This is a genomic window from Candidatus Nomurabacteria bacterium (assembly GCA_020631975.1).
Taxonomy (GTDB): domain Bacteria; phylum Patescibacteriota; class Saccharimonadia; order Saccharimonadales; family CAIOMD01; genus JACKGO01.
In genome coordinates, this window is record JACKGO010000003.1 from 57,672 (window position 1) to 173,014 (window position 115,343).

A 115,343-nucleotide genomic window follows, 5' to 3' on the forward strand; every position below is an offset into this window, starting at 1 on the left:
TGTTGCTAAACCAAGGAGCGTGGCAAAGTCAAATAATGCATGATCATTAGATAAATCTAGGTTTTCGCGATCACTAAATATAATGCGTGCTCTTAGTGACTTTAAAGCCGTTATCGTATTGCGTTTTTTTGCTGCCTCTTCATATGCTTTATTGTCTGCCGCCAAGTTCATTTCTTGTTCTAGCTGCGTTATCAGTGCCACGCGCTGACCTTTTAAATAGAGGCTTAGTTTTTTGAGATTGTCTTTGTAGTCTTTTTCGCTGTAGTTTTCGGTTTCTGGACCAGGGCATAAACCCAAATGATATTGCAAACACCCACGATTTGGTAGCGTGTGGTGCGTAGAGTACGGAAATATTTTACGTAGGTACTTTAGGCTTCTTCTAAGTGGCAGGGTTTGTAAAAATGGGCCATAGTAGTCAGCCTTGTCATCTAATGGGCGCCTTGTAATGGTGACTGACGGGGCGCGTGATTTACTGTCTATGCGTACGTAAGCAACCGACTTGTCATCACGTAGTAAGATATTATACTGTGGTTGATATCGCCGAATCATTTCGGCTTCTAAAAATAATGCTTCAACTTCATCTGCAACGATAATCCAATCGGTATCAGCAATTTCTGAAACAAGTGCGTCCGTCTTAGCATCACGGACCCGACTTTTGTGAAAGTACTGTCGAATACGGTTTTTTAAGACTGCAGCTTTTCCTACATAAATAATTTCGCCATTGCTATTTTTATGAAAATACACACCTGGATCGCTGGGTATAGTTTCTAATTTCTTTTCTAGGGCTTTGTTCATTACCAAAACCTTAGGCTTTGGTAGCTACTGTTTGTTTGCAGCTAGATTTAGCACATGTCTGGGTGGTAGTATGGCAGTCTTTGCAAATTAAAATTAAATCGTTACAAGCAACATTTGCACAGTTTTCAAAATTACTGGTTTTTCCTTGGCAGTGTACACATTCGCCGATGTCTTTCGCGTCTTTACTAAAGCCCGTTACCATTCGATTATCAAACACGTACAATTTACCTTCCCATAGACCATCATCTTTATAGGTTTCGCCGTATTTAACGATTCCTCCGTCTATTTGATACACTTCCTTGAAGCCTTTGTTCTTCATATGAACACTGAGCAACTCACACCGAATACCACCGGTGCAGTACGAAACAATTGGCTTGTCTTTAATATCGTTATATTTAGGATCGTCTAGTTCTTTTAGAAAATCTCTGGTGTAGCGTACATTCGGAACGACTGTATTCTTAAATTTGCCAATTTGCGCCTCATACGCATTGCGACCATCAAAAAATATAACATCATCACCACGCTCTGCAACTAATGCATTTACTTCTTCTGGTTTAAGATGCTTGCCACCGCCTATAACACCACTATTATCTACTTTCACGGCATCTGGTGCACCAAAAGCAACGAGTTCTGGGCGCACTTTAATAGATAATCTAGGAAAATCATCAGCACTACCCTCGCTCCACTTATAAACAGTTTTTTTAAATATACTTACATTCATAGCTTTTACGTACGCTTTTAAGCCATCTATTGGGCCACCAAGCGTGCCGTTAATACCGTGTGTACTGATGATAATGCGACCTTTTAAACCATACCGTTCACAGAGTTCTCTTTGCCATAGTTTCGTCGTCTCTGGGTCAGCTACCGGCACAAACTTATAGTATAAAATTACTTTTTCCATTGCACCTATTATACCAGATATGGTACACTTACGAACAAATGACGATGGATAATTTGTTATCCCTCTCGTGAGTAACGCTCTTCGATGTCAATTGTGACCGCTCGACTAAAACAATAACAGTAATCAGGACATTAGTATGACCAAAACAGCCAATAGCTCGCTGAGTGCGCTTAAAACAATGCGCATTTACCTAACATATATGAAAAAGTATCCACTCATGTTGGCTACTATTATTATCCTTTTACCCATAACAGTTATCAGTGCAAATGTGTTATTGCCTATTATTTACGCAGAAGCTATTAATACGGTAAGTAGTTTGCTTGGTAGTGGTGAATCGTTCATGCCACTATTTGGTACGTTGCTGGTACAATCAATTATTCTTATAGGTATTTCGTGGACTGCATGGCGTATTATTGGCTTTGTTATAAGTACGTTCGAATATCGGGTAAAAAGAGATTTAGAGCAAGCGATATTTAAACACCTTACGACTCATAGCTACGATTTTCATGTTAATAGTTTTAGTGGGTCTTTGGTGGCTCAAACAAACCGCATGACCAATGCGTTTGAGCGATTGTTTGATTCATTTTATTTTGATTTGTATGTGCTTGTTATTAAGGTAACGGCAATTATGGTGGTGTTACTACCAAAGTCACCCACGGCTGCAATGATTATTATCGTGTGGATTAGCTTATACATAATTATGATGAGTATTTTACAAATAATGAAAATGCCATACTCTCGTGCAACTGCTGCAGCGGATAGCAATGTTACTGCTGCTTTAGCGGATTCGCTTGCAAATATTTTTACGATAATTACGTTTGGCAAAAAGAGATCAGAACAAAAAAAGTTTAATGCTGTTAGCCAAAAAAGGTACCGTATTGCCTTAAAAGATTGGTATATATCTGAAGTAATATTTGCCTTTCAAGGTATCATGATGTTTACCATTGAAGCAGTACTTATATGGGTCACGATAGACTTAGCATTGCAAGGAAAAATTGGTATCGGCGAAATTGTTTTAGTTCAAATATACATCATGAGTATTATTGGGAGTATGTGGAACTTTGGTAGAGTTATACGTAATATAGAACGTAGCTTGTCTGATGCCTATGAAATGACGCTAATACTAGGTAAAGATCACGCCATTAAAGACCCCCGTCATCCGAAGCCTATTGCGATGACTAAAGGGAGTATTCGATTTAATAAGGTTGTGTTTAGTTATGAAGAAAAACAACCGTTATTTACTGATTTTAATGTATCTATGAAAGCCGGCCAGAAAGTAGGGTTAGTAGGCCCTAGTGGGGGTGGCAAATCTACTATTACAAAATTGTTACTGCGTATGATGGATGTAACAAGCGGAGAAATTTCAATAGATGGCCAGAATATTACAGACGTTGCACAAGATGAATTACGTAACGTAATAGCCTATGTTCCGCAAGAGCCAATTTTGTTTCATCGCACGCTCAAAGAAAATATAGCGTATGGGCACCCACAAGCAACACAACAACAGATCATAGCGGCGGCCAAAGCAGCACATGCTGATGAGTTTATAGCCTTATTACCCAAAGGGTACGATACACTCGTAGGAGAAAGGGGTGTTAAGCTTTCTGGCGGACAACGGCAACGAGTAGCGATTGCACGTGCCATGTTAAAAAATGCTCCGATACTTCTCCTAGACGAAGCAACCAGTGCTCTAGATAGTGACAACGAGCAACTCATCCAAAAAGCCCTTTGGAGCTTAATGAATAACCGTACAGCAATCGTCATTGCACACCGGCTAAGTACAATTCAAAAAATGGATCGTATTTTAGTTATAGACAACGGGATTATTATAGAAGACGGTACTCATGAAACGCTACTTCAGCAAAACGGTCTCTATGCATCGCTGTGGGCACACCAATCAGGTGGCTTTGTTGTCGATAAATAAGTGGAGCGTTTTGGTTCGTTACTATATACTTACATAGAGTGAAACCAATACCAATAAACGTCATTAAGCGCATTGCTATTTTAGTGAGTATCGTTGCTGTTGTTATTTTTTTGATGACGCGGCACATAGACATAGCTCTCTTACTAGAAACTGGTGGTATAGTTGCAATTGGACTTACTATTTTTGCAGAAACTGGTTTGCTTATTGGTTTCTTCTTACCAGGTGATACCCTGTTATTTGCTGCGGGTTTTTTTGCATCGCAAGATAAAATAAGTCTAATAGGCAGTATAGTTGCTGTATCTATAGGTGCAATATTTGGGAACATGCTGGGGTATGAAATCGGTAGAAGAAGCGGAAAACGATTTTTCAAAAAAGAAGAAGCCGTTCTGTTGAATAAAGAAACAGTAAATGCAGCAAACGCCTTTTACATTAAGCATGGTGGTAAAACCGTTATACTCGCGCGATTTATACCAGTTGTCAGAACGCTCGCCCCTATCATGGCTGGTATTGGTAAAATGACCTACAAACGTTTCTTTATATACACGGTAGTCGGAGCACTTATTTGGGGTATTGTGGTAACACTCGTTGGCTACTGGGCGGGTCTAGTAATTGGGCAATATTTTGACATTGATAAATATTTGTTACCGTTAATCTTTCTCGCAGTGCTGGGCACGTTTGGTATTAGTGTATTCCACGTATTAAAAGATAAAAAATCACGTGATTTAGTTATACAAAAAAGTAAATCGTATATTACAAATTTTTTCAAAAACTAGCTATTTGTATTGATTATATATAATTCTTTCTAAAGCCTGAGATTTGTGTATAAAGGCCAATTCTATGGCTTTAACTTCTTCTGTTAGCACAGGCAAACGAGGTGTAAGTTTTTTGTTACTAATAGTTAGCCCAAGAAAAACTAGTGTTCCACCAATAAGAAATGAAACATTCATACTTTCGTTCAAAAATATAACAGCAAGCATAATACCTACTATTGGAGTAATGAAATTTGTATCTGCTAGCTTTTCTGCAGGTAGACGACGAGCGCTTTTAAGAAACAGGATATTCGGCAGAAAACCACCTACCGTTACAACCAACAGTAGCCACAGTATTGCTATTGGGGTAAATGTCGGCATGCTACTGCCATTCCCCACTATAAATGCTGCAACCGCAAATACGATGCCGGCTAATAAATAATCTGCAAAGGCAAGCTGTTCTGGAGGTAACTTTTTAGTACCTGTGACAATTTTACGAGCTAGTATTACCCCGATAGAAAAAAATACTTCCGAAAGCAGAATCAACACATCGCCAGCAATACTGGCTTGCCCATTATTCGTATTTGAACCAAATATAATGACAAGTAACCCTGCGCTTGCGAGTACACTACCTATCAATACAACTCTATGAACTTTTTCTTTTAATATCAGTACTGATAATAAATATACAAAAAATGGTAGAGATAAACCAATAATAGATGCATGCATCGCACTTGTTAATTTTAGCCCAGATAAGTATAAAAACATTGACGCCACAGAAGACGTAAGTGACATAATTATTATGAGAACCAGATGTCTTTTGCTTATTTTAATGAATTTACGGAAAGACAAAGCGTACACAATGCCTGCGCCTACCAAAAATCTAATCGCAAGCAATGAAACAAACCCAAAAAATAATAAACTATTTTTATATATTAAAGGTGAAAAACCCCATAAGACACCGCTCATAACGAGCAATTTATAATATTTATTGTGAAATATTTTAATTTTTATCACTATAGTGTTAGTATAGTCGATTAATTGCTACTTAAGCAATATTATAAGATTTTTTTAAGGTATTGGCCTGTATAGCTAGTTTTAACTTTTGCAATCTGTTGCGGAGTGCCCTCAGCCACTACCTTGCCGCCGGCTTCGCCGCCCTCTGGACCCATATCTATAATATAGTCGGCACTTTTTATAACATCTAAGTTGTGTTCTATAACAATCATAGAGTTGCCCGTATCTACTAACGCATGCAAAACTTTTAGTAACCTATTTACATCGTCTATATGTAGCCCAGTTGTCGGTTCGTCTAATATATACAAAGTCTTGCCGGTAGGCCTGCGAGATAGCTCTGTGGCAAGCTTAATTCGTTGGGCTTCGCCACCACTTAATGTCGTTGCCGATTGGCCAAGCTGTATATAACCTAAGCCAACTTCTACGAGTGTCTGTAACTTGCGCTTTACCGCTGGGATGTTTTCAAAAAAGTCTAACGCTTGCTCACATGTCATCGCAAGCACATCACTTATTGTTTTGTCTTTATAATGAATTTCGAGCGCTTCGCGGTTGTAGCGTTTACCATGACATTCTTCGCACGGGACATAAACGTCTGGTAAAAAATGCATTTCTATTTTAATAATACCGTCACCGGCACAGTTTTCACAGCGCCCACCTTTTACATTAAAGCTAAATCGGCCAGGACTGTATCCACGTATCTTTGATTCAGGAGTGTTAGAAAATAGCTCTCTAATAGGTGTGAATAACCCAGTGTAGGTTGCTGGGTTACTGCGCGGCGTCCGACCAATTGGTGACTGATCAATTACTATTGCTTTATCTAAGTTCTTTAATCCTGCAATTTCAGTATGTTTCCCAGCAACCAGATTTGCCCGATGGAGCCTCGCTTGGAGCTCTTTCGCTAAGATATCATTGACGAGACTAGACTTTCCAGATCCACTCACACCACTTACTACCACTAATTTACCCAGTGGTATCGTTACGGTTAAGTTTTTTAAATTATTTTCTTTGGCACCAACAATTACCAGCTCTTTGCCGTTACCAGCACGTTGTTTTTTGGGCATAGGTACAGTTCTAATACCACTGAGATACTGGCCAGTGATACTGCTGCTGTTCTTTTCTACTTCTTTCGGAGTACCATGAGCGACAACTTCTCCTCCGTGTATACCAGCACCCGGCCCTATGTCTAATAAATAATCAGCTGTACGAATCGTTTCTTCGTCATGTTCAACAACCAATACAGTGTTGCCGAGGTCACGTAATTTTTTAAGCGTACCTATGAGTCTTTCATTATCGCGTTGATGCAAACCAATTGACGGCTCATCTAGCACATAAAGCACGCCTGTTAAGCCCGACCCAATTTGCGTGGCTAGCCGAATACGCTGAGCCTCACCACCACTAAGGGTGACTGCGCTCCGTGATAGCGATAAATAATTTAAGCCTACGTCGCGCAAGAATGTAAGACGAGCGCGAATTTCTTTAAGTATTTGATGCGCGATCGTTTTTTCGGTATCTGTAAGAATGATAGTATCAAAAAATTCAATAGCATCATCGATAGATAGATTTACTACATCAATGATGGACATATTTTTAACGGTAACAGCTAATACTGCTGGCTTTAAACGAGCGCCCTTACAAGCATGGCACGGCTGTTGGAGCATAAATTTTTCAATATCTTTTTTAATAAATTCGCTCTCTGTTTCTTTGTGGCGCCGTTCTAGGTTAGGGATAACGCCTTCAAAGGTTGTTTCATACGAGCGACCACCGCTGAGTGGCACCTGATATACTTGAGAACCTGTGCCATAAAGCACTTTTTCTAAATCTTTAGCACTGAGCGTTCCAGTTGGTACGTGTATAGAAAAACCGTTTGCTTCGGCCATGGCTTCTACTTTTTTTAAGTACCAGCTGTCTATGCGAATACGGTTCCAGGGCCGTATCGCACCTTCGGCAATGGTAAGCCTCCCGTTTGGCAAAACAAGTTCAGGATCTACTTCAAGCCTATTACCTAGCCCTGTACACACGGGGCATGCACCATGTGGCGAATTAAAACTAAACGTACGAGGCTCTAGTTCTGGAATCGCTATGTCTGGATGATCAACGCAAGCATATAGTAGTGAATACTGGGTGTCTTCTTTATTATCTACGTCGTGTATTATTATCTTGCCGTCACCAATTTCAAATGCTTGTTCGATAGATTGAGTTGACCTGCTAATGACGTCTTGACTCACCACCAGCCTATCAACAACAATATCTATACTGTGTTTTTTCGCCTTATCTAGCACAGGAAATTCATCTAAAGCATAGACAACACCATCAACACGAGCACGGGCAAAACCTGCTCGTTGAAATTGCTCTGGGATGTGCTCAAACGCTCCCTTTTTGTCTACGACAATTGGTGCTAATACCAATATACGTTTATCCATTCGTGAAGAATGAATTAAATCTACCACTGCAGGAATTGTTTGGCGGTTCACTGCTTTGCCGCACTCTGGACAGTGAGGTATACCTATTCTTGCGTAAAGCAGTCTAAGGTAGTCATATATTTCAGTGACAGTGGCTACTGTCGAACGAGGATTACGGCTAGTTGATTTTTGATCTATTGATATAGCTGGGCTTAAACCTTCTATTTGATCTACGTCTGGTTTTTCCATAAGCCCTAGAAACTGTCGTGCATAACTACTAAGACTTTCTACGTAGCGACGTTGGCCTTCTGCGTAAATGGTATCAAAGGCGAGACTAGACTTACCTGATCCTGACAAACCTGTAATAACGACGAGTTTATTTCGTGGCAGGTCAATAGATATGTTTTTTAAATTGTGCTCACGGGCACCTTTAACCTTTATAAACTCTTGCATCGACCATCAATTGTAACAAAATTATATCTAATTTTCTAGATACTTATAGTACTATATGGAAAGTATGAAAAAAATTGCCATACAAGGCCAAGCTGGATCGTTTCACCATGTAGCGGCATGTTCAGTCTATGGTGAAGATATTGCTATCGTTGCGTGCGATACTTTTAAATCTGTATTTACGACGCTACACCAAGGCCAGGCAGATGCAGCGATTGTAGCAATAGAAAACTCACTATATGGGTCTATTAATGAGGTATACGATTTACTTCTTGAATACCCTTTTGCAATCGTAGGCGAAGTAGAAGAAAAAATTCATCAGTGTCTTATTACGCTGCCAGGTGTACATATTTCTGACATCACAGCCGTACACTCTCACCCGGTTGCGCTTTCACAATGTACGAATTTTCTCGATCAGAAACTGCCGCAGGCAACTCGTTACGAACGATATGACACGGCTGAAAGTGTAACGTATATAAAACGGTTACAAGACCCTAAGCATGCAGCTATTGCGAGTAGCGCCTCAGCCCGCATGCATAATTTACCAATCGCCAAATCTAATATACAAAATCATCAATCCAACTCTACTCGTTTTTTTGTTATTGATGCTAAAAAGAACAATTATAGTAGTACTAATAAAGCATCACTTGTTATAGAAACCACTCACACACCAGGGGCGTTGTATGAAGCACTCGGAGTTTTTAAATCATACAATGCTAATCTTACTAAACTACAGTCACGACCAATTCAATCTACCGTTTGGCGCTATATGTTCTATGTAGATATTGAAACAACACCACAAAATATGCCAAAAATTATTGACTCATTGCAAGCAAAGGGTTGTAAAACGATTTTGCTAGGTATGTACACAAAAAATTTAACAACTGTAAACGCATAAGTCGTAGGGTTATTAAATTAGCAACTGTACATCATATGTAATACACAACGACTATCGTAGTAGAAATCAAGTACTAATTGGTACAATACTATAGTGAAAAGACACGTTAAACGCGTAATATATGATGTTGTTGGCATTTTGTTGATACTTATTAGTCCTTTTTTGGGCTGGATTCCAGGACCAGGTGGTATACCTGTGTTTCTTGCTGGATTAGGCTTGCTAGCGGTGCATAATGATTGGGCGAAACGTATTCTAGATTGGGCTAAGATAAATGCCGATCATCTGCTCGCTTCACTGTTTCCACGCAAAAAATCAATTGAACGCGTGCATGATGCAATAGGTATATTGCTTATAATTTTAAGTGGTGTTGCTTTTTATTACCTCACCCCTCCACTGCAATACATTTTAGCAATAGCTTTGCTATCAAGTGCTACCTTTTGGCTTCTGTACAACAGACGTAGGTACCATTGGTTTATAAAAAAACACTAGCTTATTACTACTATTGATTTTTTGTAAAATTTATGATACTTTACAAATATGATCTGGTGGCTTTACTACAATTCTGCACAAATTATTATACTGCTTGCAGGGTTTCACATGCTGCCCCACTACACCGTCGCCTATAAACCCTTTTTTGAGTTAATTGTACTAGGTATTATTCCTGGTACATCTGTGCAATTAGGATTTTATTCATCGCTTATAGTTACACTTTCTTTGTTGCTGGCAATTTTAGTTTTGACTCATAGGGCGCATATAGCTATGCTACCAAAACATACTTAATGCTCTATAGCCGGTATAATGCTTTCTCCCCATAGCCATAGATCTTCAAGAAGCCCAATGTTTCTTTGGTTTCCTGCTGATTCTACAGCAAGTTTTTGAATAAGAGAAAAATAATCATCTGCAGACATACTGTTTGTACCAGTTGTGAGCTTCGTGTGTACGTATTGGTTCCACTCTAGTTGTTCGTCTGCAGATAATACTTCTTTACTGAGGCGTGCCTTGTAGAGTAACAGTAATTTTACGAGCCTTTCATCGTCAAATGTTGGGTGTACGTCAGCCAGCTCTTTCACCTTAGCTTTGCTTACCTGTTGCATCTTTCTTTTATCGGCATCGTTAAAAAAGCCATTATACAATTGGCTATCTACTGTCTGTATATCTACCGCAAGCTCAGTTTGTACGTTTGTCATTTTATCTTCATAGGCTTGTCTGACTCTGTTGGTAAATGTTGGGTCAGCTACTAAGGTACGCCAGTGCTGTTGTATGGCCGTCATATCAATAAAAATATTTTTCTGAGCAGATGGGGTGAGTACCGTCAATGGTGCCACGGCGGGACATTTATTATATACCAGCTCTTTTACTGGTAGTCTGACTGGTGCTGTTTCGTCTTTTGTATATTGCATTCTCTCGAGCATGTCTGGTATAGACATTTTTAGGAATTCTGTTGGATCAAACCGTAAATCATACACAAGTGCACGATTTCCCGGATAGACTGGATGATCTGCTAGTAGTACAGCAACAGACGTTTTTTCGTATGCACCGTTATAACGACCGGTCGTATAAACAAAAGGCTCTCCGCTATTAACTACTGCCTGTACTGCTTGCTTTGTTCGCATGGCATACAAGTACGAAAATAGTTTTGGTTGTGTTTGCTTTATAAGTTTTGCCACGGCAATGGTAGCATACACATCAGATAGTGCATCATGTGCGTTTTCGTGCTGCAAATGATTAACACTTGTAAGCAGCTCCAGCGAGTTAGAAGGCCGGCCATCGCTTGCAAAGGGCCACTCTATACCATCTGGTCGCAAGGCTCGTGTCATCCTAACGACATCTAGCATATCCCATACAGATCTACCGTTAGCGTATGACCACTCGTAAGCGTCATAAAAATTTCTGTAAAGTAAGAATCGAATAAATTCGTTGTCAAATCGAATAGAATTAAAACCGAGTATAGTAGTATAGGGTGTTGCAATTGATTCAATAAAATAGCGACAAAATTCTCGCTCCGAAATTCCGTCGGCAATTGTTTGCTGGGGTGCGATACCTGTCACTAGTATCGCCTGCGGTTCAGGCAAAATGTCATCTGACATTTTAATGAGGGTGTTATCTGGTGGTCCAATTGGCTCAAGATCCAATGTTGTCCGCTGGCCGGCAAATTGCATAATACGTGCACTGCGCGGATTAATGCCACTTGTTTCTAAATCATAAAAATATAATGTGTCATTCGCCATAATCTAAACCAATGGTAGCAGAAATATATACAAATACTACCATTTAACTTCTACACGAATGTGCTCATATGCACGCTTCGGTAACCTAAATATAGCTTGCAGAGTACTTACATCAGCACGCAAATGATGGGCTATATAAACTGGATGAATTTTATTATGGCTTATAAGTAGTCCAGCTATAACTAATGCAGCGCCAATCACAAAAGACGCTGATATTTGTTCACCTAATAAAAAAACGCCCACTAGTGCGCCGGTTGTTGGAGATATAAAACTCACGTCAGCGAGTCTGGGTGCTGGTAATGTTCTGATTGATCGATTATATAACGTTAATGGTATTGCTCCACACAGTATAGAAGCCCCGATAATCCATCCCCACGAAGACACGTTTAATGCACCTAACTCACTCAAATTACCACTAAATATTGCGAATACACCAAACGGTATTACTGCTAGTGAATATTCAATAAACCCAAGTTGTTCTCCTGGTATTTTTTTATATTTTGTTAGGAGCTTTCTACCAATTACAATTGCGGATGCTGTCAAGAAAGCCATAAAGAATAATAATATATCTCCGGTTACAGAAGAGACTGTATCGTTAGTAGCAGAGACTGATCCTAGTATAATTCCGAGCATACCCATTACCGCAATCACCGCTCCAACAATTACACGTTTATGCGGTTGTTCTGATAAAAATATTGCAGCCAAAAAGTATACAATAAACGGAGTAGACAGATGAATAACGGCAGCATGAATAGCAGTAGTTCTTTGAATACCAGCAGAATATAAAAAATTAATTATGACTGTATCTACAATGGTAAAAAGTGCAATAAGCCCCAGTACTCGCACAGATAACCGAACAAATTTTTTGCGTTCTGTTGCATAAATAAAAACTGCACCTAAAATAAATCGAACCGCCAATAATACCGAAATAGATACTACAGCTAAAGATTTTTTATAAAATAATGCAGAAAACCCCCATAATACCCCACTCATAAACAACATTGAGTATGCTTGATGTGAATAACTCCGTACTTTATGTTTCATATTTTTGTATGTAGGCTTCAATATCGAACTTACGTTTAAGCCCATTATATACCATTGATCGTACTGTTCCATATACCGGCCGTTCGCCCCAAGGCCGATCATGAAGTCCAGCTATACTCCACAAAATACCAACATAGCCGTTTGGGTCACCACCGTCAATTGAATAAAAATCATTTAAGTATATGAGTTTTTGCTGTGCTTCTTGCGCACTCTTTGACCACTCAAGTACTTTTTTTGCCCAATACATGCGCATATAGCCATGCATCTTACCGGTCGCAGTTAACTGTCGCTGAGCAGCATTCCATGCAAGGTCGTGCGTATTCGCAGTTTCTAGCTCTTGTAGGCTATATATGTAGTTTCGTGGGTCTGTTTCGTGTTTCTGGAGTGTACGACGTGACCATTCAGGCGCTCCTCGTAGCGTCGTGTAATCTTGGTTATAGTTGCAATAATTATCAGCTAATTCTTTACGTATTACGAGCTCTTCTTGTAGTGCATCAGCGTCATTTTGCAACGCTGCATTAGCAACTACCGCAGCCGAAACTGCATTCATTACAGATACACTCCCTATCTGACCAAAATGTAGATACGGACTTAGGTCTGATGTATGTTGCTTTGTAGGATCATTTCTACTGTGTGCGTAGCCATGTAGCTTCGTGTCAATAAAGTGCTGTAAATGCTGCTGTGCTGCTGTTTCACCTGCGGTGAAACCACTGTGAGTATTGTTTGGTGTGTGCTGGTTAATATATAGGGTAAGATTTTCAGCTACTTCTTTTAGATTCATGACAGCACCCGGCCAGCGATACGGATGTTTTTTTATCGTAGAATGATGATGTATAAAATCGTTATAGTGTGAATATATTTTAGGACGTATCGTACGAGCACTATATTCTTGTTTATTACTGACGAGCCACGGGGGCACAATATTATGAGAATCAACAATACATAGTGGCACTGTTTGAGATAAGACATTTTGCCAGCGTAGTGTGCCACGAAGTGGTGAATAATCAGTTACCATCAGTGCAGGTTTGGTGTGGTGTGCGATATTCCTTAGCACAACATCGTGCGGACCAAATAGGGCAATAAAAGGTATCGCGAGTTTAGCTAATGTTGTTTCTATCTCGCGCAAGCCTTCAATCATGAATACTACATGCTCGCGGGCGCGACCCTTAACAGGAGAAAAACAAAATACAACTGCGAGTGGCAGCTTATGACGCAGAGCATAATCTTGCGCATAAGCTAACCCGAAATTGTCGGTAATTCTTTGATCACGACTCATTACGTAGATTACTGATTGACCGTTTGCATTTGGTAAGGTATTGATTATTTTGGTACGAAGAGCTAACTCACTAATATTGGATTTTTCCACAACTAGGATCTCCAATTTGTATGTGGTCGCCATATTCTATACCTAATTTAAGTAGTTGATTCGTTATGCCCATTTTTTTCAAAATATCGCGTAAACGCATCACGCCAAAGTCGTTTTCGTAGTCTGTGCGTTTTGCAAATAATTCTATTTTCTTACCAGTGACTAAGAATAGCCCATCTTTCACCTTACTTGCGACCCATTGTGTATCGTTTTGTTCTAATGTTATTAACGGTAGTGCATCTTCATCGGCGTGAAGCTCGCTCTGTTTCTCGTCAGCTTCTATTACGAGTTTTGCTGCTTTGTGCAATAATTCTTTGATTTTTGTATGAGCATGCGCAGATACAACACATATTGTGCTACCGTCTGGTATTACTTCACTCAGTAATTCTTTCTGCATCGCAATTATTTCTTCATCTACAAGTTCTGCCTTTGTAAATACAATAATTTGCTGTTTTTGGGCAAGTTCTTGATTATAAGCTGATAGCTCTTTCTGTATCATAGTGTAATCGGTAGCGACATCATTGCTCGTCACGTCAATTAAATGCAATAGCACTTTGCAGCGCGAAACATGGCGTAAAAAGTCATCACCAAGACCTTTGCCTTTGCTTGCCCCTTCTATAAGCCCTGGTATATCTGCAATAAGCAGTGAATGGCTATCTATGTCTACAACACCGAGGTTAGGCACAGTTGTCGTAAAAGGATAATTTGCTATTTCTGGCTTGGCATTACTCACAACACTTAGGAGCGTGCTCTTACCAGCATTTGGCAAGCCAATCAAGCCAATGTCTGCGACAAGTTTCATTTCTAATATAACCGTTCGTTGCTCGCCTTGTTCACCCTTTTCTGCTACTCGTGGTGCTTGTCGTACAGAACTCGTAAAATGTGCATTACCAAAACCGCCAGAGCCACCCTTAGCAATGACTGCTGCCTGATTATCTTCTGTTAAATCAGCAATAACATCACCTGTTTCGGCATTCACAATTGTTGTGCCTATTGGTACGAGTACAACAGTGTCTTTGGCAGAACGACCACGTTTTTTCCGTTTACTTCCTGCCTGGCCATGTTCTGCTTGAATACGTTTTTGATACCTAAACGTCGCAAGGGTATTTTCATTTCTCGTTGCCTGCAATATGACATCGCCACCCTTACCGCCATCTCCGCCATCAGGGCCACCTCTGTCTACAAATTTTTCATGTCTAAAACTAACGATGCCACTACCACCGTCACCAGCCAATACGTCAATCGTCACTATATCTACAAACATACTGTTACTAGTGTACCAGATAGGCTCAAAGAACAGTGTAGGCGAAGCAAATAAATAATCTCTTGTGAGGTTGTGTTGCTAGAATTATCGGTAACTTAACGATATATATAGTTTTGGAACGTAGACGTTGGTACCCAATCGCTGTAGCCTACTCTACCAAAGCCTGCAATACCATTCATATCAGAATACTTCATCATAGTGCCATCAGCTGAAACAGCCTCTACAACAGCAACGTGTCCCCACCAACTCATGGCATCGGTTTGCGCAACAGCACCAGGGACGGGTGTTTTGCTAACAGTCCACCCACTAGATCGGGCTCTGTTATCCCACGTATTGGCATTTCCCCAGTTGCTCGGCACTGCAACCCTGTTGGCTGCATACCACGTACAATAGCCGTAATAATAGCCATTGCCACCATACCGGGCTACAAAGTTATATGCAGGAGCAGTGTTTGAACTTCTATTAGCTGCGGCTGTAGATGAGGTACGTGACGCACGAGGAGTAACTGGCGGTTGACCACCGGCGATAAAAATAGTGTCGCCTGGCTTTAGGCCAGTGAGTTCTGTATCGTTGACGGCTACAAGCTTTTCTGCGGAAGCTCGGTACTTTGCCGCCAAAGATTCAATAGTATCTCCGTCAGCAACCTGATACACAATACCATCAGATGGTGGTATCTTGAGCTCTTTGCCTGAAGGTATGTCTTCAATTGCTATGCCATTTGACCACTTAATAGAATCTGCCGAAACTCCAAATTGAGCGGCGATTTTAGTTACCGTATCGCCTTCTACAGCAACATACGTAGTAATATCGTTTTTAGATTCTGAAGCACCAGTAACTACTTGTGGTTTGGCGACAACAGATTCTTCTGTATTTGCTTGTGTGAGCTGAGCTTTATATGAATCTGCTTGGTTAATAACCATCACTTCTTCTGGCATACTCGTCGCCAATGCAACATTTGCAGCAATATCTGCAGATGACAGGGTGTCAAGTGGTGCAGATTCACCCGTGCTTGATTGCTGCCCAATAAATGACAACGTAGCACTTGAGCCTTGGCTGGCACTATTGTGCCCCACCCACACGAAACCAGTGACAAGCGCAATTACTGTTGCGTTTGCCAGCAATAATCCGTGTTTTTTAAAATTACGTTTAACAGTACGTGATCGTTTTTTACTAAATAATGATCGTTTTTTATGGATCATGGTTTTGGTATTTGCTACAGTCGTTGTTGATGGCTTGTGGGCCAAGGTAACGTTACTAATACAAATCTCCTGACCATATAATTGGTCGTTTCGCTGACACTATCGTTTATGCTTTCTTGTAATGGGGTATTTCTCGCCAAATACCCTGGCATTGCTAAGCGCCATATAATCTGATAGCCGCGACCGATTTTTGGACCCTCTTTATGTTCTTTAGTTACATTTCTATAACCAAAAATCGTACTTTTTAGCTTAGCAAACCGTTACCTTGTTGTCAAGCCTTAAAAACTTCTTTCACCCCTGTTAACTAATAGTTTGCACACAGTTCTTTACAGTAGTTTTTAACGTTTTCTTCGTGTTCTTGTAGAGTTTTTGAGTAATATATATTGCCATCGTCGCCTGCCACAAAGTATAAATAATCTGTTGAAGCAGGGTTCGCGACCGCCTCTAGTGAAGATTTTGTGACATTGCCTATTGGACCAGGTGGTAAACCACCATATTTACGCGTGTTATATGGTGAGTCAATATTGGCTGAACGAGGCTGCCCCGTAGTGTCTGCAATATATTGATACGTAGGGTCAGACCCTAAGTTCATACCTTTTTGTAATCTGTTAAAAAAGACATTTGCGATGATACGTTGGTCTTCTGGGTTGGATGATTCTTTTAGGACAATCGAGGCCATAGTAACTGCCTCGTGAATACCAAGCCCTTGTTTTTGAAATTTATCAATGAGCTCTGGGGTTAATACCTCTGCCATTTCATCTAGGGATTGTTCCACAATATCTTTAGGAGTTGTTTTACTACTTGCATTAAACGTTTCTGGATATAAGTAGCCTTCTAATGACTGATCTGTTGGCTTGGCAACGAGTGCAGGATGCCCTTTATACTGCGCGGGGTCAAGTGCGGTATCTACATCTGCTTCAGAAAAACCAGCTTTAATGAGTGTGCTACGAATTTCGTCTATTCGCTTGCCCGGTAATATCGTTACCGCATTTTCTAAAGCTTTTCCCTGAGCGATGATATTAACAATATCTGGCGTGCTTTTAGAAGCATCGAGCTGATACACCCCTGCCTTTAGTCCATCAAACAAATCATTATTCCTGGCATAGGTTATCATTGCTCTAGAACTACGAATTACCTGCTTGTCTTCTAAGAGCTTGGCAATTTCTTGCACACTAGTTCCGGGTGGTATCTCTATAATCTCTAGACGTTGCTCACTACTTACCGGTTGTAGTTGCTTTTCGTACCACATTCTATAGCTAATAGAACCAACGAAGGCAGCAATGATAGCTACCACGATAATCAACATAATGTAGAACATTTTGCCGTGGTTTGCTTTACTCCTATTGTTTGCGTACTTCATACATGCTCCGTTAAGTAGTCCTCTAATATTATACAGGCTGCAGCTGCGTCTAGGCCATGTGGCGTGCTTTCTGCGCGTTGTGCAGCAACGACACTGGTGAGTGTCTCGTCTTGCCATACAATTGTATATGCAGAAAGGTTATCTGCTACAAATTGGCGCGTGTACCGTGATTGTGCGGTTTCTTCTCCTTGCATGCTTCTCGGTAGCCCCACCACGATGACAGATACTTCATATTCTTTAACCAGTTGAGCCAAAACAGACCTAAACGCTGCATCGTTGGCAATGGTTGCTACAGGGCTTGCAATCCGAGCGATATTATTTCCCCTGGCTACACCTATGCGTTTTTCGCCTATATCAAGCGCAAAGAAGTTAGTTATCATTATTGGTTACAAAAACTATAGATATTTTGCTCTCTTTTTTGGGAGTCTTGTTCACCCAAAATGGGCTGTAATCTACCTTTACGTCTTTAACACCTGGTATTTGTTTGAGTGCATCTGCAGTTTGTCTGGCATTTTTGCCAGCAATAAGACTCTTTATAGCTGCTTCGTCTTGTTTAACGCCTGCAATAGCCGTGGTATTCACCGTCATATCTAGTGTGCTTCCACTCCGTCCGTTTACATTAATAACTGCCGTCTTTATACCTGTATCAGCTATTGTTTGACCTTGGCCTGCTTTCTCAAGTGCTTCTTGTGTGATGAGCTCGTTAAGGCTATCTGCGTTGACACCAGACATAGTGTAGCGGTAGGTTGCTTTTGCGCTCACACTGTTGGCTTCTTGGCCAACCGCCGGCTCGCACGAACTACTCACCGTATCTACTTTATAGGTATCTATACTCGCAGCTAAGCCAGCTTGTTCAAAATCTGTCATTAATTGCTTTTTTAGCTCATCTGAATTACTCGCAGCGTTCAGTTGATCTGTAAGGGCTGTGCAATCTTCTTGAGACACTATAGTAACAACTTTAGAGGTTCCCCCTCCCATGCCTTTACTGTCTTTTGCAGTAACAGTAGAAAACCCCGATACACTATAACTCCTTGCGCTCAGATTATATTCGCCACCCGCATTTTGGGCTATTACTTTAACAGATGATGATGGCTTATCGTTTTTACATGTATTGCCGTTGAAACCACTTGGAGACACTTGCACACTCTCTTGTGTGATAAACGTATAGTTTCCATTACTTATGCCCGTTCCAGCAGGGATGGTACGAACTACATCTGCCAATTTATCATCTTTACTACAATTAACCATTGTTACGCTACCAGTGGCTTTTTCACCAAGATCTTTTTTGCCTGTCGCTTCACCAGATTTTGTTTCTGCTTTATCTATCGTCTTAGTATCTAATTTAAAGACCTTTTCAGATACATTGTCTTCTTTTGTAGGGCTAGCTGTTATATCAATGCTCAGTGGTATTTCTTGTTGTTCTACACTTAGTGTAACCGTCGCTTTGGGCCAAACAAACACGGCAAAATAGAGCAGCATCAATAGTGCTATAACACCAGCTATGATTAAAAATAATTTAAGACGAAACTTCTCAAAATTAGGTACCGCAAGTTTTTTACTCTTTTTGGGTGTGTCTGGTTTCTTAGCCGCTGTATCTTCTGGTGTGGTGTTATCTATAGTAATTGTTTCATCGGTATCACCAGCCAACTCACCAATTGGTTTTGTTTTATCTATGGTTGGTTCGGCATCTAGTTCAGGTGCCTCTACAGCATCGTCGAGGTCGGTATCCGGTTCGGCTAACGCAGGAATAGCTGGCTTAGACTGTAACCCTTTGGCAACATACATACCGGTAGCTGCTGCAAGTGGCATTAATGCCTTCTCGTTGGTAATTAGAACAAGGTTTTTATTATTATCATTCGCAGCTTTGTTAAGTATCTTCATATTAACCGAGCTATGCAACATGGTAAAACGCTTTGGCAGTACGAGCGCAACAACTTTAGACCGGCTAGCCACTACTTTATCTACGACAGCTGCGATTTCATCATCACTATCAATGTAAATTATGTCTTTTTTCATATCTTGAGTAATTTATTAAATCTTCCTTTGATAGTTTCTGATTCAGCTTCATATTGCAAAACAGTATCCATACCCACACGTAAAAGCCCCATGGCCGTTATAAGGGTGTGATCGTTCACTAAATTTGTGCTGTCATGTATGCCAGATACTTGGTTCGGCGAAATAAACTGAACTTGTGGTTTTTTGGTAAACGGTAAGTCTTTATACCAGTTGCCTTGGCTTAATTCATCACGTATAAGCTGCAAACTAGAACCACCACCACATAGTAAAATACGATTAGGCAGATGATCTAGCCTAGTAAACTCTTCTAGCGCTAAAGATATACCACTAGACCATACCGAAAGCGTCTTGGTGAGGGCTTTTTCTACAGATTTTCGTTTGGCATCTGGAGTTTTACCATCACTAAGCCCGAGTTTTAAGGCTTCTGCTTGTTCAAAACCGACACTAAAATCACGCTCAATAGATTTAGTAAAGCTACGGCCGCCAATACCATACATAACTGTACCTTCTACACCACCTTCATTTACGACAGCAATGTCTGTAGTGCCACCACCAACATCTATAAGTACTGCACTTATATCAGCGTTTGGGTCATCACCAATGACAGAGCGTGCAACGGCAAACGGTTCAGCGGCAACCGTTATTAAATCTAGGTCTAATTGTTCTGCCACACGTTCGATTGCACCAATGTGCACCATAGGTGCAAATGCTGTGTACAGCTGGACATGAACGTCTTTACCCTGAAAACCAATTGGATTAGTAACGCTATACCCATCTATTTCTATAGATATAAGCGCGCTATTAACAAGTTTTAGAGCAATATCCTTGCCACCAGTGTCAATGCTAAGTTGTTTTTTGGCTTTATCGTGCGCCCGCTGTTGCACGAGGGTAAATATACGGTCAATTTCTGTTATATCAATTTCTTTATTTGGTTCTTTGCGTGTTACTCGTACATTAAGGGTAGAACCTTTCACTAGCTCTCCGGCAATACCAACAACGGCACTACGGCCACTGGTATTTGCCTGTTGCTCTGCTTGCGCTAAAGCTTTGTCGCAGTTAGCAATCACAGCTGCTATGTCTGCAATGGCACCTGCTTGCATGTCTGTTTGGCTCTGATGTTCCCTACCTACTCCAATGATCTCTAGTTCATTATTATCATCAACACGGGCAATCAATGCTTTCACAAATTCCGTACCAATATCAAGCCCAATCATCAATTTATCATCTGAAGATTTTCGTTTAGACTCCTTGGTCTTGGCTTTTAGTTTACTAAGCATATCCGTTTAATAATATCATATTTAGCATGTACATAAACAGAGGTTACGCGACAATACCACCACCTACCACACGGTCATCCTCGTAAATAACAACAGATTGGCCAGCGGTAATAGCCCGTACAGGGCTATCTACATGCAGAGTATCTAGAGTATCTTTAAATGATGCTCTTGCCAGTGGTGCACGATGTCTTGTACGTATATCGTAAGGTTTTCCTAATTGCGGTGCCTGATTAATCCAGTGTGGGCTTGTTATTCGTAAAGATGTTCTCCACAGACGCTCGTCATCTAGCTGTGATGTAACGTATACAATATTCTTATCAATATCTTTTTCTATTACATACACTGGTAAACCACCAATCACACCAAGCCCGTGGCGTTGGCCTATAGTGTAAAAGATAGCGCCATCGTGAGTACCTATTTCATTTCCATACTGGTCTATAACAGGCCCTGGCTGGGTCGTAACATATTGGCTTAAAAATTCTTTTATACCAACTTTACCAACAAAACATATACCCATACTTTCTTTTTTAGTAGCGGTTATAAGTTTATATTGAGCAGCTAACTTTCTTACGTACGTCTTTTTATAGTCACCGAGCGGGAATAACGTTTTTTTCAGTGTTGCACTGTTTACTCTATATAAAAAGTAGCTTTGATCTTTTGAATCGTCTTTGGCGGTACGTAGTTGCCCGTCTGTAGAACGGGCGTAGTGACCAGTAGCAATGTAGTCAGCACCATGCAGCATGGCAGTATCGAAAAATAGTTTAAACTTGATTTCTTGATTACACATAATGTCTGGGTTGGGTGTTGTGCCAACTTTGTATGCCTCTATCATGTAATCAACCACTTTTGATTTATATTGCTCTTCAAAATCAAACAGTTGAAAGTCTATACCAAGTTGTACAGCAACACGCTTGGCATCTAGGTAGTCCTCTTTCCAAGGACACTCAAACCCTGGTAAATCCTTACTCCAGTTCTTCATATACGCACCAACTACACGGTAGCCGGCATCTTTTAAAAGTGCAGCTGTAACAGAGCTATCTACACCACCACTTAAACCTACGTAAACTGTTTTCACTAGATGTATAGTGTAGCAGATTTATCAATCAAATGGGTGTTCACCCTTAGAAAGTTTTTGCTTAATACGGGTAACTTCGTATTTTTTACCTAGATAAAATGTTGTTATAACAAACGGTATGGCAAGTACGACAGGTTGCCATAGTACTTTTGTGATTGTCCTACCACTTTCGACCGCACCGGCGACATCTGCCTGTTTGATTTCACCATTTGCGATTGCGGTAAGTTGTAAAAAGCCAACGTTGCCGTTTTTATCAGTCGCTTTAATAAGCGCTCGGTATACACCTGCCTGCTTAAACACATGTTTAATCGTAAACTCACCTGGAATGGTTATTGAATACACATCAGCTTGGCTGCCATCACCCCAGTCTACACTCAGTGCATAGGGTGCGGTACCGCCAGTAATGACAATTGGCCAAGACAATGTTTCTGTTGGGTTTGCACCCCTCCGTGCGTATGAACTGGTTACTGTTATACGCTCTGCTAAATTTGGTCTCGAGGCACCATCGTTAAATGTAATTGCCACCACATTAGAATCTGGGCCCTGCTGGTCAAGTTCGTCTACATGCCGAGCCACAAGTTCGTTTCTGCCACTAAAAAGATCAATTGTAATGCTATAGCTACCGTTCCTACATTGGTCAGAACCGCTAAACACATTATTTTTATACAGTTTTACCAACAAATTACCTGTACAGATACCACGGACTTCTATAGGTATCGTAGATATCACCTGCCCATTACCGGGCGTAGATATAGTTGGTGCGCTACTAGGTGGTGGTGAGCTTATTTTGCCTTGTAAGCCGATGCCACCATTTTGGGGGTTTTCAACTTGCGCAAAAGCAGTAACAGCCACCATGACCAACAATATACCACTACCTATGACTGCCGTTGTTAGTTGTGCCAATCTGTTATATGTCATTGTTTTTTTACTTACATTACTTATCTATAAGTGTACTATGCCATCTGAATTAAAGCAAAAAGGGGCACTATATCGCCCCTTATTGCAGAAAACCCATTATGTGTTATTTACGTCGTGGATTAACTTTGTGTTTACGACTCTGGCGAAGCTTTCTATAAAGCAAGAACGCACCAACCAGCACTACTAAGAGCGCGGCAGCTAGTACTACAACAAGCCAAACTGGTACAACCCAAAATGTATTTTTTGCCGTAATGAGGTTACCTGCTGAACTATAGCCTAAGTTAGCGGTTATCGTATATTTACCAAAGAAATTACTATAGTTTACTTCGTCTGTAAATTTACGAGTGCTATTTGGCAGAACATTAGACTTTGGCTCGGTATTATTAAATTCATATTGCTCAACAGTGTTACCTTTATAGTCAGTAATCTGAATCCGGCCAAAAGGTTTAACATGGATGTTACCAGTGTTTTTAAGGCGCGTGACAATTTGTATGTTTTCACCACCACCAATAAAGAATCTTCCTGTTGAACCATTCTTTGCAGCCGTAAATTCTACAAGCTCAAGCGCTTCGTTCAAATCACCAGGAACTGTAACTAGATAAAGCGTACCAACACTTGCCGATAAATTAACGTTCTTATCAGTTTCTACCGTAGGTTCTAAACGCACAGCGCCGTAGTAACCACCTGGGCTGGCACCTTCTGGTACCGTTACGACAACTGGTATATTTACACTACCACCAGCTGGAATATCTACCGTACCTAAATCACCTACAAGTGATTTAAAACTATTTCCTGGTGCAGTTTGGTCGCTCTGGAAGATAACTTTTGGTTGGCCTGTTTCGTCTGTGGCTGCTTCAAAGTCATTTACAACGACATTTGCTTTAATTGCTCCTGATGTCGGGTTCATTGCTGTTACGGTTGTTTTTTCAGAACCACCTGGTTCTATTGTAAGCTCTGTGCGAACAGGTGAAATCTGAAAGCCATTACCGCTTTCTTGTGCAAACACAGCCTGTGCTAGTAATGAACCAGCCACGACAAAAACTGCTGCCAAACTTAAAATCCTTTTGTGTTTCATATTCTCCCTCATATGTACTTTTTAATTACTTACTTTTAACTATATCAAAGCATAAGTTATTTTACTAGAATGTTGCAAGTGCAATATATAAAAGTGTTGTATTGTAGACACCTGGCTTCTGATTTCTATTAACATTAATGATATAACTTGTCGTAAATTTTTTATCAGCAGTTGTGGTGTTACTACTTACGAGGGCTTGGCCATAAAAAAACTTAAACTGATTAGGAATATTATAGTCCGGAGCAATAGTGCCACTGCCAGCACCAACAGGGTCGTTGCCAACGTCTGGGTTAGAATTATCTCGTAAATTTATACCGAACTGACTCACCCCTGTTTGCGAAGGACCTCGGGTGGTCATGGCTGGTATTACATTATTACCAGATGTGGGTGGTATACCAATAACATATACAACAAAACCAGCCCCAGCATTAGTGGCTACCAAAAATTGTGAGGTACCTGTGCGTGTCTGGTTGGCAGACAATTCACCAAAATCAACAAAATTACCAACTGCGCCACTACATAAATAGCCCGGCAGTGTAACGGCGACGCATAAATAAAGATATGGTGGAACATACGTTGCTATATCTATCGGTGGGGTGATCGCAAACGTGACACCACCTTCATTAACTGCTACACCGGTAGCGTCATCACTACTATACGTTTGAATCCTACCAAAATATGTACCTTTGTTCGTCGGGTTTGTAATACCGCTTAACTCAATGCGTATATCAGCAGCATTAACAAATGTGGGCACTCTTGTTAGTAATAAACTATTTGCAGTAGCACCTGGTGCTATAGTGAACCCACTTATTCCAGTTTGATTTGTGATTATAGCAGTAGAAGCGTCAAAGCCCACTGGCGGATCACATGGTTGCCCTATTAACGGCGTATTATCACAAAACAACAGTGTAAATGAACCGAGTACATAACCAGCGCCAGTCACACTAAACCCAACAGTATAGTTCACATTAGTCTGGGCAGGCCTTGGGTCTGCTATCTGTAAACTCCTACTAGGTAGCGATGTTTGGGCATAGCCCGTCGCCTGAATAATTATTACAGCAAATAGCACCCCTATAATACTTAGGGATGCTACTGCAATAGTGTTTATTTTTGTAATTGCCATGATACTTACATATTGTATCAGTAAACAGGACCGTTATGAACTACTATAATAAGTAACTAGTAGGTACCTGTTGCAATATAGTTAAGAGCCGTGGTGTAAATACCAGCCTCTGTCGTTAAGGCAGACTTAGCGGCGAATTCAAGGACGCTTTCTTCTTCATCGTTGGCGCCGGCTGTTGTCGCTACGGTGTCACCGTAAGCTGAACCAACTGTTGTGGCGTCGTTGGCGCCTGAACCAGCTGTGTTATCTGCATCCCAGCCATGGTTACCAGCAGCACATGCATATGGTGCACTAGCTGTTACAGCGGTACTAGGAGCAACTCGCATGCCGAATTGTTCTACAGTACTCGTAGTTGAGTCTGCTGTACATGCATCGTCAACAGCAGGACCAAAGGCAGTTATCGTGTTTGCACCGCTCGTAAGTACTCCTTCGTTACCATTATTACTCCACATGCGGATGTTTACACCGCTTAAGGCATTACTAGATAGGTTAAAGTACGCACTTGCTGTAGAGACAGAGCTCGAGCTAAGTGGGGTGGTGGCATTTGGTATGTCTATAGCACTACCAGTGCCTGTTGCACAGTTTTGAGCAGGACCGTTAGTGTATAGGCAAAAACGAATGTTTTCCTGAACACGAGCAGTAACGGTAAGGTTATTGGTTGTGCTCATTGCAGCACCACCAACATCAAGATAACCGGTCGTGGCTTCACCATCTGTTGGATCATAATTCGTTACTTCAGTATTGTCACTATACGTAATCATTCTGCCATAGAAAGTACCGACTTGGTTGCCGCCAGTAACGACATCTACATCTGATGGATTGGCGACACTCGCTACAACAATCGTCACTGTCTGGCCAGATGTTGCTGCTACACCTGTAGCATCAGTAGCTGTCAGTGTACGACCTCCGTTTGCAGACGCCCATGTCCAGGTACTAATGTCCGTTGCATTTATAGTAGCCGACGTAATAGATGGCGAACCGCCCCACGTGAAGCTGCCTGGCTGTGAACAGGCCGTACCAATGAGTGGGCTGGTATTACCAGAACAGATATCTACGACGATACCTTTTACGGTTGCGGTTTGGGCAACATTAAATGTAACGGTGTATGAAACACCTGTAGCACCTGTAGCTGAATTCGCTAATTGTATAGATCTACTTTGCAGCTGGGCTGCTTGGCTCGTGGCACTAAGTACAACGGGCACAACTAAAGCAAATCCAAACAATAAAGCAGCAGCAATATGTGCTGGTCTTTTTATAAAAGCAATAGGGTTGGCCATGCTTTTTCTCCTTTTTATTGTTTTTTGGTTTTTAATTTAAGTTAATATACAAATATACATTAGCAGTTTATGAATAATAGTTCAACGCATTTATGCCTAACTTATCCACAGGTGCTATAAAAGAAATAACGCATCCCCCTTACCAAAAATGGATGCGTTATTCTTAATTTTTACAATCCTCTATGTCTACATCATATATATGTCAGTCAAAACGTTGTTGTTATGTTACGTACTAATAGGTACCTGTTGCAATATAGTTAAGAGCCGTGGTGTAAATACCAGCCTCTGTAGTGAGTGCAGATTTGGCAGCAAATTCTAATGTAGATTCACTTGCATCATTTGCACCTGCTGTTGTCGCTACGGTGTCACCGTAAGCTGAACCAACTGTCGTGGCGTCGTTGGCGCCAGAACCAGCTGTGTTATCTGCATCCCAACCATGGTTACCAGCAGCACAGTCATATGGAGCAGCAGCTGTTACGCTTGCGCCCTCGTTAATACGTAGCCCAAACTGTTCTACCGATGTATTACTTGAGTCTGCAGTACAAGCATCGTCTACAGCTGAACCAAATGGACTAATAGTGTATGCACCACTCGTGAGTACTCCATCATTACCATTATTACTCCACATACGTATATTCACACCGCTTAATGCGTTACTTGATACGTTAAAGTAGGCATTTGCAGTAGAAACGCTGTTAGCGTTAAGTGGCGTTGTGGCGTCTGGAATGTCTATAGCGTTACCCGTACCTGTTGCACATGTTTGTGCAGGACCGTTAGTGTATAGGCAAAAACGAATGTTTTCTTGAACGCGGGCCGTAACAGTTAGATCGTTCGTGGTGCTCATTGCAGAACCACCAAAGTCAACTACGCCGGTTGCCGTCGTACCATTTGTTGCCAAATAGTTCGCAACTTGTGCACTGTCGTTAAATGTTAGCATCCTGCCGTAAAATGTACCGACTTGGTTACCACCAGTTACCGTGTCTACGTCTGATGGGTTGCTAACACCGCTTACCACAATAGTTACAACATCGCTAGCAGCTGTTGCTACACCTGTAGCGTCGCTAAGCGTTAATGTGCGTCCTCCGTTAAGCAAACCTGCTGACCAGGTAGATACATCGTCTGAACCAATAAATGCAGAAACGATCGTTGGGGTGCCCCAGCTGAAGCTAGTTGGTGCTGTACACGCTACTCCAATTAATGGGCTCGAATCGCCTGCGCAGATATCTACGACGACACCTTCTAAGTTAGTACTTGCCGTAGCAAGTGTGAATTGAATTGTGTATTCCACGCTCGTGGCGCCTGTTGCAGAGTTCGATAATTGAACTGAGCGGCTCGATACCTGTGCAGCATCTGCTCTTCCGAGCATGACTATAGTTGGTAGCAAAGCAGCTACAGCTAAAATCGCTGCCGCAGCTACAGCGCCTGTGCGTGACACAATGCTTTGAGTTTTACTCATTGCAATCGGTCTCCTTGTTGTTACTTGTTATATTTATTTTGGTTGGGGTACCTTTACTATACCATAAGCGTGTATAATTCAATACACTTTACAGTAAAGTTATCCACAGTCTAAAACGTACCGGTTGCAACCAAGTTATGGTTCATAACGTATACACCACCTGGTGTGGTGGACTTTATATTCATTAGATATGTCATTGTATATTGGGTAATGCCACTACTTTTATCGCTATAGGCAATGGTATCGTTTTTTACATACTTATACTGATTTGGTGTGTCATACCCAGTTGATACTTGGCCAAAGCTAAAAGAGGCGTCAGGCAGTTGTACTGGATCTGCACCAGCAGTGTTTGGGCTGGTGTTACTCCGCAAGTTTATACCAAACTGCTCTGTGCCTGGGCTAGACGATGCGGTAGCAGGCATATTGGCCATGGTATATGACGCATTTGTGGGCGGATCTGAAATAGTACTTACTACGTAGCCACTGGCCAAATAGGCCTTAACAGTAAAGGTGGCTGTTCCTGTACTCGCAGATGCAGTAGTTAGGGTACCAAGATCTACATTGACAGCATTAACAACAAATTCTAAGAAAGGCACTTCTGTAGTGGTAAAGCCTCCGTAAAGTTGGTATAGGCTACTCGCTGAATTACCTACACCAGTGTCGCCAAGAGACGCTCTAGCATTATAATTTGCGCTGTTTGCATCATTGACGCCACCTGCGCCAAAAAAGACTTCATCTACACCATAGTTAGGCGATACGTAGGTAGGCGCAGCGTAAGCACGAGCTAAAAAGCCCGGGAGCGCTACAAGACTTAAGGCGATGGTAATGATACTAGTGCGGACTAGTGTTTGTTTTCTCATACGTATCTTTTGCTTATACTACATATTGTATACTGCTTATGAATCTTGTGCAAATTGCTAGCGCTTATATATAGTATTTGTTACAATAGTAGGCAATTAAAGGTGGTTAAATCACAAAAAAATGGAAGACAATAAACCAAACCCACAAGACACAAGTGAAACCGTAGAGCCTACGTCAACAGAAATAGAACAAGGCAGTACTTCTACAGAAGCAAGTGAATCGCTAGACGCGACTGTTAATAAAAATACCGAAACAACTGATGACACACAACGATTTATTCCTAAAAAAGGCATTGGCCAGCGTGTTCAAAAAACAGTCAGTGGCATCAATATATATATGCTTTTGTTTATTTTAGTGCTTTTTATTGTTGCGTTTATTGGATTTGCAAGCTATTCCAGTAATAAAAAGGCCGAAAATCAGTCTGTTATTAACGGTCAAGAACTTAGCCAGCAAGACCTAGAAAATCTGGCTTCTAGTGACCAACAGGTAGGAGATGCTCAGCAGACCCTGACAATTGCTTCTAATGCCGTGTTTAATGGCCGAGTGTTAGTACGTAACGACCTTGATGTAGCAGGTACTATACGGGTTGGTGGTGCACTGAGCTTGCCGGGTATTACCGTATCTGGAACAAGTGCGTTCGAAAACGTGCAAGTTGCCAATAACTTATCAATCGCTGGTAATTCTGCCGTACAAGGTACTCTCACTGTTCAACAGAACCTCAGTGTTGGCGGCAGTGCAAGTTTTGCCGGCCAAATATCCGCTCCGTCTCTTAGTGTGGAACGATTGATTTTAAACCAAGATTTACAAATTAACCGGCACATAGACGCAGGTGGTCCTACACCTGTCGCATCACGCGGAAGCGCTGTTGGTGGAGCAGGTACAGTAAGCGTAAGTGGTACTGACACAGCAGGTACCGTAAGTATCAATTTTGGACCAGGCTCGGCTGCTGGTATTATTGCAAGCATTAACTTTGCTAATAATTTTTCACAGACACCCCACGTTGTTATTACACCGGTAGGGTCAAGTTGTGCTAATTTAAACTATTACGTAAACCGTACTACTGGTGGATTTAGTATCGGGACCACAAATGCTGGGGGTCCTGGTACGAGCTGCGCCTTTGATTATATTGCCATTGATTAAAACAACAACGTAGTTTTACAAAATAAGCGATACCTAGACATCTAAGAAAACAACCACGTCGTTTGCTTTTACTTGCATGATTCCACGGGTTATTTTAATCTTCTCTGGCTCTTTGTCTTCTGTAGATGTACGAATAGTGAGCTCACACGGGTTAAGTAATGTTAAAAAGTTATGATGGTTTGCCAAGATATCAAACGGGCCTGTGCCGTTTTCTGCTGAAATACTTGCCACTACTCCTTCATAATACACCTTGAATGGTGCATAGACTTTTAAGTGAAATTTGTCTTTTGGCACAGCATCATTTGCGTCCGATGTAGTTGCATGGGGGGTGCTTTGCTTTTTTGCCATAATGGTTTTTCACTAACCTACACGAGGATTTCTTCTATACCCTTAAGAGTTTCGTCACGTGTAAAGTATTCGCCTTTTATACCAATTAATTTTTCTGTCACAAACATATGCTGCGTAAAGTACTGTATCAGTTTTTTGGCTTTGGCATATTCTGCTCTGTCTGCTGGTGATAATTCACTTTCACCAATAATCGCAATAATACCTTTGAGCTGTTCGTATTTTTGTAGTATAGACTGTACTCGAACGCTCAACATATAGTGGCGGTCGCCCACGACATCTGGCGATAACAAGCTCGAATTAGTAAGGTTTAAATCGACAGCTGGGCGGATTCCCTGTTCGGCAACTTTACGGCTAAGTACAATTGTTGAGTCAAGCTCATGTGATATCACCTGTACAGCCGGGTCAGAAAGGTCGTCGGCTGGCACGTAAATGGTTTGCAGGCTCGTGATTGAGCCATTTTCGTTAGAACTCAGACGATCTTGTAATATCTTTACATCCGAAAAGATAGTTGGCTGGTAGCCACCTTCGTTTGGAATCTGGTCCATGATAGTCGCCAGTTCATTTTTAGCCTGCACAAAACGGTACATGTTATCTGCAAAGAACAAAATGTCTTTCTTTTCTTCGTCACGGAAATATTCAGCCATTGCTGTAGCTGATATAGCAATAAGACTACGTTGGGCGGGATTTTCATTCATTTGCCCAAATAACATACAGGTATTCTTCAGTAGGTCATATTCTTGCAACGTTTCGTATAGTTCGTGTCCTTCACGAACACGCTCACCAACGCCTGCAAAAAACGAGAGACCCTTACCAGTACGGGCAATATTGTGAATAAGTTCCATTGTAAGAACAGTTTTACCAACACCTGCGCCGCCTATCACACCAATTTTACGACCTTTTACCAGTGGGGTAAAGAAATCGAGCACTTTTATGCCAGTTTCGAGGATTTCTGGTTTAGCTACCTCAAAGGTCGTGCTCTTAGCGCCTAATTTTAAGATATTCCTACGAGGGGTACCTTCTGGTACTGGGTCCATACCATCAAGTGGTTCACCCAGTGCATCAAATATACGTCCTATAGACGCCTCTCCGACAGGAATTTCTATCCCCTTGCCTGTTCTCTCTACCGCCATTGACTTTTGGATATGCTTGCTAGACCGTAGATTTATACACGTCGCTACAGTGTCACTGGCGAGCGCATCTACTAACAAGAGGCTCTTTTCTTCGTTCTGCACAACAAGCACTTCGCCGATTTCCGGCATGTCACTGGTAAATTCAACCCGAACAACAAGATCTTTTACTATTAGTACATTGCCTGTTGTCATACGTGGTGCGCCTTTCTCATGCCATTGATAATCTCTTTTAATCGTTCATCTTTAATGGCACGTTTCGATCGGTTATATTGTAACTTTAGATCACTCACTTCGTCACTCGCGCGTTTATGCGATGCTGTCATAGCTTGGAAACGACTGGCATATTGGGCGAGTTTAGATTCTAAAATAACTTGGCTTAAAGCTATCGTCATCATAGACCGTTCTAGGTGATCAACCACTGCAAAGGTGCTCGGTTCAAAAATATAGGTAAGTTCATTAATAACTTCTTCGCTCTTTTTAACATCTTTTCCTTGATCTTGCACTGCAGAACTTAGTGAAATACGTTTTACATCTTGGACGGCAAGCGATACATAAGTTTGATAATACACAATCGTAGAAGCGTATTTTTGCACTTCGCGAATAATAGGTGTTACATTTATATTTTCGTCTTTGGCGGGTAGCTTATAATATTTCTTAAAGCTCACACCGCGTTGGGCAAGCTGGATAGCGCCGTGGTGACCAATAACTACAATATCGTTTTTATCCTTGTGGTAATTTTTCAGCATCCAGGTGATAAGTTTTTGGTCAATGTCACCACTAAAACCACCCTCTGCAGTGATAACTATGTACAGTTCTTTTTCAATAATCTTAGTCTTATCTGTGTGTCGCCCAAAACTAAAAACAGAACCCACACTCATTTGACTATACATTTGCCATAACCGATCAAAATAGTTTTGGCTCTGCACCACCTGATTTTTAATCTGGGCGATACGCATACTGGCGATACCCTCAAAAACGCTGGTAAGCTCAGATAAGGTCGTCATGCCGATGACATCTTTTTGGATTTCTATTGGCCGTCTCACTTCTTCATCTCCAGTAAGCTCTTCTTTTTTAACTGCGCTTTTGTTTCATCGTAGTTGCTGTCATCTTCTTTTACTTTTGCGGCGAGTTCACCACTCAACGATTTGAGTGTTTGTAAATCAAGTAGTTCACCATCTTCTAGATCTAGCACAATTTCAAACATTAACTGTTGGGCCATAACACTAAAAGTTTCGGTTGGGGTTTGTGTCATAAGTTCGAATATAATTTTACCTGTATTTAAATCACGCTTTGCCTCGATGGCAAGTTCAGAGCCAAATCGTGAGAATTCGAGTGCTTGGCGGTATGACCCGAGTGTTTTCATAACCCGAGCAGCAATTTCGTGTTGGCGTTTATTATGGCCAACACCACCGACACGCGTTACGCTTAACCCAGTGTTTAAGGCGGGCCTAATACCGTCACGGAATATATCCATGTCTAGGATCCATTGTCCATCGGTAATAGACATGATATTGGTCGGTAAATACGCTGTGATATCACCCCCAGCAGCATGTACCATCGGAAACGACGTCAGTGTTTTTGTGTTGCGTGCTAAGCGGCCAGCTCTTTCTAGTAAACTACTGTGTGCATAAAACATATCACCGGGGTAAGAATCACGACCAGGGCTGACTCCCGCTAGTAATGAAATTTCACGGTGTGCCATAGCATGGCTAGTGAGATCGTCGTATATGATAATGGCGTCTTGGTCTAAGTCTTGCCAAAAATATTCCGCCATAGAACAACCTATATATGGCGCTAAGTAGCTAAGGACCAAAGATTCAAACAATGTAGACACAATAACAATTGTATTTTTTAAAGCGTCTTCTTCTTGGAGGCGACCAAGCAACAAATCAACATCAGCACGACGTTTGGCAATAAGCACGTACACCGTGGGTATGTTTGTTGACTTTTGATGCAAAGCTAATTGAGTGACGAGCGTACTCTTACCAGATTTACTATCGCCAAGGAGTGCCATACGCTGGCCTTTAACAATAGGGAACAAACTATCTATAGAAATAATGCCTGTTTCTAATTGGTCTGAAAGCTGTTTTCGCTGATAAATAGGAGGAGCACTGTTAAAAACCGGTCTGGTCGCATCTGCTGCTATTGGGCCTTTACCATCAAGTGGTTCACCCATAACATTTATTACCCGGCCTATAAAATCCTTGCCAACCTTACAGACCAGCTCATTGTGCTGCATCACCGCTGTCATACCAACGGTCAGCGTACTATCGCCTAAATGCAGTACTTCAACATGATCATCATATATGTACTGTACAAAGCCTTTTGACCCATCTTCAAACAGCACTAAACTGTGCTGGTTTACCGGGTGCATACCCCGTAAGCGCACAAGATATCTATCAACACCAATTACCTCTCCAATTGGATGCCCTTTATCTATTAAAAAATCAAAATGTCTAGTAGGCACGCTGCAAGGCCTCCCCTAATTTGTGCCGGTTGGCATATAAATGACGCCGTAAGCTAAAATCAAACTGATGGTTCGGTGTGCGAACTACTACCCCAGCAGCAATTGTTGGTTGCAGTCCAACTTGAATAACTATGAACGGATCTATTTCTTTACGGAACCAAACAATCAGTCGCTCAAGAATATCGGCTGATGGTTCGGTTGGAAAACTAATGTGTACACTTGGAGCGTGTTCTTTAATTGTGTCTATTTTTTGCAGGAGTCTTTCGCAGCTTTTTGGGTCGCGCATGTCAATCTGGTTAAGGACGGCCAAGGCTCGTAACTGATCTGAAATAGCAGGATATTTAACCGGATTATCATGGCGCATAATGCTTTGCGTAGATACGTCAATAAAGCTCCGTATTTCTCTATGTAATCGGATGATGTCTTTTCTGCTGGCAATGGTAGTCGGCAGTTTAAGATCCACTCTTAATATCCTCCATAATGGCCTGTTTGTTTTCTTCTAAATACCCAAAGATGTAATCAAGTTGTACAGTTAGGTCAATTTCATTACCAATTGCCTCTAGGATGTAGTGATTTACTATATCTGCCATGTTTTTTTCAAAACTACTAAGCATACGTGCTTTTTCGGCAGCAGCTTCATCTGTCATTTGTTTTTCTAGTACAAGACGTTGTTGTTCTATCACTGCTTGCGTTTTTTCTATACTTTCGAGAGCCAAATCTTTCGCGGTTGTGATTGATTCTTCGTACTTAGAGAACTCTGACTGTAGAGTACGCTTAATTTCTGTCTTCATGTATTCATTTAACTGGGTGGTGGTCAGGCGTAAATCTTGTTGTAAAAACATGGCGTTTTCACCAATAATTTTTTCGAAGTGTAAACGGCCTCTGTTACGAAGTTCTTCTCTAAACTCTTCATCAAATATTTTATCTACACCAGTTTTGGCGGTATTGGCCAACTGCGTGTCTATGTCACGGCCTGATTGTTCAGTTTTTTCACTACGTAATATAAACCATATAAATACGGCGCCACCAACAACAAGCGCTGCTATGATAAGTGCGATAGTTGTTGTTGTCATAAAATTGCCACCCCCTGATACTGTTTATTCTTACAACTTTAGTAATAAGTATACGCCAAAAATACCCGATATAAAAACAATCAAACCAATTATAACTACTTGGAACAAACCACGCATGATGGCTTTTTTACTCAGTGGATTACGACCGATGGCAGTGATACTACTGCGGACGGCGCTATAAATGAGACTACCAGATATAGCAGTCGCTACCACTAAAATAGCAAGGCTCATGTACACGCGTATAGGGCTAACTGGTTTGCCTGCCACGAGTTCACTTGCTCGCCGTAGTGCTGTAGGTAAATCGTTATTACTTTTTAGCATCGGGTTTTTGCCGATACTAACGTCTACCGTTACAATACCTACTGCTAAACGTTGTTCGTTGCCATTATTATCCTTAACAGTGACTGCCGATTTTATTTCGTCTTGGTTACCTGAATCAAATGCTTCGATAGCCTTGCCAAGAATAACGGGTTCTATATCACCTGCGCGCATACCTACACCCTTAACCGATGATGCTGCCACGTAATCTCCAACCGCAATATTACCGTTTTGGCTACTAACGAGCACTGGGAATCGCCCACCGCTCGCAACATATACTTTTTCATCGTCGCGGCCAAGCAATACAGCTGATTCATTGGCGCCAATAACTACACCGTGTAGTCTGTCGTAATCGTCAGAATTAATAGGCTCTACTTTGCGTGGATCATCTTTTTGAAGGCCTACAATCATGCCACGTTGCAAAAGCGTATCTGCCCCGTAGCCTTGCGTTACCGTAGCTTCTGCAAAGCTAGGTGCAACCGCCACAAACAGGAGTGCCGTTACGCTTATAATACCGATAATAATGTGTTGTACTACTTTGTTTCGTTTTATCATGTTTAGGTATAATATCCCTAATATACCCTTAGTATACCGCTAATGGTTAGCTTTTGGCTACTACTTCTTTAATGGCGTGAATTAATTGGGCACATTGGCTGGCCGTGGTATGCCTGCCTAAACTGATACGAATACTGCTACGAGCATCTTTATCTGATAACCCTATAGCAGACAAAACATGTGAAGGTTCCCCACTACTTGCCGCGCACGCCGAACCGGTCGCCACTTGGATACCTCGTTCATCAAGTTCCATAAGAATCCGTTCATTATCTGTACCAGCGAGCGTAAGGTGAACATTATTTACCAAACGCCATTTTTTTGACTCACCATTGAGACGAATTGTTTTGCCATCTACCAATTCGTCAATCAGCCGTGTTTGTAATGCAGCAAGACGCTGTACTTCTTCTGCCCGTGCACTTGTTAAAATACTAATCGCTGCAGCTAAACCTATGTAGTTAGCAACATTTTCTGTACCACTGCGTAGGTTGTGCTCTTGTCCGCCACCCAGAATAAGCGGAGCAAGTTGTGTACCAGTTTTTACAAATAAAGCCCCTGCTTGCTTGGGGCCATATATTTTACCAGAGTTAATTGTCATTAAATCAATACCGAGTCTAGCAACATGAATATCTACATAGTTAACAGCCTGACACGCGTCTGTATGAACAAGGAGTGGCCTTAGTATGCCTCTTTTTAGACGATCTTTTGTAATCTCTGCTGCAAGTGTTGTTACAGCCCTCAAATCTTGAATAGTACCAATTTCGTTATTTGCGAGTATTACTGATACTAACACTGTTTCATCTGTAATTATTTTGGGCAGGCTATGTATATCAATCCTCCCTGCACTGTTTACGGTAATGAAGCTCGTGGTGTGCTTTTTTGCAGGCATTAGTACCGATTCATGTTCGATCTGGCTTACCACGACATGTGGATTATCATATTGCGAGGCAACACCGGTGATAGCTAAGTTATTAGCCTCTGTGCCACCTGCAGTAAAGACTATTTCTGATGGTTTTGCACCTATCTGCCGAGCAACGGTCGCACGGGCTACTTGCAAGTCTTTTTTTACGGCTCGTGCTGCCATATAGATTGCACTTGGGTTATAAAACTGCTCACTAAAATACGGTTGCATTGCCGTGAGTACTTCTGGCAAAACAGGTGTGGCTGCTGCATAATCAAAATAATAAGTCATGATTCTATCTTACCTGTAGTTAATCTTTACTGAAAATCAGCGTAGAGTTGCGACTGAACACGTTCTTTATACAGTGTAGCTGCTTGTAATAAGTGGTGCGCTTCTGTAGGGCTTACTTTAGTATAGTGGCTATTATTTTGAGTTTTTACAACGCCATCGGGGCGTACGTCATAGCGTGTCGTTAGCACGTGGTGCGTGCCAGCACTATCTTGCCATTCTTCGTGCCACACCCACGTACGTTCATCGAGGCAAAAAAATTCTCGCCGGCCATTTTTAGGGATAGGTCCAAAAATTTTACCACCTATTACTGCTTCTTTTCTAATAAGTTCGCGGTATTTAACTGCTTGTTTTTTTTGGCTCAGCTGAGAAGTTGTAAACAATCCCATAGTTACCTACTTACGCTGCCTGCCTATGAGTAGGTGCCACGTCAGGATTTGCTGCGATCATTAGGTCTGGAAAATTATTAATAGTGTCAGGTGGGGCTGGTTGGGCGCCACGAGAAGAATCATCGTATGTAGTCGGTTGATTGATATCACTTCTGTTCGTAGGTAAGTTTATGACATTACTAGGTTGCTGCGTAGTATGTTTTGCAAAAGTACGACTTTCGTCAGTTACTACTTCTGCAGGCATGCTATAAGCTCCATGAACCTCATGAGCTTTATTAACCTCAAGAATTGCTTTTTTCATCAGATTATTTGATTCTGCAACGCTATCAGGCTTTAACCCATGGTGATCTGTGGGTGCTACAGGTGCGGGAGTTCTACGCATTCCTTCTTGCATAGCATTTGCATCCATATTACCTACAGCTGCTCTTAGCCTATCTAACGCTTCCGTAAGCCTCGCACTGCGCTGCGCTTCCATACTGGCAGGTTTATGTTGTTCTGGTGATGGTGGGGCTGGTTGAAATAATGGCATAGTGTATTTAGGACTCATGCTTAGGCAAACCAAATAATTGGCGCGCATTCTTTGTTGTAGCCGCTGCAAGCGTAGATAATTCCTCACCTCTTAGCTGTGCAAGAAATTCGGCTGTTATACTCACGTTCTTAGGCTCGTTTATTTTACCACGTAGTGGCTTAGGCGTCAAGAATGGGGCATCTGTTTCCAATAATAGTCGCTCCAGTGGTACTGCCTTGGCTGCGGCAAGTTGTTTTTGGTCTTTTGTAAATGTCATTATACCGTTTAAGCCTATGTATAAGTCTCTGTTAAGTGCTTTATCTAGCTGCGTTGTTGTGTCTGTAAAGCTATGCACAACACCTTTAAGGCGTGAAAAATTATCGTATATTGGCCAAAAATCATCAAAGGCTTCACGTACATGAAAAATCATTGGTAAGGTATTATCTTGGGCGAGTTGCATTTGGTTTTCAAGTGCTGCAAATTGGTCTTTTTTGTCTGAGTGATTATAGAAATAATCTAGACCACATTCACCAATAGCGACTATGTTTTTGTTAGGCAGTAATTGGGCGAGAGCAGTAAAAGCGTCATTACCAAGCTTGGCATCATGTGGATGCAACCCTATACTCGCCCAGACAGTTGGTTTATCGCTGGCATACATTACCGCCTGAGAGCTCGTTGTAACATCTGTGCCGACACAAATGATTGTATCAACGCCTGCTGCTGCTGCACGTTCGCGCGCTTCTTTTTCGGGCAGCTTATAGTCAGGCTCATGTATATGGCAGTGTGTGTCTATAAATTCCATGTACTTATGGCTCAAATTTAGGAAACAAGGGTTTGTCTAAAGGCCGCACAATGCCGTCTTTAAACATATTTGCAATAGCCGATGATGTAGTGGGCATAAACGGTGCTAATAGTTCGGCTATTTCTAATAAATTACTCACACAGTATGACAAAACCTCTTTTAGGTGTTGTTCGTCTTGCTCTTTGGCAATCACCCATGGTTTTTGCACGTCTATGTATTGGTTGAGGCCACGTACTTGTTCCCACACTTCATCGAGGGCTTTATCAAATCTACATGCCATAATTGCTTGTTGATATTCATGGATATCGTGTTCGGCTGGCGGAATATCACCTATGACATTATTTTGATATTTACCAATCATAGCTGCCACGCGTTGTACACCGTTACCAAGTTCATTAGCAAGTTCATTGTTATATGCTGTTGCTAAACGTTCAATCGTGAAGTCTCCATCTGCATAGCTCGGAATATAGCGTAAGAAATAATAGCGAAACGCATCTGCACCATATGTGTTTATAATATCTAGCGGTGCAACAACATTGCCTATGCTTTTACTCATTTTATGCCCACTACTTGTAATAAAGCCATGCACATACAGTGTTTTAGGGAGTGGCAAACCAAGAGCGAGTAGTATTCCTGGCCATATTGCAGCATGAAACCGTAAAATATCTTTGCCAATTACTTGTACATTCGCCGGCCAAAATTGTTCAAAATCTGCACCGTCTGGATACCCCAAGACGGTAATATAATTTAATAATGCCTCAAACCAGACATACATCACTTGATTATCATCGCCTGGCACAGACACGCCCCAAATGAGCTTATCTTTGGATCTAGATATGCTAATGTCATCTAGACCTTCTTCAAGAACATGCATGATTTCGTGCTTACGCGAAACAGGTATGACAGCAAATTCGTCGCTTGTGATAGATTGTTTTATTTGGCTGGTAAATTTACTCAGCGCAAAAAAATAATTCTCTTCTTCTATCTGCTCGTAGACGCGATTATGTGCTGGGCAAACATTATTATTTTGCTTGGCAATTTTTTCTGACACAAACTCTTCACAGCCTACACAATACAAACCAACGTATAAGTTCTTGTAGATATACTTTTGTAAGTTTTGCCATACTATTTTTACCCGTTTTTCGTGATCTTCATCAGTTGTACGAATAAACTTGTCATTTGTGATATTGAGTGTACTAAGTAGCGCCTTAAAAGCCCCGCTATTTTCTGCTACAAAATCTTCAACCGATACACCAAGCTCCTTGGCTTTTTCTGCTATTTTACTACCATGTTCATCGGTGCCAGTGGTAAACAGCACATCGTCGCCTATCTGACGATGGTATCGGGCTAAAACATCAGCTTGTATAAACTCCATAGCATGGCCAAGGTGTGGCACGGAGTTTACATAGGGAATAGAAGTGGTGACATAAAATTTACTCATATCTGTTCATTGTAACAGTTTTACAAAACTATGCGCTACTTCTGTTTACTGCGTATGTAAAAATATACCATCAAACCGGTTATAAAGAGACCGCCTAAAACAATAGCCACTACCGCCAGAGTATTGTTGTTGTTGGGTGCAACTTCTCCTGTAGCAGCATTAGACGTAAATACATACAACATACCTACCAATCCAAAAAGTCCAGAAAAAGCAGTCATAACGATACGATGATACCTTTTTGATCGTTTATCTAAATATGATACTTTGTAGTTTTCTATCGCCACTGGTTTTGGCTTTTTTGTTTTTTGTTTTTTAGTAAATAGGTGTTTCATATGTTTTGTTTTTTACTACTATCCTTTGCAGTATAGCATTAGCTGTGATCTGAAGCTAAATGCCACAAGCCACAGTGCGGGCACACATACGGCTTAAGGCGTACGCCGTGTTGATACATAGCAACTGTCGCGGCAGCTTGGGCTTGTTTTTTTGTGTCAAAGGCTAATTTATCAATGCATGGCAGCACTTCTTCTTGCATTACGCGTAATCTCTTGCCAATGCGACATATATTCCATTCGTCCAGCCAAATCCTGTCTGGCTCGGGTATACGCCTTTTATAGGCTCTTTTGTTGGAGTAACAACATTATATTTTTCTAATAGCACGCCATGGGTGGCATACCAATCAGTACATGTTTTAAGCCATTTCTTCGCGAGCCGGTTTGCGTCTTCTGTATATCCGTATCTTTCGAGACCCTTAATAACAATCCACTGCAGTGGTGCCCAGCCATTTGGGTACGCCCACTGTGTTTTCACCGATCCAAACAGCAATGATAAATTAATCATTGGACGCGATGTGGTGCTTAAACCGCCATCTTTTTCAAACTTACCAAGTTGTTTTACAAGTTCTTTCGCTTTTTTATCATCTACCATGCCAACCCACATTGGGTAAAACCCAGCAAGTGACCACGTTAAGCCTCTTTTCTCATCTTCAAAGTTATAATCAAAATAAAATTTTCGCACATGACCCCATAATAATTCATCAACAATTTGGGCACGTTTTTGGGCCTTATTGTCCCATAATGCAGCGGTTTTTAGATCGTTTTTTGTCCGATACCAATCAGCAAAATCTTTTTCATACTTATATAGTAATGAATTTAGGTCAATCGGATAGTAATCTAGACACTTTCTATCAAAGCGTGGTGTCATATCCCACCCACTTTCAGCTTCGGCCAGATCATGGAGGGCATTGATATCGTAGTATCTATTAAGCTGCCCAATTTTTCGCCAGTGTGGATGCTTCGTACTCATCCACACGGTAGTATATTCATCTTCAGCTATCGCCATCATTTCATCAAACCACTCACCAGAACAACCAAATGTTTCTTTATATAAAAGTATCATAGACGTGAGCAGTGGTGGTTGTGAACGACTTAAAAAATAGAGCCGACTAGCGTTTGGAATCATATGAAACCGTTTATACAGTGCTACTAAATTTTCTAACATTCCTTTGGCGAGTTGACTATATTTTTGGTCGTTAAGCCCCAGCAGTATGAAATAAGTATCCCAGTAGTACTGTTCTTCAAAATTAAATTGCGCATTCGCCTGGGCAGCCGGAACTATGTAGTCGTGCGGTAATCCTATTAACGTGCCTGTGTCTTGTGTGTTTTTATATAGTAAATCAGCCCAGTGTTGGTCTATGTAGGCAAGCGTCGCTTCAACGTTCGCATTATGCATATGTGGTGGCTTTTTATGCCAAATTCTATTCATAACAATCTACCTATTTAGATTTATTGTGCTGCGGTAAGTTGAATATCAAATATTAATACAGAATTCGCCGGTATACTGCCTTGTGCGTTCGGACCATAGCCAAGGCTGGGTGGTATTATAACGCGCCTCGTGCCACCTGCTTTCATGCCTGCAACGCCTTGTTCAAAACCAGGTATCAGTTGGCCAGCACCAAGCGTAAACAGTAGTGGTTCTAACTGGCCATTGTTGCCTGTGCGTGATTGATCAAATAGCTGACCGTTTGTTAAGTAACCCTTATAGGTAACAGCAAGTTTAGAATCTTTAACGGCCTCGGCGCCTTTCCCTAAAACAATATCACCAAAAAAAACTTCATTTTTATCTTTGTATTGTTCATAGTCGCTAAAATTTGTCGTGTCAGCGGTACTACCAGTATTCGTTGTCTGTTGTCTCGTGGTACCTGAACCTAAGTTAGTGCTCGTAGTTGGCGAAGAGTCAACGCTTAGCGCGTTCGGATCTTTAGGAGTATTCTGTTTCGGTGTAAGACTAATAGAATCACCTCCTGCATTCTCGTAATTAAGAGGTACGGTAGCACCCGTGCTGAGCGAGCTTTTCGTTTGCGACGAATCTTGCTGCGCCGATTGCCACGCAAAAAACCCACCACCAAGCGCCGCGATGACACCAATAGTGAGTGCTCCTATTATTACCATTTTTCTGTTTTTAAGCATTATAAGAATTGTACGCTAATAATGATAGTAAATAAAGTCAAATGAGCTATGACATAAAAGGTTATTGGTGTTTGATTTATTCGTAGCGCAGTGCTTCTATAGGGTCTAGCCGGCTCGCTTTAAAAGCAGGTATTAGTCCAGCCAGCAGCGTAATAAGCGCAATATTTCCGACAATACTGAGCGCTAATTGGGGTGTAATAGACAGCAACTGTAAGCCTTCTATACCCTTTAAAAAGGAATTTTCGGCGATAGTATTGATTGTATACTGTGCACCGTAGGCAAAAGCAAGTCCAAATATACTGCCCCAAAAACCAAGTAGAGCTGCTTCTACACTAAAGAGTGCAAATATAGTCTTTGGCTTGGCGCCAAGAGCTCTAAACAAGCCTATTTCTCTGGTACGCTCTAGCACAGCCATAAACAAGGTGTTTATAACACCAACAATGGATGCTAGTATTGCCACCGCGCTAAACGCAGCGAGCGCTAATTGAACACCAGTTACTACACCGTTAAGTGTGTTATTAACATCTGCTAGACTCGTCACAGAAAATCCAACATTTTTTAAATTTTCTTTGAGTTGCTCGTCTGTTACGGTATCTGATTTTGATATATACACATTAGCTACTTGTGGTACACCGCCAAAAGCTTGCACCGTGGCTATACGCTGTGCGTCTGTCTGGCTTACCTTAACTGATGCATCAATGAGCGTCGGTTCGTAGATACCCTTGATAATAAAATCCTCTGTAACGGTTTGGTCATTTACCGTCTGGTAGGTAAACGATAAGCTTTTTCCTATGGCAGCTTCACTTGAGCTTGCACCAGTTAACGAAACAAACTTACGCGATAACATAATACTGCCAACGTCATCTAAATTTATTTTGGTTCCTGCTACCACCGTAAGTGGTAGTTGTGGCACAATAGGCTCGCTGACAACCTGGTACTTATTGCCATCAACAGACGTTACATAGTTAAAACTAGGCATGTATGGGACTTGTGCTGTACTTACTCCTTCTGCAGATTGTATCTTTGCAATATCGCTCTCTGTTAAAAAAATTTGGCTAAAGTCACCACCTTGCGTTTTGTTGGGGTCGTAGGCTTTTGGATCACCATTACCAAAACCACTACTAAAATCGTTTGCCCCTTGGCGTGACACAACATACAAATTTACGTTATCGTACTGGCCTAATTGTGAAGTAATGTAGTTCTTTACCCCTTGGCCAAGTCCGAGGCTTAATGACAACGTAAATGTACCAATGCCTATCGCAAGTAGCGTCAAAAATGTTCGCAGCTTAGATCGTCGTAAGTTACCGTTTGCAGTGGTTGCAATATCTATAACGCGCATACTACACCACCTTCTTACGTGTCGTTGTAACTTGTTTTTTGGTATCTTTTTCTACACTACCATCTTTAAGATACACAACCCTTTGGCATTTGCGTGCTAAATCTTCATCGTGTGTCACAATAACAAGTGTTGTGCCTAGTTTTTTATTTAGTGCAAATAGTAAATCTTCTATCATAAGGCCGTTTTCTGTGTCTAGGTTGCCTGTTGGTTCATCGGCAATTAATATGGATGGTTGGCTCACAATCGCTCGTGCAATTGCAATCCGTTGTTTTTGGCCACCAGACAGATCATTCGCCTTGCTATTCATCTTATCTGCCAAACCTACTTGCCGTATGGCTGTTTTGGCTCGCCGTAATCGATCTTTTTTTGCAACGCCCTGTATTTTTAGCGATAACGCTACGTTATTAAGAACACTATCGTTTGGCTGCAAAAAGAACTGCTGAAATATAATACCCACGTTCTGCCCACGCCATGTATCAGTATCAAGCGCTTTAAAAATATCGATCCCCCCTGCGAGCACTTTGCCTGTTGTTGGTCTATCTAGGCCAATAAGTATATGAAGCAGAGTACTTTTACCAGAGCCACTTTTGCCAACAATGGCGTTTGTAGTGCCTTCTTCAAAATCAAGAGCGATATTTTTTAGTGCACTAACAGCATTTTCTTTTTTGCCATATTTCTTAGTAACACCTTTAACACTCAGCATGCCTCTATTGTACTTGGTAACACAATAACTTAATAGGTCCTTCTATTAACAAAAAAGACCTTTCAAAATCTGAAAAGTCCCTTTTGGTGGAGCTGGCGGGTAATGCTCCCGCGTCCAGCGGTTAACGACACTGCAATTCTACAAGCATAGTTTATTTAATGGTCTTAGGCCACGACTGGCTAAATAAACAAAATAGTCGTGAGCAGCAATTTGAAAGTCTTACAACCATAGCTCAAATAGCACTATGGTTGGCATCCAGATATATATGAGATCTTATTGCCGTATCTGGCGTCTGGTAAAAAGATCGCTACCAGTAAATTAGGCAGCTAGTGCAAAAGCTTTTTGAGGAAATAGCTTTGCAGCTAAGTCCGCTATTAGGCTTTCGCGGTTAGATGTTTTTGCATCTGTTTAAGGTATCTATAACGGTGATAACCGACTTGCCTTGCAGATTGTTAAGGTCCACTGTCGAGCTAAAATCAGCCCCATAATTGGCGTATTTTTACATACACTAAATACGCCTCAATACGTATTATAGCATAAAAAGTATAGTTTTTCTAGTGGTGCGCTGAGGGTAGAGGTTCTGCACCGCTTGGAACTGCATATTTGTCATCGCGACCTGGCTTAAAGAAGATCCAAAATGATATACCAGCCAGTGTAATAATAATGCTCGCTACAAATATAGGTACGTTCACACCAATAGCGGCAATATACCCGGCCATGATAGCTGGTATAGCTTGCGCTAAAGCCATGACGCTAGAATTAATACCCAGCGACTCGCCTTGTAGTTCTTTGGGTGTAATCCGGCTAATAAGACTGGCAGTAAAGGCCATGGTCAAGCCGTTACCAAGTGCCAAAACAGGTGGAATTAAGAATAACCACCGATACTCACCTGCTGGTATCATGGCGTAGCTCAGCAAACTTACTGCAGTTATAAATACACTTACTCTTAGTACTTGGTAGTCTTTGAAGCGTTTTGCAACAATACCAACAAAAACTCCTTGAGCGATGGCAATCCATAACCCAACATAAGCAAAATAATCACCTGTATTACTGACCGAAAAGTTAAATTTCTGGGCAAGTACAACACCAAAAAACGTGGTAAAAAAGGTAAACCCGGCAGTAAACAAAAAGCTTGTTGGCATAACACTGCGCAAACCTGGGCGGGAAAAGGCCGTCACTACATTATGAAACGGCCGTGAAAAGTCTATACGTGCGGTTTTACGTACTTTTAATGTTTCTGGCAAAAATAGTGTAATTAATATCACGTTAAAGACACTTAAACCGGCCGCGAACCAAAATGGTGTAGTTGCATTAAACCAGCTCATAACAGATGGGTCGGCTAATTTTCCACCAATGTATGGACCTAATATAAAGCCTAGTCCAAATGCCATGCCAATTAAGCCAAAGTTTTTAGCCCGATTTTTAGCGGTACTAATATCGGCAATAGCAGCTTGAGCAACTGATATATTACCACCCGTAAAGCCGTCTAGGATGCGCGATGCAAATAAGAGTGGAATATTTTTGGTTGCTAAGCCTATGGCAAAGAGTACATACCCAAGAGCTGTCCCAATAATAGACAACGTAAGAACAATTTTGCGGCCATATTTATCTGATAATTGCCCTAAGATAGGTGCTGCAATAAATTGTGCGAGTGGATATGCCGCACTCAACCAGCCTAGTAAAATAACTCCTTGGGTAATCGTCCAACCATTTGGCAAAATAGAATCTGGCGAACCTGGCGTCACCAACAGCGGAAAAATCGGTATTAGTATACCAACACCAACTAAATCAACAAATACCGTGGCAAACACGGCGAGCAGTGGATGGTTACCAATTTTTCTTTGTATACGTTGCATGAGACTTATAACTTTAAAATATATAGTTAGTATACGACAGTTTTTACTGATTCGCTATATATTTTTTGGTAAGACGTACCCAATCATCTATAGAAAGTTCTTGCGCACGTGCCGACGCGTTTATAGATACACTGGCCAGTAGTTCGTCTACCTGCTGCTTTTCTAAATGTAAGCCACCACTGAGGCTGCTGCGTAGTTTTTTTCGGCGTTCATTAAAGCCAGCCTTAACGACCCGAAAAAAGGTTTTTTGAAGACTGTGTGGCACTAATGGTGATGGCCTACGCTGCATAATAATTACCTGTGAATCTACTTTTGGTGGTGGCGTAAAAAGCGCAGCTGGTACAACAACACCTAGAGTTGTTGTGTTATAGACTTGCGCGCTGATACTTAGCAGCGACATAGCACCGGGTTGAGCAGCGATACGCTGTGCGACTTCTTTTTGAACAAGCAACACGGTGGTTTTTGGTGGATTAGCAGATTCGCATACAATACGCACAAGTTTAGACGTTAAATAATACGGAATATTTGCAACCACTTTGTAATCTTTTGGTAATGACCTAAAGTCAAACGTTAATATGTCATGCTCGATAACCTGTACGTTAGGCGCGTGAATATTTTTCATGAGCTGTGTGGCGAGTGCTGCATCATATTCCACTGCTGTCAGGCTCGCACCAGTGGCTAATAATGCTTGGGTGAGCGTACCAAGACCAGGACCAACCTCGAGAACTGTATCAGCAGCGCTAATATCGGCTGCCGCCACAATATTCGATAATGTTTCGTTATCTGTAAGCCAATGTTGGCCGAGCCGTTTATTTGGCCGTGAATCTACCACCATCCTTTTACTAACCACGCCTGGTAGGCACCTTGCCAGCCACCATAACGGCCAGAATATCCACTAAAGAATCGTAATTGACATACTGGGTCAACTTGCCAATCAGGGCACGCTCTGGCGAGTTTAGACGATGGACACGCTTGGCCAAGGCCACCGCACCCACTACCACTCATTGCAGCTGGTCGCCAGCCAGATTCATGACCTATGATAAAATCAACAGCACCAAAATCAGACTCTGCAATACCAGCTGCTCGCATCCATTCGAGCTTATCGCCACTAACATTGGCTTTGGTACCTTTGGTTTGTGTCTGCGTTGTAGGTTCGGTAACACGAACTTCTTGCAACACTACTCTGCCAACTTCACGGCCATCTCTTGTTTCTATTTCATAGGTTACCTTTTTAACACCAGGCTTACCTGGGCTGGTAACGGTAATTCTCCCAAGTGGTGCGCTTGGATCTGGAGTGGTTGCTGTTTCAAAAGGTATTGACTCTTCTGTTGTAACAACCTGCTTCCCAAACTTAGAAATAAATATTGCTAAATTTGGAGTAAGAGGTGTGTCTGCTGCCGGCGACAATGTAGCGCCTTCTTCTGGCGTGATATTACGTTCTGCTAACAGATCACCAATTGTCTTTACGTGGGTGCGATACGTCACCGGTCCAGAACCATACAAGTTAATCGTCACTGGTGTTGCCCGATGAATGGTTATCTTTTCGCCGATAATTTGTTCGTCCACAAACGAATCGCCTGATTCAAGTGTGTAGGTATCTTCTGGGTACACTTTTACACCAGCTTTTTCGGCGACGAGTTTTGCGCCCTGATATGGCGTAAATGCACGCACTACTTTGCCAGCATCTATAATGCTTACAGGGCGCGCTTTATATACGTTTACCTTAAAATTATCATTATCTATAGCTGTGTCTTTAGCAGGTTCTACAAGGTCGTTTTCTGTAAGGGCTATATCTGTTTTTGTGAGCAGCTCGCCTACCGTTTTTGCACGTGTGGGTACCACGGTTTCTTCACCGTTGATATATAGACTTACAATATGGCTGTCTTCTGGCCCTATTGTCTGGCCATTGGCCACAACAAAACTGCTCGATAAAAAGGTAAATCCAAAAAGAATACCAAAGATACCTAAGGCAAAAGCGTGTTTATGAAAAAATGATGTTACAGATGTATGTATATTCATGAACAAAAACCTCTACTTTGGAGCAAATGCGTTATTGGTATAAACAAATGTTTACTTCTTAACGTTCGGTTCTCAAAATAAAGGTACTGAACATCATTATAGCATATTTTAGGCTATGTCTAGCAGCTGTAAGGCGTGGCGCGTTTCTTCTGCTAATGGCTGTGTTTTCGCTTTTGCTATAGGGAACCATGCATGGTCAGCGATTTCATTATGGTTGATATGCAAGCGAGGTTTTTTATTCAGTTTTACCGTGTATAAACTATATGTGTAGAGTTTGCTTGCTTTGTAGTAGCGCTGTTGCCCCAGAGTGTGCACCTTTTTAATAGGTAAACTGCAGCCAATTTCTTCGCTTATTTCTCTAACTAGGCCATCAAGCACTGATTCTGATGCATGCACACCACCGCCTGGTAATCGCCACCTTTGGTGTAGGCCAAGCCAGTTTTTTGTTAGTAAAACTTCGTCTTTTACTACTAGTATTACATACGCACGATGTGAGCCATATAGCCAGATACGTATAAACGGATAGGTACAAATATAGGTAATTTTTCCTAACGCGCGGGAATGCTTCATGATACCTTTTCTAGAGGGGCAAAACTAATATTTAACCGCTTAATGCCCTTGCCACCAAACTGGACTGCAGCTACTTCACCATCTAGATCTACCACGATTCCCCTCCCAAACACTTGGTGATTAACTGTGTCGCCTGGGTGTAATTCTGGCACATATCGTGGCTCTGATGATTCGGGCTGATTATTGTCTAAAACTCCTGCCGATGCATAGCCTGTGTAGGCAGCTTTTTTAATATGCTGTGCGTTAATTTCGGCTATAAACCTACTGGGGACGTAATGTTGAACACCACCATACAGAACCCTACTATCTGCATAGGTAAGATATAGTTCTTTTTTTGCACGCGTCATACCAACGTAACAGAGCCGGCGCTCTTCTTCCATTTGTGATTGATCAAACAAAGCCCGTGAATGTGGAAAAATTGACTCTTCCATGCCCGTCATAAATACTACGTCATATTCTAGACCTTTCGCGGCGTGAAGTGTCATTAATGTCACAGCATCTGAATTAGGGTTAAGCGTATCTAGATCGCTCACGAGTGCAACTTCTTCTAAAAAGCTTGCAAGCCCTTCATCACTGTAGGCTTTGGCCACACTTAATAGCTCTTTTACATTTTCTATACGGGCTTCTGATTGCAACGTACCATCGTCTAAATAATTGTAATAGTCTAAACGCTTAATGACACTTTCTAAAAGGCTCGCTGCAGATAGGTGATCCATTTCTTGCCGATAGACACTTAGCAGTTCATGTAGCGCAAATAATGCTTGTTTAGCCCGAGCTGTGAGTGGTGACGTATCTACGTTATCGAGAGCATCTGTAAGTGTTAGCCCTTGTACTTGGCGCCACTGTAAAAATTTATCTAATGATGTCTTACCAAAACCTCTTGTAGGTGTGTTCACGATACGCTGAAAACTAATAATATCTTCTGGTTGATACAGTAGTCGTAAATACGCAAGAATATCTTTGATTTCAGTTCTGTCATAAAAACGAGCCCCGCCAACCATCTTATAGGGTATGTTAAAGCGAACAAATTGCTCTTCTAGAGCACGGCTCTGAGCATTTGTTCTATAGAGTAGTGCAATATTTTTGTAGGCAAAAGTACGGGTATCGGTGCGTTGTCTAATAATCTGTATAATTTGTTCGGCTTCGTGCCGTTCGTTGTATGCACTGAGTACCTGCACCGGTGCACCACCACTAATGGCTGTCCAGAGTTTTTTGTCTGAACGCTGTGCGTTTTTAGCTATAACAGCATGCGCGGCATCTAGAATATGGTTCGTACTACGATAATTTTGCTCGAGACGAATAACGGTAGCGTTTTTAAAATCTCGTTCAAAATTTAATATGTTTTTAAAATCGGCACCACGCCAACTATAAATACTTTGCCAATCATCGCCTACCACACAAATATTACGTTTTTCATTTAAAAGCAGCTTAATCAATTTGTACTGGGCGGTGTTGGTGTCTTGATACTCATCAATAAGAATGTATTTAAATCTATCTTGCCATCTTGCTCGCACTTCGGCATTATTTTCTAGTAAACTCACTACCTTACCTATAAGATCATCAAAATCTAAGGCAGCGTGATCTTTAAGAGCTTGTTGATACAACGGGTACACGCGAGCTGCTGCTCGTTGAGTAGGTGTTTGTGCTAATGAAGCGTATTCAGCTGACGTTATTAAATCATTTTTGGCAGCACTAATAATCGCCCCAATGGCCCGCGCAGTATGTTGTTTTTCGTCTATACTAAGCTGTTTAGATAATTGTTTAATGAGTGTTGTACGATCACTCTCGTCAAAAATAACAAAATTGTTAGGTACGCCACTATATTGGCCATCTTTACGTAATATCCGCACACATATCCCATGAAACGTGCCCATGTAGGGCATAAAAGCTTTGTCGTCACGACGGTACGCAAGCAACTGAGCGACACGTTCACGCATTTCTTTGGCGGCTTTATTTGTAAACGTCACGGCGAGTATTTCGTATTGAGTTGCCAGTTGTGTATCTAGTAAATGAGCAATTCGGTGTGTCAGCGTTTTGGTTTTACCACTTCCAGCACCTGCCAGAATAAGCAATGGACCATCGGTTGATTCTACGGCACGCTGTTGCTCAGCATTTAAGCCTAAAGTGAACTGTGACATTATTATATTTTAGCAACCTAAGGTGTGTATAAGTGTTGTGTAATCTATCCACCTATAGCGTATGCCGCAACAATTACTATAATAAGCACAACAAGACCACTTACAATACCCGCTACAATTTTACCTGTCGTTCCGTGACTGTGCAGAGTATCGTGTATTGGGACAATATATTCTTTTGTATCGTAAATTCGGGGTGTTTGCATCTCGTCTGTTAACTCGGTGGTACGTTTTTCTGACATATCTGGCAACGAATCAGACGCCTCGTAGGCGGTCGGGCTTATACTACTCTTTTGTTCTTGGGCGTGTTCTACGGGTTCATTTGGCGCCTCCGGCGGATTTTCATTTGTAACCGTTGGTTCGGGCGTGGTTGCGCTAGCTAGTGGTGTAATATTTGTACCTTTATTAGAAATAATAGTTTCTGTAGGTTGTTCTTCTGCCGGTAATATATTTGCCGCATCTTGTGCAGGCGTCGAACCTGCCCTATTTGCTTCGTGCTTTGTAATTGTCGGTGGCTTAACGTCTTCTATTGTTTGTGGTGTGGTTTGTTCTTCTGCCATTTTTTTACATATCTCTTAGGGTATTAATATTTCTCTTTACTCTGTAGGCACTATCTATAATATCGCTAAATGAATGATAATTAAGACTAGCGCCACCAACTAATAACCCATCTATTTCTGGGAGGCGTAGGTATCCAGATGCTGTATCTGCCGTGACGCTGCCACCATAAAGTATACGTACCCGTTCAGCTGCTTTTGTACCATATAATTCTGTAATATCGTGCTTAATGACACGCGCTACCGATGCTACGTCAGATGGCTTGGCGTTTTCTCCTGTACCAATTGCCCAGACAGGTTCATACGCAATAACAATTGATTGCACTTCTTCACTGGTAACGTTCGCTAAAGCACTTACAACCTGATCATGCAATACTTGGTTTGTTTCTTTAGATAGCCGATCTATTTTTGTTTCGCCAACGCATAAAATAGGAGTAATGCCATTTCTGTAAGCAGCAGCCACTTTGAGGGTAATTTCATCGAGTGACTCATTAAAAATATGGCGGCGCTCTGAATGCCCAACCAGACCATAACTTACTAGGTGACGTAACATGGTGAACGATACTTCACCAGTGTAAGCGCCTTCGTCTTTATGGTAAGCATTTTGAGCAGCTAATTTAAATTTGCGATGATCAATTTGCAAACTCAGTGGCTGCAGGTGAAGATGAGTAGGAGCCAGTACAACTTCTACGTCTTTATGGTTTTGGGTACGTTCGTGCAGCCGCTGCACGAGTAAACTTGCTTGCGCAACCGTAAGATGCATCTTCCAGTTCCCAGCTATGAGTGTTTTTTTATGTGTTGTCATATATATACAATGCTTATGTTTTTATAGTACCACGTTCTGCGTTTAGTCGCTGTCTTGTAAAGCTTCTACACCAGGGAGAGTATGCCCAGCCATGAGCTCTAAGCTCGCTCCACCACCTGTAGATACGTGTCCAAGTTGCTCGCGTAATCCACTTATAGATTCTACATAGCCTACCGTATCACCGCCTCCTACAATGGTAAATGGTACGTTTTTGTCACCAGCATGTTGGCCAATGAAGCCTTCTGTGATTACGCGCGTCCCGTGGCTAAACGGGTCAGCTGCGCCGTGTAAGCCACGAATCTCTGTCATGCCAGCTGTGCCATTCCATATAGCAGTGTGCGCTTGCGATAGCGCACCTTTTATTGCACTCGCTGTCATTGGGCCTATGTCTAAAATCCATTCATCAGCCGCAACGCTGTAGGCATGTTTTGAAGGTTTTTTCGGATACTGTGAAATATCTGCCCATGTATGATTATCTATATCAACAACCCTGGTTTGGTGGGTATTTTCTTTTCCTTTTGCCACAACAACGTCTTGGGGTATATAAAACGTAAAGCGCTCTTTTTTCATTCTACTATATGCTTTTTGCAGGAGTTCTTTGGCGGTATGCACAGCGTCTTTTTCTACCAAACTACTACCAACGGCTACATCTTCTGCGACTAAAAAGGTATTCGCCATGGCACCAACAACCGCTATATAATCTGCTGAATCTATAAATGTGTTTAACAAATCTATTTTGTCGGATATTTTTGCGCCACCAATCACAATGGCCAGTGGCTTTTTGGGTGTATGCATTGCATTGGTTATTGTGTCTACTTCTTTTGCCAGTAGTAATCCTGCAACGCTCGGCAGATACCGAGTAATAGCATCTGTGCTAGCATGAGCACGATGCACAACACCAAAGCCTTCTTGTACAAATACATCACAACCTTTGGCGAGCTTTTTAGCAAAGTCAGGGTCGTTTGCTTCCTCTTCTGGGTAGTAACGTAGGTTTTCTAGTAGTAAAACATCACCCGGTTGTAGCTCTTTAATTTTGTGTTTTGCGTCTGCGCTAATACAATCATCAGCAAAGAGCACTGTGGTGTGCAATAAATCATCAAGACGATGAGCAATAGGCGCAAGGCTGCAGGCAACGTCTTGTTTACTAGTCGGCCTTCCAAGATGAGAAATCAGCACCACCTTGGCGCCAGAGCTCCGTAGGTGCTCTATAGTGGGCAAAGCTTTACGAATTCGATAATCGTCTGTAATAACACCTAGATCATTGATGGGCACATTAAAATCAACCCGAACAAGCACTGTTTTGTTGGCTACATCTGTTTGAAATATAGTTTTTTTGCGAAACATTGCCCACCTTAACCTTTCTTTTTATGTGATGACTCTTACTTTAATAGTGTCTGTTGTGCCTACGACGCCAGGATGCTCGCCTGATACAATTACAACGATTTCGTTCTTTGAAAGTACTTTGTTTCTTTGTAGCCAATCTGTTAAATGTACTGCTTGGTACATTTCATCTTTGCGCACGAAACTCTTTATGCCATACACAATAGATAGTTGTTGAGCTACCAGCTGACTACTTGTCACTGCAATAATTGGTAAATCTGACCGATACGACGCAATAATGTACCCTGTCGCACCGCTTTTTGTCTCCGCTACAATAGCTATAGCACTAACATCGTACGCTAAGGCAATAATTGCTTTACTTATAGCAGTCTGGCGCGTGTGCGATTGTTGTGTACGGTTAAATGTAATGTTTTCGTGAGTATTCTCTTCTGCGTAGCGAATAATCTTTTTCATCGTTTTAACAGCATCTATAGGAAACATTCCATTGGCTGTTTCTTCGCTTAACATGACTGCATCGGTACCACTGAGAACTGCTGTCGCTACATCACTCGCCTCTGCTCGTGTTGGCTGTGGTGCGTCTGTCATACTTGCAAGCATGTGCGTTGCAATTATGGTAGGTTTTGCATGTGTAATGCCAAGCCTCACAATTTGTCTTTGCAATATAGGGACTTCTTCTACGCTTGTTTCTATAGCTAAATCGCCCCGTGCAACCATAACTGCATCTGACGCTTCAACGATAGATTCTATATTCTCTACAGCAGAACGTGTTTCTATTTTAGAGATAACGCGCGCCTTACTCCCAGCATTGGTAAGTAGACGTTTCACATGAGCAACGTCACTGGCCGTTTGCACAAAGCTCAGTGCAACATAATCTATGTCGCCCGTTGCTCCAAACAAGATATCTTCTTTGTCTTTCTTGGTAATGATATCGCCATCAAAATTGGTATCTGGTACATTGATCCCTTTGCGGGCGAGTAAATACCCAGCGTTTTCGGCACGTACATGCACAACTCCGTCTTTGACACTCGTAATGGTTGTTTTTACTTTTCCGTCAAAAAAGTACAATCGTTCGCCACGTTTCACTTTTTTACTTAAATCGTATTGAGTAGGTAACACGCCTTCTCTCTCAAAATCAGCGTTGTAACGCAGCCGAATACTTTGACCTTTTTCTACCTGAAATATGCCATCAAATTCACCTAAACGTACTTTTGGACCTTGTAAATCTTGAATAATCGCCACTGGCTTACCGAGTGCTTTAGATGCTTTTCTGACACGCTTAATTGTCGTTGCGTGTTGCGCATGGTTGCCATGACTAAAATTAAGCCGTATTCCATTAGCGCCTGCAGCGATAAGCTTATGTATCGTGTCATATTCTAGTGAACTAGGACCACACGTTGCAATTATCTTTGTACGTTTATACTGGCGAATTGGCTTTTTAGGAACAATACTCTGCATTGTATTATAGATTACTTGATTCGTTTATCTACCAAGTGATTCTTCGGTTTTCTTAATATCAATAGTTGTTTTAACGACAGTGTCTGGAGCTAAGGAAATACTATCTATGCCTGTTTCTACCAAAAAGCGTGCAAACTCAGGGTAATCAGAAGGTGCTTGACCACATAAACCAATTTTTGTGTTGGTCTCTTTTGCCACCGCCACAACGCTACGAATTAAGGCTTTTACTGCTTCGTTGTTTTCGCTATAGACGTGAGCGACTTCGTGGTTATCCCTGTCTACACCCAAAGTCAGTTGCGTAAGATCATTAGAACCAATTGAAAATCCATCGAATAGTTTCGCAAATTCACGGGCCAATAGTACGTTAGATGGTATTTCAACCATAACGTATACTTCAAAACCATTTTCACCACGTTTGAGACCACAATACTCCATAATCTCTAACACCTTGCGCGCCTCTTCAAGGTCACGGCAAAATGGAATCATCGCTTTAACGTTTGTAATACCCATTTCATCACGAACTTTTTTTAGCGCCTGACACTCTAGCTCAAAGGCAGCTCGGTATTGCTCGCTATAGTAACGACTCGCGCCACGCCATCCAATCATCGGATTGTTTTCTTGCGGCTCAAACTGTGTACCACCAATTAAGTTAGCGTATTCATTTGTCTTGAAGTCACTAAAACGAATAATAACGTCATTGGGGTAAAATGCGGCACCTATTGTAGCGATACCTTCGGCTAATTTATCTATAAAGTATTGTGCTTTATCTTCGTAACCGAGCGTTAACTGATTTATCTGAGCACGTACCGCTTTATCTTTAACTTCGTGGAAACGTAACAACGCTAAAGGGTGAATTTTTATATGTGAATCAATAATAAATTCTTCTCGCGCTAAGCCAACTCCATCATTAGGAATTTGCGAATATGCAAACGCATGGTCAGGTGAACCAATGTTCATCATAATCTTGGTTTTTGTCCGTGGTAAGTCTTTAACATCGGTTTTATCTACCTCATAGTGCAAAATTCCTTCGTACACAGCGCCTTCGTCACTACCGCCAGCACAGCTTACTGTTACATCTTGACCATCATGTATGAGTTCTGAGGCGTTGCCTGTGCCAACAACACATGGAATGCCTAGTTCCCTCGATACAATGGCTGCATGGCAGGTACGCCCACCTTTATCGGTAACAATAGCACTCGCTATCTTCATAATAGGCACCCAGTCTGGGTCGGTCATTTCTGTAAGCAGAACATCACCCTCTTTAAAATCGTCAATGTCTTTGACGCTCATAATTTTACTTACTTTACCAGTACCTATTTTGCTACCAACACTCGTACCAGTTGCCAGCACGTGACCTTCTTGAGCTAAACGATATTCTTCAATAATGTTCGTGTCGCGGCGAGACTGTACCGTTTCTGCCCTGGCCTGCACAATGTACAATTGACCGTCGTCTTCATCTAGAGCCCATTCAATGTCCATTGGGTGGCCGTAATGCTGTTCAATAAGCATTCCCCAGTGCGCCAGCGTCTTTACTTGATCATCGTTTATAGAAAAACGGTTTTGATCACTTACTTTTACAGGCAGGTTTTTGGTACGATTAGCACCAATTGGTACCATCTTCATTTTTTTTGTGCCAAGATGTCGTTTTAGGATAGCCATAGTTGGCTTAAATACAATAAACTCATCGGGGTTAACGTGCCCTTGTACAATGTTTTCTCCTAAGCCGTAAATTGAACTCACAACTACAGTATTTTTAAAGCCAGATTCAGTATCGATGGTAAAAAGTACTCCAGCACATTCACTGCGCACTGCTACCATTTGTTGAATACCAACCGAAAGCGCTACTTTCATGTGGTCAAATCCGTTAGATACACGGTATACAATCGCCCTATCGGTGAATAATGATGCAATACATTCTTTTACCGCGGTAACAACATCTTCTTCGCCTTTGATGTTTAAAAAGGTGGCTTGTTGGCCGGCAAAAGAAGCGTTCGGCAAATCTTCTGCTGTAGCAGATGAACGAATCGCTACCACCATATCACCATCATGGCCACATTTCTGGCTCAATTCGCGGTAACCTTGTTTAATTTCATCTTGAAAATCCTGAGGTAATTGGGCATTAATAATCATTTCACGGATAATAGTACCCCGATGTGCTAAATCATGAACATTACTAACGTCTAGGCCTTGTAAGGTATCTGTAATACCCTGGTTTAAGCCAGCGCTTTCAAGAAAATATCGGTAAGCATCTGCAGTCGTTGCTACCCCATTCGGCAAACTCACTCCCTGCGGTCTTAAGTGTCGATACATTTCGCCAAGAGAAGCGTTTTTGCCACCTACTTGCGGTATGTCATCAATTGATAGTTCCTCAAAAAATTTTAAATATTTGTACATCTGTTCCACCTTGTTGTTATTAGTATCCTTTTTATAATACCACTAATGCTTATAATTTTCTTGAGTGAAACACAAGTTTTATTGTGGTGATATACTATTTCTATGGATACACACATACAAACAATCAAAACATGGCTCGGTACAGGATCAATAAACATCTTTGGCTTGCCATTTGCGGGTAAAGATACTCAGGGTCGTCTTTTTGCAAACTACTTAGAGGGGGTGCTTATATCTGGTGGCGATATACTCCGTAAGAGTCAAAGTAACCTAGAGCTACAACGCATTATGGCAGCTGGCGAGATTATTCCTACCAGTTTATGGGAAGAGATTGTTGTGCCATTTTTAGCAAACCCTGAATTTGCACAAAAACCGCTTATTTTAAGTGAAGTTGGGCGGTTACAGGGCGAAGAACGCATCGTAGAAAAGGCAACCTTAGCGACAGGTCACCCGCAAAAAGCCGTTATTTTACTCCAGCTGACCGACCAAGAGGTATGGAACAGATTTGATGCTGCCCAACAAGAGGGTGATCGAGGTGAGCGTGCAGATGATCGTCGTGACGTTATACAAACCCGTTTAGATAGTTATCACCATAAAGTGATGCCCGTTATAGAGCATTACCGTTCTAATGGATTGCTCATAGAAGTAGACGGTGCACAATCTCGCCAAGATGTCACAGAGCAAATTATTACAAGTTTAGTCGCACGAGCTACGTAGTCGTAGGGCTACTATTGGCGGGTACTTTTTCTTCTACAACGTGGGTAGTTTTGTGTGTCATGTGGCCGTTTTTATCGACATCATAAACAAGAATGGTGTTAAATATCATTTCAACTTTTTCTATGTCTTCATCACTAATAGATTCAATGTATTTAATGAGCGCCCGAATACCGTTACCATGAGACACAATTAATATATTTTTGCCAGCAAGTAGCTGCGGTAGAATAGTTTTTTTATAAAATGCAACAACTCGTTTGTAGACATCCTTGAGCGTTTCGCCATTTGGTACAGGTTCATCCCAACCACGCCTAATGCGCTGAAACTTTTCTTCACCAATTAAATCACGAACTTCCCACTTATTTTTGCCAGTATAGTCACCATAATCACGCTCGTTAAGTGCAGCTTCTCTTTCATATTCTAAATCTAACTGCCCAGAAGCGTTTAATATACCTTCTATTGTTTCTAGCGTGCGTATCTGTTGCGAACAATACGCTTTGTCAAATGTCAGGTTTTGTATAGCTACCTCTTGGCCTAAGTAGCCAGCATCACGAAAGCCTTTACCACTTAAGTGTACGTCGGTAATTCCTGTCCACTGACCAGTTGCATTCCATTCTGATTCAGTATGTCGCACGATAGTTAGTTTTCCTGTTTGTTTCGCAGGCGGCTTAACAACATTCGGTGTATCGCCATACCAAAATTTGATGATATTTTCGCAGGTAACAGCATTGATTCTACCGACTGCTTCTAGTGTGTTAAACGCATTGTGGGGGGTAAGAATAACATTTTCCATATGGCTAAGTGCTAGTATTTCTACACCGTACTTAAGCATGTCAGAGCCAACTACATTGCTACGATAGAGCAACTCAACGTCGTCATCTACGTGTATTAAACGTTCACCTTCAACTACATCCAAGGCTGCGCCAGCAATTTTCTTTTTAGACAAGACCTCAAGGAGTGCTTTTGTATCTATAAGTTCACCTCTTGCGGTATTTATTAAAACCGCAGTTGGTTTCATACGGGCTAATTGATCCGAACCAATAAGATGTTTATTAGATGGAAAATAAGGTGCATGAATCGTTATAGCATCACTTTGTGACATAACTTCGTCTAGTGTAAGATACTGAAAGCCGAGTTCTTTGGCTGCATCTTTATTGGGATACGGATCATACGCAACCACATTCATACCAAACCCGTTCGCTATTTTTATTGACGATCTGCCGATGTGCCCCGTCCCAATAACCCCAAGTGTTCGTCCGTGTAAATCCCAACCGCATAGTTTATCTAACGGAGTATTGTCTTGGAACGATTTTAGCGTAGCGACAAGCTTTCTCGATAGTGCCAGCAACAATGTAAACGCATATTCAGCAACGGTTTCTTCGCCGTAGGTAGGAACGTTTTCTACTATAATATTTCTCTCTTCGGCAGCGTTCATGTTGATATTGTTATAGCCTGTAGAACGACATGCAATTAAGCGCAACTTTGGTAGTGCCTGTATTATTTCTGCCGTCACCGAACTGGTTATAAATACAGATATAACTTCTGTTTCTGGGTCTAGGTTTTCTAGTGATATTGGTTCATCAACGAATTCCCAATGATGATCCGTGCCTATAAGCCCATTGGTTAGTTGTTGTTTATCTATTTCTGTTGAGTCATAAAAATATATTCGTGCCATTACGTATACTATTATGGCATAAGCATGAGCTTTATGAGAACATATTGGTATGGAAATTATAAATATTATTGCCCGCCAAATATTAGATTCACGTGGTGTCCCTACTGTAGAAGCAGACGTTTTACTCGCAAATGGCTCAAGCGGTAGAGCAGCCGTGCCATCTGGTGCATCTACCGGCATACACGAAGCACATGAACTAAGAGATGGCGAAGCGGCTTATCATGGTCAATCTGTATATAAAGCTGTAGACAATATTCACACACATATATTGCCAGCCTTGCGCGGTATTCCGGCTGACGATCAGTTCAAAATAGATCAAATTATGATTGATCTAGACGGCACGCCAAATAAGGCACAGCTCGGCGCAAACGCCATATTGGCTGTATCTTTAGCTGTAGCTCACGCTGCAGCAAAATCTCGTGGAATATTGTTGTATAAGCACATTGCCGATATTGCGCAACCACAGCAGCTATTGTTACCTATGCCAATGTTAAACGTGCTTAACGGCGGTAAACATGCAAATGGTTCTACAGATATCCAAGAGTCAATGATAATGCCCCTAAGCGCCCACACGTTTAGCCAGGCGTTGCAAATGAGTGTAGAAATATTTCAAGAGCTCAAAATGCTTATTCACAGCAAAGGCTATGCAACTACTGTTGGTGACGAAGGTGGTTTTGCCCCACATCTTAAAAATGGTAACGCCGAAGCATTTGATTTACTATCAGAAGCTACAGATAAAGCTGGGTACACCCCAGGGCAAGACGTGGCCTTTGCGGTAGATGTGGCAGCAAGCGAGCTGTACAAAGATGGTTCATATCATTTTACGTCAGAACGTAAACATTTTAATACTCAAGATCTAATTGAATGGTTTAAGCGTGTAGTAAGTCAATACCCTATTGTATCTATAGAAGACGGTTTGGCAGAAGACGATTGGGACGGCTGGAAGCACCTTAAAGTGGCACTACCAACCACACAGCTGGTTGGTGATGATTTGTTAGTAACAAACACCGAACGCCTGCAATACGCTATACAAGAAGACGCTGCGAATGCCATTTTAATAAAACCAAACCAAATAGGTACGCTTACAGAAACAATTCGGGCAATTCAAATGGCAAAAGAAAACGGCTGGAACACAATAGTGTCGCACCGCTCGGGTGAAACAGAAGACGTATCTATTGTACATATTGCCATTGGCACTGGTGCCGGGCAAATTAAAACAGGGAGCCTTTCGCGCAGTGAACGTGTCGCCAAATATAACGAATTACTCCGCCTAGAGGCCATAGATAGTTCGTTGCTATTGCAAAATCCTTTTACCTCTTAAATCAAGTATTTATATCACTAAAAATATCACGAATAAAAAATATTATTGTGATTGTTAAAATTTTCTACCAAAAAACTTCAACGATAAAAGTATTTGCTCACCAGATTATAGAAGAAACTTCTATTGTAGATCAGGAATTAACACTTTAGCGTTGCGGAATCTATGTATAGATTCTGCGACGATAGCTGCCTGCTCTGCTTGTGTAAAGCTATCATAAGCTTCGGGTGATACTCTTTGAGCATAAGCTGCGACACTCATAGTGTCTGGGTATCTCTTTGAAGTACCACGCTCGTTATTACGTTTCATGACTCGTTGTAATGATTCATATGCTATGTTTAGTTGCTCGTGAGTAAGCTCTTGCCCTCGTTCTCTGCTTTCTTCTAATAGTTCTTGCACAATATCTTGTTCAGAATACACGCGCCTTTCTATTGTCATGTGTTTTATATGTCCTTTCTGTTGGTCCAATTTAAAAAACGCGGGCAAACAGCTATAGCCTACGCTTTATTTTTGGTTAGTTGTTAGTTTACAGTGGTGATGTGTTGTCACACCATCGTATGCATATAAGTATATGCTTATGGTTTAGCACAGTCAATATGAAATTGCTCTTTTGTATAATATGTATTTTCGCATTGCAAATAGCATTTTAATAATTACTAAAATGTTTAGTAATTTTGTAGACAACATACCCCTGTTATGGTACTATTGACTAGCTTATTTATGCGCATACTGGCTGGTTCATCCAGATTTTTATGTCACACATATAGCGCGGTCCCGTCGTCTAACGTGAGAGTAGCCAGTAGGCTGCTCGCAAGAAAACCTTCCGATGAAAACTTGTTTTCAGTAGCGAAGTTTTGAGGCCACAGGATGTGGCAGGACATCAGTTTGCAAAGATGTTGTGACGGGCTCGCTAAAAGTGAGTCGATTCAGAATCGAACCCAGCTGCAGTATAATTAAGCTTACATGGTCCCGTCGTCTAACGGTTAGGACATCAGGTTTTCATCCTGGAAACAGGGGTTCGATTCCCCTCGGGATCACCAATAAAAATACCTCAGCTAGTCTGGGTGTTTTTATTGGTTGGTTGTCAACGGCAACCGGACACCTGTAAAGGGTTCAGATAATCCCCCTAAGCAAAGCGACAAACGGGCGGATTATACCCTAGTATTCCCCTCGGGATCACCAAAAGCGACTCACAGTATGTGGGTCTTTTTTTAGGAACGTTAGATTTCTGATCGCAAACTTAGTAAAACATACTGCCCCTAAAGCCACCCAGGCCAGGCCATAAGCGTCTGTTATAATAAATACCGATGATACAGGGTGATTTACAAGCCAATACTCCGCTAAAAATGACTAATCTGACCAAACTATATGGTCAATATCGTGGCGTTAAGAATATTAATCTCACACTACAGCACGGTGAAGTTTTTGGCTTTTTAGGGCCTAATGGTGCCGGTAAAAGTACCACAATACGAACTATTTTAAACTTTATAACGCCTTCTGAAGGTTCTGCTACTATTTATGGCTTAGATAGCGTAAAAGATAGTGTAGAAATTAAAAACAATATTGGGTACTTAGCTGGTGATATTGCCCTGTACGACAACATGACGGGTCGCAATTTACTAAAATTTTTAACGCGTCTGGGCAAGCAAACAGATTGGGCATATGTAGACGAACTCGCCCATAGGCTCGATGCCAACCTGGTAAGACCTATCCATACACTCAGCAAAGGGAATGTCCAAAAAATTGGCCTTATTCAGGCATTTATGCACAAACCTAGCTTGCTGATTCTAGACGAACCAACCAGTGGCCTTGACCCACTCATGAAGCAAGTATTTTACGATATGGTGGCCGAACTAAAAGCTCAAGGCAAAACTATTTTTGTATCTTCACACGATCTTACAGAAGTTCAAAAAATATGTGATAGAGCCGCCTTTATACGCCAGGGTAAACTCATAGCGATTGAAGATATTCAAACCGCCAAAGCAATTAATCTGCGGAAATATCGCGCCCGCTTTGCTAAAAAAGTAGATGCAAAGCCCTTTGTGCATCTTGCAAACGTCTCTGATGTAGAAGTAGCAGGTGACGAGCTTACGCTTACCGTCACAGGGAGTATAGAAGCTTTTATTACAGAGCTCGCTAAGCATAAACCACAAGATCTCAATGAACAAGAAGTAGCCCTAGAAGATTTATTTATTCATTACTATAAGGATGAGTCAGACAATAATGCGTAATACTATCTACAGCAAAGCTGTGTGGGACCGTAAAATTAGCACTGGTGTATGGAGTATAAGCATGGCAGCTTTTGCACTTATGTTTGCATGGGTTTTTGAAATATACGCAGGCGAAATAACCAATTTTTCTGATAATTTTCCAGCGGAACTTTCTGCAGTAATAGGTGATCTTGCAGCTGCTACAACCCCAGCTGGATTTTTGGCAGTAGAACTATATTCGCTCTTTTTACCGTTAATTGTAGCGATAGTAGGCATAACTTTTGGCGCCGCAGCAATTGGCAAAGAAGAAGAATCAGGCACATTAGAGCTGTTACTGGCGAGCCCAATCAGCCGTCGTAAAATATTAGTGCAAAAATTTGGCGCTATAGCAACCGTACTTTTTGTTATTCCGTTCGCCACATGGCTGGGGGTTGTAGTAGGAAAAAGTATCTTCCCGTTTGACGTAAACGTATGGCACGTTGCGCTCGCATCATTTGCCAGTTTTTTCCTTGGCATGGTGTATGCATCAGCAGCATTCGCTGGGCAGTCTGTAAGTGGCAAACGCGGTATTGGGCTTGGTATCGGTGGTGGGTTACTTGCAGTTACCTATATTGCAGATGTTGTATCAAAGTTAGTAGACCGCTTAGAATTTTTGCAATATATAAGCCCTTTTTATTATTTTGATATAAGCAATGTGCTATTTGGTAATGGGCGTATCGGTAATTTTGCAGTACTCGCAGGTCTAGTAGCGGTGTTTTATACAGTTGTACATATCGCCTTTAAAAATAGAGATACAGGCGTATAGCCAATACCCACTTAAACTATAGCTAATACACTGTTAGCACATACCATACATCTTCTGTACTATTGCATTTTGCCATAGCCAGCCCAACCTTTGCGCAAAAATTTGGCCAGGTTACATTAGCATGGTTACTATTTTTAACCATGTACAACCACTGCGTACAATTTTTTTGTGTACGGAAAAGTGATTGTTTTTGATATATTGTTTGTTTAGCTAGCAGCGGTCAGCCATAATCGCTATATAGTAGCTAGTTCTATATAAGCATATTTTGCAAAATGATGCCTAGGTTATCCACACCAAAATCCCCTGCTCGGACCGGCAGGGGATTTTTAGTTTAGGGGTGTGTTTGTGTATGTAGGGGGCTATAAGCCAAGCTTGCGGCTAATCCATAGTCTGTGACCAAAGGCGCCTAAGATGCTTACTCCGCTCATGATTCCGATAACCGAACCTGCACCTGTATTAGGTAGTTCTGGTGTTGGTGTTACGGGTGTTTCGGTACATTTAGGGTCGTCAAAGTTCAGCTCTGGGTTGGTTGGGCATGGTTTACAGTTTGGATCATCTATTGGCAAACTAGGGTTGGTTGGGCAAGCAACTGGTACTTCTGCAAACGATACGGTTTGGGTACAGTTTACACCAGATACTGTTACGTCTTTGCCATCTACCTTACCTGTTACGCTTGCAACGATCTTAAAGTCGCCATAGGTTGTGTAGGTGTGCTCAGCAGTTTGTTTGTTTACTGCTTTTGATCCGTCACCAAAGTTGATGCTGTATGAATCAATTTTGGTATTTTCTGCAGTACCTTTAACAGTTACCTTTACATACTTCTTTTCTTTGTTAACAGCGTCTAAGGTAAGTGTTGTACATTTAATAGCTTGATGTTCTGGTTTGGGTTCTGGTTTGGGTTCTGGTGTTGGAGGTGTTACAAACTCTACTGATTTAGTACAGCCAGCGCTTGTTACTGTTTTGGTCTTATCGTTAACCTTACCAGATACATGTGCCACAATTGTATATTTGCCGTCAGCTGCATATGTGTGGTTCGCGGACTGCTTGTTCACAACGGTGCCATCACCAAAGTCTATTTTGTAACCATCTATCTTGGTGTTTGATGCACTGCCGCTAACACTTGCGGATACTGATTTCTTGGTTGTATCTAGCGTTACCTTAAGTGCGTCACAGCTAATTGCTTGTACCTTAGGTTTTGGTGGCTCTACAGCCTTACCAGTCACTGGGTTACCACAAGGTGTCATTACGGCAAACATAAATTTACCATTTTTATCTAACGCTACCTTAGCAGCTTGGGCGGTACCCATTTTACTGGTACTTACCTTACCCATGGTGCGAATATACGTTTTAGCGTCTTTGGCAACAACTTTGTTACCAATTTTTACATCACCATCTTTATAGACAACGCCGTCTTCAAACTTTGCGCCTTCTATATCTTTAACGCTTAAACCAAACTTACTATAAATATCTTTGATATTTTTAGCACTATTTTGGCCATCGCCGTTTTGTAGTTTTTTAACAATTTCTGCTTTTGTCATTGACCCACAATACATAACTGCATATTTATCACAGTCACGTGTAGTGTCTATGTTTACGGCTTTAGCCGGCATAGCGATAAGCGCTACAATTGCAAGTGCAAAAACAGATGCAATTCCCATTAAAAACTTTGTTGCGATACTCATTATATTGAGCCTCCTTATTACCTTACACACCAGTTGATAATCAACTGTTATGCATATTGTATCACGCTTTTGTTTATTTGTCAATACTCTTATGGTTTGTACCTATAAAAATACCCCTACCATTTTACCGATAGGGGTATTTTTTTGTAAGTATAGCGGTCAGTCTCGTGCTTACAGATGCTTATTGTAAGCGCTTAACCATCCACAAACGGTAGCCAATTGTACCAAGTGCCGATACAACAGCTGCGATACCAAGTACCGAGCCTGCACCAGTATTTGGGATACTGGTAGGAGGAGTTACTGGTGTTACCGCACACAGTGTAAGGTCTTTAGTGTATGTTTCACTATTAAATTCGTCTTCTTTAATGTTGACGATTTTTTTAGTAGTTAGATCACATACAGTAATTTCACCTGGCTGTGCACAATCTGCTAAGTCTTTTGAGTATTTTTCTGTATTAAACTCAGACTCTTTAATTGTAACAATTTGTTTGGTAGTTAAATCACAAACAGTAATCGTTACTGGTGGGGGCGTGTCACAGTTAAGTTTTGCTTGAAACTGTACATAACGAGCGTTCATAGTAGATACACCGACGCCACCAGGTACATCAGTACCAGATGTCACAATGCTATCGCTTAATGAACCAAGTCGTGCACCGTTTGCATCAAAATATTCTGCACTACCGGCGACATAACTCATAGAAGCAGTTTTATCGCTTTTTATGCTTGTTGTGTCTGATTCTGATTTTGGATTAGCGTTAGCAGCGCTAATAGTCATTTTTACGCTAAAACTTGTTGCTTGCCCAGTTGGCAAAACAGCTTGAGCGCGTACGCCCGTAAGGTCGTTAGGACCAGGGTTGTGTACATATGCACGGATCTTTACTACGTCGCTACATGTAGCGTTAGTAACATCGGCAAACGTACCATTTTTAGTAACATTCTTAGAAGTTACTATATTACCGCCCCCAATGGAGCCGTAATCTTCTACAGCTGACGCTGCGTTTACAAAACCAAATGCTGGTACCATTGCAAATGCAAGTGCCGCAGCAACTAGAAATTTTTTCATAGTTCCTCCTTAATAAAAAACTACTCAATTGATAATTTTGCAAACTAAATAGTCATTTAAGTCTTGGTTAGTGCGCGGGGCGCACACAGGCTACGGCTGGTGAAAGCCATATACTGTGTACGCACCCGCTAACACTAACTACTACATCTATCAGGTGTCAGGGTGAATGATAAACACCGAGACGAACGACAAGGGTTGGGGGTTAAACATTCCCCCCATGCTGTCAGAAGCGGTACCTGTGAGAGTGCCGTTTCCTTCAGCCTGGGCACGGAAGTACCCTTGGTAGCAGGTCCATCCCGTTTCACACGGTGTCACACCGTCGCGTTCGGTCGAGACCGACCGCCAATTGTAGACACCACCGAGCGAACTCGGGGAGACTACCGGAGACCCCAGGGTGACCGTTGCGCCATCGAAGGCCTTTGCTCGTCCGAAGACAGGCATCGTGCCACCAGGATCGACAGCGTGCTCGCCGAGAAAGTACTCGGCGAGCGGGTTCTGGTGAACCGGCGTCGGCGTCGGCGTCGGATTTTGTTGGCACATAGCGTAAGCATTGCCTTCCATCGCCACCTCGGCTGACGCTTTCGCATCCGCCGATGCCTTAGTGCGGTTCTGTTGCCAGTACCGCACCGCTTGCCCTTCGGCATCGATTCGTGTCGACGAACGGAAAGTGATCCGTTCGTCAAACTCGAATTTTGCACTGCCAAGTCCCGTAACCCAGGATTCGGCAATACAGCCACCGAGCTCGACATGGGCTAACGCTCGTGCTTCAATACCGACTACACCGTAGCCGGTCACTACCCACGTTAGTACAAGCTTCCGCTTGACATGGATTTGGGAGTACCTATACTTCGGCATCCTCCTTGTAGGTTCTGGGTTCTTGCACCTGTTCACCCATTTTGACGCCTTCGGATACCCCATGTGGAAGTATTTGCACCCAGCGTTTGGGGCAAAACTCGTCCACGGGGTTGTGATGGCGTGGTTCGGGATATTGACTCGTCCCGAACTTGAGTTGTAGGTGGTAGGGTAGGTTTTACCCCGCTTGAGCCGAAACACCTTGCAGGTTTTTACACCTGCCTGGTAGTTTTTGACAAACGGAGCTTTCCGCGCCTTACCCACCGAGAGCTTTGGAGCGGCAGGGTCGTTGACCCACCCCACCAGCAACCGACCCTTCGAGTCAGTTGTGATGGCTGTGGATGATATTACATGCACTGCGCTGTCGGCGGTTTCCTTGAAAAAAACCTCCGACTTCATGCTGACCGGGTCTTCGGCGGCGCTGGCGGAGTTCGTAATGAACCCCCCCAAGCCAATCATCACCGCCAGAGCGGCGATGAAGCTAAATATCTTCCTGATCATCGATCTGCCCTCCTTCAAGGGGTGTCTTGGCGGAACTTCCGCCACACGCCCCTTATGGGCGCGGTTTATTATTTACAGCTATCTGTGCTATACGCAATAAACCACGCCCATTAGGAGGTCATAACCTGTAGTAGTTAGTGTCATATGGGCATTCGGCCACAAGCTTAAAAATAAGCTTGGGCTGCAAAAGACCCAAATGACTATCTAGTTTGCTTTGTTTACGTTATTTGTCTTGTTATAGACAACAAAGCATATGTCTAAATTGTTAAGCATCACCAAGCAAACCGGACCCACCTCGCTCGTTGATTGGATTAGTAACATAATATGACATTATTGACTTTTTGTCAATAGCTATAAGCAATATGTTTTTGGTTATGCTTACCTTTGCTATGTTTTGCCGTACAGGCACTTTGCATCACCTTATAACGTTGGTTTATAAGTTACCAGACAGCCTACTATATGGTGTATTTTTATTCGTTAGCAGTTTCTGGAATAGGGAACGTAAAGCCAAAGGTGCTGCCTTTGCCCTCGGTAGTTTTAAATATCATTGCCCCGCCCTGTGCAATTACCACTTTTTTGGCCATATACAGCCCTAGGCCGGTGCCATCTGGGCGTGATTTTTTAGCATTCGCTGCGCGGTAAAACTTGGTAAACAAATGGTGTTGGTCTTTTTTTGGCACGCCTATACCTGTATCTGTTACAGTGTATTCGATGCTATTTTTTAGTTGCTTAAGGGCAACCGTTATACGGCCACCGCGTGGCGTGTAGTAAATAGCGTTATCTACAAAGTTCATAATCACCTGCCGAATTTTTGTTTCGTCTAGGTTTAGGGTTACAAATTCAGCTGGCTTGGTAAACACCAGCTCTAATTCACGGGCCTTGGCGGTTTCTTGCAGCTGGTTTATTTCGCTCTCGACAACATCTGGTAAATAGGTTGGGTTTGCTTCTATGACAAATTTACCTGTTTTTAAGCGGCTCACATTAAGTAAATCGGCAATTAAATATACCATACGCTGGCTACTTAAGAATGCTTGGTCTAAAAAGCGTTTTTGGGTGTCATTTACGGGGCCGGCGTCGCCTTCTAAAATCATGCTAATGTAGCCTTTTACGCTAGTAAGTGGCGTGCGTAGCTGGTGTGATGCCATACTAATAAATTCGTCTTTGGCTTCATCGAGCTTTTGCAGCTTTTCGTTGCTTTTTTGTAGCTCTTTGGTCGCTTCTTCTATTTTTTTCTGAAGTGTTATGTTGAACTGACTAATTTCATTAAATTGTAGATTATTTTGCACCGCAATGGCTACTTCATCCGCGATAATCTCAAGAAGTTGCATATCTTCTTTTGTGTAGTCATTACCACTTCTTTTTTCACCAATAATGATATATCCGACATCGACATCACTAGATATCATTTGTACACATAGCTCTATACCGAGCGCCTTAAATGCTACTTTGACGGTATCGGGCAAATCCTCGTCATCTATACGTATTACTTTTTTTGAAACACCACTGACATATTCTAAAACTTCATGCCACTCGTGCTTAGAAAACAATGTCGTGTTTGACCCAGCTATATGAAAATCAACTGTTGCTGCTGCATTTATATAGTAATTACAGAAAGTGACTTTTATATTGTTTTCGATTAATAGCGCAATCCGACCTATAAGATCATGGAGTTGATTTTTAGATACGAGTAGTGAGTTTATTTGGTTAATGAGCTCTTGGGAATTGTAGGCATCCTTAAAGAATATTTTATTTGTATATTTATCGAACTTAGAGCGTAGATTGCCTACTGTAAATACTACAAGCAGTGTTGCTATAACCGTGACATAAAAGCTTTTATCAAACTGGAGGGCTGATTGTGTTAAACTAGCGCTCAACAGAACAACAATCATGGTATATGTTACGGATATGAACAGGATCAAGAATGTATAGCTGATAAGCCTTAGAACGACAAATTTGAACTCAAATAGCTGATATTTAAACATCGCCATAAACATTGCAATTGTATTAATGAGCGTGAAGGGCGGCCCAAGCCACACATATGTTACATAGCCCAATAATGGCATTGCAACATTAGTTACAAGTGCCAGGCTGCTCGACAACACTACGCCAAAATATGTATATAACACTTGTAATCGAGCCGTACCTTTAAGCGTTCTAATTTTTTGTAATAAAGTAATATAAACAAGTAAAAAGAAAACTATTAAAAACAAACCATACAATAGAAAGCCTGGGTTTCGTGGATTTATTTTGTTAAAAGGTTCTGCTAATTCTATAGGATAAATAATAAAATTCACATTTATTAGCAAAGGAATTGTTGCAAGTAAAAGGGCTACTACACTACTATATATATGAATTTTTTTTAATCTGCTATTTTCTGGGAATTGAATAGCAAATAACCATAAAAGTACAGGGGTGAATAACGGTGCGATATAAAATAACTGTGCCCCAAAATAAGCGGTCGTCGTAGAATCTGACGTTAACATAAGTATGTCACCCACAGCCCATAATATGACTGTCGCTAATACCGACAGAAAGACATATTTATAAGGTTGCTTCTTCAGAGAAGCTAACACAGTAATTGCAAGCACAGCATTGGCAATTACTGTAATTGCCAATAAACTAAAAGCGACAAGTAGCATAAGTATTATTGTACTACGCAGTTACGTTAAGCTAAATGCTATAATCGGTTATGTAATCACGTACTTACCAAAGCTTTGTAAACGCGCAGGTTTTATATCATATTCTTGAAAAAGCTGACGCCATACAATTACTTTTTCTGGTGTGACTGGGCCTGTTAATGCAATTTCTCTAGTTTTTGTATCAATCTCTTCTTTACTATATCCTTTACCCGCCAAATCTTTACGGTATCGAGATAAAATAGACGTTTCTATCTCGCAGCCAAATAAATCGTTGTGCTCATCTGCAAAAGTACCATACCCCCACTGTATTCTACGAGTACCACTTTCATGCATACCAACTACCCAGGCTACAGTCGCCCCATAGCGTGATGCTATATCTGGGTCAATACATGCGGGTTGGCTATCATCAATAATAAGGAGGCCTTCTTTGCTGGCGGCAATTTCTTCTTGAGTAAGTTGCGAAGTAATTGCGGATATAGCAACCGAGCTACTAGAAAGCAATTCTTCCATTGATTGAGCAATATGCACATTAGCTCCGTCTTGGGCCATTTCTTCTGCGATTGTAAGTGTCAGCGGTTCTCTGCTGTCATAGAGTGTTATCTTTGCGTCTGGATAATAGCTTGGTGCCAAGCGAGCTATAGAAGCACCGATCTTCCCCAACCCTGCAATTGCTAAATGACGAGGTGCATGCTCATCTATTATTCCCTGTTCTATTGCTACGTTTATCGTTTGAAAAATTAAAACTATTGTTCCTGCATGCCCCGTGGTAGTAAAAATACCTTTATTGTCAATGCGAGCACCATAATCTGTAATGCGCGGCAAAACCGCCCCAAACCCTGCTACATCTGCACCCAAACGTCTGGCAAATTCAGTAGCATTATTAACACCTTGTATTGCTTGCCAACCGGCAGTCATAAAAGCTGTTGTGTATTCTGTCTCGTCAACATAATCTGCTTTTTCAGGAAACATATCTTCTGGTGAAACTAAAGCACAGACGACAGCACCACGATCACCATCGTCATCTTCTTCATAAAAATCTAAAATGAACGGTGGCACACCGTGAATAAATAAACTCCGATATTTATTAGGTACATAACGAAGAATTGGAATGATTAATTCTGATTCAGCACCATAATCCTGATTCTTGCGAGAAGCTCTACCTGGCACCAGAAACGCGTATGAAAGAATTGATCGCACATTACTCGCATCTGACGTGTCTGACATAACTTCTTCATATACTCCAAACGTAGACTCAATAAAAAGTCTTGTGGCTTCTATTTCTTCGTTTGTAATGTCATCTGAATGATGTACGACTAAATAATCAGCAAGTGCATACATTTTAGATTCGACTGTTGACTTATCATACGTACCATAATCAATTTCTTGGTCTAGAAACACACGCTCTATCCATTCTCCTGTCGATTCCTGGACTCTTTCTAGACGCTTGTGTTGACCATCCTCAAAACGCGCAGCCATCGCACGCATTCGCATATCATGATAAGGATGCAAATAATCGTGCATAATGTCTACCGATGCATGGTAATTAGCAGAATTATCTATATCGTATGTATTTGTCATAATTATTTGTTTCGCTTGCTTGCAGTACTAATACATGATTGAGCCATCATAGACGAGGCACATTGCAGATACTACAGTTTAATACCACCACGGATAATTGTAGCTGCCGCTAACGCGATTGGTAACGTTGCAGCATTATATGCTGCACGACCAAGCACCTCACAGCGGCTCGGTAATTCACTGCCAAGACCCTTTTCTAGTAATGGTTTAGCTGGGACATAAAGTGTAGCTTCTGCTAACTCTCGAGCTATATCATTGATAGGTGAAAATGTATTCTCTCTATTTGCCATGTTTACGTCCTTATTAATATTGCTATTTGATTATATATATAGTATAGCATTTATTTTAATGAAAGCAATGTTTCTACACGTAAAAATACAGAGTGTTGAGCAGTTTTTTGTGATGACGATTTAATCGCTACCATAGGCGTGCTCAGGCCTATTTATAGATAAATGATTGGTCATCGTGTGCGATGTGGCCGAGACGAACTTGGCCGCATATCACCTATTTTGCGACGACGCTTTGTACCAGAACCAACTGCACGGTACATAGCCCGTTGTTTTGCCTTACCGCGTTTATGTGCACGATAAAGCTGCATTGGCTTGGCCACTTCATTCACCTCCTTTGTTACTTGTGTTGATGTGCCGGAAAAGCAAGTGCTCTTCCTATGTGCTATTTAAGCGTATTTAGCAGCGTATTAACAGCCGTGCACCCAAACAAATAAAATGCTATGCTTATACGTAGCAAAAAGGACAGATGTATTATGGCAAAAAAGATTGCAATTATAGAAGATGATGCTGCCATTGCGCAGATGTATCGGATGAAGTTTGAGGCCGAAGGTTTTTTTGTAGAAACTGCAGAAAACGGTAAATACGGTCTAGAGCTCGCCGAAGAAATGCGCCCAGATATTATACTGCTAGACTTGATGATGCCCGAAATGAACGGCGATGAAATGTTAGCTCGCTTACGTGCCACTAATTGGGGCAAAAACATAAAAGTAATAATTTTGACCAACATGGGCGAACAAGAAGCACCGCAGACATTAAAAGAGCTCAATGTACTAACGTTTATTGTAAAAGCAGATATGACCCCACGCCAAGTAGCCGACCTTGTGCAAAAATACATTTAAGCCACACATACTACTAACTGATATAATGGCTAGTGATGAAGATTGCTATTGTTGGTTTTGACAGAGAAGGTCGTGCTTCGTACGATTACTTTAGTGCTCGTGGACATTCTATAGCTGTATTTGACCAAAATCCAAACGTAGTACTACCAAAAGATGTTAGTGGCGTACTGGGTGATTCATATTTACAAACAGTAAAAAACTATGATCTAGTGGTACGAACCCCTAGTTTACACCCATCACAACTATTAGCCGCTCACGTACAAAACGATAAAATATGGTCTGGTACCAATGAGTTTTTAAAAGTTTGCCCCACAAAAAATATTATTGGTGTTACTGGCACTAAAGGCAAAGGCACGACCAGTAGCCTCATTACAAAAATGCTAGAAAAAGCCGGTAAAACAGTTTGGCTCGGTGGTAATATTGGCATCCCGGCACTAGATATGCTAAAAAACGACATTAAACCAGATGATTGGGTAGTGTTGGAACTTTCTAATTTTCAGCTTATAGATTTGCAGTCTTCGCCCCACATTGCGGTATGTCTGATGGTGGTGCCTGAACATTTAGACTGGCACAAAGATTTTATTGAATATACTGACGCGAAAAGGAACTTGTTTGCGCATCAGGATAATAAAGATATTGCCATTTACTTTGCAGAAAATGAAACATCAAAAGCTATCGCCAGCGCCGGAGATGGCAAAAAGATATCATACTATTCAGACGTGGGTGCTTACATAAAAGATAACGCTGTCGTTATTAATGGTCACAGAATATGCACGGTTGATGAAATCGCTCTACTCGGCAAACATAACTGGCAAAATGTTTGCGCTGCCGTTACTGCAGTTTGGCAAGTGACCCAAGATGTATCAGCAATAGCCAAAGCAATCAAAGAATTTACCGGCTTACAGCATCGTATTGAATATGTTGGTGAGAAAAATGGTATTAAGTTTTACAACGACTCTTTTGCTACTGGGCTTCATGCGACAAAAGCTGCATTAAGCGCTATAGAAGGGCCGAAGATAGCTATAATTGGCGGTTACGACCGTATGCTAGATATCGATGAATTTGGCGTATTTTTACGTGATGAAGCCAAAGACATAAAGCAAATTCTACTTATTGGTGATAGCCAAAATAGAGTAGCAACGATGCTTTCTGGCGCGGGCCTACATAATTACACACAAAGTGATGCGAATAATATGAAGCAAATTGTTGCCGAAGCAGTTAAGTTAGCAGATGCGGGCGATGCTATTGTGCTTTCGCCAGGATTCGCTAGTTTTGGGTTGTTTAGCAATTTTGAAGAACGCGGCACTTTATTTAAAAAAGAAGTAGCAAAGCTATAATGGCATACACTACTTTTAGTTTTGATTCTTATTCTTTTGATATCATCACACAGAAATTAGAATTAAAATACAGTATCGACGAGACTCTGCGGTTTACGGAAGAATTTATCTTTAAAGTCAGTCCCGTTAGCTATAACACAGCAGCGCTCGATCGCGCCTGCCAGCTATTATTTTTTATTGCTGGCGTGTCTTACTACAAAACCTACGCACCAAAAAATATTTCAGTAAACATGGGTGAGATAGACGAAAAGCTAGCTCAATTTTTAAGCAAAACGTACCAGCGCGGATTGCGTGAATTTTTTTATCAAAACAATATACCGATTACAACGGATATTACCTTCCCTATAAATCATATTGAAGAATTACCATTACTACATACAGCTACAAAGCCTGGCATGCTAATTGCTGTGGGCGGGGGTAAAGATTCTATAGTAAGCTATGAATTAGCTAAAAAAAGTAGCTTGCCTATTAAAACCTGGAGCCTAGGGCACAAAAATCAGCTTGAGCCGTTAGTTACAATAATGGCGCCAGACCAGCATATTTGGGTTGAGCGCACTATAGACAAGAAGCTGATTAATAGGACCCTACCCGATGCTCTGAATGGGCATATACCAATTTCTGCCATTTTTGCCGCAGCAAGCAGTATTATCTGTATTTTAACAGGCACACAAGATGCTGTGATGAGTAACGAGCAATCTGCAAACGAACCTACGCTATACGTAGATAATGAGCCGGTGAATCATCAATACTCAAAATCTGCTGAGTTTGAGCAAGATTACCAATCTATTTTGGAACATCTGTTTGGAGAAACCATACGATACTACTCATTACTACGTCCGTATTTCGAGGCTAAAATTGTACAAATATTTAGTGAAAATTATTATGAAAAATATAAAGCAGTTTTTAGTTCTTGCAACCGTGCATTCACACAAAATTCAAACAGTATTTACTGGTGTGGCGATTGCCCAAAATGTGCCTTTGCCTACCTGGCGCTTTTTTGCTTTTTACCAGAAGAAAAAGTAAATACCTTGTTTAAAGGCAAAAACCTACTTATTGATCCCAACTTAACGACAACGTATAAAAAACTTCTCGGCATAACAGAAGATGGCAAGCCTTTTGAGTGTGTGGGTGAAATAAAAGAATCACGTGTGCTAATGAATATTGCAAAAGATAAAATCAGTTTATTGAATTTTGGTAATTATAGCATTCCGAAAGGGTTTGATTGGCAAAATAAAATGCCAAATAATATTCCCCGAGATATCTTAGAAAAAATAGCGCTATAGTATTATTTTTAGAATAATAAGCTTAAGAACTTACTGTGTTGTATGCACTCCGAATAACGTTGTCAAATAATGCACAAACCGTTAACGGGCCAACGCCACCTTTTTTAGGGGTAATTGTAATATCATCTCTTGTGTAAACATCTTCAGAAACATCGCCCTTCAATACACCCTTTTCGCTTGCCACACCAGCGTCTACAACAATAGCACCATGTTTTACAAGCTGCGAAGTTATAAGACTAGGTTTACCAACAGCAGTTACAATTATATCTGCGTTAGCAATTGTATCTTCTTTATCTTTGGTATCAACGTCTACGACAACTGGGTCTAAACCGCTATTTTGCCATAATTTTTGTAGCGGGGCACCAACCAGGCGACCATAACCAACAATACAAATTTGTTTACCTTTTAGCTCTATATTATAGCCACTTAGCAGCCAGTTGATAGCCATAGGTGTGGCTGCATCAAACAAAGAACCGGGTGCTAACCCATCTACATCTTTTTGGGGCGATACAGCAGACACAACCGCTTCTGTGTCCATGCCTTCTGCTAGTGGCAATTGCACAATAACACCATGTATAGAGTTGTCTTTATTTAGGCTGTTTATAGTAGATACTATGTCTGAATCTGTAACTGAATACTCTTGTACGGTTACACCAATATCCGCCCCGTACTTTTTCTTCAAATTAATATACGTGGCGATGGTGGGGTTGTTGCTTGCTGTAATGATTGCTAATACAGGATGCACATTATGTTGTTGCACAAGCTGGCGCACCTGTTTTGCTTGGCGCTCTTTAATAAATCCTGCTAGTTCACTACCTAATAACTGTTTCATAAAACAGCTACTAGTTTAACAGATTAATAAACTAATTTTTACTTTTTTAGGCTTTTGTTGATGTGTCGGTATTGTCTGGTGTACCACCTGTTGCGGTGTTTACCGTTAATAAACTCTTATCAAATTTATCTTTGCCAAACCCTAGTATAAGAATACCTATTAGGCTAAAGATAACGAGTAAGAATATACTCCACACCGTATCTTTGCCAAATGCTTTGCCTAGTTCTAGTGCTACAAGCACAAAAACGACTAACACAGCTATCCATGCAACAAAATTAATAAGTGGAATAATCATAAGTAATGGAGCCAAACCCCACCAGCCTGGTTTTCCCACTATTTCGCATAGAGTCCAGTAGTTATATATAGGTATAATAGCCTTCCAGCCTTCTACCCCTGCTTTTTCAAATATCTTCCACATTGCTACAATTTGAATGACTGCAATGGCTAGCCATAAGATTACCCACACCAAGAGAGCTCCCGCTAGTATCCCAGCGCCAGCAGCATCTGATGTTGTTAACGTATAATCATAGTTATACGTATCTACTTGTGCAAAAAACATATATCCTCCTCTTTTAATATTAGTATTATACGCCTAGCGCCATGTAAATAGACAGTTTACATTTTGTAATTGATATGCAATAATTACCCCTGTTGTTTTTTAACACTCAACATATCTACAACAGGTCTGTAGCTCAGCTGGTTACCTTGCGATAAAAACTTGTTTTCAATCGAGAAGTTCAGGGGTCGCAGAATGTACCTTGCCTCTTCCAAGCTCCGCTCGCTATAAAGATTGAATAGCACTTTTAGATATAATAGATACTATGGGCCAGTAGCTCAGCTGGTTAGAGCACCTGCCTCTTAAGCAGGGTGTCGAGGGTTCGAGCCCCTCCTGGCCCTCCAAAGTAAATTACAACATTTGTAACTCAAATTCGCCTCAAGACAGAGGCGTTTTTTAGTTGCATGAAAAGTTGCATATATACCCCCCTGGGGTATATATTGTATGTATGATTCAAGATATTAAAAAACGCGCAACACACAGGTCAAAGATTATTGAGGGACAGTTTAAGGGACTGGTTAAAGCAATTGAAAAGGAAGAATATTGCATAGATATTCTTACTCAAAGTTTAGCTATCCAGCAGTCCCTGCGCTCTCTTAATAAACTCGTCCTAGAAAACCACATGAAGACCCATGTTAAAGAAGGTATGACTGAGGGAGATGCAAAAACTCAACAGGAAATTATCGATGAGATGCTGAAGATTTATGATTTAACAAATGTAAGGGGTTAATTTCATGGATCATCACGAGCATAACCATCATATGAATCATTCAGAGCATGGAGGCCATGATAAACATGCGGGCCATAACCCCGATATGTTTAAGCAGAAATTCTGGTTATCGCTACTGTTCACTCTGCCAGTCCTATATTTTTCCCAAACCATTCAAGATTTATTGGGCTACAACGCTATTTCGTTCACAGGAAGTGAATACATTCCAGCAATTTTTGGTGTAATTATTTTCTTTTATGGAGGACTTGTTTTTCTAAGGAGCGCAAAAGCTGAAATTGCCAACCGTCAGCCAGGCATGATGACTCTTATCTCACTGGCAATCAGTGTCGCTTTTGTGTATAGCTCACTTATAACACTCAACATTGTAGATGGCATGGATTTTTGGTGGGAGCTTGCATCACTGGTCACCATCATGTTGCTTGGTCACTGGCTTGAGATGGCTTCTGTTATGAACGCACAAGGCGCATTAAACGAACTTGCTAAGCTTCTACCTGACGAAGCCGAATTAGTGACAAAATCAGGGACTAAGGTAGTGTCGGTTGCAGAGCTGAAAATCGGTGATAAAGTCCTCATACGACCCGGCTCCCAGATACCAGTTGATGGCGTAGTGACTAAAGGAGAGTCAAAAGTTAACGAGTCCATGCTGACAGGTGAATCGAAGCCAGTAGACAAATCAAAAGACAGTGAGTTGGCTGCCGGAACGGTTAATAAAAGTGGCTCACTTACTATGAAAGTCACCAAAACTGGAGATGATACAGCTTTAGCAGGAATAATGAAGCTTGTTTCTGAAGCTCAAAGTAGTAAATCTAAGACACAGATTCTTGCTGACAGAGCCGCAGCCTATCTTTTCTATATTGCACTCGTTGCTGCATTTGTAACTGCAATTGGATGGTCATTCGCTGGCGAATCAGGCGGTTACACACTTGAGCGAGTAGTGGCAGTACTAATTATTGCCTGTCCGCATGCCTTAGGTCTGGCGATTCCACTCGTAACAGCAATTTCTACGAGCAAGGCAGCGAGTGCGGGAGTAATTGTGCGAGAACGAAGCGCTTTGGAGCTCGTGCGTAATGTAGACGTCGTATTGTTTGATAAAACCGGAACTCTAACAACTGGTGAGCAAGGTGTGGTTGAAATAGTTGCTGACGATAAAAAAGAATTGCTCGCTATTGCTGCAGGTATAGAACAAGATTCGGAACACCCAATAGCCAAAGCAATAGTCACAAAAGCCAAGGATATGAACGTTAAGATAAAGTCAGCCAATACTTTCAGTGCCCTTGAAGGTCGTGGCGCCAAGGCAAAGATTGGAACGGCAACATTCTATGTTGGTGGTCCTAGAATGCTAAAGGAACAAAAAATTAAACTGAATCCTAAACTGCAAAAAGCTACCGACAAAGTACACGAAAATGGTCAGACAGTTGTCTACACAATAACTGGAAAAGAAGTTTTAGGTGCTTTTATGATCGCGGATACCATTAGAGAAGAATCTAAATCCGCAGTTAAGACTCTGCGGAAAGCTGGCAAAAAAGTTGCAATAGTCACTGGCGACTCCAAGGGTGTGGCTTCTTGGGTGGCTGATCAGCTCGGTATTGAAGACTACCATGCCGAGGTGTTGCCAGAAAATAAATCAGATGTCGTAAAGAATTTGCAAAAGGACGGCATGAAAGTTGCCTTTGTTGGAGATGGTGTAAATGATGCCCCAGCACTTACGCAAGCCGATGTCGGTATTGCAATTGGTGCGGGTACAGACGTGGCTATTGAATCGGCTGGTATAGTGCTTGCAAGCAGCGACCCACGAGGGGTGTCGCGGATCATAAATCTATCAAAGGCAACGTATAGAAAAATGCAACAGAATCTTGTGTGGGCGACTGGTTACAACGTCATGGCTATCCCACTAGCTGCTGGGGCGCTTGCTGGAATAGGTTTTGTTCTGTCACCAGCAATTGGCGCCGTATTAATGTCGCTTTCAACAATTATCGTTGCATTTAATGCACAGCTACTAAGAACTAAGGAGGTGTAAGATGGCAAAACAGGAAGAAATAAAGGATGAAAAAGTAGTGGAAGAAGTTAAAGATACTAAAAGCTCTTCCAATAAGAAAACATGGTTTATTAAAGGCGGACTGGTAGCACTGGCTGTACTGCTGCTGAGTGGTGGTTATTACGGTTACTTGTATGCATCAACCCCTGAACACCTGCGAAACCCTGAGTTTGAGCATTATCATTTGCGGACTCAAATTGTTGTAAATGGCGATCCAGTCGACTTCTCTCACCATGACTTCCAAGAAGATTATGATAAAACCTCTTGTAGTGCTGAGCTGACTGGTCAGCCAATCGATTTCCATGACGAAATGGACCAAATGGCTCACGTACACTGGAGCGGTATTACTGGTGGTGAATTCTTGAAGTTCTACGGCTGGAATCTTATTGGTGGAGAGGATGATTCACTTGGTCGACGTTATGACCAAGGAATGATGCGCATGCATCATGTTAGAACAGCTGGCGATCTGTTGCCAGATATCCCGGAAGGAACCAATTTCTACGTCTATATTGGTGATGAAAACAGTTACGAGCAAAAAGACTGGATCGATTTTCTCAATATGGACCTCGAAGATTTCTTGGGCAAGAAAAGCTACCTAAATACTGACGAGGAAACCTCGTTTAATCCTCTCAATTGGCTTACCCAAAAAGCCTATGCCCACGGCATGGAAGATGACGGTCATGATGAAACAGAGCTTGAAAATGATGAGGCAAGGTTGGAGCGTATCAACAATCTAATCGGTAATGTCGTTATATTCGTGCAAGACACGGAACCGACCGAGCAGCAGGTACAAGAACGATTCGCTAACCTAGTACCATTAAGTGATAGTGTTTGTGGAGGTTAGAGATGAATAACAAGATTTTTTGGGGAGTAGTTGTAGTTGTTGTCGTCATATTCGGATTCTTCGTCCTTTCGGGTAGCGATAGCACCGAGACAAATGAAGCATCCGACACTGTGTCGTTAACGCTATCAGACATTCATGGGCTTGAGGTAGATATTAACGATCCAGATCGACTCTATCTGCCCAACCATCAGGGCTTGTATGTGCAAGAATCTGACGGAGAAATTAAGAAGCAAAGTGAAATATCCGATGATTTGATGAGTTTTGCCGTTCATCCATCAGATGAAAACATTTTCTATGCCAGTGGACACCCACGAACTGGTGGTAATTTTGGGCTTATTAAGTCGGTTGACGGTGGTGTGTCGTGGCAGGATGTATCGGAAGGCTTAAACGGACCAGTTGATTTTCACACTATGGCTGTTGATTCAGCTAATGGTGACCATATATACGGTTACTATGCGGGAGCACTTCAACGAACTCTTGATGGTGGCGAGACTTGGCAATATCTCAATGATGCGCCCGATAAGATCATTCAGCTCAGCGCAGGAAACAAACAAGACCAAATGTATGCCGCAACAACAAGTGGGCTCTATAGAAGCAACGATCAGGGTAACACATGGGAGCTAGCAGCATTCGAAAGCGAAACAGTAATTGCCATTGAGGTTAACCCTTCATCGGATCAGATGCTTGCAAATACGAACGCGCAAGGTTTAGTGCTTTCCAACGACGGTGGCGAAACTTGGGAGAAGAGCGACTTCAGCACATCCGACACTGTGCTCTACATTGCGTCTTCTGCTTCAGAGCCAACAAAGTCATACCTCATAACAAAATCACTCAAGATTTTCCAAAGCACCGATAATGGTAGTACTTGGTCTGCACGCTAATCGCTAGACAGTCTGCGCCTCAATTTTAGTTGCAACAAGAAGTACGGTTACCTAAGGCTTTTGCAATTACGATGCGCATCGCTCAAATGCGGGCAAATGATTGTTTTGTGATGCATTCATAAGGCTCGTGAATACTGAAGTAATATCTGGATAGTTTGAAACTGCAGGTAGCAATGTGTCGCGATATAATGATGCGTTATCAATTTCTGCCTGCACACCAACTGCGCAATTGTCAGCCTTAGATGAAGCAGCCATTATATTGGCGTATGGGTCTGCCGGAATGCTAAGGGCGTATTTGTCAAAGAGAGCCTTAAGGGATGATATATGTTGCTCTTCTGCTCTTATTATCATTGAAAACGGACGAATGGGACCTAATGTATTAATTACTGCTGCGTATGTAGCGTGAGCTTTATACTCATCATCTAATGCCGAATAAAGAGCCTGGGCGACACTATCTGGTAGTTTATCTACAGGATATTCTAGGTTTTCAACTTTCAGGCAGTCATCAGAAACGCAATTTTGAGCTGTGGTGTTTTCTTCTTGTTGTGTAATACTCTGTTGCGATGCTGTCTTATTATCTTCATAGGTATTAAATATCATATATCCAAGCCCGGCCACTGTAATGATGGCAATAACTGCGATAACTATTTTTAAGTTCATACTCTCCTTTCAGTATCACTTATACTTAGGCTTATTATTCTATATCATACTGATTAATGCCTGAATGCAACCAATAATTGTTACATAAATAATTTTGATACAATGAACCAATGAAAGCTGCTGTAAATGAAACCTACGGTCCTCCTTCTGTCATTAAGATAAAAGGGGTTAAAAAGCCAACACCAAGGCCAAATGAAATTTTGGTAGAAGTGCATTATTCGTCTGTTAATAGAACAGACGTAGGATTTTTAAGGGCCAAGCCTTTTGTAACTCGCTTTTTTACAGGAATAATTAAACCAAAATATCTTACGCTAGGGTGTGAATATTCTGGAATTGTTAAAGACCTAGGTAAAGATGTAAAAAAATTCAAGTTAGGCGATAGGGTGTTTGGGTTTGACGATAGTAACTTTGGAGGTTACGCGGAGTATAAGATTGTTAATGAAAACCAAATGGTCGAAACCATTCCGAGTAACACAACACTTGAACAAGCAGCTGTAGCGCTTGAAGGCGCCCACTATGCCCTTTTTTATATATAAAGTTCCCGAATCTAAAAAAACTAGGGTGTTTGTTAATGGGGCAACCGGTGCTATTGGTTCTGCCGGTGTACAAATTCTAAAAGCATTAGGTTACTACGTAGAAGCTAGTAGCACTACTAAAGATATTGGAAAAGTTAAAAAATTGGGAGCAGACAAGGTAATTGACTGGGAAAAGCAAGATATCACGCGCGTAGCATCTAAGTGCGACGTATACTTTGATGCAGTGGGAAAAAGTTCTTTCAAGCAAGCTAAAAAAATACTCAAGCCCCATGGGATATATATGTCTAGCGAGCTTGGACCATATGGGCAAAATCCACTATTGGCGCTGTTCAATGTAGTTCAAAGACTATTTACAAAACGTAATGTATATTTTCCTATTCCAAAGACCAGGTTAAAAGAAGCTACGATAATTAAACAATATCTTGCAAATGGTACATTCATTCCTTTAATAGATAAAACATATAGCCTAGTAGATATTCAAAAAGCTTTTCAATATGTAGAGTCTGGCAAAAAAGTTGGCAATGTCGTTATAAAAGTAAAAAAATAGTATTACCATAACAGTTGAGTCAGCACTTTTCTTAAAAAATATTTTTTTGAAAATTAAATAACACTGTATTTGCTATAGTTATAACAGTGAATAAAAACATTGCCACAAAGAATCAGCCTAATAATATAGTTTTTTCTAAAACAGATGGCTTGCACGCCGCGCTCAATATGATCCCGGCATTTATATTAATTTTATCTGGCAATCTCACGGCAGGCATTGCATTTGCTCTTGGTACAATACCGGCATCACAGCTTGGCGTGGCCCCAAATCGTAAAAAAAGAATTGTGTTTAGTGTTATTAGTTGTGTTTTTGGATTAGGTATTATTGGTGGATCTCTTGTACTGCATAATATGAGCCTATGGCTAGCAGCGATTGCCTTTTTTATTGTAGCCTTTGTAGCATCTGTTATTGCAGCCAAAAAGCCAATTGGTATTGTAATGCTCGCGTTCTTTTTACCGGCTTTGGCTGTAGGTTATAGCTACAGTCCGTCTGTTGGTCTTAGCTTGGGCCTAGTTTTTATTCTTGGTTCGTTGTGGTCTGGGCTAACTTCTATGCTATGGCCAGAATCTAAAATACAAAATTCTGCAGATGGAGCAAAAGCATTTGTATCTAGCAACCCTAAAATATACGGAGTTCTGCTTGGCTTAACTGCTTCTATAGCTTTAGTGCTAGGAACCTATATTGACCCTGTTTTCATTGGCTGGACAGCAACATCTGCGCTTTTAATTATGCGACCGTTACGTGGCATGGTGGGCTTACGAGGACTAGCCAGAACACTATCTACAATACTAGGAACATTGTTAGCAATTATTACAGTACAACTAGACTTACCTGCGCTAGTGACGGCATTACTTATTAGCCTGATGATGATATTTATCATTGGCACCCGTTTGAGTCGGTGGTACATAGTACCAATGGGCACAGCATTCTTAATTTTGACATTGCAGTTATATGAAGAGCAAAACATAAATGCAATTAGACAATTAGGCTACAGTAGAATACTAGATAATATTCTTGGTGCTGCCATTGCCTTATTCTTTGGTTTGCTTGTACCACTTATGTTAATTAAGATTCAAAAACACTCACACACTAAAGCTGGCACATAATAAATTAATGCACGGTGATTATGAGTATTGAAAATAGATAGTTTTTAAGCACCTACTTTTATATGTGGTTTTGCTATAATCAGCTAATGCCAGCAATTACATTTATCACCGGTAACCAATCAAAAGCAGACTATGTATCTAGGTATTTAGGATTTAAAGTCAGCCACCGTAAAATTGAACTAGAAGAAATACAGTCTTTAGACCTAAAAGAAGTGGTAGAACACAAGGTCAAACAAGCATATGCAATTATCAATGCGCCCGTACTCGTTGAAGACGTGTCGTTAGAGTTCAAAGCGCTTGGTAGGTTACCAGGTACTTTTATACGATTTTATGTAGATGAAGTTCCGTTTGAAACAATCTGCAGGACATTAGATGGTTTAAGCCGTGAAGCGACAGCGCGTTGTGTATTTGGTTACTACGACGGTAACAAATTACGGTTGTTTGAGAGTAGTCTCGACGGCACCATCGCAATGCATCCAAAAGGCGAAAATGGTTTTGGCTGGGACAAAATATTTATTCCACAAGGATACAACGTAACAAGAGCATCTCTAGATGAAGAAGCTAACAAAATCACCTACCTTAAAATAAAACCATTTGAACAATTAAAGTCTTTTCTAATAGCTACGCAGCCAGACTAAGCATGTACCTATTATATGCCTGGTACTTATTGCTTCACTTAAGAAAAGTAATCTAAGTGATATCACCTACTACAAGTAATTCTATTGCAAATATTAGCACTTATATAAACAGTAATCTGGTACTATTAAATGTATGATTAAGTACTACTTAAGAAAAAGCAAACACGAAGAAGTTGTAACTTCGTTGAGTTACGAACCCGGCCAGTGGGTGCAGTTAATTGCTCCAACAGAAGAAGAAATACATTATATATCGCGTGAGCTTTCCCTAGAGCCATCACTGCTGCTTGATGCGACAGATATGGATGAAATGCCTCGTTTTGAAATAGATGATGATACCGCCTATTTGTATACGCGCTTTGCATGGAAGAATGCCGGTGGCACAATTCATACAGAACCTGTGCTTTTTGTTGTCGGTAAGGGTGTCTTTGTGTCTTTGACAAATCGTAGTTTCCCTGCTTTAGAAGACCTGCTTATACGGCAAAAACACCTAGTCACAAATCGGCCTAAACACTTGTTACTACCTGTATTGAATGTATCTTTACAAAGTTACGCTTCACAACTTGCCCATATAGGCAGGCAAATACGCACTGCCCGCAACGCCCTGCGTGACGAAAAGTTTTCTAATAAGCATTTTGTACGTTTTGTAGAAATTGAAGATTTTTTAAACGATTTTCTGAGTGAACTTGTACCTACAAACAATATTTTACTTAACATGGTTGCTGGCAGAAAAGCGTTTAGTTTTACAGAAACAGATCATGATATTTTAGAAGATTTACAACTAGAAACTGCCCAATTAATTGACGAAAGTAAAGGCTATTTAAAAACTATTGTTAACATTCGTGAAGCGTACAGCAATGTTATGACCAACAATTTAAACCGGCAAATTAAAATCCTTACAACGCTTACCATTGTACTCACTGTCCCAACCATTGTGGGCTCTTTTTTTGGTATGAACGTTGGTATTCCGCTAGACAACAACCCCCTTGCTTTTCCACTGATTGTTGGAACTACCTTTGGTGTAGCCTTTTTAGTTTTATATTTTCTTAAACGCAAAGACTGGCTTTAATACTAGCCATTTAAGCTCAATATAACGAGTTGTTATTTTTAGTTCTAGTATGATGTTTTGTTTATTAAACCCATGATGCGCCACTTTGTACTTGGGTTATTAACATCAGAATCAAGCATTATCTGGGCTTCGCTAGCATTTGCGCCATCTTGTGGGACGGTCAGCTTGCCTACAACGGTACCCTTCTGAGTTGTTGTTGTTATGGGGTATAACTCAACATATGAGGCGTCTAGCGCATTTGTCCATTTATTTAAGGTGATTGGTTCTTTGGTTATTACGTCTGCATTTTCTCCCCATGGTACATCGTAGTGCCCAACAACTGTTCCTGCCGCAATACTGGCTGAACCAGAGAGTGCACTCACTGTTGGATCAATAAGTGCCACAGCATCTTTTTGTGAATCAAAATAACGTTCAGAACCCATCACCACACTAATGATGGTTAGCTGAGTATTATCAACAGTACGTTTGGCAGCTGCTAATAATACACCGCCTGCTTCATCTGTTAAGCCATTTTTAATACCTATAACACCGTTACCTTGGTAGTTTAAAAAAACATTGGTATTAATTTTTTGCGTACCTTCTGGTAAATCAATTGATTCTTGGGCGACAATATCCGCTATAACTGGGTTATCTAAGGCATATTCGCCAAGACGCACTAAATCTTCTGCTGACGATATTGTTTTTGGTGACAATCCACTTGCATCATCTATGTGCATAGTGCTTAACCCCATTTTTTTTACCATATCGTTCGCATACGCTGTGTATTCATCTACTGATCCGAACGCCCATTTTGCAGATATATCTGCAATGTTATTAGCGGATAGTATAAGCATGTATTGCAACGCTTTGTACTGTGAAATAGACTGTCCTGGTTTAATATCTACAACTACACCTTGATGACTAAGGTAAAAATCATAAATGGCTATATCGGCATCAGAAATTACAATTTGTTCACCCTGCTCATTATTTACAAGGGGCTTCTTTTCTAAAATTGCCAGTGCGGTTACCAATTTTGCAACACTTGCCGTAGGCCGTGCGCTTTGGTTTGGGCTAGCACTTACAACACCATGCCCTTTAACACCAACAGCAGATTGGCCATATGCAGGCCAAGGAATGGCAAGTGTATTGGCTAATTTAACGTCTTGAATATCCGCGGTCGCATATACGGTAGGAAATATAACAAGTAATTTCGCGGCAAATATACCTAACACCGCCAATACCATAGCGGTAACATATAAACTTTTCGATTTACGGCTTTTTTTACGACGAATAGGTTTGCGATACGAATACATACATCATCTATTTTAGCAGAGTAAAAAATACTCGTTATATAGCTCCTCATAGCGTCATATATGTGATTGCGCAAGTATCTCAGTACATATTATGGTTGCTTTTTTAAGATAATAATGCTAAAGTATAATCTGAATTGTTTAAGATGAATCCAAGATTAGTACTGTTAATACTTAGGTTTCATTACCACAAATCAAAGTATTAAACTAAACAAAAGGATTCATTTTTTATGTCTTTTAACCGTAATCGCCGTGGACCAAGCGGCTCTTTTGGCGGCCCTGGCCGTTCATTCAAAAATAATAACCGTAGAGGTGCCGGTTCTAAAAAACGCACAGGTGAATATATTAACCCAGCTAAATTTGTGCAAGCAGCTAAACCTTCTACCCAAACAGAATACGTCGCGCAAAATAGCTTTGATGATTTTGCTATAAACGACGTTATAAAAACGAATTTGGCAAGTGGTGGCTATAGCACGCCTTCGCCTATTCAAGACCAAACTATAGCCTACGGCATAGATGGTCATGATATTGTTGGCGTAGCTAACACGGGCACTGGTAAGACAGCTGCCTTTGCTGTACCTATTATTCATAACGCTATGCGCTTTTCTGATGCATATGCATTAATTGTAGCGCCCACACGTGAGCTTGCGCAGCAAATAGAACAAGAAGCTAAAAAAATTGGCAAAAACAGTGGACTGTATAGCGCCCTATTAATTGGTGGCATGCCTATGGGCCCACAACTTGGCCAATTACGAGCAAAACCGCAAATTGTTATTGGAACACCCGGCAGAATCAAAGATCATATAGAAAGACAATCGTTTGATGTTAGTAAATTTAATATGGTTGTACTAGACGAAGTAGACCGTATGTTAGATATGGGGTTCTTGCCTGATGTAAAACACATATTGCAACAATTGTCACCAGAACGTCAGAGTTACTTCTTTTCTGCAACGCTTGACCAAAGAGTCAAAGGGCTTATTACCCAGTTTGCGCCAAAACATATTTCTGTTTCTGTAAAAACAGCACCAAGTAGCGAAAACGTAGATCAGAATGTCGTGCAATATGGCACAACAAGTCATAAGATAGAAAAATTACATGACATATTAATTAGTCATCAAGATATAAAAGTAATAGTATTTGATGAAACTCAAAGAAACGTAGAGCGACTATCTAAAGAACTGCAAGCGAGAGGCTTTAGCGCAACCGCTATACATGGTGGCAAAACACAAGGCCAAAGAAAGCGTGCATTAGACGAATTTAAAGCAAATAAAGCCAAAATACTCGTAGCTACTGACGTTGCTGCTCGTGGCATTGATGTAAAAGACATTACACATGTTATTAACTACTCTCTACCTCAGACTTACGATGATTACGTACACCGAATAGGACGTACTGGCCGAGCCGGCAAAACAGGCTATGCACTTACATTTGTAAGTAAATAGTACTGTATAATGTACTGTTATGAGTGAATCATTAAATAACGCGAACAAAACAATTGCAAAAAAAGAAGAACTAGTTGCCGAGTTACGTGCACAATTAAATAACTTTAGACTGCTGGCAGTGGTTGTAATTATGATTGTAACGATTAGTACTTGGTTCTTCCATGTTGTAGAAAAATGGGATTGGCTTGATTCTGTGTACTATGTAGTAGTCACTATAGCTACCGTAGGGTACGGCGATTACACACCAAAAACTGACATAGGTAAAATCTATGCTATATGTCTTATTATTGTAGGCATAGCCACGTTTGGATTTTTTGCCCAGCAACTTTTAAAACGGCAACAACTTCGGGCGCTTGAACGGCAGTTGGGGCGAACAGAAAAAAAGAAGCAGACCTAAACGCCTGCCATCTGTTATAATACCTAACGCATGCACCCGTAGCTCAGCGGATTAGAGTACTTGGCTTCGAACCAAGGGGTCGCAGGTTCGAATCCTGCCGGGTGTACCACGTCTATATTTAAGGGCTTCTCTATAGAAGTCTTTTTTTTGTAACTTAGTACGTCAATTTCGACAATAGATAGAAAATACGGCTCGTATATAACTCAGCGTTTTGCTTCAAATAATTTCATGGTGATAATTTTGTACATAGCCGTTTTTCATGTTTTTATAGTTGTAATATTTTTGATTTTGTGTTATAGTAATTATATGTCAGAAAAATCAAAAACTGATATTCCACTCGTAAAAGTCCTAGAAGCTATACAGCCATCTAACTCTGGTAAAGGCGAACCTGTACTGACCTACGCTGCATTAGGTAGGTTGATAAAAGAGTACGAAACCACTCATCGCGCTCGCGAAAGAAAATTTTGGGAAAGTGAGTCTGGTACTTTAAATGAATCTTATACTGCTAGAGAGCTCGCTTTTGAGTATTTTCTACACACTGCTAAAAAGCTTATCGATGCCGATGATACTACTCGTGATATATGGGCAGACCGCTATACACAAGCTAGTATTGAACTATACGGCGAGCCAGATAAAGAAGAAGTCACAAACCTTATAACAGAAGAATATCAAGCATTATTAGACTTGCGTGGTAACGAAGATATATCACAAACACATCTTAGCATCTTACTAGAAGCCTATGGGCCTATGTTGGCTACACGCGCAGACAGCCAAGTAGACATAATAGATTCATTACATGAACGAGAAGCTATTCATGAATACGGTAAGGCGATACTCGCAAAGTACAAACCAATCTTTGATTTAGTAGAAGAATCCGGCAAAACTGAGTTTAGTGCCAAAGAATTACATACTCTTTTTGAAAAAGCTCTAGACTGGCTGAAAAAAAATGACGATCCAGACTGGAAAGATTGGTCTATTGGGGAGGCTAAAGGCAACTTTATATTTGTAAAGGCCGATAACATGACCATTAATATTCCTCCTCATAGAGAAGCGGCTTCAGCGCAAGAAGCTCGTGGAGTCCTTGCGCACGAGCTTCTCGTTCATGCCTTGCGTGGTAAAAATGGTTACAAAACTGGCGACAAAGAATTAGCAACAGGTGTGGCTGGATATTTAAGTGCTGAAGAAGGCTTAGGTATATTAAGCGAAGAAGCAATAAATGGTAAGCTCCCAGAAAAAGCCTATGACCGTTACTTAGACATTGCTCTAGCCCTAGGAAGTGTAGATGGTGTGCAAAAGACGCGCCAAGAGGTATTTGAAATTAGTTTCGCTCGCCAGATAGTCCGTGGGCAGAAAAATGGAACCCTGCGTGATACTGATATGCCCACGCTTGAACGCAGAGTATGGGGCCATGTTGATCGTATATATAGAGGAAGTCCGGGTGATAATACTAATGCCAAACAAGGTATTTTTACAAAAGATATTGCATACTACGTTGGCTATAAGCTCATGGCGCAATACATTACCGAGCAAATGACTTTGGGTAAATCTGCCAGTGAAATATTTGAGTATTTATCGCAGGCCAAGATTGACCCCACCAACAAAGAACATGTCGCCCGCCTAAATAGCGCAAAATCTTAGCATATACACTATTCTAAAGTCACTAAACTGATGCTCTGCTTAAGATGTTTAATACCTACCGTAATAAACATTGTTTGATATACTGCATGAATGACTATATATTTAGCAAGACATTGTGAGTCTGAATATAATGTAAAGGGGCTGCTTAATGGTGACCCTAGTGTTAAGGTATCATTAACAAAAAAAGGGACCGAGCAAGCTAAAAGCCTAGCCCAGTCGCTAAATAATACCAACTTTGATGTTATATACGCTTCTGAACTGCTACGTACGCAACAAACGGCCCACTATATAAATGTATATCACAATAAAGATATAGTTATAGACAAACGCCTTAACGATAATATATCTGGGTTTGAAGGGCGCAAAATAGAAGAATATATTAATGCTATCGATGCGACGCCTGATGGCTATAGGGCAAAATTTAATGATGGTGAAAGTTTAGAAGAAGTTTTTGCACGGGTTAAAAACTTTGTAGATGAGTTAAAACATCAAAATATACAGTCTTGTGTGATTATAACGAGCGGCTATATTATTGAATGTTTATACGGAATTATAAGTGATACATACCCCTCGTTGCCAATAAGCTTTGATATACCACAAGGCACCTATAGTGCGCTGACTATCTAGTTGTGAACACGTTTTCTTAAAAAAAGTATAACCGATTTGTTGTAGTTGCTCTGTTATGATTTGTTACTAGAATCGTTTGTATCTAGCAGTTTTTGTTGCTTATTGGTAGCGTTAAGAGTCTGCTGTAGCACTTCTAAGAGTGATTGGGCGTGTGCGTGGCTCATACCTACCCGCGCAACAGCCATAGTGTGATCGTCGCTACCAAGTGACTGTAGAAAGTTAATGACAACGCCATGCCGATTTGATTTAACATGTACCATATCGGTATACAATATTCTGACGTCCCCTGCTGTAACATAGGCCTTTTGCACACTTTGTTCTGAATCATCGGTATTAATGCTAGACGTACCTGTTTTTTCTAGATTATAGCCGGCTAATTCCCACAGACGCAGAGCTTCGTCTTCTTTTAGCGCAAAATGGCTAATGAGGAGCAAAACAAGATCTTCGCTCGGCTGGTGTGTACCTGCCTCTAGCTTTTCTAGCAACGTTACATCTGTTTCTACAGCACCAGATACATCTACCAGCGTTTCTTTGGCATGTGAGCGTATCTGTTTAAGTTTGATTCCGAACGATTTGAACGGTGCATCTTTCATAAAAATGTCTCCGTGATTATTACTATATTATACTATGTTTTTTATGTTCTGCGCAGATTTACGTTATAGATTATACTAGTACCATATGGAAATACTAAAAAACCAACCACTTGCATCACACATTACTATGAAACTGGGTGGTGATGCTTCGTACATGGCGGAAGTAACGACAGAGTCTGATTTGCAAGAGGCCATCGCATTTGCCAAAGAGCGGTCACTAAACGTAATGGTACTTGGCGGTGGTTCTAATATTATTTTTGGAGACAAAGGTTATGATGGGCTGGTGATAATCAATGAAATAAAGGGTGTCACCATAGACGAACAGTCGGGTGTTGTACGCGCAGGGTCTGGTGAAAATTGGGATGATTTAGTAGCAGCGTCTGTTGCGCACAATCTTGCCGGCATAGAGGCTTTATCGTTAATTCCAGGTACAGTTGGAGCTGCTCCGGTAAATAATATTGGCGCATACGGCCAAGAAGTAAAAGACACCATTACGCGTGTGCGCGCCTACGACACCCAAGCGAATGCCATGGTTGAACTAACGAACAAGGAATGCCAATTTAGTTATAGAAATAGCGTGTTTAAGACACTGCAGTATGGCAGGTACATTATTACCAGTGTTACATTTCAGTTACATGTCGCCGACGATGCATATAGCCCACCAAGCTATGCTTCTGTGCAGACAATGCTCCAAAACCAAAATATAACCGAGCCTTCTGTTAAAACAATACGTGATATCGTCATTAATATTCGTAAAGCCAAACTACCTGATCCTGCGGTGCTGGCGAACACTGGATCATTTTTTAAAAACCCTATCGTTACTAAAGATATTTGCAATAATTTACTTTTGTCGCACCCTACTATGCCGTACTTTGAGCACAACAATAATGTTAAGTTGGCGGCTGGCTGGCTTATAGAAGCAGCTGGCTTAAAAGGGCTTAGTAAAGATGGTATTCGCGTGTATGATAAACAAGCGCTCGTGCTGGTCAATGATGGCACTCGCTCCTTTCAGTCACTTTTAAATATGAAGAATCTTATTCAGCAAACGGTGTTTGATAAATTTGGGGTTATGTTAGAGCCAGAACCAGAAATTATTGCATGAAGATAAGTAGACGAGCCTTTTTTAAATACATTAAAAAAGAACTACCAACTGTAACATTTGAAGAAATAGTTACGATAGAGCGAGCATATGAGTTTGCAAAAACAGCTCACGCTGGGCAAACGCGAGCAAATGGCGACCCCTACTTTCAGGGGCACTGTGTGCCAGTAGCTATGCACGTTATAGATTTAGGTATGGATAGTACTCTTATTTGCGCAGCGCTCTTGCACGACACCATAGAAGATACGAGCGTGACGGTAGAAGACATTCAAACAGAGTTCGGCGATGATGTAGCTAGCTTGGTAGAAGGTGTTAGTAAATTGGGTAAATTAAAATATCGGGGCAATGAACGTCATGTAGAATCTTTACGAAAGTTTTTTGTTTCTATTGCTCGTGATGTGCGAGTGGTGATATTAAAACTGGCGGACCGTTGGCATAATTTAGAAACATTACAATATCTACCAGAAGAAAAGCAAAAACGCATTGCACTAGAAAGTATCATGATACACGCACCACTCGCATCACGTTTAGGTATGGGTAAATTAGTAACGACTATTAATGATCTTGCCTTTCCGTATGCCTACCCAGAAGAATATACAAAAACAAAAAAATTAATGGTAGCTAGGCTAAAAAAAGCAGAAGGCACCATTAAAAAGATATATCGTGGCATGTTAGTAACCGTCAATGCATCTATAGGCTATACACCACAAATAGATAAGCGTGTTAAGGGGACATATAGCCTATATAAAAAATTAGAAAGAAAGCACTGGAACGAAGACGAAATATTTGATATTGTCGCGCTGCGTGTCATTACACATACCGTTGCCGATTGCTATAGTGCGCTTGGTGCAGTACATAATCACTGGCGACCTGTACCAGGCAGAATTAAAGACTACATTGCTGTACCTAAACCGAACGGATATCAAAGTCTACACACCGCAATTTTTAGTGGAGATGGGCCTATTGTCGAGGTGCAGTTTAGAACACAAGAAATGCACGAATTTAACGAATACGGTGTTGCGAGTCATCATAGTTATAAAAACACTACTCTTCAAAAAGGTATCTACAAAGAAACGTTTGCCTGGATAGAACAACTTCGGGAGTTTCAGAACGCCGAACTCACGCCGAGCGATTATTTAAAGCGGCTTAAAACAGACTTTTTTCAAGACAGAATTTTTGTATTTACTCCTAAGGGTGATGTGATAGATCTGCCATTTGGAGCTACGTTACTTGATTTTGCCTATGCAGTACATACCCAGATTGGTGAGCACGCTAACGGTGGCAAAATTAATGGTAAGTACATGGCACTAAAGACTATTTTGCATAATGAAGATATCGTAGAAGTTGATACAAACAGTAAATCCCACCCCAGCGATAAATGGCTTGATATGTGCATAACATCTAACGCACAAGGCCGCATCAAACGATACGTAAAACAATTACGCTAGGTTTTTGGTGAGCTATCGGATGGTAGTGGAAACGTTGTAGCGACTGCTTTTACTTCTTGGTTTAATGCATGTAGCTTTTTGTCATCATTTCTGTTTTTTAGTGCAGCGACTATCCAGGTTGCTAATTGTGGCATATGTTCTGTCTTGAATCCACGCGTGGTAATTGCAGGTGTTCCCAGCCGAATACCGCTTGGTTTAAATGGTGGTAATGTATCGTCTGGAATGACATTTTTATTCACTGTTAGACCAGCTTTATCTAGTGCAACTTCTGCTTCTAGACCATTAATACCAAGCGAACGAAACACGTCAATGAGCAACAGATGATTATCTGTACCATTGGTAACCAACTTTACCTCTTGTTTCATAAGCTCGTTCGCAAGAGCTTTGGCGTTATCGATAGTTTGTTGTGCGTACACGGAAAAACTAGGCTGTTGGGCTTCGTGAAAAGCAACTGCTTTTGCTAGTATGGTGTTCATATGGGGACCACCTTGCACCCCTGGAAATACTGTTCTATCTATTAATGTAGGAAGATTTTCTATTGTTTTATCTAGAGCTACGAGCGGATTACTGGCAATACCTTTACTAAGAATAATTCCAGATCGTGGGCCGCGTAAAGTTTTGTGGGTGGTGCTAGACATAACGTGAAAGCCGTAGTCAAACGGATTGGCCAATGCCTTACCTGCAATAAGGCCGGCAATGTGGGCGACGTCAGCCATCAGCATCGCACCGTGTCTTTGGCCAATTTCTGCAAATTTTGCATAATTTAATTCGCGCGGGAACGATGAGAAGCCAGCTAATATTATTTTTGGTTTATGTTGTGCTGCAAGAGCTTCTAGTTCTTCAAAGTCAATTTCACCAGTTTCTAAATTTTTAACTTTATACCGAACAAAGTTGTACTGACGCGCCAAAACCGTTACCGGATGACCATGAGTTAGATGGCCGCCATGGCTCAAATCCATAGCCAAAACAGTATCGCCTGGGTTCAGCCACGCATGGTAGACAGATTCGTTAGCCTGTGCGCCAGAATGTGGTTGTACGTTAGCATGGTCTGCTGAAAATAATTTTTTAGCCGCTTCTATGGCATATATTTCTACTTTATCGGTGTTTTCTTGCCCACCATAATAACGACGGCCAGGGTAGCCTTCGGAATATTTATTTGTAAAGACACTACCTAGTGCTTCTAATACATCTTTACTTACGTAATTTTCTGAAGGAATAAGCTCTAAGCCTTCTCTTTGCCTTTTTTGTTCTGCTTCTAAATATTTTTGAAGTGTGCTAATTGAAATCATAGCTATAGTATACGCTTTTCAGATATTTTATTCATACTTTACCATATGTGATATAATAATCTCATTATGAGTAGTAATAATGTCAAAATAGGTCATTTAATCACTAAAATTAGACAAGAGCGTGGCTTAACACAGGCTGAGTTTGCGCGGAGGCTCGGTACGAGCCAATCAGCAGTAAACCGCATAGAACAAGGGAAGCAAAATCTTAGCCTAGAAACCATTGCCCGAATTAGTACTGCACTTGGTAAAGATATCGTTACCCTTAACCACCCTAAGTCACTTAGTTTTGAAATAAACGGTGGCAAAGAGTTACATGGCGAAATTACCATGAAATCGTCTAAGAATGCCACAGTAGCGATATTAGCTGCATCGTTACTTAATAAAGGTACGACATATATAGAAAATGCACCACGAATTGAAGAAGTTTTTCGGTTGCTAGAAGTGCTCGAAAGTATTGGTGTTCACGTAAAGTGGATTAAAGGCACTGATTTAGAAATTAAACCACCTGCAAAACTTCGTTTAGACAAAATAGACGCCGAAGCTGCTAAAAAAACGCGCAGTATCATTATGTTTATTGGTGCAATAATGCATTACCATAATGAATTTGAAATACCGTTTGCTGGTGGATGCCACCTTGGTAAACGCACTATCGCAGCACACCAGTTTGCTCTTGAACAGTTTGGTGTATTTATAGAAACACAAAGTGGTAAATATGTTATTAAAGTTGGCAAAAAACAGCCAGAAAACGTCACTATGTACGAAATGGGAGACACTGCGACAGAAAACGCCCTCCTTGCGGCTGCGATGACTAAAGGCAAAACAACGATACGGTTTGCGGCATCTAACTACATGGTGCAAGATCTATGTTTATTCTTGCAAAAATTAGGGGTAAAAATAGATGGTATTGGCACTGCTACGCTCACGGTTCACGGTGTTGATAAAATTCAAAAAAGGGTAAAATATCACCCCGCCGAAGACCCACTAGAAGCTATGCTTTTTATTTCTGTGGCTGCTATAACAAATTCTAAAATTACCATTAAGCGATGTTCGATTGATTTTCTTGAACTAGAACTGCTTAAGCTAGAAAAAATGGGGTTACGATTTGATTATTCGGATATTTATTATTCCTATAATGGCCATACCAGGTTGGTAGATATTACTACACATCACCATGATGGTTTAGTAGCACTAGAAGATAAAATACATCCGCTGCCGTACCCTGGAATAAATATAGATAATTTACCATTCTTTGTACCAATTGCGACGCTCGCAGATGGCGAAACACTTATACACGACTGGGTTTTTGAAGACCGCGCGCTGTACTTTACTGAGCTTAATAAATTAGGTGCAAAAGTGCGCTTGTTAGACCCCCACCGCGTAATGATAGATGGGCCTACTCATTTTAAGGCTGCAGAGGTTATTTGCCCACCCGCCCTACGGCCTGCAACTATTATTTTAGCTGCCATGCTAGGTGCACCAGGTAAGTCAATTTTGCGTAATGTATACTCTATTAACCGAGGCTACGAATCACTCGCTGAACGCCTACGTTCTATTGGTGCAGATATAGAAACACTGCACGAGTTATAGTGTACGACTCATTGTACTGTAAACTATTCTTTTTAGATTGTTGCAAGGAGAAAACATAATACAGGCTATGGTGTAGTATGTTGTGGTATAATCTTATCTGTTAATAGTTCTTTTTGCGGGATTCGTATAACGGCTAATATATAAGTTTTCCAAACTTAGGACGGGAGTTCGATTCTCCCATCCCGCACCACATAGGAATAAACCCAAGCACGCCCCGGTAGCTCAGTGGATAGAGCAAGTGGGTTCTAACCATTAGGTCGGGGGTTCGAATCCCTCCCGGGGTGCCAAGCATAAGCGTTATCGAAAGATAGCGTTTTATATATTATTTTACAATGCCTTTATCAAGAGCCACTTGATAAGATTTCCAAAACTGAGAATGTAGTGGGCTGGGTAGCGTTTTACTAGTGAACCAACCGATTTCTTCAATCTTGTCAGGTTCACCAATCTTGACTTTGTCTGGGTCAACTTGTACCGCATGCATTATAGCAACCCAGTGTGTTTTTATTGATTTATTTACTCTAAATGCATCGTAAACTGTCAGAAAGTCAATCGACATCGGTATTACACAAAGCTCTTCGAAAATTTCTCTGCTTACAGCTTCTGAGATTGATTCACCAAATTCTATAGCGCCCCCACCAACATCCCATTTACCATTTTCATCTCGGGCTCGTTGGCCTCGTTTTTGCAACAACACTCTACCTTGACCGTCGTGCACTACAAAACTAGCCGAAATGCCGATATAGTCAACACCTCTTTTTATATCGTTTATATCATCTATTGAACAGTTCATTTGTAATATTATAACTAATATATAGCCATACTTTGCATAAAGGTTTGTATAATTTAATTATTTTAATGATATTATTACTTAATGAAAAGATTCGAAGCATTACTATCTGATGCTGATGGTACATTAATCGACAGTGTTCCTCTTATTAAGCATGGGCAATACGAAACAGCTATTACTTTCTTAAAAGCACACGGCTTAGCTGATAGCGATTTACCGGATTTTCCAACATACGAAACGGCTCTAAATCAAACCGTTGGGGGTAGCGCTAGAGATACGCTGGAACGGACAGTCAGAATGCTTTATTCGGACAGAGAGCATCATATAAATGGAGCTGATTTTGATGTTTTACATAATATGCTAAACCCTGTGCAAGATAGGATTGCACCGGGTATATAAGAGCATATCCTGGCCTACAGTTACTTCTAAAGAATCTCGGTACACACAGTTTAAAACTTGCAATTTTTACAAGCGGAACACCGCATCATGTAGTAAGAAATATGGGTATAGCTCTGCCAGAACTTGGGCTTACCAAACTATTTAAAGATGAAACTATATCTGACCGTGAAAAACTAGTACATTTTGAAAAAGAAGTAGAAAAATATTATAGAATTCCTATTTTTACTGTTGTAACTATAGAAGATACAAAAGAACCTAAACCAGATCCAGAAGGCTTGCAGATAGCTATGAAAAGATTGAGCGTAGAGCCAAATGATTGTGCCATGCTTGGTGATCATAAGGCCGATATGCAAGCAGGATTTAATGCAACTGTGCCAATTAGGATTGGTATAACTCATGGCTTTGACGATAAAGAAACACTGGAAGAAGCTAAAGCTACTGAGATAGTTACTAACCTTAGCGACATAAAGTTAGAGTCCTAACTTTGTATACGACAGTGTGCCATATTAAATCATTCACCTTCATGGTGGATTTTTTAATATGACGTCGCTGAAAGCGAATTGAACCCCCCAAGGAGGGTTCAGATAATTTGAGTAGTTTACGAAAATTATATGATGAAACCGAATTTGCCATTCCATAAATAAAGGCAAATCTGGCTTGAAGCTATAATCCCTCCCGGGGTGCCAATTTATGAAACTACCTTTTATGGTAGTTTTTTAAATTGATTCCGAGATAATTCGTACACTCGACCGTTGGTCGGGTGAAAACTGCCTGTGGCAGTTTGCAAGGCCGGAAACTGATTTAAAGCTATGCTTTAAGTAAGTTGAGGCGGGGTCGCAACCGATTGGCAGCTTGCTGTCAGTAGGATTGTGCCGAGAATTGCCGGTGGCAATTCGCAAGGAAACAAACACTTGAAAACTATGTTTTCAAAGCTGTTTTTTCGGGCTCGCCGGAAGTGAGTCGAAATTCCTGCCGGGTTACAAAGCATAAGCGTTATCGTAAGATAACGTTTTTTATTTGGTATAATTAATTTCATGGCTCAAAAACAACCTACTGAAGAAGCTGAATCATACACCAAGATGACGGCAGATGTTTATGATGCTATTTATAGCAGAAAAAACTATAAAGCAGAGGCTGAAGCATTAAAAGACCTTATCGATAAATATAAAAAATCTGCTGGTAATGAATTGCTTGATGTGGCTTGCGGAACTGGGCTGCACTTGCCATATTTAGTATCTGACTTTGACATAACGGGAGTAGATTTATCTAGTGAGCAACTTAAGGCGGCAAAGAATAGATTACCAGAATTACAATTTATCCAAGGCGATATGCGTGAATTTGAACTTGGTAGACAATATGACGTAGTTACTTGTCTTTTTAGTTCTATTGGGTACGTACACCCATACGAAGAGCTCGTTACAGCTATTGGTAATATGAGTAACCACGTAAAACCTGGGGGAGTATTAATCATTGAGCCATGGCTACAACCCGGCGTGTTTGATCCAAACAAACCACCACACACAGAAACTGGCGAGTTACCAGAAAAAGGGGTTAAGGTTACCAGGACCGGCACAAATAGTCTAGAAGGTAACATTTCTATCCTTAATTTGTATAATGTGGTGGAAAGTCCTAGTGGTACATATGAATTTACAGAAGAACATAGATTAGCAATGTACAGTGTTGACGAGCTTGCACAAGCATTCCAAGAAGCAGGCCTAAATATGACTTGGCTAGACCAAGGTTTATCATCTAGGGGTCTTTGTGTAGGTGTAAAAGCAATAGATGATATTGCCTAAACATAATATTATTACGAAGACTATACAGCGTATACGCTAGGGTACCATACAACACGAGCCTAATTGTCGTGGTTATGGTTATAGGTAATTCTACTATTTTTAAAGAATATGCAGTTTCCTTGAATAAACCCCAGTAAAACGATATAATAAGGCAGCTTTGGCGGATGTAGCTCAGTTGGTTAGAGCGCCTGTTTGTGGCACAGGAGGCCGTGGGTTCAATTCCCATCATTCGCCCCAAGACATGAACCCCGCTATCACGAGGTTTTATTATTCGGCTCCTGCTGAGATTCCCATATAGCTTCACGCCAAGAAAAAAGATATTAACCAAGGAGTTTTCTTGGGTTCTATATATATTCTCACTAATGTTCGAATATCATTCGCCCCAAGATACTGAATCCCGTTTTGACGGGATTTTTATATTATAAGTTGTATTGTTGGTAATATAGCAAATAACCCTGCGACAATTGGCACTAAAATATTATCGCTCCCTTTTGGTGAAACGAGTTCTGTTGCTGCTACGAATATCGCTGAACTTAGGCTAATTGCTACAGCATTGGTGATAGAATTTTCAAATACTGGCACGCTCGCAAATACCAACCAGTAGCCAAGGTATATAACAAAGGAAGTCGCTATAAATACAAGTGTACCTGCAATACTCTTTGTTTGTTTATAAATACGAAATTTTTTTGCATTGTTGCCCATCCCTACACCAACTACTGCTGCTAAACCATCCGCCATACCCATGTGAAGCACAGCAATTGCATAGATAGCCGGGTTTACAAACAAGATTGCCGATACTCCAATACCTAACGGAAACCAGATTTCCCCGTATGTGATACGCTTTACAGATTTAAACGAATGTAAGAATGTATATTTTTGAGCGAATACAACCACAGCGACTAAAATAAGGCTAATAAGTGCAATTGTGGATTGCGATAAATAAAATGCCCATGTTGCTGCGTACAAAGCAACCGAAATATGCAGTAGCTTCCTGGCGTTTTCGCCCTTTATTTTAAAGGTTCTTATAACTAATTCGCATAGCAGTATAATTAAAATTCCTACAATACCAGTAGCGATAAAAGGTAAAAACATACTTTAGTATTATATGTGAAAATGTATTTTTTTGTTCTATTTAGACGGATTGCAACTGCTGGGCAGACAAGGTAATAGTGCTTCCGTGCTGAACCTGACGCTCTAGTAAGATGTTAGATACAGCTGTCTCGACCGTTTTTTGCATCATACGTCGCAGTGGTCTTGCCCCTAAACGCTCATCGTAACCTTGTGCGATTAACCATGCAACGGCCGAATCGTCTAATGCTACCGTAATACCTTGGGCTGCAAGTGTATTATTGATATTGCGCAATTGAATGGTAATAATGTGCTTAAGCTGATCCTGTGAGAGGGGCGAAAATATAATTACCCCATCAAAACGGTTAATAAATTCGGGGGCAAATGTACCCTTGTCTATGAGCGTATCTACAAGTGTGTCTTGTAGCTGTGCAATAGGCAGTTGGTTTTTCAGCTGATCTCTTATCTGTTCGGCTCCGGCATTAGACGTGGCAATGACTATCGCATCTTTAAACGAGACTGTTCTGTTGTCTGCATCTTTTATTTCTCCTTCGTCTAATAGCTGCAGTAGTGCATTCACAATATCTGGGTGCGCTTTTTCAATTTCATCGAATAATACGACACTAAAGGGTTGGCGCCGAACTGTTTCTAAAAAGGCCGACCCAAAACCACTCTCAGACGAAAGAAGTTTATGAATACTATCTTGGGTAATGTATTCGTTCATATCTACCCTTACAAACCCACTGCTACCACCAAAATATACATCTGCAAGAGATTTGCTAAGCTCTGTTTTACCTACTCCAGTTGGTCCAAGGAACAAAAACGTACCAATAGGCCTATTTGGGTTTGCAATGCCCGTACGGCTCCTCTTGAGCGCTGACACAAGCTCTTTAATAGCTACATCTTGCCCGACAACGCGTTTTTTTAAGTCTTCTTCTAGGTTCAGTAGTGCGTTTTTATCATCAGCATCTGCAGTGGCAATTTTTATACCGGTGGTTTGTTCTACTGTTTTTTGAACATCTGTTTTTTGAATAAGACTATCTTGGCACGAACGAGCTACATCTTCCATAACACTAATTGCACGGCCAGGCATAGCAATTTCTGGGCCATATCGATTTGCCAGTAGATAGACTTCTTTTAACGCCCTGTACGTAAAGGTACAATTATATTGAGATTCAGTAAATAACGCTTGGTTTTCTAGTATGCGGAGTGTGTCTTGTTCGTTGGTGGGTGTCACTACTTGGTAATTAAGCAATGCTGCAATTTGTGACTTGGCTTTTTGTATATATTGCCAGTCTAACTGTGAAAACGAAAATATCATTCTTACTCTACCTGCTTCTATGATTGGGAGAATAATATTAGTAGCATCAGCAACGGAACCACCTGCACCAAAGAACGCACCGGCGTTATCAAAATAAAGTACAATGTTTTTAGCGTGATATGCTTCTGCGCAAAGTCTGCGAATAGTATATTCGAGCCGATCTGGGCTAACACGCGTAAGTAATGACGCAATGTCAATTTGATAAACCTGGTTATACGCTATCTTTGCTTTTTTATTATCAAACAATAATGATTCTGCAAAAGCCTGAATAATCGTGCTCTTGCCTACCCCCACAGCACCCACTAACGCGATATTAGCGCGCCCATTACTTGTAAATATCGCTTTCATCTGAGAAACAACATTTGTATGACCAATGATCTCTCTGTGTGATATGCCTCCGTACTGAATAGAGCGCGAAATATTTACCGCGTAGCTATCTAGCAGTGGTGTATAGCCAGCAGCCCAATCTCTGGCGATACCGCCTTGGTTTTTTCTTTGTTTAATTGATGCGATAAGCGATTGCACGTACGCTTGCCAATGCAAGCCATCAATAATGTCTTCTTCTGTATTTTGTGTATGAGATAAAATGAGTGATTTATCTGGACTACAAAGGATAATTGCTGCGAGCATATGTGCAGCATTTACGCCGTGTGTAGAACCACTATTTCTGTATACATCAATTGCAGTCTGCAGCCAGTTTTCTGCTGGTTTTATTGTTTGTATAATATCTGGGTATAACAGGTAACGGTTGGTCAAAAACCAGTATTCTTGAGTTTTTTTCAGTGCACTAACAAGCGTATCTATTGTATCTACTTGACTCGGCAGCACAGCTAGTAGGCTACTATCTATGATGTCTTCTGGAGCTTCTTGCGTCGTCGGTGGCAGCACAAGTAAATCATGCCGATACCATTCGTGCAACATTAATAAAACAACTGGCACAATTGACACAAGCCATCCTACTGAAAAACCCAGCACTACTAGTGCAATACTGGCAATCAATGCAACAGCAGCAATCAGTCCTAATGTTGTTCTTAGCGTAGAGCTGTCAAATAGTCTTTTATATTTAGCCTTAATGACACGCGGGTGATTTTTGTTAATGACTAGAATCATGTTATTCCCGCCAAGACCATAAAAACAATTGGTAATACGGGGATAATAGGCCACATTAATGCTAATACTACCCCAAGTACAAACGTCAGTATTAGTACTATAAGACCAATCGCAAGTACGGCACTTCTAATAATAAAACCAAAAAAACGCGCAAAAAGATTATCTAAGAGTACATGTATTTTAGTATCTAGTGAGGCAGATTCTCCGGCGTATAATGTAATTTGCTTCCAGGGTTCAAAAAGAGTCCGCAACAAAATGCCCATAGATAGTTCCTGTGCAACTATGTTTACTCTTTGTTGTATTGCATAAAATGAGTTTATCCAACCGGCGCCGTACCACCAGCGAATAAACAATATAAAACCCATACGCTTATTGTACCAATACTTTGCATTAAATATATATGGTCGGGGTGAGAAGACTTGAACTTCCGGCCTCAGCGTCCCGAACGCTGCGCGCTAGCCAACTGCGCCACACCCCGCTATTTGGCTATTCTTAAGAATCTGTCTTGGCGGAAGTGTTTCGTTTGGAAAACACAAAAATATAGAAGATTTCCAATAAGCCTGCTGTGTTTAATATGATAAGTGCTACAAACCATACTTTATCTTTTTGCCCAGCGGCTTTCCAAAGTGCAAATGCCTTCCAGGTAAGTGACCATATAGATAAAGCGATTAGCCAAACTAACTGCTGATTTGAAATTGATATTGTTTCCATACTATTAATATACATTGTGTTACCTTATAAAAAAATATAATTAAGACATAACATATAAAAAACCCGGTGTAACACCGGATCTTTATTTGGTCGGGGATAAAGGACTCGAACCTTCGACCTCGCGGTCCCAAACCGCGCGCGCTAGCCAACTGCGCCAATCCCCGTAAAATAATTTTACTAGGGTAATTATACGCGTAAACAGATGAAAATAAAAGCCTGCTTACAGATAGTACTGAATACGTTCAATACTATCTGCCATAAGGCTACCTGGTGCCGTACCAATAAGTACTGCATTAAACTGAAGTTCTTTTTCTTTGGCCATTACATTCTTAACCTGTTCGCCCTTCCATCTACGCAGTGCGACATCAACGTCTACACCAAGTGAAGAATTGAGCACACCACACATACCTACGTCAGTAACGTGCGCTGTGTGCTTTGGTAGTAGCCGAGTATCGGCTGTTGGAATATGCCAATGATCGCCCACCGTAGCAGTAACTTTACCATCTAAGTAATGCCCCATCATCACCTTTTCACTCGATAAATCACTATGGATATTTACAATAATGGCATCTGGCATATTTTTTTGAATTTTTGGTAAAAGTGCATCTATGCACATAAGTGGGTTAATAGTATCTTCATTGTATCCGCGCGGGAAAGTGTAGCCAAGTAACGAAACTATTGCCACCTTTTTTACCCCGTTTTTTATTATTTTATAGTTATTTTCTAGTGGACCTTTTACATTCGCAGGTGCAACGACAGTACTGTTCGTGTCTTGTACGAGCTTTACAGTATCTGGACGCTCAAAACTATGGTTACCACCACTAAAGCCATCTACGCCGCTTTCTTCTAGCTCTCTGTAATGTTTTAGGCTCATACCTTTACCGTGACTAACGTTTTCTGCTTGAGCAATCACTACATCAATTTCACGAGATATCCTTAGCCCCGGCAAAACTTTTGCCAATGCTTTTCTACCGGGTTGCCCCATAACATCACCAATGTACAAGATGTTCATGAAGCCTCCCTCCTGTGTTGTTATTTTGCGAATTCTATAGCACGAGTTTCGCGGATAACGTTAACCTTAATAGTCCCTGGGTACTGCATAGTTGACTCAATCTTTGTAGCGATATCTCGTGCTAGTTTAATAGCGCTTAAATCATCGACTGTATTTGGCTGTACAATGATTCTTATTTCGCGGCCAGCGCTGATGGCATATGCTTTATCTATACCACTAAAGCTTGTTGCAACATTTTCTAGTTCACGCATACGCTCTGCAAAGTTTTCGGCACTAATATTTCTGGCACCTGGGCGTGCTGCACTTATTGCGTCTACAACGCGTATGACAAGTGCTTCTACAGTAGTGGCTTCTATGTCATCATGGTGAGCTTCTATCGCATGTACGATGTCGTCTGGCACACCGTATTTACGAGCCATTTCTGCAGAAATATGGTGGTGTTTGCCCTCTATTTTATGAGTAAGCGCTTTGCCCATATCGTGTAGGAGCGCAGCATATTTACAGACACGCACGTCTGCACCAATTTGTTCGGCAATAATACCAGCCATATGGGCCATTTCTGTAGAATGCTTTAATACATTTTGGCCAAAACTGGTTCGATACTTTAACTCACCAAGCAGCTGTAATAGTTCACGTGGTATGCCAACAACACCTACTTCTCTTGCGGCATCTTCACCAGCCCGAATGACTTCTTTATGAACGTGTTTTTGAGCTTTTTCTACCACTTCTTCTATACGGCCAGGATGAACACGCCCATCTTTAAGAAGCATTTCTAAAGCTACACGGGCTACTTCGCGGCGGATAGGGTCAAAACTGCTTAAAATAATCATGCCGGGTGTATCATCTACAAGTATATCTACGCCAGTGGCACGCTGTAAGGCTTGTATATTACGGCCTTCTTTACCTATGATGCGACCTTTCATTTCTTCGTCTTCTAGCTTTACGGCGGTAACTGTTCGTTCTGCCGTCACGTCGCTTGCCATACGCTCCATGGCGCTTACAATAATCATTCCAGCGGTTTCCTCTGCTAGATCTTTGGCGTCATTCTGAAGTTTAGCAATTAAACCGGCAAGATCATTTTTTATATCTCGCTCTGTCATTTGCATGAGCTTATCGGCTGCTTCTTTTTTGGTGAGCTTAGCAACCTTTTCTAGCTTTTCTTGTTGCTTAACACGCAATTCTCTAATTTCATTTTTTAATGATTCTACTTCGTCCTCATTATAGCGCAACTTTTCAGACCGCTTGTCTAACTCATCAAGCTTTTTATCTAGCGTAGTTTCTCTGTCTATTATGCGCGATTCTTTGTCTTTTAACTCTTTGCGTAGTTGCTGATCTGCTTTGCGTGCGTCTTCTGCTTTACGAGCAGCTTCTTCTTCTGCTTTACGCGTGATTGCTGCAGCTTCTTTATTGGCTTTGGCAAGCTGTTTCTCTGCTTCGTTAGCTGCTGTACCTATTTTTCTTCGCGTTACTACCTGGCTGGCACCAAAACCAGCACCAGCCGCAATTACGGCCAATAATAATCCTATTGGTTCCATATTCTCCCTTTCTGTTCGGCAGACCACCCCTACAAAAGCATCACTATCACATCATTAGCTTTTTTAGGATAATCAAATTAATCAAGTAATCAAGTCTGGACATCACCTTCACTGTAGTGTGTATATCCTACGTACTATCATACTCCTGACACAAGTAAATAAACAAACTTATTTTTTTGGCTGAGTGATGTGTATATGGCCACCATAGTCTGGTAATACTGGGGTATATTGTTTAACTTTTTGCAATGCTACCAAGCCTTCCGTGAGCCAATTTTCACCAGTAGTTCCGGCAATAGGAATATTAAGTGAATAGCCGAGAGTATTTACAACGGTAACGCCTATTCTAAGTCCGGTAAAACTGCCCGGACCTTTATAGACAATGAGCCCTTGTAACGATGACCAGTCTGCATCATTATTTACCAAAATAGTATGTATTTTAGTATGAATAGTATCAGCAAGTTGCCGATGCGCTTCCCATGTATACGATGCAACACAATTCGCGTGCTTGTATACATAAAGTTCTGCCTCTAGTTTGTCTGTACGAACAGCTAATATCATGCCAGTTCCCTTAAAATATACTGTTTGTTCGTAGGTACATCTATGGTAAATAGCCGTTCGTGCTCTTTGGTGTGCTGAATCGTGATAGTTATGGTGTCTGTTGGTAGTACATCCTTAACAATATCTGACCATTCTACAATAGTCACCGTGCTTGGATCGCTAAAACCCTCTTGTAGCTCTATACCAACCACACCAGCGTCTTGCAACCGGTAAAAATCAAAATGACGAATCTTTAGATGAGCTGCTTGGTACTCTTTTGAAACAGTAAACGTAGGGCTTGCTACCACCGCCTTGCAACCAGTACCCGCAACAATACTTTTTGTTAAAGTCGTTTTGCCACCACCAATATCACTCACGAGCTGAATAACCTCACCACCTTTTAATGAGCGACCAATTGCTCTACCGAGCTGTGCTGTGTGCTTTAAACTTGTAGAAAATATTTCTCGCTTCAAATCGGTACTCATACGCTGCATAGCATACCGCGCCGAACCCTAACATCGCAAGCACCCATGTAGGTAACGGCTGTGGTGCGGGCGCCAAGGGCTTACTGTCTGTTCCTGCAACTATACCTGCCACCGAGGTTTTACTACTTTTTTTGGGGGCAGAAGCAGTAATTATGTTTTTTTCGTTTTTTGTGACCGTTGATGTCCATTGCCACTTACCAAAATCGTCTCTTGCGTATGACTGACCGCTGATTGCTTTATCATATGTTACTGTATCTATTTCTTTATCAAAATTATTTATAAGCTGCACTGTTGCTCCGCTGTTCGTTAACGACAATGACGTAGAATCAGACCCAACAACGATATAGCTTTGTGGCAAAATCACAGATCCTTCAGGAAAAGTGTAGGTATACTTACGGGTCGCTCCAGCACTAATTGTGTAATCAGTAATGTTTATCGCCGTCGGGTGTGGATTATACAATTCTATAAATTCATCTTTTGCATCGGTTTGAGGTGATTTTGGATCAGGAAATACTTCGTTAATTTGTATAGGAGGTGCAACTGAAAAGTTAGTTTTCTTTTTGGTTGTTTTTTTCGTACTCTTTTTCTTAGCTGCAGCGGCAGACGTCTTTTTGGTTTTAGCTTGTGCTGGAGGCGGTGGAATGATGACATTTGCCGAACCATTGGTTGGTGCAGTTGTCCACTGCCACGTTCCGACATTGTTTCTGGCCCAAGCTGCTCCAGGAACTGCTGCAGTATATTGCACGCTATCTACGACAGTGCCCAGATCGTCTGCCAGCTGAACTGTGCCACCACTATTTGTTAATGCAATTGTAGTCGCCGCAGAGGTTATACTCAAATAGCCATTTGGGCCTATGATACTGCCACTCGGAAACGTATACTTATATTTTGTTGTCGTACCGGCGGTAATTGTATAGCCACTAATATCTACAGCAGTTTCATTATGGTTGGTGATTTCTACAAATTCATCTTTACTATCAGTTAACGGAGCTATAGGGTCAATAAATAACTCATTAATAAGTAGCGGTAAACGCATACGCGGCGCCGTAGCTGGTGGTTTCTGCTCCACAGGCACTAATGGTTCAATAGTATCTGTTTGACTATTATCTTGGGTATCTTCTGATGGCGATAGGCATGTCGCAGACAAAGGAGTTGGTAAGCCAATGAAATAGTCGTTAGCAACTGTATTTGTATCAATAAAATATTGTTCGGCGTCACATTTTCTTTGTGCAGACATTCCCCCTATTAAACCGTTGAGAGTATTGTTATCTATAAAACTCATCGTGTTGACCCACGCTAGCTCGTCTACAACTATATCTGTTTGATTTTTTATCATAACGCTACCAGCAGTCGCCGCCAGTCCGCTTGACCCATAGCTATAGGTAAAATCCGCTAAAACATCTGGGAGGTAACTTTCTACGGTAAATTCGTTTTTACCAATCATATAGCTGCTAGGCAAAAGCAAAAATGGTTCTGTAAATGTATGTACTACGGTTTCTTTTCCTGTAGAGTTTTTGTAGACGACGCTCCACCCTAACATATTTACAGGTTCAGATAGTGGATTATATAGTTCAATAAATTCTTGTAGGGTGGTTCCTGTACCTTCCCCGTTCGTCTGTAGCTCAGTGATGATAACGTTGTTTTCTGTAGGTTTTGATTGTGGAGTATCTTCTGCGAAGGCTGTGCTGGATGTTGCAATGCATAGGGTTGTAGCTAATAGTAACGTCATTGCACGTTTTATCATGAGCACTATTGTACGATAGTAATTCGCTAACACAAGCATTTTTTATTACAATAAAGACAATATGTTATTTTTTGGTAGTAGTTTTAATGGTATGCCTCTTATGAGCCTACGTAGCGCAGCAAAAATTGGTACTATTACTGAACCTGTAATCAACCCACATAATTTACATATAGATGGCTTTTATGCCCAGGCGATGAATGGGCAGCGCGACGGCATCGTAGTAGATATTGACGTACGTGACCTTAGCCCAACAGGGATGATTATTGATGATCATGAAGACATTGCAGAACAAGAAGAACTCGTACGCTTACAGCCTATTATTACTATCAACTTTAAATTGATAGGTAAAAATGTTTACGCTGGGTCTTCTAAAATTGGTAGAGTAGAAGATTACGTTGTAGATACAAAAAGTTTATTTATTCAGAAACTATATGTACAACCGTCATTGCTAAAACTTACATCAAGCCAAATGATATTCGACAGACAAAGCATAAGAGAAGTTACTGATACAAAAATTGTCGTGTCTGGTCCAGAAGTAAAAGATACTCAAAAAGTAAGTAGCAGGTTTCAGGCTCCTTCTTTTAACTCGGCGAGTACTTCTACGATATCTGAATAGTAAAAACCTTTGCCAGCTAAATACTGTTTAAGCTTATTTTCATCTGGATATTTTGTTTGTAAGCGCTTTAAAACTATTAAATTTTTAAGGCGAATTTTGGGTGTTACCTCTACTTGTAAATTTTTTGTAATTAGTTCGTCGTTAATGCCTTTTTGCTTTAGCTCAGTTTTAATACTAAGATTACTTTTGTTCTTACGAACTCTGTTTTCTATCCACCACTTAGTAAAATAATCATCGTCTTGGTATTTTTTTAAGGCAAATGTATGGCAGATAGAATCACTAAGTTCTTGGCTTGCACCTTTTTTATACAAATAATCACGTAATTCTTTTGAAGATCTTGGTCGGCTCAAACACCATTCTAGTGCCCTAGCTTGCACCTTGCCATCTTCAGAAAGCTTTCGTAAACGTTTTAACGCCAGCTCATCAACATTAACGCCAACTTTAAGCTTTTGTTCTAAAACTTGATCGATAGTTAATGATAGCTCATACGTGCCATCTATAAAGATGTTCGCCCGTTGTGTATCTTTTTGTTGCAGAGTGATTTTCGTAATTACCATTTACTACGCAAGAGCAACGTCTCGGACTTTTTTGTCAATTTCAGCAAGTACTTTAGGGTTGTCCATTAAGTATTGCTTTGCTGCTTCACGGCCTTGTCCAATCTTAGCATCCTTATATTCAAACCATGCACCACTTTTACCAACGATATCATTGTGAACTGCTAAGTCTAGTGTTTCACCTTCTCTACTTATGCCAACGTTATACATAATGTCAAACTCAGCTTCCCTAAAAGGTGGAGCAACTTTATTTTTTACCACTTTCACTCTAACCCTGTTACCAATTACTGAGTCTGCGGTTTTAATCTGGCTAATGCGGCGTATATCCATACGCACCGATGCGTAAAACTTTAGGGCGTTACCACCCGTAGTGGTTTCTGGGTTGCCAAACATAACACCTATCTTCATGCGAAGTTGGTTAATAAAAATGACGGTACACTTGCTTTTATTAATAACCCCCGTCAGTTTGCGTAAAGCTTGGCTCATTAGGCGAGCTTGCAAACCCATGTGTGCATCACCCATATCACCTTCTATTTCTGCTTGTGGTACAAGAGCAGCAACTGAATCTACCACGATTAAGTCTACTGCGTTACTACGTACGAGTGTTTCAACGATTTCGAGTGCTTGTTCGCCATTGTCTGGCTGTGAAATCAATAAATTAGCAACGTCTACACCAATTCTCTGCGCGTATGATGGGTCTAGTGCGTGCTCTGCATCAATAAATGCAGCTGTACCACCTTGTTTTTGTATTTCTGCTACACCATGCAGTGTCAAAGTTGTTTTACCACTACTCTCTGGCCCATAGACTTCTATGATTCTACCTTTTGGAATTCCACCGCCCAATGCTATATCTAGCCCTAAGCTACCAGTAGAAAATGTTGGTACATCAACCTTATAGTCAGCTCCAAGTTGCATAATTGAACCTTGACCAAATTGTTTTTTTATCTGTTCAACGGCGAGATCCAATGCCTGACTTTTGCCGCTCTGTGCTGTCGATTTTTCCTGCTCTTTTTTTGCAGCCATTATAGTAAGAACCCTCCACGTGTTAGTAATACTACCTGCCATTATAGCAAAACCACCGGCGTATTACTTGCCTATATATAACTAGATACGATACCATAAGCGTAAGCATGAAAACAAATATTCGCATATGTTGCTATCTTGTTACTCACGGAGAATTCAATGAGAGTATCTGATAAATTAGTTGAAGATCTGCTCGCAAAAAGTGAAAAGGTAACACCTGATCAAATTGCCTCCCTAAAAGAACAAGAAAAAAATGAGCACAAACCACTGCAAGATATTGTTTTACAAGCTAATCTTATTTCAGAAAAAGATCTTACGAGTGCATTCGCAGAACAAATAGATGTTCCGTTTGTAGAAATCATTGCCAAAGATATAGAAAAAGAAACGCTCCACTTAATACCAGAGCGAATAGCTCGTCAATACGGTGTTGTGGTATATGGTATTGATAAAAATGGCACAAAACTACTTGCCATGGAGGATCCAGACGATATCCAAGCAATCAGTTTTTTGCAAAAACAACTCGGTAATGATGTCCGAATATCAATTGCTACAAAAACCAACATCTTGCAAGCAATAGATCAGTACCGGGAAAATATTAGTAGCGAAATTACTGAAATTATTTCTGGCGAAGATGAAGATAGCGAAAGTGATGAAGTTAATGAAGAAGACCTCGCCGAAGATTCACCAGTTGCTCAAACGGTAAATTTGTTAATTGAAGGTGCTATTAAATCCGGTGCATCAGACATTCATATTGAGCCAAGAGAAAATTATGTATTAGTACGGTATAGAGTTGACGGAATTTTAAGAGAGGTCAATAAGCTTCCAAAAAAAGTACAGGCAGCCCTTGTGTCGCGTATTAAAATTTTATCTAATTTAAAGATTGATGAACGCCGGGCTCCGCAAGATGGACGATTCAAGATTGGTATTAGTAACCTTATTTACGCCCTACGTGTTTCTACCCTACCTATTACAGACGGGGAAAAGGTTGTTATGCGTATTTTATCTGAATCTACCAAAGCACTTACCTTAGAACAGCTTGGTTACTGGGGTCCTTCACTCAACACGGTCAATCAAGCTATTACTCAGCCGCACGGCATGATACTCGTCACGGGGCCAACTGGTTCCGGTAAATCTACAAGTTTGTTTAGCATACTAAGCTTACTAAATAACCCAACCGTCAACATTTCTACCATTGAAGATCCGGTTGAGTATAAAATACCAGGAACAAACCAAACCCAAGTTAACGTGCAAGCAGGTATGACCTTTGTTAATGGTTTGCGAGCACTGTTGCGCCAAGACCCCAATATTATTATGGTTGGTGAGATTAGAGATAGCGAAACTGCCGGGTTGGCGGTGCAAGCAGCGCTAACTGGTCACTTAGTTTTTGCAACCCTACACACTAATAATGCTGCCACCTGTTTACCGCGTTTGCTCGATATGGGTATTGAACCTTTTCTTATCGCCAGCACTGTGCGTGCCGTTGTGGGGCAGCGTTTAGTGCGTAGATTGTGTCAGCACTGCAAGCAATCATTTAAACCTGATGACAAAATGATAAAAACTATTGCACAATCTTTTGGCATCAAAGACACTTCTGTTATGCAGTATATCTATGATCTCGAGTCACAGGCAATTGCAGGTGGTATAGGCGTGAATCAAGAAGCATCATCTAAAACATCATCATCTTCTGCTAAAGGTATTACACGCCTCTGGAAAGCAAACCCAGAAGGCTGTGATGAATGTGGCCATGTTGGTTTTAAGGGGCGACTTGGTATTTATGAAGCACTTGGTAACTCGACAGAGCTACAAAAACTCATAATCAGTAATGCAACCAGTGGAGTTATTAATAATCAAGCGATAAAAGAAGGCATGGTAGAAATGCTCATAGACGGTTTTGTAAAAGCTCTCAGGGGTGAAACAACTATAGAAGAAATTCTCCGTGTCACGGCAGAGGCATAGCAAGAATATATGGCAAAATTTTCTTACAAAGGTATCAACCAATCAAATACCGTCATTAAAGGAACAATAGACGCATCATCAAAACAAGCCGTTGTTGATACACTTAAAAAACAAGGTATAAAACCACTTTCGGTCCGGCAAGATGCTGGATTTAAACTCTTTTCACTTTCGAGCAAACGAGTTAAGACAAAAGATATCACCATCTTTACCCGGCAATTATCTACTCTTATTTCAGCTGGGGTGCCATTGAATCGATCTTTCTATACCCTGCAAGAACAAACCGATAATAAGTATTTTCAGGTAGTAATAGGCGATATTGCAAAGCAGATTGAAGGTGGCGCAAGTATTGGCGATGCTCTAAAAAAATACCCTAATGTGTTTGACGAAGTTTATATTAA

Annotated in this window: 109 protein-coding genes, 8 tRNA genes and 1 other RNA gene (2 of these 118 cut by a window edge); 40 read left to right on the top strand and 78 right to left on the bottom strand. The window is 41.1% G+C overall.

Going from position 1 to position 115,343, the window contains the following annotated elements:
- A protein-coding gene (locus H6795_03160) for an excinuclease ABC subunit UvrC (GenBank protein ID MCB9817501.1) crosses the window boundary here: on the bottom strand, positions 1 to 795 show its 5' portion. It extends 702 nt beyond the left edge of the window; the window shows 795 of its 1,497 coding nt (coding positions 1–795); it begins with the start codon at positions 793 to 795; its stop codon lies beyond the left edge, outside the window.
- Between the two features lie 10 nt (positions 796 to 805).
- On the bottom strand, positions 806 to 1,696 hold the full coding sequence (locus tag H6795_03165; GenBank protein ID MCB9817502.1) for a rhodanese-related sulfurtransferase: 891 nt from the start codon (positions 1,694 to 1,696) through the stop codon (positions 806 to 808).
- 136 nt (positions 1,697 to 1,832) lie between these two features.
- On the opposite strand from H6795_03165, the gene H6795_03170 reads away from it, so the two are divergent.
- Both H6795_03170 and H6795_03175 read left to right on the top strand, forming a co-directional pair.
- Complete coding sequence (locus H6795_03170) at positions 1,833 to 3,620, top strand: ABC transporter ATP-binding protein (GenBank protein ID MCB9817503.1); 1,788 nt, start codon at positions 1,833 to 1,835, stop codon at positions 3,618 to 3,620.
- Between the two features lie 38 nt (positions 3,621 to 3,658).
- On the top strand, positions 3,659 to 4,393 hold the full coding sequence (locus tag H6795_03175; protein MCB9817504.1) for a DedA family protein: 735 nt from the start codon (positions 3,659 to 3,661) through the stop codon (positions 4,391 to 4,393).
- Here H6795_03175 and H6795_03180 read toward each other — a convergent pair whose 3' ends face one another.
- Complete coding sequence (locus H6795_03180; protein MCB9817505.1) at positions 4,394 to 5,338, bottom strand: DMT family transporter; 945 nt, start codon at positions 5,336 to 5,338, stop codon at positions 4,394 to 4,396.
- 89 nt (positions 5,339 to 5,427) lie between these two features.
- Positions 5,428 to 8,238 carry an excinuclease ABC subunit UvrA gene (gene uvrA, locus H6795_03185; protein ID MCB9817506.1) on the bottom strand — a complete coding sequence of 937 codons (2,811 nt, stop codon included), beginning with the start codon at positions 8,236 to 8,238 and terminating at the stop codon, positions 5,428 to 5,430.
- 64 nt (positions 8,239 to 8,302) lie between these two features.
- Here uvrA and pheA point away from each other — a divergent pair, with 64 nt between their 5' ends.
- Entirely contained in the window at positions 8,303 to 9,133 is an 831-nt protein-coding gene (gene pheA, locus H6795_03190; GenBank protein MCB9817507.1) for a prephenate dehydratase, read from the top strand.
- A gap of 93 nt (positions 9,134 to 9,226) precedes the next feature.
- On the top strand, positions 9,227 to 9,622 hold the full coding sequence (locus H6795_03195) for a hypothetical protein (protein ID MCB9817508.1): 396 nt from the start codon (positions 9,227 to 9,229) through the stop codon (positions 9,620 to 9,622).
- A gap of 287 nt (positions 9,623 to 9,909) precedes the next feature.
- Here the strand turns inward: H6795_03195 and sbcB are convergent, their stop codons facing one another.
- From sbcB to H6795_03275, 16 genes are all read right to left on the bottom strand, one after another.
- Positions 9,910 to 11,361, bottom strand: coding sequence for an exodeoxyribonuclease I (sbcB, locus tag H6795_03200; protein ID MCB9817509.1), 1,452 nt, complete (start codon positions 11,359 to 11,361; stop codon positions 9,910 to 9,912).
- A gap of 36 nt (positions 11,362 to 11,397) precedes the next feature.
- On the bottom strand, positions 11,398 to 12,405 hold the full coding sequence (locus tag H6795_03205; protein ID MCB9817510.1) for an EamA family transporter: 1,008 nt from the start codon (positions 12,403 to 12,405) through the stop codon (positions 11,398 to 11,400).
- Complete coding sequence (locus H6795_03210) at positions 12,395 to 13,771, bottom strand: deoxyribodipyrimidine photo-lyase (protein ID MCB9817511.1); 1,377 nt, start codon at positions 13,769 to 13,771, stop codon at positions 12,395 to 12,397. Before H6795_03210 ends, H6795_03205 begins: the two co-directional genes overlap by 11 nt.
- Positions 13,752 to 15,035: a GTPase ObgE gene (obgE, locus tag H6795_03215; protein MCB9817512.1), complete on the bottom strand. Its 1,284-nt coding sequence runs from the start codon at positions 15,033 to 15,035 to the stop codon at positions 13,752 to 13,754. Before obgE ends, H6795_03210 begins: the two co-directional genes overlap by 20 nt.
- 95 nt (positions 15,036 to 15,130) lie before the next feature.
- A complete protein-coding gene (locus H6795_03220; GenBank protein MCB9817513.1) occupies positions 15,131 to 16,234 on the bottom strand; it encodes a LysM peptidoglycan-binding domain-containing protein in 1,104 nt (367 codons plus the stop codon).
- 304 nt (positions 16,235 to 16,538) lie between these two features.
- A complete protein-coding gene (gene mltG, locus H6795_03225; protein MCB9817514.1) occupies positions 16,539 to 17,594 on the bottom strand; it encodes an endolytic transglycosylase MltG in 1,056 nt (351 codons plus the stop codon).
- A complete protein-coding gene (gene ruvX, locus H6795_03230) occupies positions 17,591 to 17,974 on the bottom strand; it encodes a Holliday junction resolvase RuvX (GenBank protein ID MCB9817515.1) in 384 nt (127 codons plus the stop codon). Before ruvX ends, mltG begins: the two co-directional genes overlap by 4 nt.
- Positions 17,964 to 19,610 (bottom strand): hypothetical protein, encoded by a 1,647-nt coding sequence (locus H6795_03235; GenBank protein MCB9817516.1) that lies wholly within the window; start codon positions 19,608 to 19,610, stop codon positions 17,964 to 17,966. Before H6795_03235 ends, ruvX begins: the two co-directional genes overlap by 11 nt.
- Positions 19,607 to 20,887: an ethanolamine ammonia-lyase reactivating factor EutA gene (locus H6795_03240; protein ID MCB9817517.1), complete on the bottom strand. Its 1,281-nt coding sequence runs from the start codon at positions 20,885 to 20,887 to the stop codon at positions 19,607 to 19,609. The genes H6795_03235 and H6795_03240 overlap by 4 nt, the downstream gene beginning before the upstream one ends.
- Before the next feature lie 43 nt (positions 20,888 to 20,930).
- A complete protein-coding gene (gene mnmA, locus H6795_03245) occupies positions 20,931 to 21,962 on the bottom strand; it encodes a tRNA 2-thiouridine(34) synthase MnmA (protein MCB9817518.1) in 1,032 nt (343 codons plus the stop codon).
- Positions 21,963 to 21,986: 24 nt separating this feature from the next.
- Positions 21,987 to 22,880, bottom strand: a complete 894-nt coding sequence (locus H6795_03250) for a hypothetical protein (GenBank protein MCB9817519.1) — start codon at positions 22,878 to 22,880, stop codon at positions 21,987 to 21,989.
- A gap of 103 nt (positions 22,881 to 22,983) precedes the next feature.
- Complete coding sequence (locus tag H6795_03255) at positions 22,984 to 23,955, bottom strand: hypothetical protein (GenBank protein MCB9817520.1); 972 nt, start codon at positions 23,953 to 23,955, stop codon at positions 22,984 to 22,986.
- Between the two features lie 64 nt (positions 23,956 to 24,019).
- Complete coding sequence (locus tag H6795_03260; GenBank protein MCB9817521.1) at positions 24,020 to 25,078, bottom strand: hypothetical protein; 1,059 nt, start codon at positions 25,076 to 25,078, stop codon at positions 24,020 to 24,022.
- A 56-nt stretch (positions 25,079 to 25,134) separates the two neighbouring features.
- Entirely contained in the window at positions 25,135 to 26,355 is a 1,221-nt protein-coding gene (locus H6795_03265; GenBank protein ID MCB9817522.1) for a hypothetical protein, read from the bottom strand.
- A gap of 232 nt (positions 26,356 to 26,587) precedes the next feature.
- On the bottom strand, positions 26,588 to 27,811 hold the full coding sequence (locus tag H6795_03270) for a hypothetical protein (GenBank protein MCB9817523.1): 1,224 nt from the start codon (positions 27,809 to 27,811) through the stop codon (positions 26,588 to 26,590).
- A 110-nt stretch (positions 27,812 to 27,921) separates the two neighbouring features.
- On the bottom strand, positions 27,922 to 28,671 hold the full coding sequence (locus tag H6795_03275; GenBank protein MCB9817524.1) for a hypothetical protein: 750 nt from the start codon (positions 28,669 to 28,671) through the stop codon (positions 27,922 to 27,924).
- 121 nt (positions 28,672 to 28,792) lie between these two features.
- Here H6795_03275 and H6795_03280 point away from each other — a divergent pair, with 121 nt between their 5' ends.
- Positions 28,793 to 29,812: a polymer-forming cytoskeletal protein gene (locus tag H6795_03280; protein ID MCB9817525.1), complete on the top strand. Its 1,020-nt coding sequence runs from the start codon at positions 28,793 to 28,795 to the stop codon at positions 29,810 to 29,812.
- A 33-nt stretch (positions 29,813 to 29,845) separates the two neighbouring features.
- On the opposite strand, the gene H6795_03285 is transcribed toward H6795_03280, so the two are convergent.
- The 29 genes from H6795_03285 to ppsA all read right to left on the bottom strand — a co-directional run bounded on the left by H6795_03285 (position 29,846) and on the right by ppsA (position 57,668).
- Positions 29,846 to 30,160, bottom strand: a complete 315-nt coding sequence (locus tag H6795_03285) for a F0F1 ATP synthase subunit epsilon (GenBank protein MCB9817526.1) — start codon at positions 30,158 to 30,160, stop codon at positions 29,846 to 29,848.
- 17 nt (positions 30,161 to 30,177) lie between these two features.
- The gene (locus H6795_03290; protein ID MCB9817527.1) at positions 30,178 to 31,482 is read right to left on the bottom strand and encodes a F0F1 ATP synthase subunit beta; all 1,305 of its coding nucleotides are present in this window, start codon (positions 31,480 to 31,482) and stop codon (positions 30,178 to 30,180) included.
- Positions 31,479 to 32,333 carry a F0F1 ATP synthase subunit gamma gene (locus H6795_03295; GenBank protein ID MCB9817528.1) on the bottom strand — a complete coding sequence of 285 codons (855 nt, stop codon included), beginning with the start codon at positions 32,331 to 32,333 and terminating at the stop codon, positions 31,479 to 31,481. The genes H6795_03290 and H6795_03295 overlap by 4 nt, the downstream gene beginning before the upstream one ends.
- Complete coding sequence (locus H6795_03300) at positions 32,330 to 33,757, bottom strand: sodium-transporting two-sector ATPase (GenBank protein MCB9817529.1); 1,428 nt, start codon at positions 33,755 to 33,757, stop codon at positions 32,330 to 32,332. Before H6795_03300 ends, H6795_03295 begins: the two co-directional genes overlap by 4 nt.
- Positions 33,747 to 34,220 carry a hypothetical protein gene (locus H6795_03305; protein MCB9817530.1) on the bottom strand — a complete coding sequence of 158 codons (474 nt, stop codon included), beginning with the start codon at positions 34,218 to 34,220 and terminating at the stop codon, positions 33,747 to 33,749. The genes H6795_03300 and H6795_03305 overlap by 11 nt, the downstream gene beginning before the upstream one ends.
- A complete protein-coding gene (locus H6795_03310) occupies positions 34,210 to 34,830 on the bottom strand; it encodes a hypothetical protein (protein MCB9817531.1) in 621 nt (206 codons plus the stop codon). Before H6795_03310 ends, H6795_03305 begins: the two co-directional genes overlap by 11 nt.
- A gap of 30 nt (positions 34,831 to 34,860) precedes the next feature.
- A complete protein-coding gene (locus H6795_03315; GenBank protein ID MCB9817532.1) occupies positions 34,861 to 35,703 on the bottom strand; it encodes a hypothetical protein in 843 nt (280 codons plus the stop codon).
- Positions 35,704 to 35,749: 46 nt separating this feature from the next.
- Positions 35,750 to 36,892 (bottom strand): cysteine desulfurase, encoded by a 1,143-nt coding sequence (locus H6795_03320; protein ID MCB9817533.1) that lies wholly within the window; start codon positions 36,890 to 36,892, stop codon positions 35,750 to 35,752.
- A gap of 26 nt (positions 36,893 to 36,918) precedes the next feature.
- Positions 36,919 to 37,278, bottom strand: coding sequence for a hypothetical protein (locus H6795_03325; GenBank protein ID MCB9817534.1), 360 nt, complete (start codon positions 37,276 to 37,278; stop codon positions 36,919 to 36,921).
- Positions 37,279 to 37,288: 10 nt separating this feature from the next.
- Entirely contained in the window at positions 37,289 to 37,807 is a 519-nt protein-coding gene (locus H6795_03330) for a hypothetical protein (GenBank protein ID MCB9817535.1), read from the bottom strand.
- 7 nt (positions 37,808 to 37,814) lie between these two features.
- Positions 37,815 to 38,588: a TatD family hydrolase gene (locus tag H6795_03335; GenBank protein MCB9817536.1), complete on the bottom strand. Its 774-nt coding sequence runs from the start codon at positions 38,586 to 38,588 to the stop codon at positions 37,815 to 37,817.
- A gap of 4 nt (positions 38,589 to 38,592) precedes the next feature.
- A complete protein-coding gene (locus tag H6795_03340) occupies positions 38,593 to 40,029 on the bottom strand; it encodes a methionine--tRNA ligase (protein MCB9817537.1) in 1,437 nt (478 codons plus the stop codon).
- 35 nt (positions 40,030 to 40,064) lie between these two features.
- Entirely contained in the window at positions 40,065 to 40,361 is a 297-nt protein-coding gene (locus H6795_03345) for a hypothetical protein (GenBank protein MCB9817538.1), read from the bottom strand.
- Positions 40,362 to 40,399: 38 nt separating this feature from the next.
- On the bottom strand, positions 40,400 to 40,561 hold the full coding sequence (locus H6795_03350; GenBank protein ID MCB9817539.1) for a hypothetical protein: 162 nt from the start codon (positions 40,559 to 40,561) through the stop codon (positions 40,400 to 40,402).
- Positions 40,561 to 41,790, bottom strand: a complete 1,230-nt coding sequence (locus tag H6795_03355; GenBank protein MCB9817540.1) for an alpha,alpha-trehalase — start codon at positions 41,788 to 41,790, stop codon at positions 40,561 to 40,563. The genes H6795_03350 and H6795_03355 overlap by 1 nt, the downstream gene beginning before the upstream one ends.
- Before the next feature lie 20 nt (positions 41,791 to 41,810).
- Complete coding sequence (locus tag H6795_03360) at positions 41,811 to 42,476, bottom strand: FKBP-type peptidyl-prolyl cis-trans isomerase (protein ID MCB9817541.1); 666 nt, start codon at positions 42,474 to 42,476, stop codon at positions 41,811 to 41,813.
- A 94-nt stretch (positions 42,477 to 42,570) separates the two neighbouring features.
- On the bottom strand, positions 42,571 to 43,833 hold the full coding sequence (locus H6795_03365; GenBank protein ID MCB9817542.1) for an ABC transporter permease: 1,263 nt from the start codon (positions 43,831 to 43,833) through the stop codon (positions 42,571 to 42,573).
- Position 43,834: 1 nt separating this feature from the next.
- Positions 43,835 to 44,536: an ABC transporter ATP-binding protein gene (locus H6795_03370; GenBank protein MCB9817543.1), complete on the bottom strand. Its 702-nt coding sequence runs from the start codon at positions 44,534 to 44,536 to the stop codon at positions 43,835 to 43,837.
- 84 nt (positions 44,537 to 44,620) lie between these two features.
- Positions 44,621 to 45,020, bottom strand: a transfer-messenger RNA (tmRNA) gene (gene ssrA / locus H6795_03375).
- Between the two features lie 70 nt (positions 45,021 to 45,090).
- Positions 45,091 to 46,392, bottom strand: coding sequence for an MFS transporter (locus H6795_03380; protein MCB9817544.1), 1,302 nt, complete (start codon positions 46,390 to 46,392; stop codon positions 45,091 to 45,093).
- Positions 46,393 to 46,435: 43 nt separating this feature from the next.
- The gene (rsmA, locus tag H6795_03385; GenBank protein MCB9817545.1) at positions 46,436 to 47,227 is read right to left on the bottom strand and encodes a ribosomal RNA small subunit methyltransferase A; all 792 of its coding nucleotides are present in this window, start codon (positions 47,225 to 47,227) and stop codon (positions 46,436 to 46,438) included.
- Positions 47,218 to 48,411 carry a G5 domain-containing protein gene (locus tag H6795_03390; protein ID MCB9817546.1) on the bottom strand — a complete coding sequence of 398 codons (1,194 nt, stop codon included), beginning with the start codon at positions 48,409 to 48,411 and terminating at the stop codon, positions 47,218 to 47,220. Before H6795_03390 ends, rsmA begins: the two co-directional genes overlap by 10 nt.
- A 108-nt stretch (positions 48,412 to 48,519) precedes the next feature.
- A complete protein-coding gene (locus H6795_03395) occupies positions 48,520 to 48,981 on the bottom strand; it encodes an NUDIX hydrolase (GenBank protein MCB9817547.1) in 462 nt (153 codons plus the stop codon).
- Positions 48,978 to 51,119: a UvrD-helicase domain-containing protein gene (locus H6795_03400; GenBank protein MCB9817548.1), complete on the bottom strand. Its 2,142-nt coding sequence runs from the start codon at positions 51,117 to 51,119 to the stop codon at positions 48,978 to 48,980. Before H6795_03400 ends, H6795_03395 begins: the two co-directional genes overlap by 4 nt.
- 44 nt (positions 51,120 to 51,163) lie before the next feature.
- Entirely contained in the window at positions 51,164 to 51,676 is a 513-nt protein-coding gene (locus H6795_03405) for a hypothetical protein (GenBank protein MCB9817549.1), read from the bottom strand.
- Positions 51,677 to 51,680: 4 nt separating this feature from the next.
- The gene (locus tag H6795_03410; protein ID MCB9817550.1) at positions 51,681 to 52,478 is read right to left on the bottom strand and encodes a triose-phosphate isomerase; all 798 of its coding nucleotides are present in this window, start codon (positions 52,476 to 52,478) and stop codon (positions 51,681 to 51,683) included.
- A 42-nt stretch (positions 52,479 to 52,520) separates the two neighbouring features.
- Positions 52,521 to 53,822 (bottom strand): phosphoglycerate kinase, encoded by a 1,302-nt coding sequence (locus tag H6795_03415; protein MCB9817551.1) that lies wholly within the window; start codon positions 53,820 to 53,822, stop codon positions 52,521 to 52,523.
- A gap of 21 nt (positions 53,823 to 53,843) precedes the next feature.
- A complete protein-coding gene (gene pyk / locus H6795_03420) occupies positions 53,844 to 55,247 on the bottom strand; it encodes a pyruvate kinase (protein ID MCB9817552.1) in 1,404 nt (467 codons plus the stop codon).
- Between the two features lie 51 nt (positions 55,248 to 55,298).
- Positions 55,299 to 57,668, bottom strand: a complete 2,370-nt coding sequence (gene ppsA / locus H6795_03425; protein ID MCB9817553.1) for a phosphoenolpyruvate synthase — start codon at positions 57,666 to 57,668, stop codon at positions 55,299 to 55,301.
- Between the two features lie 102 nt (positions 57,669 to 57,770).
- On the opposite strand from ppsA, the gene H6795_03430 reads away from it, so the two are divergent.
- Positions 57,771 to 58,382: a nucleoside monophosphate kinase gene (locus tag H6795_03430; protein MCB9817554.1), complete on the top strand. Its 612-nt coding sequence runs from the start codon at positions 57,771 to 57,773 to the stop codon at positions 58,380 to 58,382.
- On the opposite strand, the gene H6795_03435 is transcribed toward H6795_03430, so the two are convergent.
- Positions 58,375 to 60,054, bottom strand: a complete 1,680-nt coding sequence (locus H6795_03435; protein MCB9817555.1) for a 2,3-bisphosphoglycerate-dependent phosphoglycerate mutase — start codon at positions 60,052 to 60,054, stop codon at positions 58,375 to 58,377. The two genes, H6795_03430 and H6795_03435, sit on opposite strands and share 8 nt — an antisense overlap.
- Positions 60,055 to 60,103: 49 nt before the next feature.
- Here H6795_03435 and eno point away from each other — a divergent pair, with 49 nt between their 5' ends.
- Positions 60,104 to 61,375 carry a phosphopyruvate hydratase gene (gene eno / locus H6795_03440; GenBank protein MCB9817556.1) on the top strand — a complete coding sequence of 424 codons (1,272 nt, stop codon included), beginning with the start codon at positions 60,104 to 60,106 and terminating at the stop codon, positions 61,373 to 61,375.
- 120 nt (positions 61,376 to 61,495) lie between these two features.
- Here the strand turns inward: eno and H6795_03445 are convergent, their stop codons facing one another.
- Positions 61,496 to 61,810 (bottom strand): hypothetical protein, encoded by a 315-nt coding sequence (locus H6795_03445; protein ID MCB9817557.1) that lies wholly within the window; start codon positions 61,808 to 61,810, stop codon positions 61,496 to 61,498.
- Between the two features lie 527 nt (positions 61,811 to 62,337).
- On the opposite strand from H6795_03445, the gene H6795_03450 reads away from it, so the two are divergent.
- The 3 genes from H6795_03450 (at position 62,338) to H6795_03460 (ending at position 64,387) form a co-directional block, all read left to right on the top strand.
- A tRNA-Glu gene (locus tag H6795_03450) sits at positions 62,338 to 62,412 on the top strand.
- A gap of 267 nt (positions 62,413 to 62,679) precedes the next feature.
- On the top strand, positions 62,680 to 63,603 hold the full coding sequence (locus tag H6795_03455; protein ID MCB9817558.1) for an ATP-binding cassette domain-containing protein: 924 nt from the start codon (positions 62,680 to 62,682) through the stop codon (positions 63,601 to 63,603).
- Positions 63,581 to 64,387 carry an ABC transporter permease subunit gene (locus H6795_03460; GenBank protein MCB9817559.1) on the top strand — a complete coding sequence of 269 codons (807 nt, stop codon included), beginning with the start codon at positions 63,581 to 63,583 and terminating at the stop codon, positions 64,385 to 64,387. Before H6795_03455 ends, H6795_03460 begins: the two co-directional genes overlap by 23 nt.
- A 359-nt stretch (positions 64,388 to 64,746) precedes the next feature.
- On the opposite strand, the gene H6795_03465 is transcribed toward H6795_03460, so the two are convergent.
- From H6795_03465 to H6795_03495, 7 genes are all read right to left on the bottom strand, one after another.
- Positions 64,747 to 66,069: a hypothetical protein gene (locus H6795_03465; protein ID MCB9817560.1), complete on the bottom strand. Its 1,323-nt coding sequence runs from the start codon at positions 66,067 to 66,069 to the stop codon at positions 64,747 to 64,749.
- Positions 66,070 to 66,250: 181 nt separating this feature from the next.
- Positions 66,251 to 67,132 carry a hypothetical protein gene (locus H6795_03470; GenBank protein ID MCB9817561.1) on the bottom strand — a complete coding sequence of 294 codons (882 nt, stop codon included), beginning with the start codon at positions 67,130 to 67,132 and terminating at the stop codon, positions 66,251 to 66,253.
- Between the two features lie 150 nt (positions 67,133 to 67,282).
- Positions 67,283 to 68,485, bottom strand: coding sequence for a hypothetical protein (locus H6795_03475; protein MCB9817562.1), 1,203 nt, complete (start codon positions 68,483 to 68,485; stop codon positions 67,283 to 67,285).
- A 470-nt stretch (positions 68,486 to 68,955) separates the two neighbouring features.
- Positions 68,956 to 71,124: a hypothetical protein gene (locus H6795_03480; GenBank protein ID MCB9817563.1), complete on the bottom strand. Its 2,169-nt coding sequence runs from the start codon at positions 71,122 to 71,124 to the stop codon at positions 68,956 to 68,958.
- A 48-nt stretch (positions 71,125 to 71,172) separates the two neighbouring features.
- Complete coding sequence (locus H6795_03485; GenBank protein MCB9817564.1) at positions 71,173 to 72,702, bottom strand: hypothetical protein; 1,530 nt, start codon at positions 72,700 to 72,702, stop codon at positions 71,173 to 71,175.
- Positions 72,703 to 72,773: 71 nt separating this feature from the next.
- The gene (locus H6795_03490; GenBank protein MCB9817565.1) at positions 72,774 to 72,992 is read right to left on the bottom strand and encodes a hypothetical protein; all 219 of its coding nucleotides are present in this window, start codon (positions 72,990 to 72,992) and stop codon (positions 72,774 to 72,776) included.
- Between the two features lie 170 nt (positions 72,993 to 73,162).
- Entirely contained in the window at positions 73,163 to 73,312 is a 150-nt protein-coding gene (locus tag H6795_03495; protein MCB9817566.1) for a hypothetical protein, read from the bottom strand.
- A 153-nt stretch (positions 73,313 to 73,465) separates the two neighbouring features.
- Between H6795_03495 and H6795_03500 the strand changes: the two genes are divergently transcribed.
- Genes H6795_03500 through H6795_03510 form a run of 3 tightly spaced genes read left to right on the top strand, consistent with a single transcriptional unit; the run spans position 73,466 to position 76,451 of the window.
- The gene (locus H6795_03500) at positions 73,466 to 73,831 is read left to right on the top strand and encodes a response regulator (protein ID MCB9817567.1); all 366 of its coding nucleotides are present in this window, start codon (positions 73,466 to 73,468) and stop codon (positions 73,829 to 73,831) included.
- Between the two features lie 35 nt (positions 73,832 to 73,866).
- Complete coding sequence (gene murD / locus H6795_03505; GenBank protein ID MCB9817568.1) at positions 73,867 to 75,168, top strand: UDP-N-acetylmuramoyl-L-alanine--D-glutamate ligase; 1,302 nt, start codon at positions 73,867 to 73,869, stop codon at positions 75,166 to 75,168.
- Positions 75,168 to 76,451, top strand: coding sequence for a hypothetical protein (locus tag H6795_03510; protein MCB9817569.1), 1,284 nt, complete (start codon positions 75,168 to 75,170; stop codon positions 76,449 to 76,451). The genes murD and H6795_03510 overlap by 1 nt, the downstream gene beginning before the upstream one ends.
- Before the next feature lie 22 nt (positions 76,452 to 76,473).
- On the opposite strand, the gene H6795_03515 is transcribed toward H6795_03510, so the two are convergent.
- Both H6795_03515 and H6795_03520 read right to left on the bottom strand, forming a co-directional pair.
- Complete coding sequence (locus H6795_03515) at positions 76,474 to 77,283, bottom strand: bifunctional 5,10-methylenetetrahydrofolate dehydrogenase/5,10-methenyltetrahydrofolate cyclohydrolase (GenBank protein MCB9817570.1); 810 nt, start codon at positions 77,281 to 77,283, stop codon at positions 76,474 to 76,476.
- Between the two features lie 46 nt (positions 77,284 to 77,329).
- Positions 77,330 to 77,842, bottom strand: coding sequence for a hypothetical protein (locus H6795_03520; protein ID MCB9817571.1), 513 nt, complete (start codon positions 77,840 to 77,842; stop codon positions 77,330 to 77,332).
- Between the two features lie 264 nt (positions 77,843 to 78,106).
- On the opposite strand from H6795_03520, the gene H6795_03525 reads away from it, so the two are divergent.
- The 5 genes from H6795_03525 to H6795_03545 all read left to right on the top strand — a co-directional run bounded on the left by H6795_03525 (position 78,107) and on the right by H6795_03545 (position 82,329).
- Positions 78,107 to 78,183 (top strand) — tRNA-Lys (locus H6795_03525).
- A 104-nt stretch (positions 78,184 to 78,287) separates the two neighbouring features.
- Positions 78,288 to 78,569: a metal-sensitive transcriptional regulator gene (locus tag H6795_03530; GenBank protein MCB9817572.1), complete on the top strand. Its 282-nt coding sequence runs from the start codon at positions 78,288 to 78,290 to the stop codon at positions 78,567 to 78,569.
- A 4-nt stretch (positions 78,570 to 78,573) separates the two neighbouring features.
- The gene (locus tag H6795_03535; protein ID MCB9817573.1) at positions 78,574 to 80,586 is read left to right on the top strand and encodes a copper-translocating P-type ATPase; all 2,013 of its coding nucleotides are present in this window, start codon (positions 78,574 to 78,576) and stop codon (positions 80,584 to 80,586) included.
- A 1-nt stretch (position 80,587) separates the two neighbouring features.
- On the top strand, positions 80,588 to 81,448 hold the full coding sequence (locus H6795_03540) for a hypothetical protein (GenBank protein ID MCB9817574.1): 861 nt from the start codon (positions 80,588 to 80,590) through the stop codon (positions 81,446 to 81,448).
- Between the two features lie 2 nt (positions 81,449 to 81,450).
- Positions 81,451 to 82,329, top strand: a complete 879-nt coding sequence (locus H6795_03545) for a hypothetical protein (GenBank protein MCB9817575.1) — start codon at positions 81,451 to 81,453, stop codon at positions 82,327 to 82,329.
- A gap of 66 nt (positions 82,330 to 82,395) precedes the next feature.
- Here the strand turns inward: H6795_03545 and H6795_03550 are convergent, their stop codons facing one another.
- Entirely contained in the window at positions 82,396 to 82,827 is a 432-nt protein-coding gene (locus H6795_03550; protein MCB9817576.1) for a DUF2202 domain-containing protein, read from the bottom strand.
- A gap of 272 nt (positions 82,828 to 83,099) precedes the next feature.
- Between H6795_03550 and H6795_03555 the strand changes: the two genes are divergently transcribed.
- The 5 genes from H6795_03555 to H6795_03575 all read left to right on the top strand — a co-directional run bounded on the left by H6795_03555 (position 83,100) and on the right by H6795_03575 (position 86,882).
- Positions 83,100 to 83,525, top strand: coding sequence for an alcohol dehydrogenase catalytic domain-containing protein (locus H6795_03555; protein ID MCB9817577.1), 426 nt, complete (start codon positions 83,100 to 83,102; stop codon positions 83,523 to 83,525).
- On the top strand, positions 83,506 to 84,072 hold the full coding sequence (locus tag H6795_03560; GenBank protein ID MCB9817578.1) for a zinc-binding dehydrogenase: 567 nt from the start codon (positions 83,506 to 83,508) through the stop codon (positions 84,070 to 84,072). The genes H6795_03555 and H6795_03560 overlap by 20 nt, the downstream gene beginning before the upstream one ends.
- 86 nt (positions 84,073 to 84,158) lie before the next feature.
- Positions 84,159 to 85,178, top strand: a complete 1,020-nt coding sequence (locus H6795_03565) for an FUSC family protein (protein ID MCB9817579.1) — start codon at positions 84,159 to 84,161, stop codon at positions 85,176 to 85,178.
- Between the two features lie 86 nt (positions 85,179 to 85,264).
- Positions 85,265 to 85,816: a non-canonical purine NTP pyrophosphatase gene (locus H6795_03570; protein MCB9817580.1), complete on the top strand. Its 552-nt coding sequence runs from the start codon at positions 85,265 to 85,267 to the stop codon at positions 85,814 to 85,816.
- Positions 85,817 to 85,949: 133 nt separating this feature from the next.
- Positions 85,950 to 86,882: a magnesium transporter CorA family protein gene (locus tag H6795_03575; GenBank protein ID MCB9817581.1), complete on the top strand. Its 933-nt coding sequence runs from the start codon at positions 85,950 to 85,952 to the stop codon at positions 86,880 to 86,882.
- Between the two features lie 44 nt (positions 86,883 to 86,926).
- Here the strand turns inward: H6795_03575 and H6795_03580 are convergent, their stop codons facing one another.
- Positions 86,927 to 88,174, bottom strand: coding sequence for a D-alanyl-D-alanine carboxypeptidase (locus H6795_03580; protein MCB9817582.1), 1,248 nt, complete (start codon positions 88,172 to 88,174; stop codon positions 86,927 to 86,929).
- A 227-nt stretch (positions 88,175 to 88,401) separates the two neighbouring features.
- Between H6795_03580 and H6795_03585 the strand changes: the two genes are divergently transcribed.
- From H6795_03585 to H6795_03605, 5 genes are all read left to right on the top strand, one after another.
- Positions 88,402 to 89,613 (top strand): DEAD/DEAH box helicase, encoded by a 1,212-nt coding sequence (locus H6795_03585; protein ID MCB9817583.1) that lies wholly within the window; start codon positions 88,402 to 88,404, stop codon positions 89,611 to 89,613.
- 19 nt (positions 89,614 to 89,632) lie between these two features.
- Positions 89,633 to 90,010 (top strand): two pore domain potassium channel family protein, encoded by a 378-nt coding sequence (locus tag H6795_03590; protein MCB9817584.1) that lies wholly within the window; start codon positions 89,633 to 89,635, stop codon positions 90,008 to 90,010.
- A gap of 32 nt (positions 90,011 to 90,042) precedes the next feature.
- Positions 90,043 to 90,119, top strand: a tRNA-Arg gene (locus tag H6795_03595).
- A gap of 197 nt (positions 90,120 to 90,316) precedes the next feature.
- Positions 90,317 to 91,648, top strand: a complete 1,332-nt coding sequence (locus tag H6795_03600) for a hypothetical protein (protein ID MCB9817585.1) — start codon at positions 90,317 to 90,319, stop codon at positions 91,646 to 91,648.
- 90 nt (positions 91,649 to 91,738) lie between these two features.
- A complete protein-coding gene (locus H6795_03605; protein MCB9817586.1) occupies positions 91,739 to 92,275 on the top strand; it encodes a histidine phosphatase family protein in 537 nt (178 codons plus the stop codon).
- Positions 92,276 to 92,328: 53 nt separating this feature from the next.
- Here the strand turns inward: H6795_03605 and H6795_03610 are convergent, their stop codons facing one another.
- A complete protein-coding gene (locus tag H6795_03610; protein MCB9817587.1) occupies positions 92,329 to 92,868 on the bottom strand; it encodes a DUF3467 domain-containing protein in 540 nt (179 codons plus the stop codon).
- A gap of 85 nt (positions 92,869 to 92,953) precedes the next feature.
- Between H6795_03610 and murB the strand changes: the two genes are divergently transcribed.
- Entirely contained in the window at positions 92,954 to 93,970 is a 1,017-nt protein-coding gene (gene murB, locus H6795_03615) for a UDP-N-acetylmuramate dehydrogenase (GenBank protein MCB9817588.1), read from the top strand.
- Complete coding sequence (locus tag H6795_03620; GenBank protein MCB9817589.1) at positions 93,967 to 95,415, top strand: bifunctional (p)ppGpp synthetase/guanosine-3',5'-bis(diphosphate) 3'-pyrophosphohydrolase; 1,449 nt, start codon at positions 93,967 to 93,969, stop codon at positions 95,413 to 95,415. Before murB ends, H6795_03620 begins: the two co-directional genes overlap by 4 nt.
- Here the strand turns inward: H6795_03620 and H6795_03625 are convergent.
- Complete coding sequence (locus tag H6795_03625) at positions 95,412 to 96,704, bottom strand: serine hydroxymethyltransferase (protein MCB9817590.1); 1,293 nt, start codon at positions 96,702 to 96,704, stop codon at positions 95,412 to 95,414. The genes H6795_03620 and H6795_03625 overlap by 4 nt on opposite strands.
- A 66-nt stretch (positions 96,705 to 96,770) precedes the next feature.
- Between H6795_03625 and H6795_03630 the strand changes: the two genes are divergently transcribed.
- The 3 genes from H6795_03630 to H6795_03640 all read left to right on the top strand — a co-directional run bounded on the left by H6795_03630 (position 96,771) and on the right by H6795_03640 (position 98,578).
- Positions 96,771 to 98,291, top strand: coding sequence for a UDP-N-acetylglucosamine 1-carboxyvinyltransferase (locus H6795_03630; protein ID MCB9817591.1), 1,521 nt, complete (start codon positions 96,771 to 96,773; stop codon positions 98,289 to 98,291).
- 115 nt (positions 98,292 to 98,406) lie between these two features.
- Positions 98,407 to 98,481: transfer RNA gene (locus H6795_03635), tRNA-Gly, on the top strand.
- A 21-nt stretch (positions 98,482 to 98,502) separates the two neighbouring features.
- A tRNA-Arg gene (locus H6795_03640) sits at positions 98,503 to 98,578 on the top strand.
- A 35-nt stretch (positions 98,579 to 98,613) separates the two neighbouring features.
- On the opposite strand, the gene H6795_03645 is transcribed toward H6795_03640, so the two are convergent.
- Positions 98,614 to 99,081 carry an NUDIX domain-containing protein gene (locus H6795_03645; protein ID MCB9817592.1) on the bottom strand — a complete coding sequence of 156 codons (468 nt, stop codon included), beginning with the start codon at positions 99,079 to 99,081 and terminating at the stop codon, positions 98,614 to 98,616.
- An 81-nt stretch (positions 99,082 to 99,162) separates the two neighbouring features.
- Between H6795_03645 and H6795_03650 the strand changes: the two genes are divergently transcribed.
- The 4 genes from H6795_03650 to H6795_03665 all read left to right on the top strand — a co-directional run bounded on the left by H6795_03650 (position 99,163) and on the right by H6795_03665 (position 101,510).
- Positions 99,163 to 99,477 (top strand): hypothetical protein, encoded by a 315-nt coding sequence (locus H6795_03650; protein ID MCB9817593.1) that lies wholly within the window; start codon positions 99,163 to 99,165, stop codon positions 99,475 to 99,477.
- A 101-nt stretch (positions 99,478 to 99,578) separates the two neighbouring features.
- Complete coding sequence (locus H6795_03655; protein ID MCB9817594.1) at positions 99,579 to 99,959, top strand: HAD-IA family hydrolase; 381 nt, start codon at positions 99,579 to 99,581, stop codon at positions 99,957 to 99,959.
- Positions 99,960 to 100,511: 552 nt separating this feature from the next.
- Positions 100,512 to 101,273 carry a class I SAM-dependent methyltransferase gene (locus tag H6795_03660; protein MCB9817595.1) on the top strand — a complete coding sequence of 254 codons (762 nt, stop codon included), beginning with the start codon at positions 100,512 to 100,514 and terminating at the stop codon, positions 101,271 to 101,273.
- A 160-nt stretch (positions 101,274 to 101,433) separates the two neighbouring features.
- A tRNA-His gene (locus H6795_03665) sits at positions 101,434 to 101,510 on the top strand.
- Positions 101,511 to 101,687: 177 nt separating this feature from the next.
- Here the strand turns inward: H6795_03665 and H6795_03670 are convergent.
- The 11 genes from H6795_03670 to H6795_03720 all read right to left on the bottom strand — a co-directional run bounded on the left by H6795_03670 (position 101,688) and on the right by H6795_03720 (position 110,781).
- Entirely contained in the window at positions 101,688 to 102,365 is a 678-nt protein-coding gene (locus H6795_03670; GenBank protein MCB9817596.1) for a hypothetical protein, read from the bottom strand.
- 40 nt (positions 102,366 to 102,405) lie between these two features.
- Positions 102,406 to 104,772, bottom strand: a complete 2,367-nt coding sequence (locus H6795_03675) for an ATP-dependent Clp protease ATP-binding subunit (GenBank protein ID MCB9817597.1) — start codon at positions 104,770 to 104,772, stop codon at positions 102,406 to 102,408.
- Positions 104,769 to 105,137 carry a hypothetical protein gene (locus H6795_03680; protein MCB9817598.1) on the bottom strand — a complete coding sequence of 123 codons (369 nt, stop codon included), beginning with the start codon at positions 105,135 to 105,137 and terminating at the stop codon, positions 104,769 to 104,771. Before H6795_03680 ends, H6795_03675 begins: the two co-directional genes overlap by 4 nt.
- A 36-nt stretch (positions 105,138 to 105,173) precedes the next feature.
- A tRNA-Pro gene (locus H6795_03685) sits at positions 105,174 to 105,250 on the bottom strand.
- Between the two features lie 14 nt (positions 105,251 to 105,264).
- Positions 105,265 to 105,483, bottom strand: a complete 219-nt coding sequence (locus H6795_03690) for a hypothetical protein (GenBank protein ID MCB9817599.1) — start codon at positions 105,481 to 105,483, stop codon at positions 105,265 to 105,267.
- A gap of 87 nt (positions 105,484 to 105,570) precedes the next feature.
- Positions 105,571 to 105,647 (bottom strand) — tRNA-Pro (locus H6795_03695).
- 56 nt (positions 105,648 to 105,703) lie between these two features.
- Positions 105,704 to 106,495 carry a YmdB family metallophosphoesterase gene (locus H6795_03700; GenBank protein ID MCB9817600.1) on the bottom strand — a complete coding sequence of 264 codons (792 nt, stop codon included), beginning with the start codon at positions 106,493 to 106,495 and terminating at the stop codon, positions 105,704 to 105,706.
- A gap of 20 nt (positions 106,496 to 106,515) precedes the next feature.
- Complete coding sequence (rny, locus tag H6795_03705; protein ID MCB9817601.1) at positions 106,516 to 108,030, bottom strand: ribonuclease Y; 1,515 nt, start codon at positions 108,028 to 108,030, stop codon at positions 106,516 to 106,518.
- A 168-nt stretch (positions 108,031 to 108,198) separates the two neighbouring features.
- Positions 108,199 to 108,588: a tRNA (adenosine(37)-N6)-threonylcarbamoyltransferase complex dimerization subunit type 1 TsaB gene (gene tsaB / locus H6795_03710; protein MCB9817602.1), complete on the bottom strand. Its 390-nt coding sequence runs from the start codon at positions 108,586 to 108,588 to the stop codon at positions 108,199 to 108,201.
- The gene (gene tsaE, locus H6795_03715) at positions 108,585 to 109,052 is read right to left on the bottom strand and encodes a tRNA (adenosine(37)-N6)-threonylcarbamoyltransferase complex ATPase subunit type 1 TsaE (protein MCB9817603.1); all 468 of its coding nucleotides are present in this window, start codon (positions 109,050 to 109,052) and stop codon (positions 108,585 to 108,587) included. The genes tsaB and tsaE overlap by 4 nt, the downstream gene beginning before the upstream one ends.
- Entirely contained in the window at positions 108,988 to 110,781 is a 1,794-nt protein-coding gene (locus H6795_03720; protein MCB9817604.1) for a lamin tail domain-containing protein, read from the bottom strand. The genes tsaE and H6795_03720 overlap by 65 nt, the downstream gene beginning before the upstream one ends.
- Before the next feature lie 115 nt (positions 110,782 to 110,896).
- Here H6795_03720 and H6795_03725 point away from each other — a divergent pair, with 115 nt between their 5' ends.
- The gene (locus tag H6795_03725) at positions 110,897 to 111,412 is read left to right on the top strand and encodes a hypothetical protein (GenBank protein MCB9817605.1); all 516 of its coding nucleotides are present in this window, start codon (positions 110,897 to 110,899) and stop codon (positions 111,410 to 111,412) included.
- Here the strand turns inward: H6795_03725 and H6795_03730 are convergent.
- The gene (locus tag H6795_03730; protein MCB9817606.1) at positions 111,364 to 111,969 is read right to left on the bottom strand and encodes a RecX family transcriptional regulator; all 606 of its coding nucleotides are present in this window, start codon (positions 111,967 to 111,969) and stop codon (positions 111,364 to 111,366) included. The two genes, H6795_03725 and H6795_03730, sit on opposite strands and share 49 nt — an antisense overlap.
- A 3-nt stretch (positions 111,970 to 111,972) precedes the next feature.
- Entirely contained in the window at positions 111,973 to 112,989 is a 1,017-nt protein-coding gene (gene recA / locus H6795_03735; protein ID MCB9817607.1) for a recombinase RecA, read from the bottom strand.
- Between the two features lie 159 nt (positions 112,990 to 113,148).
- Here recA and H6795_03740 point away from each other — a divergent pair, with 159 nt between their 5' ends.
- Complete coding sequence (locus H6795_03740; protein MCB9817608.1) at positions 113,149 to 114,945, top strand: type II/IV secretion system protein; 1,797 nt, start codon at positions 113,149 to 113,151, stop codon at positions 114,943 to 114,945.
- Between the two features lie 9 nt (positions 114,946 to 114,954).
- Positions 114,955 to 115,343: the start of a type II secretion system F family protein gene (locus H6795_03745; GenBank protein ID MCB9817609.1), read on the top strand. It continues 826 nt past the right edge of the window; 389 of the gene's 1,215 nt are visible here — the first part of the coding sequence; its start codon is at positions 114,955 to 114,957; its stop codon lies off the right edge, out of view.

Coding starts and splice junctions, on each gene's coding strand:
- H6795_03250 (MCB9817519.1), bottom strand. CDS start 22,880: ATGACATATAACAGATTGGCACAACTAACAACGGCAGTCATAGGTAGT.
- H6795_03605 (MCB9817586.1), top strand. CDS start 91,739: ATGACTATATATTTAGCAAGACATTGTGAGTCTGAATATAATGTAAAG.
- H6795_03455 (MCB9817558.1), top strand. CDS start 62,680: ATGATACAGGGTGATTTACAAGCCAATACTCCGCTAAAAATGACTAAT.
- H6795_03260 (MCB9817521.1), bottom strand. CDS start 25,078: ATGGCAATTACAAAAATAAACACTATTGCAGTAGCATCCCTAAGTATT.
- tsaB (MCB9817602.1), bottom strand. CDS start 108,588: ATGATATTAGCTGTTCGTACAGACAAACTAGAGGCAGAACTTTATGTA.
- H6795_03345 (MCB9817538.1), bottom strand. CDS start 40,361: ATGAAACACCTATTTACTAAAAAACAAAAAACAAAAAAGCCAAAACCA.
- ruvX (MCB9817515.1), bottom strand. CDS start 17,974: ATGATAACTAACTTCTTTGCGCTTGATATAGGCGAAAAACGCATAGGT.
- H6795_03235 (MCB9817516.1), bottom strand. CDS start 19,610: ATGAAAAAAGACATAATTTACATTGATAGTGATGATGAAATCGCAGCT.
- H6795_03395 (MCB9817547.1), bottom strand. CDS start 48,981: ATGAAGCATTCCCGCGCGTTAGGAAAAATTACCTATATTTGTACCTAT.
- H6795_03540 (MCB9817574.1), top strand. CDS start 80,588: ATGGCAAAACAGGAAGAAATAAAGGATGAAAAAGTAGTGGAAGAAGTT.
- H6795_03535 (MCB9817573.1), top strand. CDS start 78,574: ATGGATCATCACGAGCATAACCATCATATGAATCATTCAGAGCATGGA.
- H6795_03590 (MCB9817584.1), top strand. CDS start 89,633: ATGAGTGAATCATTAAATAACGCGAACAAAACAATTGCAAAAAAAGAA.
- H6795_03350 (MCB9817539.1), bottom strand. CDS start 40,561: ATGCAAGAAGAAGTGCTGCCATGCATTGATAAATTAGCCTTTGACACA.
- H6795_03255 (MCB9817520.1), bottom strand. CDS start 23,955: ATGAAACACAAAAGGATTTTAAGTTTGGCAGCAGTTTTTGTCGTGGCT.
- mltG (MCB9817514.1), bottom strand. CDS start 17,594: ATGAAGTACGCAAACAATAGGAGTAAAGCAAACCACGGCAAAATGTTC.
- H6795_03740 (MCB9817608.1), top strand. CDS start 113,149: ATGAGAGTATCTGATAAATTAGTTGAAGATCTGCTCGCAAAAAGTGAA.
- H6795_03700 (MCB9817600.1), bottom strand. CDS start 106,495: ATGAACATCTTGTACATTGGTGATGTTATGGGGCAACCCGGTAGAAAA.
- H6795_03390 (MCB9817546.1), bottom strand. CDS start 48,411: ATGAATATACATACATCTGTAACATCATTTTTTCATAAACACGCTTTT.
- H6795_03630 (MCB9817591.1), top strand. CDS start 96,771: ATGAGTAGTAATAATGTCAAAATAGGTCATTTAATCACTAAAATTAGA.
- recA (MCB9817607.1), bottom strand. CDS start 112,989: ATGGCTGCAAAAAAAGAGCAGGAAAAATCGACAGCACAGAGCGGCAAA.
- H6795_03485 (MCB9817564.1), bottom strand. CDS start 72,702: ATGACAAATACATACGATATAGATAATTCTGCTAATTACCATGCATCG.
- H6795_03580 (MCB9817582.1), bottom strand. CDS start 88,174: ATGTATTCGTATCGCAAACCTATTCGTCGTAAAAAAAGCCGTAAATCG.
- H6795_03315 (MCB9817532.1), bottom strand. CDS start 35,703: ATGATAAAACGAAACAAAGTAGTACAACACATTATTATCGGTATTATA.
- H6795_03400 (MCB9817548.1), bottom strand. CDS start 51,119: ATGTCACAGTTCACTTTAGGCTTAAATGCTGAGCAACAGCGTGCCGTA.
- H6795_03720 (MCB9817604.1), bottom strand. CDS start 110,781: ATGACGTTACTATTAGCTACAACCCTATGCATTGCAACATCCAGCACA.
- H6795_03280 (MCB9817525.1), top strand. CDS start 28,793: ATGGAAGACAATAAACCAAACCCACAAGACACAAGTGAAACCGTAGAG.
- obgE (MCB9817512.1), bottom strand. CDS start 15,035: ATGTTTGTAGATATAGTGACGATTGACGTATTGGCTGGTGACGGTGGT.
- H6795_03445 (MCB9817557.1), bottom strand. CDS start 61,810: ATGACAATAGAAAGGCGCGTGTATTCTGAACAAGATATTGTGCAAGAA.
- H6795_03610 (MCB9817587.1), bottom strand. CDS start 92,868: ATGAAAGATGCACCGTTCAAATCGTTCGGAATCAAACTTAAACAGATA.
- rsmA (MCB9817545.1), bottom strand. CDS start 47,227: ATGGTGGTAGATTCACGGCCAAATAAACGGCTCGGCCAACATTGGCTT.
- H6795_03275 (MCB9817524.1), bottom strand. CDS start 28,671: ATGAGAAAACAAACACTAGTCCGCACTAGTATCATTACCATCGCCTTA.
- H6795_03360 (MCB9817541.1), bottom strand. CDS start 42,476: ATGGTAATAATAGGAGCACTCACTATTGGTGTCATCGCGGCGCTTGGT.
- H6795_03470 (MCB9817561.1), bottom strand. CDS start 67,132: ATGAAAAAATTTCTAGTTGCTGCGGCACTTGCATTTGCAATGGTACCA.
- rny (MCB9817601.1), bottom strand. CDS start 108,030: ATGGAACCAATAGGATTATTATTGGCCGTAATTGCGGCTGGTGCTGGT.
- H6795_03570 (MCB9817580.1), top strand. CDS start 85,265: ATGCCAGCAATTACATTTATCACCGGTAACCAATCAAAAGCAGACTAT.
- H6795_03680 (MCB9817598.1), bottom strand. CDS start 105,137: ATGGGTTTTATATTGTTTATTCGCTGGTGGTACGGCGCCGGTTGGATA.
- H6795_03670 (MCB9817596.1), bottom strand. CDS start 102,365: ATGTTTTTACCTTTTATCGCTACTGGTATTGTAGGAATTTTAATTATA.
- H6795_03415 (MCB9817551.1), bottom strand. CDS start 53,822: ATGTTTCGCAAAAAAACTATATTTCAAACAGATGTAGCCAACAAAACA.
- H6795_03285 (MCB9817526.1), bottom strand. CDS start 30,160: ATGGCAAAAAAGCAAAGCACCCCCCATGCAACTACATCGGACGCAAAT.
- H6795_03380 (MCB9817544.1), bottom strand. CDS start 46,392: ATGCAACGTATACAAAGAAAAATTGGTAACCATCCACTGCTCGCCGTG.
- eno (MCB9817556.1), top strand. CDS start 60,104: ATGGAAATTATAAATATTATTGCCCGCCAAATATTAGATTCACGTGGT.
- murB (MCB9817588.1), top strand. CDS start 92,954: ATGGAAATACTAAAAAACCAACCACTTGCATCACACATTACTATGAAA.
- H6795_03545 (MCB9817575.1), top strand. CDS start 81,451: ATGAATAACAAGATTTTTTGGGGAGTAGTTGTAGTTGTTGTCGTCATA.
- sbcB (MCB9817509.1), bottom strand. CDS start 11,361: ATGGCGAATGACACATTATATTTTTATGATTTAGAAACAAGTGGCATT.
- H6795_03370 (MCB9817543.1), bottom strand. CDS start 44,536: ATGCTGAGTGTTAAAGGTGTTACTAAGAAATATGGCAAAAAAGAAAAT.
- H6795_03620 (MCB9817589.1), top strand. CDS start 93,967: ATGAAGATAAGTAGACGAGCCTTTTTTAAATACATTAAAAAAGAACTA.
- H6795_03600 (MCB9817585.1), top strand. CDS start 90,317: ATGTCAGAAAAATCAAAAACTGATATTCCACTCGTAAAAGTCCTAGAA.
- H6795_03180 (MCB9817505.1), bottom strand. CDS start 5,338: ATGAGCGGTGTCTTATGGGGTTTTTCACCTTTAATATATAAAAATAGT.
- H6795_03290 (MCB9817527.1), bottom strand. CDS start 31,482: ATGACAACAGGCAATGTACTAATAGTAAAAGATCTTGTTGTTCGGGTT.
- H6795_03725 (MCB9817605.1), top strand. CDS start 110,897: ATGAGCCTACGTAGCGCAGCAAAAATTGGTACTATTACTGAACCTGTA.
- H6795_03690 (MCB9817599.1), bottom strand. CDS start 105,483: ATGGAAACAATATCAATTTCAAATCAGCAGTTAGTTTGGCTAATCGCT.
- tsaE (MCB9817603.1), bottom strand. CDS start 109,052: ATGAGTACCGATTTGAAGCGAGAAATATTTTCTACAAGTTTAAAGCAC.
- H6795_03405 (MCB9817549.1), bottom strand. CDS start 51,676: ATGGCAGAAGAACAAACCACACCACAAACAATAGAAGACGTTAAGCCA.
- H6795_03355 (MCB9817540.1), bottom strand. CDS start 41,790: ATGAATAGAATTTGGCATAAAAAGCCACCACATATGCATAATGCGAAC.
- H6795_03675 (MCB9817597.1), bottom strand. CDS start 104,772: ATGATTCTAGTCATTAACAAAAATCACCCGCGTGTCATTAAGGCTAAA.
- H6795_03510 (MCB9817569.1), top strand. CDS start 75,168: ATGGCATACACTACTTTTAGTTTTGATTCTTATTCTTTTGATATCATC.
- H6795_03655 (MCB9817594.1), top strand. CDS start 99,579: ATGGGTATAGCTCTGCCAGAACTTGGGCTTACCAAACTATTTAAAGAT.
- H6795_03435 (MCB9817555.1), bottom strand. CDS start 60,054: ATGGCACGAATATATTTTTATGACTCAACAGAAATAGATAAACAACAA.
- H6795_03365 (MCB9817542.1), bottom strand. CDS start 43,833: ATGCGCGTTATAGATATTGCAACCACTGCAAACGGTAACTTACGACGA.
- H6795_03585 (MCB9817583.1), top strand. CDS start 88,402: ATGTCTTTTAACCGTAATCGCCGTGGACCAAGCGGCTCTTTTGGCGGC.
- H6795_03410 (MCB9817550.1), bottom strand. CDS start 52,478: ATGACAACACATAAAAAAACACTCATAGCTGGGAACTGGAAGATGCAT.
- H6795_03575 (MCB9817581.1), top strand. CDS start 85,950: ATGATTAAGTACTACTTAAGAAAAAGCAAACACGAAGAAGTTGTAACT.
- H6795_03270 (MCB9817523.1), bottom strand. CDS start 27,811: ATGAGTAAAACTCAAAGCATTGTGTCACGCACAGGCGCTGTAGCTGCG.
- H6795_03320 (MCB9817533.1), bottom strand. CDS start 36,892: ATGACTTATTATTTTGATTATGCAGCAGCCACACCTGTTTTGCCAGAA.
- H6795_03480 (MCB9817563.1), bottom strand. CDS start 71,124: ATGCTACTTGTCGCTTTTAGTTTATTGGCAATTACAGTAATTGCCAAT.
- H6795_03430 (MCB9817554.1), top strand. CDS start 57,771: ATGGATACACACATACAAACAATCAAAACATGGCTCGGTACAGGATCA.
- H6795_03340 (MCB9817537.1), bottom strand. CDS start 40,029: ATGAGTAAATTTTATGTCACCACTTCTATTCCCTATGTAAACTCCGTG.
- H6795_03335 (MCB9817536.1), bottom strand. CDS start 38,588: ATGGAATTTATAGACACACACTGCCATATACATGAGCCTGACTATAAG.
- H6795_03240 (MCB9817517.1), bottom strand. CDS start 20,887: ATGCTTAGTAAACTAAAAGCCAAGACCAAGGAGTCTAAACGAAAATCT.
- H6795_03555 (MCB9817577.1), top strand. CDS start 83,100: ATGAAAGCTGCTGTAAATGAAACCTACGGTCCTCCTTCTGTCATTAAG.
- H6795_03645 (MCB9817592.1), bottom strand. CDS start 99,081: ATGAACTGTTCAATAGATGATATAAACGATATAAAAAGAGGTGTTGAC.
- H6795_03330 (MCB9817535.1), bottom strand. CDS start 37,807: ATGCCATTATTTCAACCAGCCCCACCATCACCAGAACAACATAAACCT.
- H6795_03660 (MCB9817595.1), top strand. CDS start 100,512: ATGGCTCAAAAACAACCTACTGAAGAAGCTGAATCATACACCAAGATG.
- H6795_03310 (MCB9817531.1), bottom strand. CDS start 34,830: ATGACAACAACAACTATCGCACTTATCATAGCAGCGCTTGTTGTTGGT.
- H6795_03165 (MCB9817502.1), bottom strand. CDS start 1,696: ATGGAAAAAGTAATTTTATACTATAAGTTTGTGCCGGTAGCTGACCCA.
- H6795_03490 (MCB9817565.1), bottom strand. CDS start 72,992: ATGGCAAATAGAGAGAATACATTTTCACCTATCAATGATATAGCTCGA.
- H6795_03325 (MCB9817534.1), bottom strand. CDS start 37,278: ATGGGATTGTTTACAACTTCTCAGCTGAGCCAAAAAAAACAAGCAGTT.
- H6795_03520 (MCB9817571.1), bottom strand. CDS start 77,842: ATGTTTTTTGCACAAGTAGATACGTATAACTATGATTATACGTTAACA.
- H6795_03205 (MCB9817510.1), bottom strand. CDS start 12,405: ATGAAACATAAAGTACGGAGTTATTCACATCAAGCATACTCAATGTTG.
- uvrA (MCB9817506.1), bottom strand. CDS start 8,238: ATGCAAGAGTTTATAAAGGTTAAAGGTGCCCGTGAGCACAATTTAAAA.
- H6795_03730 (MCB9817606.1), bottom strand. CDS start 111,969: ATGGTAATTACGAAAATCACTCTGCAACAAAAAGATACACAACGGGCG.
- H6795_03560 (MCB9817578.1), top strand. CDS start 83,506: ATGCCCTTTTTTATATATAAAGTTCCCGAATCTAAAAAAACTAGGGTG.
- H6795_03465 (MCB9817560.1), bottom strand. CDS start 66,069: ATGAGTATCGCAACAAAGTTTTTAATGGGAATTGCATCTGTTTTTGCA.
- pheA (MCB9817507.1), top strand. CDS start 8,303: ATGAAAAAAATTGCCATACAAGGCCAAGCTGGATCGTTTCACCATGTA.
- H6795_03650 (MCB9817593.1), top strand. CDS start 99,163: ATGAAAAGATTCGAAGCATTACTATCTGATGCTGATGGTACATTAATC.
- H6795_03530 (MCB9817572.1), top strand. CDS start 78,288: ATGATTCAAGATATTAAAAAACGCGCAACACACAGGTCAAAGATTATT.
- H6795_03170 (MCB9817503.1), top strand. CDS start 1,833: ATGACCAAAACAGCCAATAGCTCGCTGAGTGCGCTTAAAACAATGCGC.
- H6795_03500 (MCB9817567.1), top strand. CDS start 73,466: ATGGCAAAAAAGATTGCAATTATAGAAGATGATGCTGCCATTGCGCAG.
- H6795_03515 (MCB9817570.1), bottom strand. CDS start 77,283: ATGAAACAGTTATTAGGTAGTGAACTAGCAGGATTTATTAAAGAGCGC.
- H6795_03475 (MCB9817562.1), bottom strand. CDS start 68,485: ATGATCAGGAAGATATTTAGCTTCATCGCCGCTCTGGCGGTGATGATT.
- H6795_03265 (MCB9817522.1), bottom strand. CDS start 26,355: ATGGCCAACCCTATTGCTTTTATAAAAAGACCAGCACATATTGCTGCT.
- H6795_03625 (MCB9817590.1), bottom strand. CDS start 96,704: ATGATTTCAATTAGCACACTTCAAAAATATTTAGAAGCAGAACAAAAA.
- H6795_03460 (MCB9817559.1), top strand. CDS start 63,581: ATGAGTCAGACAATAATGCGTAATACTATCTACAGCAAAGCTGTGTGG.
- murD (MCB9817568.1), top strand. CDS start 73,867: ATGAAGATTGCTATTGTTGGTTTTGACAGAGAAGGTCGTGCTTCGTAC.
- H6795_03220 (MCB9817513.1), bottom strand. CDS start 16,234: ATGATCCATAAAAAACGATCATTATTTAGTAAAAAACGATCACGTACT.
- ppsA (MCB9817553.1), bottom strand. CDS start 57,668: ATGTACAAATATTTAAAATTTTTTGAGGAACTATCAATTGATGACATA.